Source organism: Streptomyces antarcticus (genome assembly GCF_026627255.1).
Taxonomy (GTDB): Bacteria; Actinomycetota; Actinomycetes; order Streptomycetales; family Streptomycetaceae; genus Streptomyces; species Streptomyces antarcticus.
In genome coordinates, this window is the sequence record NZ_JAPNLM010000024.1 from 1 (window position 1) to 112,533 (window position 112,533).

Below are 112,533 nucleotides of genomic sequence, written 5' to 3' on the forward strand. Positions count from 1 at the left end.
TAAGGCTCCCAGTAGACGACTGGGTTGATAGGCCAGATGTGGAAGCCCGGTAACGGGTGAAGCTGACTGGTACTAATAGGCCGAGGGCTTGTCCTCAGTTGCTCGCGTCCACTGTGTTAGTTCTGAAATAACGAACAGCTGTGTTGTCAGCCAGTGTTCAAATTTCATAGTGTTTCGGTGGTCATAGCGTTAGGGAAACGCCCGGTTACATTTCGAACCCGGAAGCTAAGCCTTTCAGCGCCGATGGTACTGCAGGGGGGACCCTGTGGGAGAGTAGGACGCCGCCGAACAATTATTGTGGGAAAGCCCCGCACCTTATGGTGCGGGGCTTTTCTGCGTTCCGGGGCCAGACTCCACCGGATGCCCGGCATGGGGTCGAGGCCGATCCGTGCTGACGGCTCGTAGGGTTGGGGTATGGGCTACGACCTCGTCATCTTCGACAACGACGGCGTGCTGGTGGACAGCGAGCCGCTCGCCAACAGCATCCTCGCCGGGTATCTGACCGAGCTGGGGCACCCGACCTCCTACGAGGAATCGCTCCATGACTACATGGGCGGCGCCGTGCACCGCGTGCACGACCTCGTGCTCGAGCGGACCGGTCAGCGGCTCCCGGACGACTTCGACGAGACCTTGCACGCGCGGACCTTCGCCGCGTTCGAGCGGGATCTCAGGCCCGTTCCCGGGGTCGAGGAGGTGCTCAACGGGCTCGTCGAACAAGGGGTCGGCTACTGCGTGGCCTCCTCCGGCAGCCACGACCGGATCCGCGTCGGGCACCGGGTGACCGGGCTCGACGAGTGGTTCGAGGACGAGTGGCTCTTCAGCTCGCAGGACGTCGGCCAGGGCAAGCCCGCCCCCGATCTTTTCCTGCACGCGGCCCGTGCCATGGGCGTCGAGCCGGCCCGGTGCGCCGTCGTGGAGGACAGCCCGCTCGGCGTGCGGGCCGCGCTCGCCGCGGGCATGGACGTGTACGGGTTCACCGGGATGATGCCCGCGGATCGGCTCGCCGGCGCGACCGGGTACTTCGGGGACATGAAGCAGCTCCCGGGGCTTCTGCAACTGCCCGTGTGATCGCTCTACCCACGGGTAGCCCCTGGGCCTACGCTGTGCCGCCATGACGGTTGACGTACGGCTGCGGCGCGGGCGCAGCGCCCTGGGGTTCAGCTTCTTCGCGCAGGGTGTCGCCTTCGCGCTGCTCGTGACCCGGATCCCCGGCATCCAGGACCGGTACGGGATATCCGACGGGCTGCTGCCCGCCTTCCTCGCCGCCGTTCCCATCCTCGCCGGGGCGGCGAGCGTCGCCACCGAGCACCTGGTGAAGCGCGTCGCGCCCAGCGCGGTGCTCCGGTGGGCGCAGCCCGTGGTCCTGCTGTCCCTCCTGGGAGTCGGGACGGGGACGCAGCTGTGGCACGTGGCGGTGGCCCTGGGGGTGTTCGGGCTGTCGGTGGGCGCGCTGGACGCCTCGATGAACATGCTCGGGGTCAGCCTCCAGCGGGCGTACGGGCGCAGCATCATGCTGGGGTTCCACGCCGCGTACAGCCTGGGCGGGATCGTCGGTGCCTCGGCCGCGTGGGCCGGGGCGCACTGGCATCTGGGCCTGTTCGTGAGCTACCTGCCGGCCGTCGTCGTGCTGCTGCCGCTGGTCCTGGTCGTGAGCCGCCGCTACGCCGACGCGCGGCCCGGGGTCCTCGGGGCGGCCGGTGAGGACGGTGGGAAGGACGGACGGCCGGCGAACGCCGGGAAGCTGCTGCTGCCGCTCTGTCTGGTGATGGCGTGCGCGTACATCGGTGACTCGACGGTGGCGAACTGGAGTGCCAAGTACCTCCAGGACGTGCTCGGCAGCTCGGAGCAGATGGCGACCGTCCCGTACAACGTCTACATGGTGACCACCCTGATCGGGCGGGCCGTGGGGGATCTGGGTGTGCGGCGGTTCGGTGCCGCGGCCGTGGTGCGTGCCGGGACGGTGGTGGCGGCCGGCGGGTTCGCGGTGGTGGCCGCCGCGCCCGGGCCGTGGGTGGGCATGCTCGGGTTCACGATGCTGGGGCTCGGGCTGTGCGTGATCGTGCCGCAGACGTTCGCGGCGGCGGGCCGGCTGTTCCCGGGAGGTTCGGACACGGCGGTCGCGCGGCTCAACATCTTCAATTACGTGGGCTTCCTCATCGGGTCACCGCTCGTCGGGGCGGTGGGGGACGCCTGGAGCTACCGGGGGGCGATGCTCGTGCCCATGGTGCTGGTCCTGGTGACGCTGTTCTACGCCCGCTCGTTCGGTTCCGGCGACGCCCGATACGGTGTCGGGCATGAGCGGCCGCGGGTTGTTGATGTGGGACGAGGCGGTAACGAAGTATGACTTCGGACCGAGCCATCCGATGGATCCGGTGCGCCTGGCGCTGACCATGGGCCTGGTACGGGCCTTCGGGCTGGACCGGGTGATGGACGTACGGTCGGCCCGGGCGGCCGGGGACTCGACGCTGCGGCTGGTCCACCGGGAGGAGTACGTCGCCGCGGTGCGGGGGGTGTCCGCCGACCCCGGCTCGGCCGACGGGTCCTTCGGGCTGGGGACCATGGACGATCCGGCGTTCCCCGGGATGCACGAGGCGTCCGCGCTGATCGCCGGGCAGTCGGTGGCGGGCGCGGAGGCGGTGTGGCGCGGGGAGGCGGAGCACGCGGTGAACTTCGCGGGCGGGCTGCACCACGCGATGCCGGGTTCTGCGGCCGGGTTCTGCGTGTACAACGACGCGGCGCTGGCCGTGGCCCGGCTGCTGGAGCTGGGGGCCGAGCGGGTCGCGTACGTGGACGTGGACGTCCACCACGGGGACGGGGTGCAGGCGGCGTTCTGGGACGACCCGCGGGTGCTGACCGTCTCCCTGCACGAGCACCCGCGGACGCTGTTCCCTCAGACCGGATGGCCGGAAGAGACCGGTGGCGCCGCCGCCGAGGGGTCGGCGGTGAACGTGGCGCTGCCGGCGGGTACCGGGGACGAGGGATGGCTGCGGGCGTTCCACGCGACGGTGCCGGAGCTGCTGGAGGACTTCCGGCCGCAGGTGCTGGTGACGCAGCACGGCGCCGATACGCACTTCGAGGACCCGCTCGCGCACCTGGCGGTGTCCCTGGACGCCCAGCGGGCGGTCCAGGAGGCCTGTCACCGGCTCGCGCACGAGCACGCGGGCGGTCGGTGGCTGGCGCTCGGCGGCGGCGGATACGCGGTGGTGGACGTCGTACCGCGGTCGTGGACCCATCTGGTGGCCATCGCCGGGCACCGGCCGGTCGACCCGGAGACGGCGGTGCCGGCGTCGTGGCGGGACGAGGTGTACGCGCGGACGCGACAGCTGGCGCCGGCCCGGATGACGGACGGGCGGGAGCCCGTGTGGCGGGACTGGGAGGGCGGCTACGACCCGGCGGACCGGATCGACCAGGCGGTGCTGGCGACCCGGCGGGCGGTGTTCCCGCTGCGGGGGATGCTGACCTGACGATGCATCGTTACGCCAACTGTGCGGCGGAAAGCCGGAATTGATGAACCACCAGATGTGTTGGGGGAGCATCGGGGGGTGTTGAGCACCGGCGCGCTGCGTGCGCATCTGCTGGCCGCCCGGTTGGCCGGGCCCGTCGCCACCTCGCGGGAGGAGAGCCTGCGCAGTTACCGGCTGTTCGCTGCGCGCGATCCGCGGGTGCTGCTGGGGCTGGACCCGGAGCAGGGGTGGGATGAGGGTGCCCTGCTGGGGCTGATGGCGCGCAAGTGCGGGGTCTCGGCGGATCCGGCCCACGTCAGCGGGCCGGACATGATCGATCCGGAACGGACGCTGGCGGCGCTGGAGGCCTTCGCGGGGCGGCTGCGGGAGGCGGTGCGGGCCGGGTCCCCGGTGCTGTTCGGGACGGGGCACCCGCACCGGCTCCTGGGCTTCTACGCCACGTTGGCCGCGGCGGTGTCGGCGGCGGGCTGTGATGTCCTCAGCCCGGCGCGGGGGGTGAGTGTCGACATGGCGACCCGGTTCGGCGTACGCACGCACTGCATCGATTACGTACGGGGGGTCGCATTGGTGCGGGACCCCGGCGTGCGGGAGCCCGGGAGTGCGACCGGCGTGCACTCCCATTCGCCCCTGCCGGTTCGGATCGCCCTGGGGGCCCTGGCGGAGGCCGGGGGGCCGCTGCCGGAGCTGGTGGTGGGGGATCACGGATGGGTCTGCGGTGCAGGTCAGCTCGGTGTGGAGGCGATCGGGCTGGCGGATACGGACGATCCCGCGCTGTTCGTGGGGGAGGCCGAGGGCCGGGTCGCGGTGGCGGTTCCGCTTGATGACGCGGTGCGCGCGGACTACTACGGACCCCTCACCCGGTACGTGCTCGACCGTGCGGGGCTGCCGGTGCGCCAGGAGTGGCTGTAGCTCCTCTTCCCCACTCGTATCACGCGCCCCTACTCTGGGGAGTGAGCGTGCGACGACGAGGAGTAACCGGAGGGGAAGCCGGTGCCCGTCATGCGCGGAAGGTCAAGGTGTGTCATGGCTGCTGGCGAGAGGCCTCTTAGCGAGGTTCAGTTCCTGACCGTGGCGGAGGTCGCCTCGGTGATGCGAGTGTCGAAGATGACCGTGTACCGCCTGGTGCACAACGGTCATCTGCCCGCGATCCGGGTGGGCCGGTCCTTCCGGGTCCCCGAAAACGCGGTTCACGAGTACCTCCGAGAGTCCTATGTGGGGGTGGAGTCGGCCTGAGACTGACGCCCCGGACCCCCACTCAAGCAGGCGGATTACAGGCTCAGAGCTCGGGCGGGTAGGCTAAGCCGACGTAGGTCGTGTGGGCCCAGACGCCCCGCACCGAGTGAAGAGAAGTGAGCGAGGGTAGTCGTGGGCTCTGTTATCAAGAAGCGGCGCAAGCGGATGGCTAAGAAGAAGCACCGCAAGCTGCTCAAGCGCACCCGCGTTCAGCGCCGTAACAAGAAGTAAGCGGTAGCTGTACGTGTTTTCCGCAGCCCCCCCACCATCCTGGTGGGGGGGCTGTGGTGCAGCCGGGGGCAGGTTGTTCCGACTAGGGAGGCGCTGAGCTCGTGGGGAAGGTCGTGCTGGTCACCGGGGCGTCTCGGCAGCTGGGGGGCCGCTTCGTGCGCCGCATCCAGCGTGACCCGGAGGTCGAGCGGGTGATCGCGGTGGACGCCGTGGCGCCGCCGCACCGGCTCGGGTCGGCCGAGTTCGTCCGTACGGACATCAGGCAGTCGGCGATCGCCCGCGTGCTCGCCGAGCACGCCGTGGACACGGTGGTCCACCTGGCGGTCACCGGGAGCGGCGCGGGAACGGGCGGCGCGCACAGCACCGTCAAGGAAACGAACGTCATCGGGACGATGCAGCTCCTCGGGGCCTGCCAGAAGTCGCCGACGGTACGGCGGCTCGTGGTGAAGTCCAGTACCAGCGTGTACGGGGGCACCTCGCGGGATCCGGCCGTCTTCACCGAGACCACGGAGCCGAAGTCACTGCCCGCGGGCGGCTTCGCCAAGGACGCGGCCGAGGTCGAGGGGTACGTACGGGGCTTCGCGCGCCGGCGGCCGGACGTCGCGGTGTGCGTGCTGCGCTTCGCGAACATCCTGGGGCCCTTCGCGGACTCGGCGCTCGCCGAGTACTTCTCCATTCCGGTGATGCCGACGGTGCTGGGCTACGACCCGCGGCTCCAGTTCGTCCACGAGGACGACGTGCTCGACGTGTTGCGGCTGGCGGCGCGGGAGCCGCGGCGGGGGACGCTGAACAGCGGCACCTTCAACATCGCGGGTGACGGCGTGCTGCTTCTGTCGCAGTGCTCGCGGCGGCTGGGGCGGCCGACGCTGCCGCTGCTGCTGCCCGCCGTGACGTGGGCGGGGTCGGTGCTGAGGGCGGTCGGGGTGACGGACTTCTCGCCGGAGCAGGTAAGGCTCCTCACGCACGGCCGGGTCGTGGAGACCACGCAGATGCGGGAGGTGCTCGGCTTCGAGCCGGTGTACACGACCGCCGAGACCTTCGCCGACTTCGCGCGGAGCCGGGGGAGCGGGCTGCTGCCGCCGGAGCGGGTGGCGCGTGCCGTGGACCGGGTGGCTGGGATGCTGAACGTGGACGGTTCGGACGTCGACGTCGACGTCGACGTGGCTGAAGGAGCGAAGCGATAGTGGCGGACGCCAAGGTCATTCCGTTCGGCGAGGACCGGCCGCGCCGGCGTCCCTCGGGGCGGCGGGTGCGGGCGGCTCCGCCGGCACCGCCCGAGCCGGTCGTGGAGGCTGTCCCCCCGCTCCTGGAGCCGGTGGCGCAGAAGCCCGCCGGCGCGGGCTGGGAGCGTAAGGTCGCCGGCGGTCTGTCGTTCCTGCGGCGGCGGATCACCGGGGAGTACGAGGTCGACGAGTTCGGCTACGACAAGGAACTGACGGACCAGGTCCTGATGTCCCTGATGCGGCCGCTGTTCGACAAGTACTTCCGGGTCGAGGTCAAGGGCATCGAGAACATCCCGAAGGAGGGTGGCGCGCTGATCGTCGCGAACCACTCGGGGACGCTGCCGCTGGACGGGCTGATGCTCCAGGTCGCGGTGCACGACCACCACCCGGCGCAGCGGCACCTGCGGCTGCTGGCGGCCGATCTGGTGTTCATGCTGCCGGTGGTGAACGAGCTGGCGCGCAAGGCCGGGCACACCCTCGCCTGCGCGGAGGACGCGCAGCGGCTGCTGGAGGCCGGGGAACTGGTCGGTGTGATGCCGGAGGGCTTCAAGGGGATAGGGAAGCCGTTCGGAGACCGGTACAAGCTGCAGCGGTTCGGGCGCGGTGGTTTCGTGTCGACGGCGCTGCGGGCCGGGACGCCGATCGTGCCGTGCTCGATCGTGGGCGCGGAGGAGATCTACCCGATGGTCGGCAACGCGAAGACGCTGGCGCGGCTGCTGGGGATCCCGTACTTCCCGATCACTCCCACGTTCCCGCTGCTGGGGCCGTTCGGGGCGGTGCCGTTGCCGACGAAGTGGACGATCCAGTTCGGGGAGCCGATCGCGACGGACGGGTACGCGGCGGAGGCCGCCGAGGATCCGATGCTGATGTTCAACCTGACGGACCAGGTGCGGGAGCAGATCCAGCACACGCTGTACCGCCTGCTGGTGCAGCGGCGGTCCGTGTTCTTCTGACGCCCCGGTCGGCGGCGGGCGGGGGGCCGGCCGGCCGGTTGTGTGTCCGGGCGCGCGTGAACGCCGGCGGGGCTGGATGTGCCCCGCCGGCGTTCGACCGCGCTACTCGGCGTCCTCCGCGTCGATGCCCAGGCCCGGGAGGATGCCCGGGAGCAGGGGCGGGAGGGTGATGTCCGGCTTGAGGTGCTCCGGGACTCCGGCCGACGGGGGCGGAGTGGGCAGGCCCGTGGGCGGGGTGAGCAGGTCGCCCGTACCTCCCAGAAGGCCTCCCGTCGGCTGCGGCTTGACGCTGCTCCCGGAGGGGGACGGCGCGGGGCTGCTGTCGGACGGGGTGCCCGGGGTGGGGGCGGGCTGCTGCTTGCCGCTGGGGGTGCCGGGCTTGGCCGGGGCACCGGACGAGCCGGAACCCCTGCTCTGCTCGGGGGGCTTGGGGAGCAGGCCCTGGAGCGGCGCGACGTCTTCGTCTATGGCCTGGAAGACGCCCTCCACTTCACCGCCCACGTCCGTGAGCTGCGCCGGGAGCTTCTCCCGGAGCCGGCCCCAGGCGTCCCGGTGGGAGCGGGAGAACGACGAGAGCGTCTGCATCGGGCCGAGCGAGCCGTCCCGTTGGTAGGCCGCCTGGAGAAGCCGGTGGCCCTGCTCCGCGTCGTGCTTCATGCCCGCCAGTGCTCGGCGGATCTCGCCCAGGGACTCGTGGTCCAGTACGCCGGTCCTGCCCCGTTCCATCAGCCTGCGGGCTTCCGAGAGGCGGTTCGAGGCCTGGTCGAGATAGAGCTCGCCCCGGTCCGAGTCCTCGTCGGCCATCCCCAGCTTCAGGTCTTCCACGCCCCGTTTGATCGGGTACAGGGAATCACCGGGCAGGGCGTCCGTGCTGGCAGCGGCCACTCCACTGAAGGCCCCTGCGGCCACACCCACGGTGAGGCCGCCTGCCGCGATGCCCTTGGACCAGCGGGAGCGGGGCCGCAATTTCCGGAGCGAGGTCGCCCGGTGGGCGCCGCGGCCGGTCCGCTGTTCGGGCACCAGAGGGTCCGGGGCGGCACCGCCCCCGGCCCTCTCCTCCAGCACCATGGCCTCCATGGCGGCGACGAGCTGGGCTCGTTGCACCACTTTGACCTGGGGGTCCAGCACTGGGCGCGGCATTCTTTCGCCGAGCACGCTCGCCAGGGCCAATAGCCGGTCGTGGTCGGCAGGTTCGGCAGGTGCCGGGGACTGCTCGGCCGCCGAGTCCGGTTCCGGAGCATCGGACGGGGTCCGATCCTCCAGGGCCTGGGCGAAGGCGTTCGCCCGCCGGTGCGGGGTCACGTTCGCGATCACTGGCGGCACCTCCTCTCGTCATGACGATCGACTCCCCAAGGTGTCCGGAAGGTTGCCTTCCTTGAGCACATCCACACTTTCGAGTGAGCGGCTTCGGGTAGGGCGTGTCCACAGGGAGCCTGCATTCCGCACAACGAGCGTCGCGGCACTTGGGTTACGGACGAAGGATGATCGGACCACAGCGTCATCGAGGGGTCACCGGATGTATTGGGGTCGTGTTGTTTTGGTGGGTCGTCTTCTGAGGGGGGTCAGCGGGCGTCGTCGGGGAGGAGCCGGGCGAGGGTGCGGACCGCCCGGTACTGGAGCGTCTTGATGGCGCCCTCGTTCTTCCCCATCACGCGGGCCGTTTCGGCGACCGAGAGCCCTTGCAGGAAGCGCAGGGTCACGCACTCCTGCTGTTGCGGGTTGAGCTTCTTCACGGCCTCCAGCAGGGCCGCGTTGGAGAGGGACTCCAGGACGGAGTCCTCGGGGCTGCGCTCGACCTCGTTCGCGTCGAGCATCTCGCCGGTGGTGATCTCCAGCCGGAAGCGGCTGGACTTGAAGTGGTCCGCCACCAGGTTGCGGGCGATCGTCACGAGCCAGGCGCCGAAGTCACGGCCCTGCCAGGTGAAGGTGGAGATGCGGCGCAGCGCGCGGAGGAAGGTCTCGCTGGTGAGATCCTCCGCGGTCGCCTTGCCGCCGACGCGGTAGTAGATGTAGCGGTAGACCGTGTCGCTGTACTGGTCGTAGAGGCGGCCGAAGGCGTCGGCTTCGCCGGCCTGGGCACGTTCGACCAGGTCCATCATGCGGGCCTGGTCGCTGTCCGCGGTGGGGCGGCGGTGGGTGGCCTGAGTGCTCGCGCCGGCGGCGCCGTTCGAGCCCCCGGCCGCGCGGCCGCGTCTGCCCACCGTCGCGCCGCCGTCGGTCAGGGCATAGCAAGGACCGGCCGGGCCGAAGCCGGCAGGGACCGCGGCGGCGAAGGCGGGGACGGCGTACGCGGTGGGGACGAAGCCGCGCAGGTGGTCGAGGACCGTTGCGCGCAGCGTAGCCAGGCCCGAGGCGTCAACCCCGACAGGTGGGTACACGGGACTCCCAGAGGCAGAGCTTCCATCACGTGCAGTGCGGGACCGTTCACCCGTCGTAGCGACAGATGACCGGTGGCATGCGTTTGAGGAGAATAACGCTTCGTACAGGCAGTGCTACACCCAGTTGCTCAAATCGCCGGTTCCGACACTTCTGTTGCGTGTCCAGGGCATATTCGGTCGCTGTTGGTGATCGATTCTTGATCGGTTGGGTGCGCGGAATGGCAGCTTCCCCAATGGCTCACGACCGAGTCGGGCAGGCCGGAGTGCCGCGCCGGGGGCGCGGGTAGAGGTGAGCGAATGCCCGTGGTCCGGCCGTCGGGGCGGCGGGGGCGGTGCGGGGCCGGTGCGGGGCCCGGAGCCGCTACTTGCGGCGGCGGTGCAGGGCGATCGCGGCGGCCGCGCCGCCCGCGATCGCGCCGACTCCGGCGGCTGCCGGGACGCCGACCTTCACGGCCTTGCGGCCGGTCCGATAGTCGCGCAGCCGCCAGTCGTGGGTGCGGGCATGCTTGCGCAGTTTTGTGTCGGGATTGATCGCGTACGGATGCCCGACCAGGGACAGCATCGGGATGTCGTTGTGCGAATCGCTGTACGCGGCGCAGCGCGCGAGGTCGAGGTCCTCGGCGGCGGCCAGGGCGCGGACCGCCTCGGCCTTGGCGGGGCCGTGCAGCGGCTCGCCCACGAGGCGGCCGGTGTAGATGCCGTCGACGGACTCCGCGACCGTGCCGAGCGCGCCGGTCAGGCCGAGCCGGCGGGCGATGATCGTGGCCGTCTCCACGGGGGCGGCGGTCACCAGCCACACCTTCTGGCCGGCGTCGAGGTGGGCCTGGGCCAGGGCGCGGGTGCCGGGCCAGATCCGCTCGGCCATGTACTCGTCGTAGATCTCCTCGCCGATGGCCATCAGCTCGGAGACCTTGTGGCCCTTGACGATGGACAGGGCGCTGTCGCGGGCGTCCTGCATGTGGTCGGGGTCCTCGACGCCGGCGAGGCGGAACCAGGCCTGCTGCCAGGCGAAGCGGGCGAGCTCGCGGCGCTGGAAGAACTCGCGCTTGTAGAGGCCGCGGCCGAAGTGGAAGATGGCGGCGCCCTGCATGACGGTGTTGTCGAGGTCGAAGAAGGCCGCGGCGAGATCGTCCCCGGCGACGGGGAACTCCGGCTCGGCCGGCTCCTGTGGTTCGCGCGCCTCGGCTTCCGCCAGTGCCTCGGCTTCCTCGTGCGCTTCCCTCTCGGGGCCGGTCAGAGGTGGGGCTTCGGCCAGAGCGGTCTTGCGGGCGGCCTCGGCCGAGGCCTCGCCTGCCAGCACGCTCCGCGCGGTCGCGGAGCGCCTACGGGGGGTGAGCCATCCCAGAGCGGCCATGACGCGAGCATAGCCATTGTGTTCGGGAGTTCCCGAACCGATGGGATGCGGAGGCGTGAACTCTGCGGGGCGTCCCCGTGACGCGGGGGCGGGGCGGGGACGCGGGAGAATGGGGGCATGAGCCCTCTGTTGCGCCGCAAGGAAAAGAAGAGCCCCGGTGAGCGGGTGGTGACGCTCATCGGGAGGCCCGGGTGCCATCTGTGCGACGACGCCCAGGAGGTGGTGGAGAAGGTGTGCGCCGAGACGGGCGCGCGGTGGGAGAAGAAGGACATCTCGCAGGACGAGGACCTCTACCGGCTGCACTGGGAGCAGATTCCGGTGGTTCTGGTGGATGGCGAACAGCACACCTTCTGGAGGGTGAACCCGGACCGGCTGCGGCGGGCGTTGGAAGGCTGAGCCGCTTCGCGGTTACCATCGTGGGCGATTTATGGGGGCTAGGGCGCGTATCTGTGAGGAGTGTGTACGGTTTTGCCCCCTTCTGGTTTTGAACGGGTTCGGCGTGTCGCCGGTTCCGGGGTTCCGTGCCGGGGGCGCGTGACCCCGGTCACTTTGCTCGGACAAAGCGGACACAATCTTTGTGCACGCGTTCACAAAGGCATAGCCTGCTGTCGACGGGGCGGTCCTGGGACAAGTGGCCGCCTGCAGCCCCGCTCATCCCGCAGGAGCATCGTGGCAACTGGCCGAACTCACCGACCGGCGACCCGCAGCCGAGGTATTCCCGAGGCCACTGTCGCCCGGCTTCCGCTGTACCTGCGCGCCCTCACCGCGCTCTCCGAGCGATCGGTGCCCACGGTGTCATCCGAGGAGCTCGCGGCCGCCGCCGGAGTCAACTCCGCGAAGCTGCGCAAGGACTTCTCGTACCTCGGCTCCTACGGTACGCGCGGCGTCGGGTACGACGTCGAGTACCTCGTCTACCAGATCTCCCGCGAGCTCGGGCTGACCCAGGACTGGCCGGTCGTCATCGTCGGCATCGGCAACCTGGGCGCGGCGCTCGCCAACTACGGCGGGTTCGCGTCCCGCGGGTTCCGGGTGGCCGCGCTGATCGACGCCGACCCGGCGATGGCCGGCAAGCCGGTCGCCGGGATGCCCGTGCAGCACACCGACGAGCTGGAGAAGATCATCGAGGACAACGGCGTCTCGATCGGGGTCATCGCGACCCCGGCCGGTGCGGCCCAGCAGGTCAGCGAGCGGCTGATCGCGGCCGGCGTCACCTCGATCCTCAACTTCGCGCCGACCGTGCTGTCCGTGCCCGAGGGCGTGGACGTGCGCAAGGTCGACCTCTCCATCGAACTCCAGATCCTCGCCTTCCACGAGCAGCGCAAGGCCGGGGAGGGCGCGGCCGCCGCCGCTGCCGCCGAGGCCTCCTCCGTGGGCGGCGCCGCCCCCGCCGCGGCCGTGGTGCCGCCGGCCGGCCGGGCCGCCGCCGTGGCGCGCAAGGGCAACCCCGAGGGCGACGTCCCGGCGGTGATGCCGGCATGAGTCTGCTCGTCGTAGGGCTGAGCCACCGCAGCGCACCCGTCAGCGTCCTGGAGCGGGCCTCGCTGTCCGCGGACGCCAAGGTCAAGCTGCTGCACGACACCCTCGCCGCCGAGCCGGCGACGGAGGCGGCGGTGCTCGCCACGTGCAACCGCATCGAGCTGTACGCGGACGTGGACAAGTTCCACGCCGGTGTCGCCGAGCTGTCCACGTTGCTCGCGCAGCACAGCGGCGTCGCGCTGGAGGAGCTCACCCCCTACCTCTACGTGCACTACGAGGACCGGGCGGTGCACCACCTCTTCTCGGTGGCGTGCGGGCTGGACTCGATGGTCGTGGGCGAGGGCCAGATCCTCGGCCAGATCAAGGACGCGCTGGCGCTGGGGCAGGAGCAGCACACCGCGGGCCGGCTGATCAACGACCTGTTCCAGCAGGCGCTGCGCGTCGGCAAGCGGGCGCACTCGGAGACCGGGATCGACCGGGCCGGGCAGTCGCTGGTGACGTTCGGGCTGGAGCAGCTCGCGGCGAACACGCCGGTGGCGCAGTGGGCGGCCGGCAAGCGGGCGCTGGTGATCGGTGCCGGGTCGATGTCCTCCCTCGCGGCGGCGACGCTGGCGCGGGTCGGCGTCCGCGAGATCGTGGTGGCCAACCGGACCGTCGACCGGGCGGAGCGGCTTGCCGAGATTCTGGTTGCCTCGGGCACCGGGGTGCGGGCTTCGGCCGTCCCGATGTGGTCCGTGCCGCAGGAGCTGACACGAGTCGACGTGGTGGTCTCCTGCACCGGCGCCACCGGGCTGGTGCTGACCGCCGACGACGTGACCGCCGCCGTGTCCCAGGGCGCCGGGGCCTTCGCCCCTACCGCCGTGCCGGACCCCGCGCCGCACGCGCCGCACGCGCCGGCGGGCCCCGGTCCCGCCGGGCTGGACCCCGAGGTCGTGGCGCGGCTGGCTGCCGCCGCCCGCGCCGGCGGCCGGCTGGCCGACGCCGGAGCCGTACGGACCCTGGCCGCCGCACCGGAGCCCGACGGGTGCCCCCTCGGCCTGGACGCGCCCGCCGCCGACGGCCGGGCCGCCCTGACCGGGGTCGACGCCAGCGCCCTCGAACTGCACGGCACCTGGGCCGACCAGGGCGAGGCCGCCGCTCAGCGGCAGCCCCGCAAGAGCGCCCGCGCGCTCGGCGACGGGACGGCCGTACGGCTGGCCCTGCTCGACCTGGCCATGCCGCGCGACATCGACGCGGCCGTGCACCGGGTTCCCGGCGTACGGCTCGTCGACATCGAGAGCCTCGCCGAGACCTCCGCCGACGCCCCGATGGCCGCGGACGTCGACGCCGTGCGCGCGATAGTGGCCGCGGAAGTGGCCGCCTTCGGGGCGGCGCAGCGGGCCGCGCACATCACGCCCACCGTCGTCGCCCTGCGCGCCATGGCGGCCGAGGTCGTGGCCATGGAAGTGGCCCGGCTCGACGGACGGGTCCCCGACCTCGACGACCGGCAGCGGGCCGAGGTCACCCAGACCGTGCGCCGCGTCGTCGACAAGCTCCTCCACGCGCCGACCGTGCGCGTCAAGCAGCTGGCGAGCGAGCCCGGCGGCGCCGGGTACGCCGAGGCGCTGCGCGAACTCTTCGACCTCGACCCGCAGACGGTGGCATCCGTCAGCCGGGCAGACGCGGCCGATCCGATGAACGACGACGACCCAGGACGGGCATCATGAACACACGTCCCGACCAGCCGCTGCGGCTCGGTACGCGGCGGAGCAAGCTGGCCATGTCGCAGTCGGGCCACGTCGCCGACGCGGTCCGCGCGGTCACCGGGCGGCCCGTCGAGCTCGTGGAGATCACGACCTACGGCGACGTGTCGCGCGAGCACCTCGCGCAGATCGGCGGCACCGGGGTGTTCGTCACCGCGCTGCGCGACGCGCTGATGCGCGGCGAGGTCGACTTCGCGGTGCACTCGCTGAAGGACCTGCCGACCGCGCAGCCCGACGACCTGGTGATCGCGGCGATGCCGCAGCGCCAGGACGCCCGGGACGCGCTCGTCGCCCGCGACGGCCTGACCTTCGAGCAGCTGCCCGACGGCGCCCGGATCGGTACCGGTTCGCCGCGCCGGACGGCCCAGCTGAACCACCTGGCGCTGTCGCTGGGCAAGCGCATCGAGACCGTGCCGATCCGCGGCAACGTGGACACCCGCATCGGGTTCGTGCGCGACGGCGAGCTCGACGCCGTGGTGCTGGCCGCCGCCGGACTGAACCGGATCGGCCGCGGCGACGAGGCGACCGAGCTGATGCCGGTCGACGGCATGCTGCCCGCCCCCGGCCAGGGAGCCCTGGCCGTGGAGTGCCTCGCGTCCGACGCGGAGCTGATCGCGGCGCTCGGCGAGCTCGACGACCCGTACACGCGGGCCGCCGTCACCGCCGAACGTTCCCTGCTCGCCCGGCTGGAGGCCGGCTGCAGCGCCCCCGTGGGGGCGTTCGCCGACCTGCTGGCCGACGGTCAGACTGTCAATGAAATGCGCCTGCGCGGCGTCGTCGGAACCCTCGACGGCTCGACGCTGGTGCAGCTGTCCACCACCGGACCCGTGCCCCAGTCGTACGACGAGGCCATGGCGCTCGGCCGCGAACTCGCGGACGAGATGCTGGCCAAGGGCGCGGCCGGTCTGATGGGGGAGCGAGCGTGAGCCCCACACGTCCCACCACCTCCGCTTTTCCGGGCATCGCCGCCCACGGGCACGTCACCTTCCTCGGTGCCGGCCCCGGCGACCCGGGTCTGCTGACGCTGCGCGCCGTCGAGGCGCTCGCCGCCGCGGACGTGCTGATCGCGGAGCCCGATGTGCTCGACGTCGTGCGCACGCATGCGCGCGTCAACGTCGACACGCCACAGCTGACGGTAGCTGACGAGAAGTCAGCAGCCGCCGGGGTCCCTGTGATCCGGGACGCGGCCAATCTTGTCATGGAGGCCGCACGCTCCGGCAGGCGGGTCGTGCGAGCCGTCACCGGTGACCCCGGGCTCGACGGGAACACGGCCGAGGAGATGCTCGTCTGCGCCTCCGAGGGCATCCCCTTCGAGGTCGTGCCCGGCATCCCGACGGCCGTGGGCGTGCCCGCGTACGCCGGTGTGCCGCTGCGGGAGCGGGGCGACGGCAACGGCGTGCGCTTCGTGGACGCCCGGACCGCCTCGGCGCGCTGCTGGACCGAGGCGGGAGCGAGCGACGGGATACTCGTCGTCTCCTCGACCCTGGAGACCGTGTCGGCGGCCGCCGCCGAGCTGGTGAGCGCCGGGCGCAAGCCCGACACCCCGCTGACGGTGACCGTCGCCGGTACGACCACGCGGCAGCGCACCTGGTGCGCGACGCTGGGCACGATCGCGCAGGTGTTCAAGCAGGGCAAGGTGCTGCCGTCGCCCGAGGGCGCCCGGCCGGTCATAGCCGTGGTCGGTGAGCACGGCGCCTCCGCGCGCCGCGACGAGCTGGCCTGGTTCGAGTCGAAGCCGCTGTTCGGCTGGCGGGTGCTCGTACCGCGTACGAAGGAGCAGGCCGCCTCGCTCTCCGACCAGCTGCGTTCGTACGGAGCGGTGCCGCACGAGGTGCCGACCATCGCCGTGGAGCCGCCGCGGACCCCGCAGCAGATGGAGCGGGCCGTGAAGGGCCTGGTCACCGGCCGCTACGAGTGGATCGCCTTCACCTCGGTCAACGCCGTGAAGGCGGTGCGGGAGAAGTTCGAGGAGTACGGGCTCGACGCGCGGGCCTTCGCGGGCATCAAGGTCGCCGCGGTGGGCGAGCAGACCGCCGCCTCGCTCGTGGAGTTCGGCGTGAAGCCGGACCTGGTGCCGAGCGGCGAGCAGTCCGCGGCCGGGCTGCTGGAGGACTGGCCGCCGTACGACCCGGTCTTCGACCCGATCGACCGGGTGTTCCTGCCGCGGGCCGACATCGCGACCGAGACGCTGGTCGCCGGGCTGATCGAGCTCGGGTGGGAGGTCGACGACGTCACGGCCTACCGGACCGTGCGCGCGTCGCCGCCGCCGGCGGACACGCGTGAGGCGATCAAGGGCGGCGGCTTCGACGCCGTGCTGTTCACGTCGTCCTCCACGGTCCGCAACCTGGTCGGGATCGCGGGCAAGCCGCACAACGTGACCGTCATCGCGTGTATCGGGCCGGCGACGGCCAAGACCGCGGAGGAGCACGGGCTGCGCGTGGACGTGCTGTCGCCGGAGCCGTCGGTGTCGAAGCTGGCGGAGGCCCTCGCCGAGTACGGCGCGGCGCGCCGCGAGGCGGCCAAGGAGGCCGGCGAGACGGTGTTCCGGCCGAGCGAGCGGCGGCCGGGGGCGCGCAGGCGCCGTACGACCTGACCGGTCGGGAGCAGTGACGGGGGGCCCGGACGCGCGACGCGTCCGGGCCCTTCGCGGTACGGGGGCGGGGAGGGGCCGGGCGGGGGACGGCGGTTCGGGGGACGGGCGGGGCCGGGGCGGGGGGTGTGCGGGCCCTACGCTGGTTCCGACTGTTCTCGATGCTCGAAGAGGCGACTGACAATGAGCGCGTACGGATCCTTCCCCGGCTCCCGGCCCCGCCGGCTGCGCACCACCCCGGCGATGCGGCGGATGGTCGCGGAGAACCGGCTGCACCCCTCGGACCTGATCCTGCCGGCGTTCGTACGGGAGGGCATCAGCGAGCCCCTGGCGATCTCCGCGATGCCGGGCGTGGTCCAGCACACGCGGGACACGCTGCGCAAGGCCGCCGCGGAGGCGGTCGCGGCGGGCGTCTCGGGGATCATGCTGTTCGGGGTCCCGGCGGACGAGAACAAGGACGCGCGGGGCACGGCGGGCACCGAGCCGGACGGGATCCTGCAGCTCGCGATCCGCGACGTGCGGGCCGAGGTCGGCGACGACCTGGTGATCATGTCGGACCTGTGCCTGGACGAGTACACCGACCACGGGCACTGCGGGGTCCTGGACGAGCACGGGCGCGTCGACAACGACGCGACGCTGGAGCGGTACGCGGAGATGGCGCAGGTCCAGGCCGACGCGGGCGTCCACATGGTGGGGCCGAGCGGGATGATGGACGGCCAGGTCGGGGTGATCCGCGACGCGCTGGACGAGACGGGCCACGAGGACGTGTCGATCCTGGCGTACACCGCGAAGTACACGTCGGCCTTCTACGGGCCGTTCCGCGAGGCGGTGGCCTCCTCGCTCCAGGGGGACCGCAAGACGTACCAGCAGGACCCGGCGAACGCGCGGGAGTCCCTGCGGGAGCTGGCGCTGGACCTGGAGGAGGGCGCCGACATGGTGATGGTCAAGCCCGCCGGACCCTACCTGGACATCCTGTACCGGGTGTCGCAGGCGGTGGACGTGCCGGTGTCGGCGTACCAGATCAGCGGCGAGTTCGCGATGGTCGAGGCGGCGGCGGAGAAGGGCTGGATCGAGCGCGACCGGGCCATCCTGGAGACCCTGCTCGGCATCAAGCGGGCGGGCGCGGACACGATCCTGACGTACTGGGCGACGGAGGTCGCGGGCTGGCTCCGCGAGGCGCGCTGAGCGGGGGCCGGTCCCGCTCGCGGGGTGGGGTGGGGGAGCGCACGCTGGGGGGAGGGTGAGTTCCTGGAGGTGGTGCGGCGTGTCCACACTCGTCGGTTGGCACGTGGAGCTCGAGTTCACCGAGGAGGGCCATCGCACGGGTGCGGCGGCCCTGGTCAGGCTCGGGGACGGCTCCGAGATGAGGGCGCGCGGCTACGCCATGCGCCATCCGTCCGACCCGGAGCAGCTGAGGGTCGGAGAGGAGATCGCCGGGGCCCGTGCGCTCATGGACCTCGCGTCGCAGATGTTGCAGAAGGCCCATGCCGAGATCGACCAGGCGACCGGGCGACGTTCCCATCCGCTGAATCGGTGATCCGCTGAACCGCGGGCCGGCTCCCACCCCCGTGGGGAGCCGGCGCCGCTCAGCGGGTGCGGCGGGTGAACAGGGCCGCGGAGAGCGCCACGGCCACGGCCGTGATGCCCGCGCACCAGGCCAGCGCGACCCAAGGCGCGTCCCCGGCGGGCCGGTCCAGGAGCAGGGCGCGCAGGGACTCGATGACCGGGGTCAGCGGCTGGTGGTCGGCGAAGCCGTGGAGCCAGCCGGGCATGGTGTCGATGGGGACGAACGCGCTGGACGGGTACGGCAGGAACATCATCAGGAACGTGAAGCCGCCGGCCGCCTCGGGGGAGTCGGCGAGCAGGCCGAGCGCGGCGGCCAGCCACGAGATCGCGGTGATGTACGCGAACAGCAGCCCGGCGGCCGCGAGGAAGCCGAGGGGGCCGGCCTGGGGCCGGAAGCCGATGGCGAGGGCGACGGCGAGGACCAGGGCGGTGGACAGCAGGTTCCGGGCGACGGACGCGGTGACGTGCCCGGCCAGGATGGGGACGCCGCCGACGTCGAGGGAGCGGAGGCGGTCGATGACGCCGTCCTTCATGTCCTGGCTGACGCTGACGGCGGTGCTCGCGGCGCCGAAGCCCGCGCACAGCAGCATCGCGCCGGGGACGACGTACGTGACGTACGCGGTGCCGGTGTCGATGGCGCCGCCGAAGAAGTAGACGAAGATCAGCATCAGCATGACCGGCAGCATCAGGGCGGTGATCAGCACGTCCGGTTGGCGGCGGCTGATGCGCAGGCTGCGTCCGGCCAGGGTGACGGCGGGGGTCAGGGCGGCGGAGGTCACGGAGCGGCTCCCGTCAGGGTGAGGAACACGTCGTCGAGGGTGGCGCTGCGGACCGTGAAGCGGTCGACGCCGGTGCGGTCGGGGTCGAGTTCGTCGAGCAGGGCCCGTACGTGGGCGGCGCTGCCGTCGGTGGGCAGGCCGAGGGTGAGCTCGTCGGGGGCCAGGTGGACGGCGTGGCCGGCCAGGGCCTCGTAGGCGGAGCGGCTCGTCAGGGTCAGGTCGAGGTGGTGGCCCGCGACGCGGGACTTGAGCGCGGCCGGGGTGCCCTCGGCGGCGATCCGCCCGGCGGCCAGGACGGCGACGCGGTCGGCGAGCTGGTCGGCCTCCTCCAGGTACTGCGTGGTGAGCAGCACGGTGGTGCCCTCGGCGCGCAGTTCCCGTACGAGGTCCCAGAGGTCCTGGCGGCTGCGCGGGTCGAGTCCGGCGGTCGGCTCGTCCAGGAAGATCACCTCCGGCCGGGAGACGAGCCCGGCGGCGAGGTCCAGGCGCCGGCGCATGCCGCCCGAGTACGTCTTGGCCGTACGGCCGGCGGCCCCGGTGAGCCCGAAGCGGTCGATGAGCTCGTCGGCCCTGATCCGGGCGGCGCGGGGGGAGAGCCCGCGGAGCCCAAGTACCGGCGCGACATCTTCAACGACGCGATGCTCACCCGTTGCGAAGAGGTCATGCGGGAGGTCTGCCAGAGCTTCGAGGCCGAGCTGCGCGAGTTCAACGGCGAAGGCGACCACGTCCACCTCCTCGTGCGCTACCCGCCGAAGGTGTCGGTCTCCAAGCTGGTCAACAGCCTCAAGGGCGTCAGCTCCCGCTACCTGCGCGCCGAGTACACCGGACGCATCAACCGGACCGGCATGGGCTCGGTGTTCTGGGCACCCTCGTACTTCGCCGGCTCCTGCGGCGGCGCACCGCTCAGCATCGTCAAGGAATACATCGAGACCCAGAAGCGGCCCATCTGACCGTTACCGCGCAGCCGCAGAGAGCTCCGCCGCTGCGCGGCTCCGGGCCAAGGATCGCATTCCCGCCCGGCCTGAAAGCCGGGATTCCCTGCGAAGATCAAGGGATGGTCGTCGCGTTCGGACGTGTGCGCTTCCTCGGTGGCATGACTGCGAACTCCCCACCCGTGTCCCTGCATTACCCCGAGCGGACCCGTACTCATCGAGGAGTACGGGCCGACGCTCGGGACCACGCTAGTCACTGCGCGCGACCATCGCTCCGTGAATCCCCACATTCAGGCGGCCCTCGTGCGCGAGCGGCTCTACCTCCGCTCACCCCAAAGCGTCGCAGCTGCGCGCCAGTTCACACGTGACACCTTGCACGCCTGGGGGATCGCCGCCCGGCACGACGACGTGTTGCTCTGTGTGAGCGAGCTGGCCACCAACGCGCTGCGGTACGGCGTCCCGCGCGGCCGCGGCTACCTGCTCCGGCTGCTCGCCTTCGGGGGCGCCGTACGGATCGAGGTGCACGACAGCGGGCCCGGGCTGTCGCGGATGGCGGCCCGCCCGGCCGGTGGGGAGGGCGGGCGGGGGCTGGTGATCGTCGAGGCGCTGGCCGAGGAGTGGGGCGTGCTGCCGCGTGCGCCGGGGAAAGTCGTCTGGTGCGAAATCCGCCTCGGGCGGGGAGGCGGGAGGAACTGATGGCCGGCCGGGTGGCTCGATCAAGGGTTCCGCCGGAATCCGTTCCGGGTCCAGGTGTGCCTGCTCTCCGTGCATCACCGGCCCTGACCGGCGCGAAGCCCCCGTGCGTCGGGAGTGGCTCACAACTGTCCCTGCGCACAGGGTGATTGGTGGGCGTTGACTTAGGGTGTCGGTCATACAAGCCGCTTAGGAGGCCTGCTGTGCCATCTCGACGGGCCCGATCCGCGGCCGCCAAGGAATCCGATTCACTGATTACCGTCGCGGATTCGGGTCGTGCCGATCCGGCCGAGGTGCGCGGATGACCGGGGACCTGGCGACCGCGGGGCCCGTGGAGGCGGTCGAGGGGGCCGGGGCTTCCGCGGGCATGTCCCGGCGCCGGGCCTGGGTGGCGGCCGTGGCGGTGGGCGCGGTGCTGCTCTCCGGGGCCGGTGTCGCCGCCTCGCTGGTGATCAAGTCGCCGGCGCAGACCGCGGCGGAGGCCGGGCCGCCACCCCTGGACGTCCTGGTCGCCCAGGTCGAGAAGCGCGTCCTGCGGGACACCGTCATCGTGCGCGGCACGGTCACCTCCGCCCAGTCCCTCCAGGTCACCCCCGCGGTCGCGGGCGGGGAGGGCGCGGCCACCCCGGTGGTCACCAAGGTCGCCGTCCGGCAGGGCGACCGGGTCGACGCGGGCAAGGTGCTCCTGGAGGTGTCCGGACGGCCGGTCTTCGCGCTGCCCGGCGGCCTGCCGGTGTACCGGGACCTGAAGCCGGGGGCCACCGGCGACGACGTGAAGCAGGTACAGAGGGCCCTGTCCGGGCTCGGGCACGGCACGGGCTCCGACCGGGCCGGCACGTTCGGCGCCGGTACGAAGGCGGCGCTGGGCTCCTTCTACCGTTCGATCGGCTACGACCCGCTGCCCGCGGTGGCCGACCGCGGAGAGGCGGTCAGGGCCGCCGAGGACGCGGTCACGTCCGGCGAACGCTCCCTGGAGGACGCCCGGTCCGCCGCCACCGCCGTCGGTACGGCGGCCCCCGCGGGCCCCGGTGCCGCGCCGCCCGGCCAAGGCGGCAAGGGGGCCGGGGGTGCCAAGGGCTCCGGACAGGACGCCGCCCGCGCGGTCAACCGGGCCTCGGAGGACCTGCGCCGGGCCCGCGAGCGCCTCGCCGAGGCCCGCGCGGCCGCCGGTCCGATGCTCCCGGCCGGCGAGGTCGTCTTCCTGGAGTCGTTCCCCGCGCGGGCCGACTCGGTCGCCGTCCGCCCCGGGTCCCCCGTGAGCGGCGCCGCGCTGTCACTGTCCGCGGGGGCGCTGGTCGTGCGCGGGCAGCTCCAGGACCACCAGAAGGGCCTGGTCCGGGCCGGCCAGAAAGTCGAGATCCTCTCCGAGGTCAGCGGGCTCACTGCGGCGGCCGAGGTGCTGTCGGTCGCGGACGCCCCGCAGACCGCTCAGCCCGCCGCGCCGAACGCCGGGTCGGGCGGCGGCGACCAGGGGCAGGGCCGGCAGGCCCCCGCCCCGGGCGGGCCCGCCGGGTACGAGATGCTCGTACGCCCGCTCGCGCCGCTGGACACCCAGCTCGTCGGCCAGGACGTACGGCTCACCGTGGAGGCCGCGGCGACCGACGGCGACGCGCTCGTCGTCCCCGTGTCCGCGGTGTCCGCCGGAGCCGACGGACGCACCACCGTCACCGTGGTGGACGGTACGGGCACCCAGCGCCGCGTCGAGGTCCGGCCCGGCACCACCGGCGACGGCTACGTCGAGATCCGGCCCACCGGCGACGGCACCCTCGCCGCCGGGGACTCGGTGGTCACCGGCGTCAACCCGGGCGCCGCGGGCAAGCAGAACGGCGGCAAGCAGAACAGCGGCAAGGGCGGCGGCGGGTCATGAGTACGGCCGCACCCCGACTGCAGCCCCAACTCCCGCCCCCCGTAATCGAGTTCCGGCAGGCGGGCCTGACCTACCCGGGCCCGCCGCCGGTACCCGCCCTCACCGCGTGCGACCTCACCATCCAGCACGGCGAGTTCGTCACCGTCGTCGGTCCCTCCGGCTCCGGCAAGTCGACCTTCCTCAACATCGTCGGTCTGCTCGACGCCCCCACCGAGGGCCGCTACCTCCTCGACGGCATCGACACCGGCTCCCTCGGCGACCACGACCGGACGGCCCTGCGCGGCCGCCGCATCGGATTCGTCTTCCAGTCCTTCCACCTCCTGCCCCACCGCTCGGCCCTGGAGAACGTCGCCGTCGCCATGCTCTACAACGGCGTGCCCCGCAAGGAGCGCCCCGCCCGCGCCCGCGAAGCGCTCGTACGCGTCGGACTCGGGCACCGCCTCGCCGCGGTCCCCTCCCGGCTGTCCGGAGGCGAACGCCAGCGGGTGGCCATCGCCCGGGCCCTGGTCGCCCGGCCGTCCCTGCTGCTCTGCGACGAACCCACCGGGAACCTCGACTCCGCCAACGCCGACACCGTCCTGGCCCTGCTGGACGAACTCCACGACGACGGGATGACCGTGCTCGTCATCACCCACGACCAGGAGGTCGCCGCGCACGGCGGCCGGACCGTCGCGATCCGCGACGGCGTACTGCGCGAGCAGGCGCGCGTATGAGGCCGCGCCGGTCCCGAACAGCGGCGGTCCGGGTCGAGCCCTCCCGCTTCGCCGTCCGCGACACCCTCTCCGAGTCCCTCGCCGGAATCCTCCAGCGCCCGGCCCGCTCGGCGCTGACCGCACTGGGGACGGTGCTCGGCGTCGGCACCTTCGTCGCGGTCCTCGGCCTGACGGCCACCACCTCGTCCCAGATCGACGGCCGCTTCAACCTGCTCACCGCCACCGAGGTGACCGTCGAGGACATCGCCCGCGAGCAGAACGCCTTCGCCGAACCCGGATTCCCGGCGGACGCCGACCTCCGCGTCGAACGCCTGGGCGGGGTCCGGCACGCGGGCGTCTTCCACACGGTCCGCCTCGACCCGGCCACCGGCGGCGTACGCGCCGCACCCGTCGGCGGCGGCGCGGGCGGGGGCGAGCGCACCGACGTCGTCGCCGCCTCACCGGGTGCGCTGCGCGCCGCCGTGCCCCGGCTGTGCCAGGGCCGCCTCTACGACGAGTACCACTCCGGCACCAGGCAGCGCGTGGCCGTCCTCGGCTCGGGCGCGGCCGCCCGCCTCGGCATCACCACCCTGGACACCGGCCCGGCCGTCTTCATCGGCGCCGAGCCGTTCACCGTGATCGGGATCATCGAGGACGTCGAGCGCAAGGCCGAGCTCCTGCTGTCGGTCGCGGTGCCCCGCACGACCGCGGAGGAGATCTGGGGCGCGCCCGGGGGCGGCGGCACGACCATGCTCGTCGCGACCGAGGTGGGCGCCGCCCAGCAGGTGGCCCGCCTCGCCCCGACCGCGCTGCGGCCCGACCACCCCGAGTACCTGAAGGCCGTACCGCCGCCCGATCCGCGCACCCTGCGCTCCGGCGTCACCTCCGACCTGGAGCAGCTCTTCCTGATCCTGGCCGGGATCTGCCTGGTCATCGGCGCCGTCGGCATCGCGAACACCACGCTGGTCGCGGTCCTGGAGCGGACGGGCGAGATCGGGCTGCGGCGGGCGCTGGGGGCGCGGGGGCGCCACATCACCACCCAGTTCCTCGCGGAGTCGGGCGCCTTGGGGGCGCTGGGCGGGCTCGTCGGCACGTCCCTGGGCACGCTCACCGTGGTGGGCGTCGCCGTGGTCCGCGACTGGACCCCGGTCGTCCACCCCGCGACCGTGGCGACCGCGCCCCTGCTGGGCCTGGTGACCGGGCTCCTGGCCGGCCTGTACCCCGCCTGGCGCGCCGCCCGCATCCAGCCGGCGGAGGCCTTGCGGCGCTGAGCCTGCCGCGGCGGCTGATACGGGCCCCGGCAGTCGGTGCCGGGGCCCGCGGGCGTCATCAGGCGGGCTGTTCGGGGGCGTTCGCCGTGATGACCGCGAAGGGCGCGCCCTGCGGGTCGGCCAGGACGGCCATCCGGCCCGCCACCATGTCGAAGGCGGGGGTGAGGACGTCGGCGCCGGCCCGGGTGGCGGCGGCCTGGATGTTGTCCACGTCGTCCACGTGGAAGTACGGGAGCCAGTTCGGGGGCGTACCGGGCGGCAGTTTGCCCAGGTCCATCATTCCGGCCACCGCGCGGCCGCCGACCTTGAACTCCGTGTAGTCCTCGGCGCCTTCCATCTCGGACGCGGCCGTGCTGATCGGCAGGACGGCGGAGTAGAACGCCGCGGCCGCGCCGGTGTCCCCGGTGGTGAGCTCGTTCCAGGTGAGGGCGCCGTGCTCGTTGACGATGCCCGCGCCGTCGAAGCTGCCCGGCTCCCACAGGCCGAAGACGGCGCCGGTGGGGTCGGCGGCGACGGCCATCCGCCCGAGGTCCATGACGTCCATCGGGCCGGCCAGGACCCGGGCCCCCGCGTCGGTGGCGGCCCGGACGGTGGAGTCGAGGGCGTCGGTGGAAAGGTACGTGGTCCACACGGGCGGCGGCATCGGGTCCGGGACGGAACCGTCGGGGTTCATCGCCTTCATGATGCCGGCGACGGGCTTGCCCTTGAGGCCGCAGACGCTGTAGCCGCCCTGCTCGGGCGGGCCCACCTCGCCCTGCCAGCCGAAGAGGTCGCAGTAGAAGTCGATGGCCGCCTGCTGGTCGGGGACCATCAGGTCGATCCAGCACGGAGTGCCGGGCTTGTAGGGGCCGTTCATGTCGGCCACGGGGCTCTCCTGTCGGGTGGGGGGTCGGACGGCCCGTCCCCTACCCGGGCCCCATGACCCGAACCGGCCCGTCCGGGTGAACGCGTACGGCCCCGGCAGCAGCTGCCGGGGCCGTACGTTCCGCGCTGGTCGTGCGGCGGGTGTCAGAGCTTCTCGGGGGTGCGGATGCCGAGGAGGGACATGCCCTTGGAGAGGGTGCGGGCCGTCAGGTCGCACAGGAACAGGCGGTTCTCGCCGACGACGAGCTCCGGTTCCGGCTTGATGACCGGGCACTCGGTGTAGAACGTCGTGAACAGCGAGGACAGCTGGTAGAGGTACGCGGCCACCTTGTGCGGCGCGTGGTCGGCGGCCGCCTCGGCGAGCAGCTCGCCGAACTGGTCCAGGTGCAGCCCCAGCGCCCGCTCGGCCGGGGCCAGCTCCAGCACGGGGTGGGCGGCCGGGGAGCGGTCGCCCGCCTTGCGCAGGATGGACCGGATCCGGGCGTACGCGTACTGGAGGTAGACCGAGGTGTCGCCGTTCAGCGAGACCATCTGGTCCAGGTCGAACTTGTAGTCGCGGGCGGCGGACGTCGACAGGTCGGCGTACTTCACCGCGCCGATGCCCACGTACCGGCCGTTCTCGACGATCTCTTCCTCGGTCAGGCCGACCTTCTCGGCCTTCTCGCGCACGACGGCCGTCGCCCGCTCGACGGCCTCGTCGAGCAGGTCCACCAGCCGTACCGTCTCGCCCTCACGGGTCTTGAACGGCTTGCCGTCCTTGCCGAGGACCGTGCCGAAGGCCAGCTGGACGGCCTGGACCTCGTCGTTCAGCCAGCCGGCGCGGCGGGCGGTCTCGAAGACCATCTTGAAGTGGAGCGACTGGCGGGCGTCGACCACGTAGATGAGCGTGGACGCCTTCAGCGAGCCGACGCGGTCGCGGATCGCGGAGAGGTCGGTCGCGGCGTAGCCGAAGCCGCCGTCGGACTTCTGGACGATCAGCGGGGTCGGGTTGCCGTCCGGGCCCTTGACGTCGTCGAAGAACACGCAGAGCGCGCCGTTGGAGCGGACGGCGACGCCCGACTCCTCCAGCAGCTCGCAGGTCTCCACGAGCATGTCGTTGTAGCCGGACTCGCCGACCACGTCGGGGTCCTGGATGTCCATGTCCAGCTTGTGGAAGACGGAGTAGAAGTAGATCTTCGACTCGTCGACGAACCGCTGCCACAGCGCGAGGGTCTCCGGCTCGCCGGCCTGGAGGCCGACCACGCGGGCCCGGGCCCGGGTCTTGAACTCCTCGTCGGAGTCGAAGAGCACGCGCGAGGCCTTGTAGAGGCGGTTCAGGTTGGACATGGCCTCCTCGCCGGAGACCTCCGCGTCCGCCTTGTGATCCAGCTCGTGCGGGTGCTCCAGCAGGTACTGGATGAGCATGCCGAACTGGGTGCCCCAGTCGCCGATGTGGTGGCGGCGGACCACCTTCTCGCCCGTGAACTCCAGGATCTCCACCATCGCGGCGCCGATCACGGCGGACCGCAGGTGGCCGACGTGCATCTCCTTCGCGACGTTCGGCTGGGCGTAGTCGATCACCGTCGTGCCCGGGTTCTCGGCGAGCGGGACGCCGAGGCGGTCGTCGAGGGCCCGCGCGGCCAGGGTCTCGATGATCGCCCGGTCGGTGATCGTGATGTTGAGGAAGCCGGGGCCGGAGACCTCGATCTTCTGGATCAGGTCACCGGTGGGGATGGCCTCGACCACGGTCGTCGCCAGCTCGCGCGGGTTGGCCTTGGCCTTCTTCGCGAGCGCCAGGATGCCGTTGGCCTGGTAGTCGGCCCGGTCGCTTCGTCGCAGCAGCGGATCGGCGGCACCGGCCTCCGGCAGGGCGGAGGCGAGGGCGTCCGCGACGCGCTGTTCGACGGAAGAAGCGAGGGAAGGGACCGAGGCCATGAGCTGCCGTTCCTGTGAGGTGGTGCCGGTGGGTGCACTTGGGTGTTCCGACAAGTGCCGAGTATCCCACGCGGCCGCCGGCGGTTCTTCTGGATATGGCGCCGGGGAGCAACCCCGGAGCGGCCCGATCCGTCTGGGAGAATGGCTGAAGCCAGCATTCGAGTAGAAGGACGTGTCGTGGCTCAGAGCAGCACCGAGACCGACTGGGTCTCCCGTTTCGCGGACGAGGTCATCGCCGAGGCGGAGCGCCGAGCACCCGGCGCGGAGACATCAGCCGCCACCGCTCCGGTTCTCGTCGTCGCGTCCGGAATCTCGCCCTCCGGTCCGATCCACCTGGGCAACCTCCGCGAGGTCATGACCCCGCACCTGGTCGCGGACGAGATCCGCCGCCGGGGCATCGAGGTCAGGCACCTGATCTCCTGGGACGACTACGACCGCTTCCGCAAGGTGCCCAAGGGCATCCCGGGCGTGGACGAGGAGACCTACGGCCAGTACATCGGCCGCCCGCTGACCTCCGTCCCCGCCCCGGCCGGATCCCCGTACGCCAGCTGGGCCGAGCACTTCAAGGCGGCCCTGATCGGCGCCCTGGACGAGCTGGGCGTCGTGTACGACCCGATCAGCCAGACCGAGCAGTACACCTCCGGCGCGTACCGCGAGCAGGTGCTGCACGCCATGAAGCACCGCGGCGACATCGACGCCGTCCTCGCCCAGTACCGCACCAAGCAGAAGCCGGGCGGCAAGAAGCCCCAGCAGAAGCAGGCCGACGAGGCCGAGCTGGAGGCCGCCGAGGGCTCCGGTGCGGCCGCCGAGGACGACGGCAGCACCGGCGAGGAGGGGTACTTCCCGTACAAGCCGTACTGCGGCGAGTGCGGCAAGGACTTCACCAAGGTCACCTCGTACGACGACGAGACGACCGAGATGACCTACGTCTGCGCCGAGGACGCGTTCACCGAGACGGTCAAGCTCAGCGAGTTCAACCGCGGCAAGCTCGTCTGGAAGGTCGACTGGCCGATGCGCTGGGCCTTCGAGGGCGTGGTCTTCGAGCCGTCCGGCGTCGACCACTCCTCGCCCGGCTCGTCCTTCCAGGTCGGCGGCCAGATCGTGCACATCTTCGGCGGCGAGCAGCCGATCGGACCGATGTACGCGTTCGTCGGCATCAGCGGCATGGCGAAGATGTCCTCCAGCAAGGGCGGGGTCCCGACCCCCGCCGACGCGCTGAAGATCATGGAGCCGCAGCTGCTGCGCTGGCTGTACGCCCGCCGCCGCCCGAACCAGTCCTTCAAGATCGCCTTCGACCAGGAGATCCAGCGGCTGTACGACGAGTGGGACAAGCTGGAGGCCAAGGTCGCCGACGGCACCGTCCTGCCCGCCGACGCCGCCGCGCACACCCGCGCCGTGCGCACCGCGGAAGCCGAGCTGCCGCGCACCCCGCGGCCGCTGCCGTACCGGACCCTGGCGTCCGTCGTCGACGTCACCGCCGGGCACGACGAGCAGACCCTGCGCATCCTCACCGACCTGGACCCGACGCAGCCGCTGACCTCCCTCGACGAGGTACGGCCGCGCCTGGACCGCGCCGAGAACTGGATCACCACCCAGGTCCCGGCCGACCAGCGGACCCTCGTGCGCGAGGAGCCCGACGCGGAGCTGCTGTCGTCGCTGGACGACGAGGGCCGCGAGTCGCTGCGGCTGCTGCTCGAGGGACTCGACTCGCACTGGTCGCTCGACGGGCTCAGCACGCTCGTCTACGGCGTGCCGAAGGTCATGGCCGGGCTGGAGCCCGACGCCAAGCCGACCCCGGAGCTGAAGGTCGCGCAGCGGACCTTCTTCGCCCTGCTCTACCGGCTCCTCGTGACCCGCGAGACCGGGCCGCGACTGCCCACGCTGCTGCTGGCGGTGGGCGCGGACCGGGTGCGCAAGCTGCTGGCGGTCTGACGCGGTCCGACGCGCTCCGACGCCGTCGGGCCGGTCCGGTCCTCCGGTCGGCCCGTGTCATGCGGAAGCCCGCACCCCGTGGGGTGCGGGCTTCCGCATGCTCGACCCGGCCGTCGCCTACGCGATGTGCTCGGCTTCCAGCTCCTTCTGGTACCGCTGCTTGAACGCGGGGATCATCCGGCGCAGCAGCGAGCCGCTGCGCGGGTGGGTCACGCCGTAACCGTCGGAGAGGTGTATGTCGAGCGCCTCGGGGGTCGGGAAGTCGCTCTGCTCGTCGACGAGCGCGACGAACACCTTGTACGCGATGTCGGCGAACTCGGCCTCGTCGGGCGACTGCGCCGGCTCCACCGGTTCGGGCGCGGCGGGTGCGGCGGGCGCGGCGGCGGCCTCGGGGGCCCCGGAAACCGCGGGGGCATCCTGGCGCGGGCCCGGGATCGGCAGGTCCGGCTGCGGGGACTGCTGCCGCGGCTCCTCCGGGCCCGTCGGGGGCATCACCGGAATGGGCTCGAGGCCCTCGACGTACTGGGGGTTGTAGCCGCCCTCGTACGCCGCCTGCGGGGCCAGCGGCGCGGCGAACCAGGCGCTGTTGTGGGCGGCCGGCATGGCCGTCGGGTCCACCGCGAAGGGCGGCGGGGCATGGGCGGCGGCAGCCGCGGCGGCCGCCTGCGCGGAGGTCTCCGGGAGCTGCGGCTGGAGCTGCTGGCCTGGCTGCCCTTGCTGGGCCTGGGCTTGGGCCTGGGCCTGTGCTTCGGTCTGTGCCTGGGACTGCGCTTCGGCCTGGGCCTGCGCGTGGGCCGCCGCCGTCTCCAGCGCGGGGGCGGACCCGGCCGGGGTCACCGCGGGGGTGGCGGACGCGGCGTACGTGGCTGATGCGGCCGACTGCTGCGCCGGGGCCAGCAGTGCCGGGTCGATGCCGGCCGCGGCGAGGCCCTCCGGGGCGGTGTGCGCCAGCGGTACGCCGATCCGGGCCAGCCGCAGCGGCATCAGCGCCGCCACCGGGGCCTTGCGCCGCCAGGCGCGCCCGTACCGTGCCTGGAGCCGCGCCTGGTAGATCAGGCGGTCCTGCTCCATGGCGACGGCCTGCTCGTAGGAACGCAGTTCCCACAGCTTCATCCGGCGCCACAGCTTGAACGTGGGGATCGGGGAGAGCACCCACCGCGTGATGCGGACGCCCTCCATGTGCCGGTCCGCGGTGATGTCCGCGATCCGGCCCACCGCGTGCCGGGCGGCCTCGACCGTCACCACGAACAGGATCGGGATCACCGCGTGCATGCCGACGCCGAGCGGGTCGGGCCAGGACGCGGCACCGTTGAAGGCGATCGTCGCCGCCGTCAGCAGCCACGCCGTCTGACGCAGGAGCGGGAACGGTATCCGCATCCACGTCAGCAGCAGGTCCAGCGCCAGCAGCACGCAGATCCCGGCATCGATGCCGATCGGGAACACCAGCGAGAAGCTGCCGAAGCCCTTCTGCAGGGCGAGCGTGCGCACGGCGGAGTACGAGCCCGCGAACCCGATCCCCGCGATGACGACGGCTCCGGCGACCACGATGCCGATGAGTATCCGGTGCGTACGAGTCAGCTCCATCGCGGCCACCGCGATCCCCTCCCCTTGTCGAGCACTTACCGACCACTTACCGCGTCTTTACCAAGCCGCGGCAGGCACAGCGTACGGGTGACTGGATGTCAGTGCTCCGGTAGGCCCCGCCGCGGCGGTCCGCAGGCCCGGCGGCGGCCGCGGAGGCCGCGCTGGGCCCGCGGGCCGCCGGTGCCGCTACTGCTGGGGCTGCGCCGACGGGGACTGCGCCGACGAGGACTGCGCCGACGGGGACTGCTCCGTCGGCTGCTCCGGCGCCTTCTGCTGGTTGGCCGTGTCGACCGAGGCCACGGTCTCCTTCGCCGCCGTGATGGCGTCCTGGAGCAGCTTCGCCTGGTCCGGGGCGCCGGCACCCTCGTACGCCGCACCGTTGTAGTCGATCGTGACGACCACGTTCTGCGTGCGCGCCACGATCGTGGTGTTGAAGAAGTCGACGTCCTTCTTCGACGTGAACACCACCGACGTGCCCTGCTCGCCGATGCCGCCGGCCGGCTCGGCCTTCACGTTCTGCGCGCCCTCGGTCGCCTTCGCGGTCTCGACCTGCTTGTTGTACTGGTCCTCGGCGCGCTTGTTCGCGGAGCCGAGCGAGGCGTGCGAGTCGTAGCGGAAGAGGGAGATCGAGAGCCAGCGGTACTGCGAGCCCTTCAGACCGTCCTCGTCCAGACCGTTCCAGGAGCAGCTGGCACGGCTGGCCAGGTCGTTCGACTTCGTCGCCGTACCGTTCTTGTCCTTGGCCTCCGGCACGAGCGTGCCGATCGTCGTCGCCTGGACCGCCTTGCAGGGCTCCGGCAGCGCCGCGTAGGCCGCCTTCTCCAGGGTCGGCGAAGGCTTGGCGCTCGGCTTGGCAGACGCGGAGGAACCGGACTTCTTGCCGTCGTTCGAGCCCGAGGCCTTGCCCGAATCGGACGAGCAGCCCGCGACGGTGAGGATCACCGGGACGGCTGCGCAGGCGAGAACGCGGGAGAGGCGCGAGGCTGATCGGTGCATGTTTCCTTCAGTGCGTTTGTCTGACTTCTTCGGACGGCGGACCGGGGCAACGGTAGCCCGACCCGGCGCTCGTCTGCTGTGCGCGCCGTCACTCCGCGCCGCGGGACGCCCCTCTCACTCGTTCAACCGCTCGACCAGATCCGCCGCCAACTGCCGCGCCCTGTCCTGGGTTTCGGTGCTGGGCGGGACCGTGCCGGGCAGTGCGGGCTGCACGCTGTACTCGACGGTGACGATGACATTCGAGGTACGGAACACAATCCGCACCGTGCGCGTCTGAGCCGCGGTGGCCCCCGCCGCGCTCAGCTTGTCGTCCAGGAACGCCTCGTTGCCGAGCCCCGTCAGTACGCGGGATCCCAGCTCGGTGGGGGACGCGCCGGGGGTGGGGCCGGCGGGGGACGAGGGGCTGCCGGGTGCGGGGCTGCCGGGAGGCGCCGGGTTCGCGGCCGGTGGCGTCGGGCTGGGGGTCGGCGCGGGATTGGCCGCCGGGGTTCCCGTGGGGGCCGTGGGCGTCGGGACCGGCCCGGGGAAGGGCAGCTTCGCGTCGGTCAGCTGACGTACGAAGACCTGCCGCGCCTTGTCGTCGTCGCTCGCGGTGGCCCGGTCGTACGACACCACGCGCTCGAAGCCGACCGACAGCAGCCGCGTCTCCTCGGCGCTCTGCGCGGTCCAGCGGCAGCCCACGCGCCGGTCGCCGTCGTACGAGGCGGCCGCCGCCCCCGCGTACAGCTGGTCCCGCTCGGCCGGGGGCAGGCTGTCGGCGGCCGGGAGCAAGGCCTTGAGCCGCTTGGCGTCGACGGCCTTGCAGGGGGCGGGCAGGCTCCGGTACTTACCCGGCTGTGCGGGCGCGGGGACGTTGCCGCCGGGCTTGTCGTCGTTCGCGGTCCCCGTGCCGCTCCCGCCCGTGCACCCGGCGAGACCGGTGACGCCGGCCGCGAGCGCGGTCAGCATGGCGATGCCTGGCAGGAGTTCCCGTACCGACTTGCGCTGCACGTCCCATGGCTCCCTTCGACCGACTGCCCCGATGGCCCCGACGGTCAGGAAAATACGTTGCCGCGCTTCGGGCGCGGGTGGACACAATGTCTATCGCACACGCTGGTGCCGGCGCCGGTCCCCTGTCGCATTCGGGATCAAGAGCGAGGCTTTTTGCGTATTCAGACTTTTCTGTGGTTTTCGGGGGATTGAGGCGTTATGTCGTATGTAGAGGTACCCGGGGCGAAGGTTCCGATCCGGATGTGGACCGACCCCGCGTCGGTCGAGGACAGTGCGATGCAGCAGCTCCGCAACGTCGCCACCCTCCCATGGATCAAGGGTCTCGCCGTCATGCCGGACGTCCACTACGGCAAGGGTGCGACGGTCGGTTCCGTCATCGCGATGAAGGACGCGGTCTGCCCGGCGGCGGTGGGCGTGGACATCGGCTGCGGAATGTCGGCGGTCAAGACGTCCCTGACGGCGAACGACCTCCCGGGGGACCTGTCGGTCCTGCGGTCGAAGATCGAGCGGGTGATCCCGGTGGGGGCCGGCATGCACCGCGAGGCGGTGGACCCGGAGCGCCTTCACGGGTTCACGGACGCGGGGTTCGGCGACCTGTGGGAGCGGTTCGACTACATCGCGGACGCCGTGAAGTACCGGCGGGACCGGGCGATGCGGCAAATGGGGAGCCTCGGGACCGGCAACCATTTTGTGGAAGTATGTGTAGATGTGTCCGGTTCTGTGTGGCTCATGCTGCACTCCGGATCGCGGAACATCGGCAACGAGCTGGCCGACTTCCACATCAACGTGGCGCGTGGGCTGTCCCACAACCAGGGACTCGTCGACCGGGACCTCGCGGTCTTCCTCGCGGCCACTCCGGAGATGGAGGCGTACCGCAACGACCTCTTCTGGGCGCAGGAGTACGCGAAGTTCAACCGGGCCGTGATGATGAGCCTCTTCAAGGAGGTCTTCCGGAAGGAGTTCCGGAAGGCGAAGGTGTCCTTCGGCCGGGAGATCAGCTGCCACCACAATTACGTGTCGGAAGAGCGCTACGACGGCATGGACCTGCTGGTCACCCGCAAGGGCGCGATCCGCGCCGGCAGCGGTGACTACGGGATCATCCCGGGCTCGATGGGCACGGGCTCGTACATCGTGAAGGGGCTCGGCAACGAGAAGTCCTTCAACTCGGCCTCGCACGGGGCGGGCCGGAAGATGAGCCGGACGGCGGCGAAGAAGCGGTTCTCGGCGAAGGACCTGGTGGAACAGACCAAGGGCGTCGAGTGCCGCAAGGACTCGGGCGTCGTGGACGAGATCCCGGGAGCGTACAAGTCGATCGAGCAGGTCATCGACCAGCAGACCGACCTGGTGCAGGTCGTGGCGAAGTTGAAGCAGGTCATCTGTATCAAGGGCTGAGCCCGTAGGCGAATGGTGAAACGGGGAGGCCCGGACCGGGACGGTCCGGGCCTCCCCGTTTCAGCGACAACTGGACTGTGTCGACGGAGAGTTGGTCGGTACGGAAAGTGGGTGTCCGGGGATTGACGGACGGAGTTGGTCTAGACCAAGGTGGGCCGCATGGGGAGATCTCGCGTGCTTCTTGCCGCGCTCGCGTCGTTGTCGCTCGCCCTCGGGGCCGCCGGATCCGCTCAGGCCGGGGCCGGGGAGGGGGACGGTCCGGCCGCCGCCGCCGCCGAGGCCGGGGGCGGGCGGCCCGGGGTGGGGCTGCCGCCCGTCGTGTCGCACGTACCGACGCAGGAGAAGGTCGTGTTCATCACGATCGACGACGGCTGGAACCACGACCCGGAGGCGGCCCGGATCCTGCTGGAACAGCGGGTGCCGGCGTCGTTGTTCCTGCTGCCGGGGGCTACCGCGTACGACACGGGGTACTTCACCACCCTCGCCGAGCAGGGGCGGGTGACCGTCGAGAACCACACCGTCAGCCACCCGGACCTGACCGCGCTCGACGCGGCCGGCAAAGACGCGGAGGTGTGCGGGGCGGGAGAGCAGCTGGAGGCGGCCTTCGGCAGGCAGCCGAAGCTGCTGCGGCCGCCGTACGGGGTCCTCAATGACGACGTGCGGCTCGCGGCCAAGGCGTGCGGGGTGCAGGCCGTGATCACCTGGACGCACGACTTCACGACCTGGAGCGGTACGCCGGCGACGCCGCGGCTCAAGAGCGGTGACATCGTGCTGCTGCACTTCACACCGACGCTGGCCGCGGATCTGCGGCGGGCACTGGACGCGGCGAGGGCCGCCGGGCTGAAGCCGGCGGCCCTCATGCCGCACCTGAAGGCGGCCGGTCTGCTCTGAGCGCCGAGGAGGCCGTCGGGCCGGTGCGGGCGGGCCCGTACGGTCCGTGCCCTACAGGCCCAGGTCGCGGTGGACCTTCGTGTTCGACGCCTGGGCGCGGGGGCGCACCACCAGGAGGTCGATGTTGACGTGGCTGGGTCGGGTCACCGCCCAGGTGATGGTGTCGGCCACGTCGTCGGCGGAGAGCGGTGCGGCGACGCCCGCGTAGACCTTCTCCGCCTTCTCGGTGTCGCCGCGGAAGCGCGTGGTGGCGAACTCCTCGGTCTTGACCATGCCCGGGGCGATCTCGATGACGCGTACGGGCTGGCCGACGATCTCCAGGCGGAGGGTCTCGGCGAGGACGCGGGCGCCGTTCTTGGCGGCGACGTAGCCGGCTCCGCCCTCGTACGTCGAGTGGCCGGCGGTGGAGGAGAGCACGACGACCGTGCCGTCGCCGGAGGCCGTGAGGGCGGGGAGCAGGGCCTGGGTGACGTGGAGGGTGCCGATGACGTTGACCTCGTACATCGTGCGCCAGTCGGCGGGGTCGCCGGTGGCGACGGGCTCGGCTCCGATGGCGCCGCCGGCGTTGTTGACGAGTACGTCGCAGCGCTCCAGGGACGCGGCGAAGGCGTCGACGGCGGCGCGGTCGGTGACGTCGAGGGCGTGGGCCGCGGCGGAGTGGCCTGCCGCGGTGATCTCGGCGGCGAGGGCCTCGATGCGGTCCTTGCGACGGGCGGTGAGGACGACGTGGTAGCCGGCTACGGCGAGTTGCCGGGCGGTGGCCGCGCCGATGCCGCTGCTCGCGCCGGTGACTACGGCGGTTCGGGTGGCCGTGCTCATGTGCGGGCTCCTCGCTGGTGCTCGGGCGGTCGTTCCGTCATTCGGTGATTCGGTGATTCGGTCATCCGTACGGGCGGTTCCCCGCCAGCATAGGCGCGGGCGGGGTCGCTCACCGGCCGCGCGGGGCGTACATGATCAAGGCCATGCCGGCCAGGCAGACGAGGGCTCCGGCGATGTCCCAGCGGTCGGGGCGGTAGCCGTCGGCGACAGCGCCCCAGACCAGGGAGCCGGCGACGAAGACGCCGCCGTAGGCGGCGAGGACGCGGGCGAAGTCGCCCTGGGGCTGGAGGGTGGCGACGAAGCCGTAGAGGCCGAGGGCGATGACTCCGGCGCCGATCCAGGCCCAGCCCTTGTGTTCGCGTACGCCCTGCCAGACGAGCCAGGCGCCGCCGATCTCCAGGAGGGCGGCGAGGGCGAAGAGGGAGGCGGAGCGGGCGATGAGCATGGCTCAAAGGTAGGCGGGGGGCCGGGGGCCGGGCGCCGCGGTGCCGGGGTGCCGGGGCGTGGGCAGATGGGGGTGGGCGCGCCCTCGTTCGTGTGATGGTCCGACCGGGCGGGGCGGGTGCTGGCTAGCCTCCGCGCGTGGAGGTGATGGCGGTGCGCCGTGGTGCCGTACGGAGTGTGGTGGTGGCCGGGTTGCTGACGCTCGGCGTGAGTGTGCCGGCGGGAGCCCATGCGTGGGCGGGGCCGGAGGCCGACGTGGCGTATCACGGGCGGGTCGCCCTGTCCCAGGGGAAGCTGCGGATCTGGCTGGTCCCGGAGAACGACGGTCCGGCGGCGCTGGCGAACACGACGGTCCGGGTGCGGCTGTCGGCGGACCTCGCGGACCGGCAGGAACTGGCGGGGGGCTGTGCGCGGGCGGGGCTGCGCGAGGTGGTGTGCGAGACGGGGCCGCTGCCGCTGCACGGACGCGGGCGGCACATCGGGCTGGAGCTGGGGCTGCGGGAGCCGGCGGCGGAGGTGGTGGTGCGGGTCGACACATGGTGGAACGGCGGGGCGACGGACCGGAACCACCTGAACAACGAGCACATGGTGCTGGCGCTCGACACGGGTGATGCCTACGCCTTCTGAGGGCCGGGGCCGGGGCCGGGGCCGGTACCGGGGCCGCGGGGCTCGGCGGCCCCGGGCAGGAGCCAGGAGGCCACGGCCGCCGCCAGCTCGGGGGTGGTGGCGCGGGGTGCGCTCCAGGCGACGTACCCGTCGGGGCGTACGAGGACGCAGTCGGTACGGGGCCGGTCCGCGGGCCAGTGCAGGTGGGTGAGCGGGGTGCCGGGCGGGGTGGCCGGGCCGGGCGGGGTGATCAGTACGAAGCCGCCGGTGCGCAGGGCGGCGTAGAGCCGGTGCCCGTCCGCGAGGGCGAGGTCGGGGGCGCGGCGGCCGGCGGGGCGGCGGGTGCCGGACGGGGGCGGGTAGGAGAGGCCGACGCCGGAGATCACGCCGAGTGCGCGGTCCAGAAGGGCGTCGGGGCGGGGGAGGTGGGGGAGGACTGCGGCGAGGACGCCGCCGGCGCGGCGGGCGGGGCCGGAGGCCGTGACGGTGCGGACGAGGGCGCCGCTGACGCGCAGGACGAGGCGGCCGACGGGGTGGCGTTCGCGGTGGTAGCTGTCGAGGAGCGCTTCGGGGTCGGGGGACCGGCCGAGGAGGGCGGCGGCGAGCTTCCAGGAGAGGTTGGCGGCGTCCTGGAGGCCCGTGTTCATGCCGAGGCCGCCGGCGGGGGAGTGGACGTGGGCGGCGTCACCGGCGAGGAAGACGCGGCCGCAGCGGTAGTGGGGGACCTGGCGTTCGTCGCTGTGGAAGCGGGAGATCCAGCGGGGGGCGTGCATGCCGTGGTCGGTGCCGAGGGCGGTGCGGGCGATGGAGCGGAGCTCGTCGAGGCCGACGGGGTCCGTGTCGGCGGCGCGGCCGTCGCGGTGCCAGCCGATGACGCGGTACCAGCCGTCGCCGAAGGGGACGACGAAGGCGAAGGCTTCGGCGTTGCCGTTGGCGGCGAGGAGGTCCGCGGGCGGGTCGGTCAGGCGGACGTCGGCGAGGACCATGGAGCGGACGACGGCTTCGGCGCCGGGGAAGGGCAGGCCGAGGGCTTGGCGGACGGTGGAACGGACTCCGTCGGCGCCGACCGCATGGCGGGCGTGGAGGGTGGAGGGGGTGGTGAGGGCGGAGGGGGTGGTGTGGGCGGGGGTGTTGGGGCTGGTGGTGCGGAGGTCGAGGGTGACGCTGTCCCGGTCCTGGTGGAGGCCGACGAGTTCGCAGTCATATCGGATGTCCACACCTGTGGACAACGCACGACGCTCCAGCAGTTTCTCTGTCTCATATTGAGGGGTGATGAGGACGAACGGATAGCGGCTGCGAAGCCGTTGGAGGGAGAGAATCATGCCTTCGAAGGGGCGTACGCGGTCGATCCGGCGGCCGGTGGAGACGAGCTCGTCGGCGAGGCCGCGGGCATCGAGCAGTTCGAGGGTGCGCGCGTGCACGGCGAACGCACGGGTGAGGTTGGCGGCGGTGCGGGGGCGGCGTTCGACGAGGGTGACGGCGAGCCCGGCGGCGGCGAGGTCTCCGGCGAGGAGCAGCCCCGTGGGGCCGGCGCCGACCACGACGACATCGAGCAGTTCCGCTGGATCGGTCATGCTCCGGCAGTCTGCCAGCCGGGGGCCTCCGGAGCGCGGAGCCAGGCCCGTGCCCGTGCCGGGTCGGGTGGCGCCGGGTGTGACGTTGACAGCACTAGGTGGCGGGTGAGAGAGGTAGTTGGCGAGACTCGTTTCGGTTTCCCGGGTCGGATGGGCCCCTGCGCCGGGGCACGCGCTGGGATCTTTCGGAGACGGCTCCAGCATCTCGTGTCGGATGGGCGGCGACGGCTCCCGGATGCTCGCAGCGCGGGATGAGATGGGCGCGCGGGTGGTGCCGGGCAGGCCGGGCCGGCTCAGGCTGTGCCGGGCAGGCCGGGCCGGGTCAGGCCGGGCTGGGTTAGGCCGTGCCGGTCACGCCAGGTCGGTCAGGCCGGGCCGAATTCGACGAGTGCTTCGTCGACGATGCGTTCCAGGCGGGCGTGGTGCGCGCCGCGCCAGTAGACGCGCTCGCAGTCCGCGCACTGGGCGAAGACGTCGTAGGAGCGCTGGGTGCCGTCTTCCAGGCGCTCGCCGACGCTGTCCTTGTCGGCATCGCGGAGCGTGCCGTTGCAGGCGGTGCAGCGGGTCCAGGGCGCGAGCGCGGGGGCGAAGCGGCCGAGGATGTCGCGCAGTTGCTCGTCGGGGTTGTCGCTGTAGACGTAGGCACCGGCGAAGATCTCGCGGCGGCGCAGCAGTCCGCGGTCGCGGGAGAGCAGGACGCGCTGTTCTGCGGCGGAGCGGGTGGCGAGGGCGGGGTCGCCGATGTCCTCGTTCTCGTACGCGGCGTCGACGCCGAGGAGGCGTAGGCGGCGGGCGAGGGTGCCGAGGTGGACGTCGAGGAGGAAGCGGAGGGGGGCGCCGGGGACGTTCTGGGGGCGGTCCACCGCGAACACCTCGACGGACTGGCCGTCTTGGGGGACGTAGGAGACGGGCACCTCGTGTCCGTCGACGAGGAGCCGGCCGACTTCGGTGAGCGGGACGCCGGCCGATTCGACGACGTGACCGAGGCTGGAGGCGCCGTCGGTCGTGGTCGGCACCCGTTCCGCACGCCGGCTGGGCGGGGCGAAGAGGCGCAGTTCAGGGGCGAGGGTGAGCTGAATGCCGGGTCCGTTCACCCGGTCAGCATGCCACTGCCGGAGGGTGGTCGCGGCCGAATTACGCGCGGTTGCGCGGGCCGGGCCTCTGCCCGCCGGCCCGTTCTCCGGCGGCTGGCGCCGCCTTGGCGGGCTGCCCTAGCTCAGGGGGTAGCGCCAGTTCTGGCTGGGGTGGGGGACGCCGGGCGGGTACTCGAAGTCGACTTCGCCGAGGCAGGTGAAGCCCGCCCGGCGGCACACCGCGTTGGACGCCGGGTGGTCCGTGCCGGGGAAGGCGTGGACGGCGGACCGGGTGCCGTGGGTGCGGGCGTAGGCCAGGAGTTCCGCCAAGGCGGCCACGGCCAGCCCGCGCCCCTGGTACTCCGGCAGCACGCCCCAGCCGGCCTCGTACACCGGCTCGCCCCGCCACTCCCGCTCCCAGAAGCCGACCGAGCCGACCGGTTCCGCGGTGTCCGCGAGGGCGACCCGGAACATCCGCCCGGCCGCGGGCTCCCGGGCGCTGAGTGCCTCGTACCGCTGCTGGCGGCCGGCGAGCTTCTCCTCGCTCTCCGGCCCGCCGAGGAACCGCGTCATCTCGGCCGAGTTCTTGCGCAGCAGCAGCGGGAAGTCCTCCGGGGCCCAGGCGGTCAGCCGGACCTGGACGGGGTTCCCTCTTCGCGTCATGCGGCGAGGCTACGTCCGGGGACCGCGCCCCCGCGCCCGGTTATCCGCCCGGCCCCGTGCCCGGTCCGGCGTCCGGTCCCGCGCCCGGTCCCGTGCCCGGCCCCGTGCCCGGTCCCGTGCGCGGTCCCGCCACCGGCCCGCCCCCGCACCCCGCCCCCCCGTCGCCTGGGGCAGGGGGTGGCGCCGGACGTGAGGGAGGGAGGGGCTCGGCGGGCGGAGCCCGCGCCGCCTGGCGCACCCGAGGGGCGCGGAGCGGGGGCTCGGCCGGCCGAGCGGGGTGCGCGCAGCGGAAAACGGCGGTCGGGCGGTCAGGGCCAGACGAGGCAGTACGGCTGGTGGCCCGCCTCGTGGAGGCGGTGGGAGAAGTCCTGCCACTCGTGGAGGAGCTGGTAGACGTTGAACGCGTCCCGCGGGCCGCCGCGGTCCGGGACCGTGGACCAGATGAAGGCGGCGGCGCCCACCGACTCCTCGCCGATGCCGCGCAGCGGGTCGACCACGGTCATGGGGAGCTTGACCACCGCGTAGTCGGGGTGCAGGACCACGAGTTCCAGTGGGGGCACCTTGTGGAGGGGTATGCCCTCGATGCCGGTGAGGACCATCGCGGCCACCGTCTCCGGCTTGATCTTGCTGAAGAGGCCGCCCATGCCCAGCTCGTCGCCGCCGAGCTCCTCGGGCCGCATCGTCACGGGGACGCGGGCCGCCGTGGCGCCGTCGGGGGCGCCGAAGTATTTGTACGTCACTCCCATGCCGCGCCCCCTGGGGCGGTCGTCGGGGGCGTCCAGTGGGTTCGGGACGGCATCGGCGGCCTCGGTGGAGCGGCGGCGGTGCTTGCCGCGGCGGCGGGATTCGCGGGCCTCGCGGGCGCGCTGCGGGTCCAGGCCGTCGGTACCCTCGCCCGGTCCACCACCGCGTTGCATATCTCCACCCGACTGGTATTACCTGCCCCGGCCCCGCAGCCCCCGCCACGCAGCCTGATCATCATGGCAGTGACCTCCCCCGCGGCGGCGCGGTGAAACGCCCGTCCGCAAGTCTGTCGCGGCCTCTGAGACCATGGCTGGTGTGAGCTACCCGTACCCGTATGAAGCCCCAGTTTCGCAGACGCTCTTCGAGCGCGCGTCCCTCGTGACCCCCGGCGGCGTGAACTCTCCCGTGCGCGCCTTCCGCGCCGTGGGCGGTACGCCCCGGTTCATGGTGTCCGGCACCGGTCCGTACCTCACGGACGCGGACGGACGGGAGTACGTCGACCTCGTCTGCTCGTGGGGACCGATGATTCTCGGCCACTCCCACCCCGAGGTGATCGCGGCCGTCCAGGCTGCCGTCGCCCGCGGTACCTCCTTCGGTACGCCCGGTGAGGGCGAGGTCGCGCTCGCCGAGGAGATCGTCGCGCGCGTCGAGCCCGTCGAGCAGGTGCGCCTGGTGTCCTCCGGCACGGAGGCGACCATGTCGGCGATCCGGCTGGCGCGCGGCTTCACCGGGCGCGCCAAGATCGTGAAGTTCGCCGGCTGCTACCACGGTCACGTGGACGCGCTGCTGGCCGCCGCCGGTTCCGGTCTCGCGACCTTCGCGCTGCCGGACACCCCCGGTGTGACGGGCGCGCAGGCCGGCGACACGATCGTGCTCCCCTACAACGACCTGGAAGCGGTACGGGCGGCCTTCGCCGCGCACCCGGGCGAGATCGCCTGTGTGATCACCGAGGCCGCGCCCGGCAACATGGGCGTGGTGCCGCCGGGGGAGGGCTTCAACCAGGGGCTCGCCGACCTGTGCCGCGCGGACGGCGCGCTGTACATCTCCGACGAGGTCATGACCGGTTTCCGTACCTCCCGCGCGGGCTGGTACGGCGTGGACGGGGTGCGGCCCGACCTGATGACCTTCGGCAAGGTCATGGGCGGCGGCTTCCCGGCCGCGGCCTTCGGCGGCCGCGCGGACGTGATGGGCCACCTCGCGCCCGTCGGCCCGGTCTACCAGGCGGGCACCCTGTCGGGTAACCCGGTGGCCACCGCCGCCGGTCTCGCGCAGCTGCGGCTGCTCGACGAGGCGGCGTACGCGAAGGTCGGCGCGGTCTCGCGGGAGATCCAGGGCCTGGTGACGGCCGCGCTCGCCAAGGAGGGCGTGGCGCACCGGCTGCAGACCGCATCCAGCATGTTCTCCGTCTTCTTCACCGAGGACGAGGTCCGCAACTACGAGGACGCCAAGAAGCAGGAGTCCTTCCGCTTCAACGGGTTCTTCCACTCGATGCTGGCGCAGGGCGTCTACCTGCCGCCGTCGGCCTTCGAGTCCTGGTTCGTTTCCACCGCACACGACGAGCAGGCGGTCGAGCGGATCGCGGCCGCGCTGCCGGCCGCCGCCCGGGCCGCCGCGGAGGCCACCGCATGAGCGCGCCCGACTACGCCGCCGGAAGCACCCCCGACCTGACCGTCGTGCACCTGGTGCGCCACGGTGAGGTGCACAACCCGGACGGGATCCTGTACGGGCGCCGCGCGGGCTACCACCTGTCCGAGCTGGGGCGGCAGATGGCCGACCGGGTCGCCGAGCACCTGGGGGGCCGTGACATCACCCACGTGGTGGCCTCCCCGCTGGAGCGGGCGCAGGAGACGGCGGAGCCGATCGCCAAGAGCCACGGTCTGGACCTGGCCACGGACGCGCGGCTGCTGGAGGCGGGCAACGTCTTCGAGGGCAAGACCTTCGGCGTCGGCGACGGCGCGCTGCGCAAGCCGGGCAACTGGAAGCACCTGACGAACCCGTTCAAGCCGTCCTGGGGCGAGCCGTACGTCGAGCAGGTGGTCCGGATGATGAGCGCGCTGGAGACGGCGCGCGACGCGGCCCGCGGCCACGAGGCGGTGGCGGTCAGCCACCAGCTGCCGATCTGGATCGTGCGCAGCTTCGCGGAGAAGCGCCGGCTGTGGCACGACCCGCGGCGCCGCCAGTGCACGCTGGCCTCGCTGACGTCCTTCACGTACCAGGGCGACAAGCTGGTGTCGGTGGGCTACAGCGAGCCGGCCCGGGATCTGGTCCCGGCGCACCTGCTGGCGGGTGCGAAGCCGGTGAAGGGCAAGTCGAAGGCGTTCGGCGCCTGATCGCCTGATCGTCTGAGCGCTTTGTCGCTTGATCAACGGTCTGTTACGAACCGTTACAGCTTTACCTAATTAAATACAAGTCGCATGGGAATCACCGTTCTAGTGCCGCACAACTCATCGAATTGTCCGTTTATATGGGCATTGACGTGTGGGTGGCGGGGGACGACGAGGACGGTGACATGCGCGACTTCAGTCGAAGGGGAGTGCTCGGACTCGGACTTGGCGCCACGGCGGCGGCCGGCATCGCCGGCTGCGGCTTCGGGGGCGCGGGTTCGGGCGGCCCGGGGCGGGGGGACTCCACTCCCGGCCCGGGCGGACCTCCGGTCAGGGCCATGGGCGACGGCTCCACGGCCGATACCGGTCCGCAGCCGAACCAGCCGGACAAGCCCGTGCCGCTCCAGCCGGGCGAGACCCCGCCGCAGTTCGTCGTCTTCAGCTGGGACGGGGCGGGGGAGGTCGGCAACGGTCTCTTCCCGCGCTTCCTCAAGCTCGCCAAGGACCACGGCGCGGCCATGACCTTCTTCCTCTCCGGCCTCTACCTCCTGCCCGAGTCGAAGAAGGCCCTCTACCAGCCGCCGAACAACCCCGTCGGGGCCTCGGACATCGGCTACCTCAAGGACGAGAACGTCCGCAACACCCTGAAGTGCCTGCGCGAGGCATGGCTGGACGGCCACGAGGTGGGGACCCACTTCAACGGCCACTTCTGCGGCGGGGCGGGCTCCGTCGGCCGCTGGAGCCCCGAGGACTGGCACAGCGAGATCGACCAGGCCGTGTCGTTCGTCACCAACTGGCGCACGAACACCGGCTTCACCGACCTGGAGCCGCTGCCCTTCGACTACCGCAAGGAGCTCGTCGGCGCCCGTACCCCCTGCCTCCTCGGCCGGGACGGCCTGCTGCCCGCCGCCGGGAGCCTGGGCTGGCGCTACGACTCCAGCTCACCCGGCGGCCTCCAGACCTGGCCGGTGAAGAAGTCGGGGCTCTGGGACCTGCCGCTGCAGTCCCTGCCCTTCCCCGGCCACTCCTTCGAGGTGCTGTCGATGGACTACAACATCCTCGCCAACCAGTCGAAGAACACCACCAGGGGCGTCCCGGCCAACTACCCCGGCTGGCGCTCCCAGGCCACCGCCACCTACCTCGGGGGCTTCCGGCGGGCGTACGAGACGAACCGTGCTCCGCTCTTCATCGGCAACCACTTCGAGGAGTGGAACGGCGGCATCTACATGGACGCCGTCGAGGAAGCCCTCAAGGGCATGGCGGACAAAAGGGACGTACGGCTCGTATCCTTCCGGCAGTTCGCCGACTGGCTGGACGTCCAGGACCCCAAGGTGCTCGGCCGGCTGCGCGGTCTGGCCCCCGGTCAGTCGCCGGCCGGCGGCTGGGGGGCCTACCTCGCCACCGCCTGACCAGGGCATTGGCAGGGCGCCGGGGGGCGCGGAAGATCGACGGATTGCTCATGCGAAACTTTTCACATGAGCCTTAGCCGCGCACGTGTCCGTCGACGCAGCAGCCGCTCGACCAGCGGTCGCGCCCTCCTGCTGACCGCGGCGACCGCCGCGGGCGTCCTGGTCCTGGCGTCCTGCACCTCGGCGGACGGCAAGCCCTCCGGCGGGTCCGGCGGCAACTACGTCGTGGGCCCGACCGGCATCTCCACCGTCGCCGCCGGTGAGCGCGCCGCGGCTCCGAAGCTCGACGGCGGGACCGTCGACGGCCAGACCCTCGACACCACCACCCTCAAGGGCAAGGTCGTCGTCCTCAACGTGTGGGGCTCCTGGTGCCCGCCGTGCCGCGGCGAGGCCAAGTACTTCGCGAAGGCATCGAAGGAGTACGCCGACGCCGGCGCGGACGTCGCCTTCGTCGGGATCAACACCCGCGACACCAGCACGCAGAACGCGACCGCCTTCGAGGAGACTTACGGGATCACCTACCCGAGCCTCTTCGACCCGGATGGGAAGCTGATGCTCCGCTTCCCCAAGGGCACGCTCAACCCGCAGGCCATCCCCTCCACGATCGTCCTCGACAAGGAGGGCAAGATCGCTGCCCGCGCGCTGGTCGCGATCAACGACGAGCAGCTCCGCTCGATGATCGACCCGCTCGTCGCGGAGAAGTGACCCGGTGCTCGCCGTGGTCCCCGATCTCCTCCTCGCCGCCGAGCCGACGGGCATGAACACCACCGTCCTGAACGGGACGCTGCTGCTCGCCCTTCCCATCTCGGTCCTGGCCGGACTCGTCTCCTTCTTCTCGCCCTGCGTGCTCCCCCTGGTCCCCGGCTACCTGTCCTACGTGACCGGGGCCGGCGGCGCCGACCTCGCCGAAGCGCGGCGCGGCAGGATGCTGGCGGGCGCGAGCCTGTTCATCCTCGGCTTCACCGCCGTCTTCGTCTCCACGGGCGCGCTCTTCGGGTTCTTCGGCTCCACCCTCCAGGAGCACCGGACGCTCATCTCCCGGATCCTGGGCGTCGTCGTCATCCTGATGGGCCTCTTCTTCATGGGGGCGATCCCCGGCCTGACGATGCGGGAGTTCCGCTTCCACCGGAAGCCGACGGCGGGCCTGCTCGGCGCGCCGCTCCTCGGCGTCCTCTTCGGCGTCGGCTGGGCTCCCTGCATCGGCCCGACCCTGGCGGCCGTCACCACGCTGTCCATGGACCAGGCGAGCGCCGGCCGCGGCGCGCTGCTGACCGTCGCCTACTGCCTGGGCCTCGGCGTGCCCTTCCTCCTCGCCGCGGTCGCCTTCCGCAAGGCGCTCGGCACTTTCAGCTGGGTGAAGCAGCACTATGCGTGGGTGATGCGGATCGGTGGCGGCATGCTGATCCTGACCGGCCTGCTGCTCGTCACAGGAGCGTGGGACAGCATCGTCAGCGACATGCAGCAATGGACCGACAGCTTCACGGTGGGGATCTGAGGACTTAACGCACATGAGTACGACAGACAAGGCGCCCGCCGAGGCGCCGCAGCAATCCGAGGACGCCGCCGAGCCCGCGCTCGGCGCCGCCGGCGCCCAGCTGTCCACCGCACCCGTGGAGGACGCGCCCACCGGAGCGGCCGCCGGCTTCGGGGTCATCGGCTGGGCCCGCTGGTTCTGGCGCCAGCTCACCTCCATGCGGGTCGCGCTGATCCTGCTCTTCCTGCTGTCGCTGGGCGCCATCCCCGGCTCCCTGATCCCGCAGACCTCCGTCGACGCGATGAAGGTCGCCGAGTGGCAGCGGACCCACGAGTTCTGGGTGCCGCTCGCCGAGAAGCTCCAGCTCTTCGACGTCTACACGTCGTTCTGGTTCTCCGCGATCTACATCCTGCTGTTCGTGTCGCTGATCGGCTGCATCGTGCCGCGCACCTGGCAGTTCGTCGGCCAGCTCCGCGGCCGCCCGCCGGCCGCCCCCAAGCGGCTCGACCGGCTCCCCGCCCACACCACCTGGCGCACCGATACCTCCCCCGACGAGGTCCTCGCCCACGCCACGACCCTGCTGGGCCGGCGCCGGTTCCGCACCGAGGGCGGGACGGGCCACGTCGCGGCGGAGAAGGGCTACCTCCGCGAGACCGGGAACCTGGTCTTCCACCTCGCCCTGATCGTGATGCTGGTCGCCTTCGCCTGGGGCAAGCTCTACACGTCCGAGGGCGGCAAGCTCGTCCTGCGCGGCAGCGGCTTCTCGAACACGCTCACCCAGTACGACGACTTCAAGTCCGGCAGCCTCTTCACCCCCGACGACCTGCCGCCCTTCAGCTTCACGCTGGACAGGTTCGACGCCACGTACGAGAAGACCGGCCCGCAGAAGGGCACCCCGCGCGACTTCAAGGCGTACGTCACCCTCAGCAAGGGCGCCCACGGGGCCCCGCAGAAGGCCGAGATCGAGGTCAACAAGCCCCTCGAAGTCGACGGGGCAAAGGTCTACCTGCTCGGCCACGGCTACGCGCCGGTCATCTCGGTGACCGACCCCACCGGCAAGGTGATCTTCCGCAACGCCGTGCCGATGCTGCCCCAGGACTCGAACCTGACCTCGGCCGGCGCCATCAAGGTCACCGACGGCTACAGGAACAAGAACGGCGAGAAGGAGCAGCTCGGCTTCTCCGCCCAGTTCGTACCGACCTTCGCGGGCAAGGGCGGCGGCACGATGCTCTCGCAGTTCCCCGCCGCGGACCTCCCCGTCATCGCCCTCAACGCCTACCACGGCAGCCTCGGCGTGGACTCCGGTCTGCCGCAGAACGTGTACCAGCTGGACACGCGCAAGATGCAGCAGTTCACGAAGGAGAACGGCGACCCGTTCGCCCAGATGCTGGAGCCCAAGGAGACGATGACCCTGCCCGACGGCGCGGGCACCGTGACCTTCGAGGGCATTGAGCGCTGGGCCACCTTCTCCGTCACCCGCCAGCCCGGCAGCGGCCTCGCCCTCGCGGGCGCGATCGCCGCCATCGCGGGCCTGGCAGGATCGCTGTTCATCCAGCGCCGCCGGATCTGGGTCCGGGCGGTGGCCGGCAAGGACGGCGTGACCGTCGTCGAGATGGCGGGCCTGGGCCGCAGCGAGTCCGCCAGGCTCCCGCAGGAGCTGGCGGACCTGGCCGCCGTGTTGCACGAGCGGGCGCCGTCGGCGCCCCACCCTGTCGAAGCACAAGCAGAAGCAGAAGAAGAACAAGGAGAGCGCGGATGACGCTGCTCGCAGCCGCAGCCAACGAGAGTCTGGCTGAGATCAGCAACAAACTGATCTACGCGTCGATGGCGGTCTACACCCTCGCCTTCTTCGCTCACATCACCGAGTGGGTCTTCGGCAGCCGCAGCAAGGTGGGCCGCACGGCCGCCGCGCTGACCGGGAGCGGGGCCGGGGCGCGGGGCGCGGCCCCGGCCGTCCAGGTCCGGGGCGCGGGCGCCACCGCCGTCCTCGACAAGCCGCAGGTCCCCGACAAGCCGCAGGTCGTCACGCGCTCCGCCGCGGGCACCCGCGACGTCCCGGACGGCCCCGGCGCGGCCGGCGGCACCGAGAAGGGCGACCTGTACGGGCGGATCGCGATCTCGCTGACCGTGCTCGCCTTCCTCATCGAGGCGGCCGGCGTGGTCGCCCGCGCGCTGTCGGTGCAGCGGGCCCCCTGGGGCAACATGTACGAGTTCTCGATCACCTTCTCCACGGTGGCCGTCGGCGCGTACCTGGCTCTGCTGGCCCTGAAGAAGAACGTCCGCTGGCTCGGCCTGATCCTGGTCACGACCGTCCTGCTGGACCTCGGCATCGCCGTGACCTGGCTGTACACCGAGAGCGACCAGCTGGTTCCGGCGCTGCACTCGTACTGGCTGTGGATCCACGTCTCCACCGCGATCTTCTGCGGCGCGGTCTTCTACATCGGCGCGGCCGGCGCGGTCCTCTACCTCTTCCGCGACTCCTACGAGGCCAAGCTGGCCTCCGGCGGGAAGCCGGGCCGGTTCGCCACCTCGGTCATGGAGCGGCTGCCCTCGGCGGGCTCGCTCGACAAGTTCTCGTACCGGATCAACGCCGCCGTCTTCCCGCTGTGGACGTTCACGATCATCGCGGGAGCGATCTGGGCGGGCGACGCCTGGGGCCGCTACTGGGGCTGGGACCCCAAGGAGGTCTGGTCCTTCGTGACCTGGGTGGCCTACGCCTGCTACCTGCACGCCCGCGCCACCGCCGGCTGGAAGGGCCGCAAGGCCGCGTACCTCGCGCTCTTCGCCTTCGCCTGCTGGATCTGGAACTACTACGGCGTCAACATCCTGCTCAGCGGCAAGCACTCGTACGCGGGCGTCTGACCCGGCCGTACCCGACCGCACGGCGAAGCCGGTGTCCCGCCCCCGTGGCGGGACACCGGCTTCGCCGCGTACGGGCCTCAGGGCCGGGCGGCCGCCGGAACCGGCTCGGGGGCCGCGTCGGGGTCGCGTACGGGCGCGGCCGGCCGGCGCAGCCCCGGCGCGGTGACCGCGGCCGCCACCAGCACCGCCGCGAACGGCACGAGCAGCGCGGCCCGGTACCCGTCGAGCGGATCGGCGTACGCGGCGGACACCGCGGTCACCGCGGACAGGCCGAGCGCCGCGCCGAACTGGAACGAGGTGTACAGCAGCCCGCCGGCGAGACCTTGCTCCTCCTCCGCGACGCCCTCGGTCGCCACGATGGTCAGCGGCCCGTAGACCAAGGCGAAGGCGAGCCCCAGCAGGATCAGGCTCGGCAGCATCACCAGGTAGCTCCAGTCGGCGCCGAGCGGCAGGAAGAGCCCGTACGAGAGCGCCGCGAGGAGCAGCCCGGCGAAGATCAGCCGGCTGTTGCCGAAGCGGGCCACCAGCCTCGGCACCACCGTGGGCGAGAGCACCGCGTCGATGCCGATGACCACCATCGCGAGGCTGGTCTGGAGCGTGGACCAGCCGCGCAGCTCCTGCAGGTACAGCACGGCCAGGAACTGGAAGCCGAAGAAGGCGCCCGAGAACAGCATTCCGGCGGCGTTCGCCCGCAGCAGCGGCCGCGACCGCAGCACCCCGGGGCGGACCAGCGGTTCGGGGGCCCGCCGCTCGACCGCGGCGAACAGCGCCAGCAGCGCCAGCCCCGCCCCCACCGTCGCGGCGGTCCACCCGGCCCCGGCGTGCGCGGCCCGCTCCACGCCGAGCACCAGCAGCACCACCGCCGAGGTCACCAGCACCCCGCCGGCCAGGTCGAGCCGCTGCCCGGTCACCCGCCGCGGCCGCGGCGACTTCGGTACGAGGGCCAGGGCGCCCACCAGGATCACCGCGGCCAGCACCACCGGCGCGAAGAACACCCAGCGCCAGCCGGCGGAGGTGAGCAGCCCGCCCGCGACCAGGCCGATGGAGAACCCGCCGGCGGCCGTGCCGGAGTAGACGAGCAGGGCCTTGTCGCGCTGCGGCCCCTCGTCGAATCCGGTGGTGATGACCGACAGCCCGGCCGGGGTCATGAAGGCCGCGGCGACCCCCGTCATGAACCGGGCGGTGATCAGTTGCCAGCCCTCGGTGGCGAGGCCGCCGAGGCCGGAGAAGAGCAGGAAGACGGTGAGCCAGCCGACGAACATCTGCCGCCGCCCGAACAGGTCGGCGGCCCGGCCGCCCAGCAGCATGAAGCCGCCGTAGCCGAGGACGTAGGCGCTCATCACCCACTGGAGTTCGCCGGTTTCGAGGCCGAGGTCGGCGCGGATGGACGGCAGGGCGACGTTCAGCATCGCGACGTCGATGCCTTCGAGGAAGATCGCGCCGCACAGGACGAGCAGCACGCCCAGGCGGCGGCCGCGGATGGGACTGGACATGGGTGTCCTCGCAGAAGGGAGTTGAGGGGGTGACCGTTGCCGGTGGGACCACCCTCGCCCGCCGTTCCGCGGGGAACAACGCCGAAGAACGCAACGTTCGTTCAGTCATGCTTACCGACCGCGACGAGCTGGACTGCTTCCTGATCCTCGCCGGGGAACTGCACTTCGGCCGGACCGCCGAACGGATGCTGCTCTCGCGGGCCCGCGTCAGCCAGCTCGTCCAGCGGCTGGAGCGGCGCGTCGGCGCGCCGCTGTTCCTGCGCACCAGCCGCAGTGTCGCCCTCACCGCCCTCGGCCGCCAGCTCCGCGCCGACCTCGAACCCCACCACCGGGGCATCGCGCGGGCGCTGGAGCGGGCCGCGGCGACGGCCCGCGCCGCCGACGGGGTCCTGCACGTCGGCTTCACCACCCCGCCCGCCGGGGAGCTCGTCCTCAAGGCCGCCGAAGCGATGCGGGCCACCCATCCCGGGCTCGCCGTCGAGGTGTGCGAGGTGCCGCTGTCCGACCCGTACGGGCAGCTGCGCAGCGGGGACTTCGACGTGCAGTTCGCGGAGTTCCCGGTACGGGAGGCCGACCTCGGCGAGGGGCCCGCGCTGCTCACCGAGGCGCGGGTGCTGGCGGTGGCCGCCGGGGACCCGCTGGCCGCGCGGGAGTCCGTCTCGCTGGAGGAGCTGGCCGGGGTCCCGCTGCTGACCGTCGCCGGGGACCTGCCCCCGTACCGGCGCGAGCACCAGGCGCCGGCCCGCACCCCGGCGGGCCGGCCGATCCGGCGGGGGCCGGAGGTGACGAACATGCAGGAGGCGCTGATGCAGGTCGCCGCGGGCCGGGGCGCGCTGCTGACGTCGGCCCACACGGCGACGTACTACGCCCGCCCGGGGGTGGCGTACGTGCCGTTCGCGGACGCGGAGCCGGTCGGCTACGGCCTGGTCTGGCGCGCGGCCGACAACTCCGGCGCGGTACGGGCCTTCGCGCGCGCGGCGCTCGAAGCGGCGGGCGGGGGCGGGAGCGGGGGCGGGGCGGCGTAGGAGGCGCGGTCCGGGTGCGGGCCGGGCCCGCGTCCGGCGTCCGGCCCGCGTCCGGCCCGCGCCCGGCGCCCCGTCCGGGGCCGGTGGGGCCGCCGTCCGTCCGGGGAATCCGACGATCCGTCAGGTCATCTGTCCCGGACCCTTGACTCCGTACCCGGCGGTAGCCATTCTCGACGCACCGATTGTGGGGAACATGTCAACGCCCTGTCATGGGTTGGCCGTGTCCCCGGACGGTTCCGGTACCCCCAGACCGCGCGATCCGCCGACCGAAGACACGGTGATGACGATGACCCACCCCGCCCGCCGCAGACCAGGCCCGTTCGGCCTGCTGACGCTGTGCCTCGCCGTGGCGGCGCTCCTGCTCGGCCTCGCACCCGCCTCCTCCGCCGACCCCGGCTGGTGGAACCCGACCGCGCGGCCCGCCCCCGACTCCGCCATCAACGTCACCGGCGAGCCCTTCAAGGGCACCGACGCCCAGGGCAAGGTCCGCGGGTTCGTCGACGCCCACGACCACCTGATGTCGAACGAGGGCTTCGGCGGGCGCCTGATCTGCGGCAAGCCGTTCTCCGAACAGGGCATCACCGACGCCCTCAAGGACTGTCCGGAGCACTACCCCGACGGCACCCTCGCGATCTTCGACTACATCACCAACGGCGGCGACGGGAAGCACGACCCCGACGGCTGGCCGACCTTCAAGGACTGGCCCGCCCACGACTCGCTGACCCACCAGCAGAACTACTACGCCTGGGTCGAGCGGGCCTGGCGCGGCGGCCAGCGCGTCCTGGTCAACGACCTCGTCACCAACGGCGTCATCTGCTCGGTCTACTTCTTCAAGGACCGCGGCTGCGACGAGATGACCGCCATCCGCCTCGAAGCGCAGAAGACCTACGACATGCAGGCCTACATCGACAAGATGTACGGCGGCCCGGGCAAGGGCTGGTTCCGCATCGTCACCGACTCCACACAGGCCCGCCAGGTCATCGAGCAGGGCAAGCTGGCCGTCGTCCTCGGCGTCGAGACCTCCGAGCCGTTCGGCTGCAAGCAGATCCTCGACATCGCCCAGTGCAGCCGCGCCGACGTCGACCGCGGCCTGGACGAGCTGCACGCGCTCGGCGTGCGCAGCATGTTCCTGTGCCACAAGTTCGACAACGCGCTGTGCGGGGTCCGCTTCGACTCGGGCGCCCTGGGCACGGCCATCAACGTGGGACAGTTCCTGTCGACCGGCACCTTCTGGCAGACCGAGCGGTGCACCGGCCCGCAGCACGACAACCCGATCGGCCTGGCGGCGGCCGCGTCCGCCGAGAAGCAGCTCCCCGCGGGCGTGTCCGTACCGGCGTACGCCGCCGACGCGCAGTGCAACACCCGCGGCCTCACCGACCTCGGCGAGTACGCCGTACGCGGGATGATGAAACGCAAGATGATGCTGGAGATCGACCACATGAGCGTCAAGGCCGCGGGCCGGGCCTTCGACATCCTGGAGTCCGAGTCCTACCCGGGCGTCATCTCCTCGCACAGCTGGATGGACATCGACTGGACCGAGCGCCTCTACAAGCTCGGCGGGTTCGCCGCCCAGTACATGAGCGGCTCCGAGGCGTTCAGCGCCGAGGCCAAGCGCACGGACGCCCTGCGCGACAAGTACGGCGTCGGCTACGGATACGGCACCGACATGAACGGCGTCGGCGGCTGGCCCGGCCCCCGCGGCGCCGACACCCCCAACCCGGTGCGGTACCCCTTCCGCAGCACCGACGGCGGATCGGTCATCGACAAGCAGACCACCGGGCAGCGCACCTGGGACCTCAACACCGACGGCGCCTCCCACTACGGCCTGGTCCCCGACTGGATCGAGGACGTCCGCATCACCGGCGGCCAGGGCGTCGTGGACGACCTCTTCAAGGGCGCCGAGTCCTACCTCGGCACCTGGGGCGGATCCGAGAAGCACAAGGCCGGCGTGAACCTCGCGGCGCGCGCGCCCGCGGCGGCCAGCTCCGCCGAGTGGAACCCGTTCACGAGCTACGCCCCCGGCCGCGCCGTCGACGGCGACCGCGGCACCCGCTGGGCGAGCGACTGGAGCGACGACCAGTGGCTCCAGGTCGACCTCGGGTCCCCGGCCCTCGTCGGCCGCGTCACCCTCGACTGGGAACGCGCCCACGCCAGGGCGTACCGCATCGAGGTCTCCGCCGACGGCACGAACTGGCGGTCCGTCTGGTCCACCACCGCCGGTGACGGCGGCCTGGACACCGCGCAGTTCACCGGCGTGCCGGCGCGCTACGTACGCGTCCACGGGGTGGGGCGCGGCACCCAGTGGGGCTACTCGCTCCACGAGGTCGGCGTCTACAGCCGCTGACGGGCAGCTGACGGGCACGGTTCGACCCACCGGGTCCGGCCGGGGCGGCGCCACCGCCCCGGCCGGACCCGGCCCGCTCCCACCGAAGGGACCGCATGGCACGCACGCCGTTGCCCGAGCGGCGCCGCCAGCTGACGGAGGCGGCGATCCGGGTGATGACCCGCGAAGGGGTCGCCCGGGCGACGACCCGGTCCATCTCCGCCGAGGCGGGCGTCTCGCTGAGCGTCTTCCACTACTGCTTCGACTCCAAGCAGGCCCTCTTCGAGTCCGTCATCACCGCCATCACCGACCACTACGTCACGGTGGTGAAGGAGGCGATCCGGCCCCGCCCCACCCTGCGCGAGACCATCCGGGCGGGCTTCGAGGCCTACTGGGACCACGTGCGCGCCCACCCGGGCGAGCACATGCTGACCTACGAGCTCACCCAGTACGCCCTGCGCCAGCCCGGCTTCGGCCACCTGGCCCGGCGCCAGTACGAGCTGTACGGGGAGACCTACGCCGAACTCATCGAGCGGCTGCGCGGCACCGCGGCGTTCGACCTCAGCGTCCCGGTGCCGGTGCTGGCCCGCTACCTCGCGGCCATGACCGACGGGTTCACCCTGAGCCTGCTCGTCCTGGGCGACGACGGGGGGACGGCGGGCGTCCCGGTCGTCGACACCATCACCGAGATGATCACCGCGCACGTGGTGGGTCTCGTCGAGGACGCCCCGGCCGCCGCCGCCCCGGCCGCCGCCGCCCCGGCGGGAGCGGGGCCGGGCGGCCCGTGAGCGGCCCGTGAGCGGCGGCGGCCAGCGTCACCGGACCCGCCCCGCCGCTCCTGCTCGGAGCGGGCGCCCTGCTCGTCCTGACCGAGTACGCGGCCTCCCGCATCCGCCCGCCGGCGCCGCGCCACCCCGCGTACGGGTGCTGAGCGCCGCGAGCCACCCGGCCCGAAGAGGCGCCCTCTAGGGGGTGTCGTCCCGCTTCTCGTCCCGGTCCTTCTTCTCGTCCTGCTCGTCCTGCTCGTCCCGCAGGGACTTCAGGAACTCCGGATTGTCGTCTGGTGCCACCCACTGGGCCCGGCGCGCCCGGCCGTCGCCGAAACCACCGCCGCCGCCGACCGCGGACCGCTTCTTGCCCGCGACCAGCCACACCACCGGCCCGACGATGGAGAACAGCAGGATGATGATCACCCAGACCACCTTGGGAAGGTGCTTGACCTCCTCCTCCGGCGTGTTCAGGCAGTCGATGAAGGTGTAGATGGTCAGCGCGATGATCAGCAGGAACGGCAGATAGCGCAGCACGGTGTGGGACCGACTCCCAGGCAGTGGCGGCGGGCCCGCGTCGGGCCCCGGTGACTCCTCCAGGGTAGTTGGTGACGGATACTTGCCCCTATGGCTTACGACGATCTCCGCTCGCTGCTCCGGGCTCTGGAGCGGGAGGGCGACCTCAAGCGCATCAAGGCCGAAGTCGATCCGTACCTGGAAATCGGCGAGATCGTCGACCGGGTGAACAAGGCGGGCGGGCCCGCCCTGCTCTTCGAGAACGTCAAGGGCTCGGCGATGCCGCTGGCCATGAACGTCTTCGGGACGGACCGCCGGCTGCTCAAGGCCCTCGGCCTGAAGTCGTACGCCGAGATCAGCGAGAAGATCGGCGGCCTGCTGAAGCCGGAGCTGCCGCAGGGCTTCATCGGGGTCCGCGAGGCCTTCGGCAAGCTGGGCTCGATGATCCACGTGCCGCCGAAGAAGGTGAAGGGCGACTCCGCGCCCGTCCAGGAGGTCGTCCTCACCGGGGACGACGTGGACCTGGAGCAGCTGCCGGCCCTCTTCACCTGGCCCAAGGACGGCGGCTCCTTCTTCAACCTCGGCCTGACGCACACCAAGCACCCCGAGACGGGCGTGCGCAACCTCGGGCTCTACCGCCTCCAGCGCCACGACAAGCGCACCATCGGCATGCACTGGCAGATCCACAAGGACAGCCGCAACCACTACGCGGTCGCCGCCGCGCGCGGCGAGCGGCTGCCGGTCGCCATCGCCTTCGGCTGCCCGCCCGCCGTGACGTACGCGTCCACGGCGCCGCTGCCGGGGGACATCGACGAGTACCTCTTCGCCGGGTTCGTCGCGGGCAAGCGGATCGAGATGGTGGACTGCAAGACGGTCCCGCTCCAGGTCCCGGCCCACGCCGAGGTCGTCATCGAGGGCTGGCTGGAGCCGGGGGAGACCCTCCCGGAGGGCCCCTTCGGCGACCACACCGGCTTCTACACGCCGCAGGAGCCCTTCCCGGCGCTGAAGATCGACTGCGTGACGATGCGCAAGCGTCCGCTGATCCAGTCGATCGTCGTGGGCCGGCCGCCGACCGAGGACGGCCCGCTGGGCCGCGCGACCGAGCGGTTCTTCCTGCCCCTGCTGAAGATCATCGTGCCGGACATCGTGGACTACCACCTGCCGGAGTCGGGCGGTTTCCACAACTGCGCGATCGTCTCGATCGACAAGAAGTACCCGAAGCACGCGCAGAAGGTCATGCACGCCGTCTGGGGCGCGCACATGATGTCGCTGACGAAGCTGATCATCGTGGTGGACAAGGACTGCGACGTCCACGACCTGCACGAGGTGTCCTGGCGGGCGCTCGGGAACACCGACTACTCCCGCGACCTCACCGTGGTCGAGGGCCCGGTCGACCACCTCGACCACGCCTCGTACCAGCAGTTCTGGGGCGGCAAGGCGGGCATCGACGCCACGAAGAAGCTGCCCGAGGAGGGCTACACCCGCGACGGCGGCTGGCCCGACATGGTCGAGTCCGACCCGGCCACCGCGGCCCTGGTCGACAGCCGCTGGAAGGAATACGGACTGTGAGCCCGATCGCCGTGGGCGGACCCGCCCTTTTCATCGGCAGTGACACGCCCTGCGTGGCCTTGGTGCGCCCCGAGATCGACCCGGCGCAGCAGGGCGTACGGGAGGCCGCCGAGCGGGCGGGCGTGACGCCCGAGGAGTTCGCCGGCCCCTCGGACCTGTGGCAGCTGATCGCCGACCGGACCGACGGCGAGGGCCGGGAGGTCGCCCTGCCGGAGCTGGCCGACGCCGACGCGGCCGCCTTCGCGGAGCGCCTGCTGGCGGCGACCGCCGATCCGGACGCCGAGTTCACGGTGGAACTCGCGGTGGACGGGCACGGCCTGCTCCGCCTCGACGGCCGCCCGGCGGGCGAGGGCTTCGCCTTCCTGGCCCGTGTCACCCCGCCCGGGTCCGACGGGGCGGCGCCGCTGGACGTGGAGATCGGCCCGACGGCCCTCGCCGACCTGCGCGCCGAACTCGAACAGTTCCGCCGGAGCCTGTGATGACCACCGCCGACGGGATCGTCGGGCAGGGGAACCCCGCTCCGGAGGCCACCGGGAAGGTGAAGGCCTTCCTGCGGCTCGTGATGATCGAGCACTCGGTCTTCGCGCTGCCCTTCGCCTACATCGCCGCGCTGACCGCCATGTTCCAGGTCGACGGGACCGTGCACTGGGGCACGCTGCTGCTCGTCACGGTGTGCATGGTGGGCCTGCGGACCTTCGCGATGGCCGCCAACCGGATCATCGACCGCGAGATCGACGCCCGCAATCCGCGCACCGCCGGCCGCGAGCTGGTCACCGGCGCGGTGTCGGTGCGCTCCGCCTGGACCGGGGCGGGGATCGCGCTCGCCGTGTTCCTCGGCTCGGCCGCGCTGCTGAACCCGCTCTGCCTGGCGCTGGCGCCCGTCGCGGTGATCCCGATGGTGGTCTACCCGTACGGCAAGCGGTTCACGAACTTCCCGCACGCCATCCTGGGCCTGGCCCAGGCGATGGGCCCGGTCGGGGCCTGGCTGGCCGTCACCGGCGAGTGGTCCGGCGACGCGGTGATCCTCGGCCTCGCGGTGGGCGTGTGGATCGGCGGCTTCGACCTGATCTTCGCCTGCCAGGACGTGGCCGCGGACCGCGCGGAGGGCGTCAAGTCCGTCCCCGCCCGCTTCGGCGTCCCGGCCGCCCTGTGGGGCGCCCGCGGCGCGCACGTCGTGACCACGGGCCTGCTCGTCTGGTACGCCCTGGCGACCGGCGCGGGCGCGTTCTTCTGGGCCGGTCTGGCGGTCGTCGTCGCGGCGTTCCTCTACGAGCACACCATCGTGAAGCCGCACGACCTGTCCCGCCTGAACCGGGCCTTCTTCACGGTCAACGGCTTCATCGGGATCGCGCTCTTCGTGTGCGCCGTACTGGACCTGGCGGTCAGGGGCCTGACCGTATAGGCCGGCCGGGCGGGCGGAAGTACGGAGCCGTCGTCAGGCCGGCCGGCCGGGCCGGCGGAAGTAGAGGGCCGTCAGGACGCCCGCGACCAGGCCGATGAGGTGGGCGTACCAGCCGACCCCGGAGTCCGTCGGCACCACGCCGAGGAGGAACGAGCCGCCCCAGTAGGCGGCCGCCGCCAGGCCCACGGCGATGCCCAGCGCGCTGCGTTCGACGAAGCCGCGCACGACCACGTACCCGAACAGGCCGAAGACCAGGCCGGAGGCGCCGGCGCCGAGGGTGTGGGGCGGGGCGACCAGCCAGGAGCCCGCGCCGACGGCGAGGCAGATCAGCCCGCTCACGGCGAGGAAGCGCCGGATCCCGCTGAGCGCGGTGACGAAGCCGAGGACCAGCAGCGGGAAGCTGTTGGACGCCACGTGGCCGAAACCGAAGTGCAGGAACGGGTGGGCGACGATGCCGATCAGGTGGTCGGGGTCGCGGGGCCTGACGCCGTAGGGGTCCAGCGCGTGGCCGGTGACCACGTCGACCCCCTCGATCAGCCAGAGCAGGGCGATCAGGCCGAGCATCAGCTTCGCGGCGGCCTTGGCCCTCTCGCCGCGCGTCCAGGTCTCTTCCAGCGTGGTGCTCACGTGCGCTCCCTCGTACCGTCCCACCCCCTGGAACGTCTGGGACACCTTAACGAGTGCCCGCTCGCAATGGCCGGATAGTCTCGGAGGTATGACTGAGCGCAAGCGCACCCCGTGGGTGGTCGGGGTCTCCGGGGCGTCCGGGACGCCGTACGCGGCGTCCGTGCTCCGCGGGCTGCTCGCGGCCGGGGAGGACGTCGACCTGGTGGTGAGCCGGGCCTCGCGGCTGACGCTGCTGGACGAGACCGGGATCGCGTTCCGGGACGCGCACTGGCGGGACGATCTGGCGCAGTGGCTGGCCCGGGGGGCCGACGGCAAGCCGGGCACCTTCCAGGACGTACCGCTCGACGACGTGCGGTACTGGGGCGCGGGGGACCTGGCGGCGGGTCCGAGCTCGGGCTCGTACCCGGTCAAGGGGATGCTGATCGTGCCCGCGTCCACGGCGTGCGTGGCGGGGGTGGCGCTCGGGCTGTCGAAGGACCTGCTCCAGCGGGTGGCGAGCGTGACGCTCAAGGAGCGGCGCCGGCTGGTGGTCGCGGTGCGGGAGACCCCGCTGAACGGGCAGACGCTCAAGCACCTGGTGGCGCTGGACGAGGCGGGCGCGGTCGTGCTGCCCGCCTCTCCGGCGTTCTACGCGGGTGCGACGCACATCCAGGACCTGGTGGACTTCGTCGCGGGGCGGGTGCTCGACGCGGCAGGGGTGCCGCACGGGCTGTACCGCCGGTGGGAGGGGGAGCTCGGTGGGGGCTCCCGCTCCCGGGAGGCGAGCGGTGGGGGCTAGGCCTTGTTGGCGCCCCGCGGCTTGCGGGTCTTGTCCACGCGGTGGGCGGCGGCGGGCTGGTGGGCACGGGATCGGTTGGCCAGCTCCTGGAGCTGTCGCATGTGCGCGTAGGCCATCTCGATCGTGTACACGGTGAACCACTCCTGAAGATCGTCATTGATCTGTTGAAAGATTCGCAGGGCGTTGACCCTGCATGCCTTAGATTCTATACCTAAACTTGCAGGATCGCCGAATAATGGAAGGTCCCACGTACATGGACACGGTGGATAGGCAGCTCATCCAGGCACTTCGCGAGAACGGTCGTGCCTCGTACGCGGAGCTGGGCCGTCTCGTGGGCCTCTCCGGCCCCAGCGTCACCGACCGCATCAACCGGCTGGAGACGGCCGGCGTCATCACCGGCTACCGCGCGACCGTGGCCGCCGCCGAGCTGGGCCTCGGCGTCACGGCGCTGATCGGCATCTCGCTCTCCGACGCCGCCGACCACGAGGACGTGGCGCGCCGGCTCAAGGACCTCGCGGAGATCGAGGACTGCTGGTTCATCGCGGGCGACGACTCCTTCATGCTGAAGGTGCGCGCCAACGACGTGGACGGCCTGGAGAAGATCATCCGTAGGCTCTCGGGGACCAAGGGCGTCTCGCGCACCCGGACCACCATCGTGCTCTCCACGAAGTGGGAGAACCGGGTCGGGGAACTTCCCGAGGAAGCCTGAGAGTACGGTTGGTCGCGGTTGCAGGCAGCAGGAGGCAGCAGCGGGACAGGGCTGCGGGACACAGAGGAAGGCGGGCGACCGGCATGGACGCTGGGCTCAAGCGCGAGCTGGAGGAGAAGGTCCGCTCCGGCGAGCGGCTGACGCGTGAGGACGGTATCGCCCTCTACGAGTCGGACGACCTGGCCTGGCTCGGCGGCCTCGCCCACGAGGTGCGGACGCGGAAGAACGGCGATGTCGTCCACTTCAACGTCAACCGCCACCTCAACATGACGAACGTGTGCACGGCGTCGTGCGCGTACTGCTCGTTCCAGCGCAAGCCGGGCGAGAAGGACGCGTACACGATGCGCATCGAGGAGGCCGTGCGCCTGGCCAAGGCCATGGAGAACGACAACCTCACCGAGCTGCACATCGTCAACGGCCTGCACCCGAACCTGCCGTGGCGCTACTACCCGCGCTCGCTGTCGGAGCTGAAGAAGGCGCTGCCGAACGTCTCGCTGAAGGCCTTCACCGCCACCGAGATCCACCACTTCGAGACGATCTCCGGCATGTCGGCCTCCGACATCCTGGACGAGCTGATCGAAGCGGGCCTGGAGTCGCTCACCGGCGGCGGCGCGGAGATCTTCGACTGGGAGGTCCGCCAGCACATCGTCGACCACCGCACCCACTGGGAAGACTGGTCGCGCATCCACCGCCTCGCGCACTCCAAGGGGCTCAAGACGCCCTCGACGATGCTGTACGGGCACATCGAGGAGCCGCGCCACCGGGTGGACCACGTGCTGCGGCTGCGCGAGCTCCAGGACGAGACCGGCGGCTTCCAGGTCTTCATCCCGCTGCGCTACCAGCACGACTTCGTGGACATGCAGGACGGCAAGGTCCGCAACAAGCTCCAGGCGCGGACGACGATGGCCACCGGCGCGGAGGCGCTGAAGACCTTCGCGGTCTCGCGGCTGCTCTTCGACAACGTGCCGCACGTGAAGGTCTTCTGGGTGATGCACGGCGTGCAGACCGCCCAGCTGGCCCTCCAGCACGGCGCGGACGACATGGACGGCTCGGTCGTCGAGTACAAGATCACGCACGACGCGGACAACTACGGCACCCCGAACAAGCTGGGCCGCGAGGACCTGCTGGAGCTGATCCGGGAGGCCGGCTTCCGCCCGGTCGAGCGCAATACGCGCTACGAGATCATCCGCGAGTACCCCGGTCCGGTCGAGGGTCTGCGCGAGACCCCGCAGGCCATGCGCGTCTGACCCGTTCGCACTCCGCTGTACAGGCAAGCCCCGGCCGGGACGGCCGGGGCTTGCCTCGTCGGTGCGTGGGGAGCGGTGCGTGGACGAGGCAGAATGTAATAAATACAATGCAGGTATGACCCTTACTTTCACCCTGGATCCGGTCATCGGAACGGTTCTGCGTGACGGCATCCTGGAGCTGTGGGCCGACGTCACCAACGCGGGCGGCGCCGTCGGATTCGTTCCCCCGGTCGCGGTGGACGACATCCGGCCCGCGCTGATCACGCAGCTCGCCTCGGTGGCCGACGGGGGCAGCCGGCTGCTGGTCGGACACGACGCCGACGGCCGGCTCGCGGCCACCGCGTTCCTCACCCGCAACACGCACCGGCTCCAGCTGCACTGGGTGTGGGCGTACACGGTGATGGTCGACCCGCGCCTCCAGGGCCGCGGGTACGGCCGCGACCTGATGGCCGCCGTCGAGGCGGCGGCCCGTTCCATCGGGGGCATCGACGCGATCCGCCTCGGCTGCCGGGGCGGCTACGGCCTGGAGCGCTTCTACGCGTCCTGCGGCTACAAGGAGGTCGGCCGCGTCCCCGAGGCCATCCGGGTGGCGCCGGGCGACGACCGCGACGACATCACGATGCTGCTGCCGCTGCACTGAAGGGCGCTGGGGCCGGACCCCCGGCGGCTCTGTGCGCAGGCCGGGCGTGCTTCACTGGACGGGCACATCCGACGCAGGACGACGAGAGAGAAGGGGTCACCGTGTCCCTCAAGCCGAGCGCAACGATCCGCTACACCGCGATGCGCCTGGGCATCTTCGTCGGATGCCTCGTCGCCGTCGCGGGCCTCGTCCGCCTCGGCTGGGTGCCCTCCTCGATCGGCGACGCCAACGTCGCCTGGATCGTGCTGCTCGCCCTCGTCATCTCCGCCCCGCTCTCCTTCGTCCTCCTGCGCAAGCAGCGCGACGAGATGTCCGAGCAGATCTCCGGACGCGTCGCGGGTGCGAAGGACAAGCTCGCCTCGAACCGCAGCCAGGAGGACCTGGCGGACGACGCGACGCGCGTGAACTCCTAGCTCCCGCCGTTGGCTTCCTCACACACCGAACCGCCCCAGCACCGGGTATACCGCCCGTAACGCTGGGGCTTTCGCGTTCCCCCGGCCGGTGGGCGGGGTTCCCGTGCCCCGCCGGCCCAAAGAACGCCTTTGAGATTCTCAAAGCGGAAGTGTTAACGTGTTCACCATGTCGACCCCAGCTGCGCACCCGATGACCATGAGCGTTCCGCTCGTGGCGCGCCTGCACGTCGACCTCTGCCGCCGCGTGTCCGCGGCCTGTTGCCGTTGTCGCTGACGACCGCTCCCCGCTGAGCCGAATCGATACAGCAGCGGCCCCGGCCGGCCCTTTTCCGGCTGCCGCCCCCGCAGAACCCATCCCCGCCAGTTCGTTGTGCGTCACCCCCGGAGAGTGTCCGTGTCCGCGACCCCCCAGGCCCAGGCTCCCGCCAAGGCCTCGTTCAAGTTTCCCTTCTGGGCCCAGATCATCGCCGGTCTCGCCCTCGGCGTGCTGTTCGGCTGGCTGGCCCGCAGCCAGGACATCAGCTGGCTCGGCACCACGCTGGAGAAGACCGGCGACCTGTTCGTCCAGCTGCTGAAGCTGGCGGTCGCCCCGCTCGTCTTCTTCGCGATCCTGGTGTCGATCACCAACCTCCGGAAGGTGAACAACGCCGCCCGACTCGCCTCCCGCACGCTCCTCTGGTTCATGATCACCTCGCTGATCTCGGTTGCGATCGGCATCGGCATCGGCCTGCTGACCGACCCGGGCTCCGGCACCGGCCTCACCGCCGCCGACGGCAAGGAGCCGAAGCGGACGGGCTCCTGGATCGACTTCCTGACCGGGATCGTGCCGACGGACATCATCACGCCGTTCACCGAGCTCAAGGTCCTCCAGATCGTCTTCCTGGCCGTCGTCGCCGGCATCGCCGCCCTCCAGCTGGGCAGCAAGGCCAAGCCGGTCCTCGACCTCGCCGAATCCGTCCTGGAGCTGCTCCAGAAGGCGCTGTGGTGGGTCATCCGCCTCGCCCCGATCGGCACCATCGGCCTCATCGGCACCGCGATAGCCACGTACGGCTGGGACCTGATCGGCAAGTACGCGACCTTCACCGCCGACGTCTACATCGGCTGCGCCCTCGTGATGTTCGGCGTCTACCCGCTGCTGCTCGCCACCGTCGCCAAGGTCAGCCCGCTCCAGTTCTACAAGGGTGCCTGGCCGGCCATCCAGCTGGCGTTCGTCTCCCGCTCCTCGGTCGGCACCATGCCGGTCACCCAGAAGGTCACCGAGCGCCTCGGCGTCCCGAAGGAGTACGCCTCCTTCGCCGTCCCGTTCGGCGCCACCACGAAGATGGACGGCTGCGCCGCGATCTACCCGGCGCTCGCCGCGATCTTCATCGCGCAGATCTTCGACGTGCAGCTGGGCATCAAGGAGTACCTGCTCATCGCCTTCGTCTCGGTGATCGGCTCGGCTGCGACGGCCGGTCTGACGGGTGCCACGGTCATGCTGACCCTGACCCTCTCCACCCTCGGCCTGCCGCTGGCCGGCGTCGGCCTGCTGCTGGCGATCGACCCGATCCTCGACATGATCCGCACCGCCACCAACGTGGCCGGCCAGGCCCTGGTCCCGGTCATCGTCTCGGCCCGCGAAGGGATCCTGGACAAGGAGGCGTACGCCTCGGCCTCGGCCTCCTCCCTGGACGAGCCGGACCCGGTCCTGGTGCAGGACCCGGCCGCCACCGCGCAGGACGCCCCGGCGGAGAAGGTTCCGGCCACCGTCTGACCCGTCCCGCCCCGCACCCGCCGCAGCCCCCGCCCCCGTCCGGGCGGGGGCTGTCGGCGTACCGGCGCCGCCCCGGTGGGGGTCAGCGGCCGGAGGCGTGCGCCACGAACTCCGCCCAGGCGTGCGGGGTGACGGTGAGGTGGGGGAGCCGGGCGTCCTTGGAGTCCCGGACATGGATGGCCCCGGCGGAGGTCGCGTCCGCCACCTCGACGCAGTCGTCGCCCTCGCTGCTGTCGCTGTAGCTGCTCTTGAACCAGCCGAGCCGGAGGCGGTCGCCGGTCATGAGATCTGCCTCACGAAGCCTTCCCAGGCGCCGGTACCAAGGGCGAGGCCGGGGAGGCGGGTGTCCTTGGAGTCCCGGACGTGGACGCTGGCCGGGGTGACGGCCACCTCGACACAGGAGTCACCTTCGCTGCCATCGCTGTAGCTGCTCTTGAACCAGTGCAGATCGGGGCGGTCGGTCATGTCTCTCCCAGCAGTTCCTCGATGAAGCCCTGCGACTCCAGGGGCGTAAGCGCCTGGGCCCGGATCATGCCATAGCGCAGCTCAAGGATCCGGAGGTGGCGTGGGTCGGAGACCGGACGCCCGCCGAACGCGCCTTCCGAACGTCCGACCGCCGTGCCGTCCCCGAACTTGAGCACCTCGATCCCACCGTCCATGCCCGCATGGACCTCGCGGTCGGTCGGCATCACCTGGAGCGCCACCTGTCGCAACCGGGCAACTTCCAGGAGGCGTTCGAGCTGCTGCCGCCACACCATTGTGCCTCCGATGCGGCGCCGCAGGGATGCCTCTTCCTGGACGATGCTGAGCGAAGGCGCGGGTTGCCGGTCGAAGAGTGAGCGCCGCGTCATGCGGGCCGCCACGTATCGCTCGACCTCGTCCTGACCGTAGGCGGGCTGACGCATCTCGAAGAGCGCGCGGGAGTAGTCCTCCGTTTGCAGAAGGCCGTGTATTCCGTGGATGCGGTAGGCCCCGATCTCGACCGCCCGGCCCTCCAGCTTCGTCAGGGCGCGGATCTTCTTCGGGTAGCGGATCTGCTCGGCGTCCGCCTTCATCGCGGCGATGCGGCCGCCCGCCCGCAGTACCTCGTCCGCCCTGTCCAGGTACTCGGGGCGGGGGATCCGCTTGCCCGCCTCGACCTTGCGGACGAGGTCCTCCCCGTACCCGATCGCCGTGCCGAACTCGGCCATCCGCAGTCCCGCCGTCTCGCGCCACGCGCGGAGCTGGCGGCCCAGTGCGGCCAGGACCGCCGCGCCCTGTTCGTCCTCGGGGTCGACGTCCCAGCCCGCATCGTCCGTACCGTCACTGTCCACACTCATGCATGCCACCTCCGCCGGTGAAATCCCTCGACGCCCTATGCCCGATGGGGCAGCGCGACAGCCCGGACAGCGCGGGACAAGTGCCGGACAAAGGCCGGACGCAGGGGAGTTGTCGTCCCTCACGGTAGGGGGGTGCGGCCACGCTGCGTGATGTGAACACTCAGATCTGGGACTCCGCCGACGCGTTCGGCGCCCGACTCGCCGCCACCCCCCGCGGGGCCCGGCAGGCCCGCCGTCTCGCCGTCGAGAAGCTCGCTGCCTGGGGGTTGCCGCCGGACGCCCCGGCGCTCATCGTGGCCGAGCTGGCCGCCAACGCCGTGACCCACGGGCGGGTGCCCGGGCGTGACTTCCGGATCGGGCTCACCCTGGGCGACGGCGTGCTGCGGATCGAGGTGGTCGACACCCGCGGTGACCGGGTCCCGGGTCTCCGCGACGCGGACGAGGCTGCGGAGGGCGGGCGGGGACTGCTGCTGGTGGACGCGCTCGCGGACCGGTGGGGGGTGGACCGGGGGCTGCCGCCGTGCAAAGTGGTGTGGGCCGAGGTGGACCTGGCCGGAGGGCCGGAACACCGGGTCGTGGCCGAGCGCGACCCGGGGGCGCCCGACGTAACCCCTTGCAATCACGGGAGCTGAAACCAACCCACCCCACCCCACCAGCCCCCGTAACTCACACGGGTGAACTGTGCCAACTGGGCTGGATATATAGATGGTTGCCGGGCATATGCTCGGCCCACCACGTCAGACATGAGACGGCCCCCGGCGGGACTGGCATCCCGGACGAGGGCCTGACCAAGCAGGAAGCTACAACCTTCCCCATGGCTCTACAGCAGCTTAGCGCGCCCTCGCGCGCCTCGTCCCGGGAACGTGCCGGGGTCCCCGCACCGGGCGGCATCGTCCACGTCAAGGCACGGCACACCGAGCAGTACACGGTGGTCGGCAACCACCTCGCCCAGCACCGAGTCCTGTCGCTGACGGCGAGGGGCCTCGCGCTGTACATCCAGTCGCTGCCGACCGGCGCCAAGGTCGGCATCAAGAGGCTCACGGACCGGTTCCCGGAGGGCGAGGTGCGGATCGCCTCCGCACTGCGGGAGTTGGAGACGCACGGGTACCTGGAGCGCAGCCGTGTACGGCTGGCGAGCGGGCAGGTGGTCACCCGTACGGTGTCCTACAACCGCCCGCGCGCCGCCCGCCCGGGCCTCGCGGAACGCCCGCCCCCGTCGCCGCGCCGCGAGCCGGCCGTTCCGCCGGAGCGGGGGGAGGGCGCCGTACGGCGATCCGGCCCCGTGGCCGAGCCGGTGCCGGAGCTGGTGCCGGGGTCCGTGCCCGGGCCGGTGTCCGAGCCTCCGTCCGTGCCCGGGCCCGAGGGTGCGGTCCTGCCGGGGTCCGGGGCGGGTGCGAAGCCCGGTGGTGAGCCCGGGGCGGAGCCCGCGCCCCCGCCGGACTTCGGGCCGTGGCCCGAGTGCGAGCCGTGCTTCGACCTTGAGCCGGAGTCGGAGCCTGAGCCGGAGTCTGAGCCGGAGTCGGAGCCGGAGTCCGAGGCCGAGCCCCCGCCCGCCGAGCCCTGGTCCTGGCCCGAGCCCTGGGCGGCCGTACCCGAAGCGGCCTCCGCGTCGGCCCCGGCCTCCGTGGCGGGGGAGCCGCCCGGCGCGGCGGTCCGCCAGGCCGCCGTCGAGCTGCTGGCCCGGCTGCGCGAGGACGACCCCCGGCTGCTGCTGCCCGAGCGGCAGGTCCGGCGGCTCGCGCCGGGGGTGTCGGTCTGGCTGGAGCGCGGGGCCGAGCCGGAGGCCGTACGGCAGGTGCTCGCCGGTGGGCTGCCCGCCGAGCTGCGCAACCCGGCGGGGCTGATCGCGCACCGGCTCGCGACGCAGGTCCCGCCACGGCTGGGGCCGCGACCGGCCGGCCCGTCGGCCGCGCGGCCCGACCCGATGCAGAACTGCGACGGCTGCGAGCGGGCCTTCCGGGCGCCCCGGCCCGGTCGCTGCCGGGACTGTCCCGAGGAGGCGGCGGACTCCGTCGCGTGAGACCGGCCGCGAGATCGGGATCGCCGTCGGCGGCCGAGGTCCGCGCGGATTCCCCGTGCGGGCTCCGTGCGGCCCCCGTGCCGTCCGCGTGCGCTCCGGGTGGTCCAGTGGTGAAGAAAGGCTCCGAGGGCTGTTCACGAGGGGTTACCGGTGCGTAAATTGCCGGCGGTAACTCCCTCCCCCAGCCGCCGCTGGGTGGTACCCCCGGCCGAGGAGACCGCGCAGTGGAAGCCGTACCCAAGCTGGTGGAGCCCGTCAAGACCGTGATCGGCGGAAGGGTGCGCGAGGTACGGGTCCCCGCGCTGGCCGCCGTACCGGACCGCGGTTCCCTGGGGGACATCCCCTTCGACAACGCCCTCGAGGCACCCGGCGAGGCGGTGCTCGCGCGCAAGGACCGGGACGGCCGCTGGTGGGACATCTCGGCCGCCGAGTTCGCTGCCGAGGTGCTCGCCGTCGCCAAGGGCCTCATCGCCGAGGGGCTGCGCGAGGGCGACCGGCTCGCCATCATGGCCCGCACGACCTACGAGTGGACCCTCCTCGACTTCGCCGGATGGGCCGCCGGACTGGTCACCGTCCCCATCTACCCCACCTCCTCCGCCCTCCAGGCCCGCTGGATCATCCAGGACTCCGGCGCCGTCGCCTGCGCCGTCGAGGACACCGCGCAGGCCCGCATCATCAGCTCCGAGCGCGGCAACCTGCCCTGGCTGCAACACCTGTGGGAGTTCGACACCGGGGCCGTCGCCCGCCTGGTCAAGGCCGGGGAGCACCTGCCCGACGCCCTCGTGCACGCGCGGCGGGCCGCCCGTACGCCCGACTCCGTCGCCACCCTCATCTACACCTCGGGCACCACCGGCCGGCCGAAGGGCTGCGTGATCACCCACGCCAACTTCTTCGCCGAGGTCGACAACTCGGCCGAGCTGCTGCACCCCGTCTTCAAGTCGGTCAGCGACGACCCCGCCTCCACCCTCCTCTTCCTGCCGCTCAGCCACGTCTTCGGACGGATGGTCGCCGTCGGCTGCATGCGGGCCCGCGTCAAGCTCGGGCACGCGCCCAGCATCCGTACCGAGGACCTCCTCGCCGACCTCGGCGGCTTCCGCCCGACCTTCCTCCTCGCCATCCCCTACGTCCTGGAGAAGGTCTACAACACCGCCCGCGCCACCGCCGAGAAGATGGGGCGGGCCGCCTCCTTCGACCGGGCCTCCAAGATCGCGCAGAGCTTCGGCGAGCTGGTCGAGGGCAAGGCCCCCGGCCTCGGGCTGCGCGCCGCCCGCGCCCTGTACGAGCCGCTCGTCTACCGCCGGGTCCGGGCCGCGCTCGGCGGCCGCGTGAAGTACGTCCTCAGCGGCGGATCCCCCCTGGGCCGCCGGCTCGCCGCCTTCTACACCGGCGCCGGGGTCGAGGTCTTCGAGGGCTACGGGCTCACCGAGACGACCGGCGCCAGCACGGTCACCCCGCCGCTGCGGCCACGCCTCGGCACGGTGGGCTGGCCCCTGCCGGGCACGGCCGTACGGATCGCCGACGACGGGGAGGTGCTGCTCGGCGGGCGGCACGTGTTCGCCGGGTACTGGAACTCCGGGCAGGCGGTGCCGCCCAACACCTGGCTGCCCACCGGCGACATCGGGGAGCTGGACGACGACGGCTACCTCACCATCACCGGCCGCAAGAAGGACCTGATCATCACCTCCGGCGGCAAGAACGTGGCCCCGGCGCCGCTGGAGGACTGGCTGCGGGCCCACCCGCTGGTCGGTCAGTGCCTGGTGGTCGGCGACAACCGGCCGTACGTCACCGCGCTGATCACGCTGGAGCCCGACGGGCTGCTGCACTGGCGCCAGATGCACAAGAAGCAGGACGTGCCGTTGCGGATCCTGGTCCAGGACGAGGAACTGCGGGCCGACCTCCAGCGGGCCGTGGACGAGGCGAACAGCCTGGTGTCGCGGGCCGAGTCGATCCGCCGCTTCACCGTCCTGCCGGGGGACTTCACGGAGGAGGGCGGCCACCTGACCCCGTCCATGAAGCTCAAGCGGGGCGCGATCACGCGCGACTACGGCCTACAGATCGACGAGCTGTACCGGGGGCCGCGCGAGGGCTGAGCCGGTCGGGCCGCGGGCTCGGGGGGCCGGTCGGGCCGTGGGCTCGGGGGGCCGGTCGGGCCGTGGGCCCGGGTGGCCGGGGGCGCCCCGCCTGCCCGGCGCCCCGGTTGGGCGGCGGGCGGGTTGTCGGGGCCGGGTTCCGGCCGGGGGGCTGCGGGGGGCGGGTGTACTGCGGGGGCGGGTCCGGCGGGGCGCGGTTACGGTGGGCTGAACCGTCCGGGGGGCCGCCCGAGGAGGGTGCAGTGCCCCGTTCCCGAGCCGCCGCCGCGGCCTGCGCGCTGGTCCTGGCCTCGCTGGGCACCGCTCCGGCCGCCCCGGCGCAGACCCCCACCGGCACCGCCGCCCGGGGCGAACCGCAGGCCCGCTCCCAGGGGCCGCGCGTCCGCTGGGGGGCGTGCCCCGAGCGTCGCGTGCCCGCCGCGATGCGGTGCGGGACCGTCGACGTGCCGCTGGACCACGCCGCCCCCGCCAAGGGGACCATCAAGGTGGCCCTGGCCCGTCTGCCCGCCACCGGCCGCGGCCGGCACCTCGGCTCGCTGCTGCTGAACTTCGGCGGACCGGGCGCCCCGGGCATCGCCGGGCTCGCCGCCGACCCCGGGGCCTTCGCGAAGCTCGGCGAACGGTACGACCTCGTCGCGTTCGACCCGCGCGGGGTCGGCCACAGCGCGCCGGTCTCCTGCGCCGGCTCCCAGGAGACCGGCGAGGACGCGGCCGCCGACGCCGCCGCGCAGCTGGCCGCCCTGCGCGCGGTGGCCAAGCGCTGCGAGCTGGCCTCCGGGCCGGTCCTCCCGTACGTCGGGACCGTGCACGTCGCCCGCGACCTCGACGTGGTGCGCCGGGCGCTGGGCGACGCGAAGCTGAACTACCTCGGCTTCTCCTACGGCACCCGGCTCGGCGCCGTCCACGCCGCGCAGTTCCCGAAGAGCACCGGCCGCATGGTCCTCGACGGGGTGGACACCCTGTCCGAGCCGCTGGCCGAACAGGCCCTGGCCACGGCACGCGGCCAGCAGCGCGCCCTGGACCGCTTCCTGTCCTGGTGCGCCCACCAGCCCGGCTGCGTGTACGGGACCAATACCCGCAGCGCCAAGGAGCAGGTCGACGACCTCGTGGCGCGGCTCGACCGGCGGCCGCTGATCGGCGGCGACGGCTCGTACGTGACGGGCCAGGACGTGGCCGGCTCGATCGGCGCCGCCCTCTACTCGCCGCACGCCTGGCCCGCGCTGGCCGACGCGCTGAAGCTGGCCGAGGAACACGCCGACCCGGTCGGACTGCTCCAGCTCGGCGGCCCCACGGGCCCCTCCGACGAGGACGACGGCGGGGACGACGCCGGGGACGACGGCTGGGAGGAGTCTCAGGGACCCGGCGCGGTGCCCGCCGACAACGCCGACGCCGCGCTCGCCGCCGTGAACTGCGCCGACGACCCCGACCGGTCGAACGACACGGCCAGTCCGGCGCTCATCGAGAAGGAACTGCAAGCCCTGCGGCCCGAGTTCGAGAAGGTTTCGAAGATCTTCGGGCCGGGCCGGCTGATGACCGTACTGGCCTGTTACGGCCGTCCCGCGGGCACCGACTTCATCCGCCGGATCGACCGCCCCGGCGCCCCGCGGATGCTGCTCGTCGGGACCCGGGGCGATCCGGCCACCCCGTACGAGTGGACGGAGGAGACGGCGCGGCGGCTCGGCTCGGCGGTGGTCCTGGACCACAAGGGCGACGGGCACACCGGCTACCTCACCTCGCCCTGCGTGCGGGAGTACGCGGACCGCTTCCTGCTCGACGGGCGGTTGCCGTCCGGGACGCGGTCCTGCCCCGCCGGGGAGTGATCCGGCGGGGCCTGCGGCGGGTGGCCGCCGTGCGGCGGGTGGCCACCGTGCGGTGCGTGGCCGCCGTGCGGTGCGTCGCCGCCGTGCGGGCCGCGCTCAGCAGTTGGCGCGCGTCGGGCGTCCGGCGAAGCGGTCCGCCAGCCAGTTCGCGACCGCCGGGGACTGGGTGATCACGCCGCTGACGTGCTCGCCGAGCCAGATGGTGTCGAACTCGACGTTCGCGCCCCGCGCACACCACTCGGAGCGCAGCCGGCTGCCCACCGCGTACGGGATCAGCTCGTCGGCGAGCGCGTGGTACTGGTACACGGGCGCCGCCGGGGCGGTGCGCCCCAGCCTGCTCTGGTTCAGCCGGGCCTGCCAGTCGGGCTGGGCGAGGGGGTCGCGCGTGGTCAGGTCGGAGATCCGCTTGAACGAGCCGGCGATGGCGTCGATCGCCACGCAGTTCTCCTTCATCGCGCCGACCAGCACCTTGCCCGCCGGGTTGAGGTAGGAGTCCAGCTTCAGCTCCGGGAAGGCCGCGTCCTGGCCGGCCGCCGCCATGAAGATGAGGCCGGACCCGTAGGAGCCGTTGTTGAAGTCGGCCACCTTCAGCAGGTCGGCGGGCACACCGCCGGTCGCGGTGCCCTTCACCTGGAGCTCCGGCGCGTACGAGCCCTGCAGCTCGGCGGCCCAGCTGCTGGCCTGGCCGCCCTGGGAGTAGCCCATGATGGCGACCGGGCCGGTCGCCGACAGCCCGGCCTGCGGCAGCCGCTGGGCGGCGCGGGCGGCGTCGAGGACGGCGTGCCCGGCGGAGGGGCCGACCGTGTAGGTGTGGACCCCCGGGGTGCCGAGACCCTCGTAGTCGGTGACGACCACGGCCCAGCCGCGCAGGGTGAGCTGCTGGATGAGGTTGGCCTCCATGGCGGTCCCGTGCGGGATGTTGTTGCTCGGCGCGCAGGAGTCGCCCATGCCGACCGTGCCGACGGCGTACGTGATCAGCGGGCGCGGGCCGGTGCGGCCGTCCTGCGGGACGATGACGGTGCCGGAGACGGTGTTCGGGGCGCCGTCGGCCGTGGTGGAGCGGTAGTGGATCTTCCAGGCCTTCGTACCGGTGGGCTGGCCGGGCAGCGGGTGGAAGGCGGAGGGGGCGCTGCTGACGATGTCGCCGGGCGCCCCGTCCTGTAGGGCGCCGGCGGTAGCGGCGGCGGTACCGGAGGCGGCGGAAGCGGAGGCGGCGGCGGGGATCCAGGCGGTCATGGCCATCGCGGCCACTGCGACGAGGGCGGTGCTGCGCAAACGCGGGGGGTTTCGGAAACGCATGGGCGGCTCTCCCAACGGTCCGTGCGGGGGTAGGTGAGGCGAAGGTAGTGACCGACCGGTCGGCATGTCGCTGACCGCGCAGCTCACCTTTCCTGACCCGGACTCCCAACCCGTGCCGGACGGGGCCGGGGTGCGCCTTCGGCCCCGGGTCCCGCGGCCGGTCCGGCGCCCCGCGGGAGGGCGCTGCCTCAGCCGCCCGAGGCGATGCGGTACGCGCCCGGGGTCGTGCCCGTCCAGCGGCGGAACGCTCGGTGGAAGGCCGTGTCCTCCGAGAAGCCGAGCCGGGCGGCGAGTTCCGCGATCGGCTCGCCGCTCTCCGCCAGGCCGGCGATGGCCGCGTCCCGCCGGACGTGGTCCTTCAGCTCCTGGAACGAGGTCCCCTCCCGCTGGAGCCGGCGCCGCAGCGTCGCCGGGGACACCGCGAGCCGCGCCGCCACCTCCCCGAGCCCCGGCAGCCGCGGCGACGTGCGCAGCTGCCGGGTCAGGGCGCGGCGCACCTGCTCCGCGACCGTGGTGCCGTACTCCGGCCGCGACAGCAGGTCGAAGGGGGCCCGGCGCAGCATCGCGTCGAGCGCGGGCTCGTCCCGTACGAGCGGCGCGGTGAGCCAGTGCGCGTCGAAGGAGGCACCCGTACGGTCCGCGCCGAAGCGGACCGGGCAGTCGAAGAGGACCTCGTACTCCTCGGCGTGCGACGGCGGGGGATAGGCGAAGGCGGCCTCCGCGAGCGGGATGCGGCGCCCGATGAGCCAGCTGCTCAGCCGGTGCCAGATGGCGAGCACGCATTCGGTCAGGAAGCGCTCCTCGTCCCGGTCGAAGTCGTTGCGGACGGTGAACCGGGCCTGCCCGCCCACCACTTCGAGCGCCAGCTCGGGTCCGCCGGGGAACAGCCCGTAGAAGTCGGCCGCGCGCCGCGTCGCCGCGCCGAGGTCGCGGCAGCCGAGCGAGGCGCAGCACATCATCGCGAACGTCCCGGGGCGGCTGGGCACCGGGCTCAGGCCGAGGAACTCGTCCTGCGTGACCCGGTACAGCGCCCGGAACAGCCGGGCGAACTGCGCGGGAGTGATCCGCGCCCGGTCGTCGCCCAGCAGCAGCGGCGGGATCTGCGCCGCCTGGAGCAGCGGCACGGTGTCGAGGCCGCCGGAGCGGGCCCCCGCGAGCAGGGCCCGTACGTGGTGCACGGTGATCGTCCGCCTCCCCATGCCTGCGACGGTAGCCGCCGGGGACCCGGGGCGATACGGACGCGACACCACCCGTCGCCTCCGATGAGCGCTGCGGTCAGCACGGCTGACGCCTCCGGTCATGCCGCCGCGTCGCCCGCCCTGCCTAGCGTCGGGGGTCACCAATCCCCGGGAGGGCATGCGATGGACGGTCGGCCGAGCACGCTGGCGGAGTTCACCCAGTGGACCGGGGAGCGGTACGGGCCCGAGACCGCCCTGCGGTTCCGGCCGCGGGCGGACGCGGACTCGGGCGGGAACGCGGACCCGGGCGGGGACGCGGCCGCGGGCGGTCCGGACGGCGGGTGGCGGACCCGTACGTACGCCGAACTGGCCGCGGAGGTACGGGCCGTCGGGTGCGCGCTGCTCGGGCTGGGGGTCGCGGCGGGGGAGCGGGTCGCCGTACTGGCGGAGACCCGGCCGCAGTGGACGTACACGCACTTCGGGGTGATGGCGGCCGGCGCCGTCCTCGTGCCGGTCTATCCGACGGCGGGGGAGGAGGAGCTGGCCTGGGTGCTGTCGGACTCCGAGGCGGTCGCGGTGGTCTGCGACGACGAGGCGCAGCGCGAGCGGGTCGAGGCACTGCGGGGGAAGCTGCCGGCGCTGCGGGCGGTGGTGCTCATGGACGCGCTGCCGTCGCTGCGCCGGGCCCCGGAGGCCGACCTCCTGGCGCGGGCGGCCGCCGTCACCCCGGAGGCGGACGCGTCGATCGTCTACACCTCCGGCACGACCGGGCTGCCGAAGGGCTGCCGCCTCACCCACGGGAACCTCGGCGCCGTCCAGGACGCGACGCTCCCGCTGGTCCAGGGCGGGCCGGGGAACTCCACGTACCTGTACCTGCCGCTGGCGCACCTGCTGGCCCAGCTGATCCAGTTCACGACGCTGCTGGAGGGCGGGGAGCTCTGCTACTTCGGCGGCCGGATCGAGGACGTCCTGGCGGAGTTGGCGGCCGTACGGCCCACCCATCTCCCGTCCGTGCCCCGGCTGTTCGAGAAGCTGCACACGGTGGTGCTGTCGCTGGCGGAGGCCCGCGAGGGCGGCCGGGAGAGCTTCGAGGAGGCGGTGCGGATCGGGGTGCTCGCGGCGGAGGGCCGGCTGCCCGAGTCGCTCCGGTCGGCGCACGAGGAGGCCGAGAAGTCCCTGTACTCCCTGGTCCGGGGCGCGTTCGGGGGCCGTCTGACCTGGGCGCTGACCGGCGGCGCCCCGATCGCTCCGGCGACCCTGGACTTCCTGCGGGCCTGCGGGATCGCCGTGTTCGAGGGGTACGGGATGACGGAGTCGGGCGGGGTCGTCTCCCTCAACCACCCGGGCGCGGTGCGGTACGGCACGGTGGGCCGGCCGGTCGCGGGCTGCGAGGTGCGGATCGGGGCGGACGGGGAGGTCCTGGCGCGGGGGCCGATGGTCTTCCCCGGCTACCACGCGAACCCGGCGGCCACGGCGCAGGCCCTCGACCCGGAGGGCTGGCTGCACACGGGGGACCTCGGCGAACTGGACGGGGACGGCTTCCTGCGCATCACCGGCCGCAAGAAGGAGCTGGTCATCACCTCGGCGGGGAAGAACATCACGCCCACGGAAGTGGAGTTCGCCGTCCAGCGCTCCCGCTACGTCTCCCGGGCGGTGATGATCGGCGACCGCCGCCCGCACCCGGTCGCCCTGATCACCCTCGACGCGGAGGAGATCACGGCCTGGGCCGCCCGCGAGGGCTTGGCCCCGGATGCCGACCCGTCCACCCACCCGGCGGTCCGCGCCCTGGTGGAGGCGGCGGTCGAGCAGGCCAACGCGACGGTGTCCCGGCCTGCCCGGATCCGGGCCTTCCACATCCTCCCGGAGGATTTCTCGATCGCGGCCGGCACCCTGACCCCGACCCTCAAGCTCCGCCGCGCGGCGGTCGCCCAGCGGTACGCCCGGGAGATCGAGGAACTGTACGCGCGGTGAAGCGGTGAGGGGCGGGGGGTGGTCAGGGGCGGGGCCGGTTCCTGGAGGAGTCCTCCGGGCGGGCCGGCTCCGCCGCGTGGGCGCTCAGGCGGGTCGCGGTGCTGCTCGACGTGTACAGGACCGTGCCGACGACGGCGACCGGGAGGGAGAGGAGGGTGAGCGCGAGGAGTCCGGCCAGGTCGCGCTCGGCTTCGCAGGACCCGCCCTCGGCCTCGGCGTACGTCTCGGGCTCGCGCGCGTCCCCGGCGTCGTAGAACACCCGGGACTCGCAGTCCTGGTCGGAGGGGCCGGCGAACGGGAGCAGCAGCTGGGCCGCGACCCAGAGCCACACGCCCGACGCCGCTGCGAGCAGCCCGAAGCCCCAGGCGAGCCGGCGGGCGGCCTGCTCGCGGAAGTCCCGCTCGTACACCAGTGCACTCATGGGCCCGAAGCTAGCAGCGGCCGCCGACGGGGGTGGCCGGGAGCGGTGGGGGACGGGGCGCGAAAGCGGATCAAGAAGGGCAACCCGGGCGGCTGGTGGGGTCCTTGAACCACTCGTCCGTGAGGTTCCGGCGAAGCCGAGACGAATGGTGGGTCACATCTGCCGGGGGGACGGCGAGTCGCTGTCGAATACCTGATAGACAGTGGATATTCACGGCCCGACCGGCCGTACGTTTTTAAGCGCTCCTGGGGGGATCGCCGCACTGTGAAGCCGCTTCACCGTCACCTCGTCAACACCTCGCGCAAGGTCCTGTGTACGGCCGCCCTCGCGGCCAGCCTCACCACCGCAGCGGTCGTGAGCACCCCGTCGACCGCCGACGCGGGCGAGTCCGAGCCCACGCCGGACAGCCCTCAGGCCGCCGCCCGCGGCGACGCGCGGCTGGACCTCCCCGGAGAGGTCGCCGACCCGCAGGTGCCCGCGGGCGGCGCGGCGCCGGAGGGAGCCAACGGGATACCCGCGACCGCCCTCGACGCCTATCAGCGCGCCGGGCTGTCGGTGGCCGCCGCGCTGCCCAACTGCAAGCTGCCCTGGGAACTGCTTGCCGGCATTGGCCGGGTCGAGTCCGTGCACGCCTCCGGCTACGGCCTCAGGGCGGACGGCTCCACCGAGAAGCCGATCCGCGGCCCGCGCCTCGACGGCAACGGCTACGCCGAGATCCGCGACACCGACCGGGGCGAGTGGGACGCGGACTCCGTGTACGACCGTGCCATCGGCCCGATGCAGTTCATCCCCTCCACCTGGCAGACCTGGGGAGCCGACGGCAACGGCGACGGCAAGCGCGACCCGAACAACCTCTACGACGCGGCGCTCGGCGCGGGCCTCTACCTGTGCGCCGGCGACCGGGACCTGACGAACGCCGCGAAGCTCGACGACGCGATCCTCAGCTACAACAGGTCGCGCGAGTACGTGAACACGGTGCTCGGCTACATGCGCCAGTACCAGGCCGGCGGCGGCGCCGGAGTCGAGAACCCGCCCGCCGGGAACTACCCGACCGCACCCCCCGGCACCCTGCCCACCCCGCCGCGCCGGACCGCCCCGCCGGTGGTCATCACCCCGCAGGCGCCGGTCAAGCCGGCCTCGCCGGTGAAGCCGACGACCCCGCCGGTGACCCCGCCCGAGAAGCCCGTACCGCCCGCCGCGCCGCACCTGGCCGACCTGACGCTGCTCGGCGGTGCGGGGCTCAAGGCCGAGACGGGCGCGGCCTTCGCCGAGGTCCCGAAGGTGAAGGTGGTCCTCAGCGACGGCAAGCCCGCAGTCGGCCAGGACGTCGTCTTCACGGTCGAGTCGGACACCACCGGCGGCACCGCCTTCCCGAAGGCCCCCGGTGCATCCCTGGTGGCCAAGACGGACGCGTCGGGCATCGCCACCGCGCCCGGCCTCAAGGCGGGCGCCAAGCCCGGCACCTTCACGCTGCGGGCCTCCGCCTACGACAAGACCGGCAGGCTCTCGGTGGGGTTCACCGGCACGGTCACGGCGAAGCCGGTCGTGGACCTGCTGGCCCGCCCGGAAGGGTCGAAGCCGCTGTCGGCGGCCGCCGGTAAGAGCTTCAAGGGCGTCGAGCTCCGCGCCACCGCGCAGGGCAAGCCGCTCGCCGTGAGCGGAGTCGTCGCCGAACTGGTGGAGAAGAAGGACGGCGTGTGGGTCCCGGTGGACCCGGCGACCGCGAAGGGCCCGTACTTCGAGGGCGCCAAGGAGGGCGAGAAGGCCACCAGGCTGGAGCTCCCCGCGACCGGAGCCGACGGCAAGATCGTTCTGCCGGAGCTGTTCACGGCCGCTGACCTCGCACCGGGCACCTACCGCCTCCGCCTGACCACCCCGGACAAGGTCACCCTGGTCCTGGACTTCGAGGTGACCGCCGCCGAGGCGACCACCCCGTCGAAGGACCCGGCCAAGGACCCCGCGAAGGACCCGGCGAAGACCCCCTGACCCGTCGGGGCGAGGGCCGCCCCCGCGGGTGCCGCCTCTGGGCCGTGGCCGGCCCGGCACGGCACGCACGTACGTACGGCTGTGGGCTCCGGCACCGTGAGAACGGTGCCGGAGCCCACAGCCGTACCCGCCACCCCACCCGGGAGGGAAAGGGCAGGAGCCCCGCCCCTCTGCTCGCGCAGAGGGGCGGGGCTCCTTGGGTACTGCTTCCAACCGCGATGTGGTTGGCCCAGGCGACTAGGCCGGGGTGACGTTCTCCGCCTGCGGGCCCTTCGGACCCTGCGTGACGTCGAAGTTCACCGCCTGGTTCTCTTCCAGGGAGCGGAAGCCAGCGGCATTGATCGCGGAGTAGTGGACGAAGACATCCGGGCCGCCGCCGTCCTGGGCGATGAAGCCGAAGCCCTTTTCAGCGTTGAACCACTTGACGGTTCCGGTAGCCATGAGCCCTCCTATGGGCCAAAGGGTCGCCCTGCTCCAGAACCTGCTAAGAAGTCTGAAAACTACAAAAGCCTGCGGGTCACATTCTCCGCAGGCCTCGTACTGCAAGGGAAACCAAACTGCAACTTGCGACGAGCCTAGCACGCACCCTCGGGCCAGGACCAGAGGGAAAGATCACGTCACCCGGACGTTTGAGACCCGCCGGAACGCTGACGTGATGAGGGGGGCTAGTCTCGCGATGTGGACGTCTATCGCAGCCGGCCCCGCGTCGGCCACATTCAGTTCCTGAACTGCCTGCCCCTCTACTGGGGGCTGGCCAGAACCGGCACGCTGCTGGACCTGGAGCTGACCAAGGACACCCCGGAGAAGCTGAGCGAACGCCTCGTCGCGGGCGAGCTCGACATCGCCCCCATCACCCTCGTGGAGTTCCTCCGCAACGCCGACCAGCTCGTCGCCTTCCCCGACCTCGCGGTCGGCTGCGACGGCCCCGTGATGTCCTGCGTGATCGTCTCGCAGGTGCCGCTGGAGCAGCTCGACCGCGCCCGCGTCGCGCTCGGTTCGACCTCCCGGACCTCCGTGCGCCTCGCCCAGCTGCTGCTCACCGAGCAGTACGGGGTCCGGCCCGACTACTACACCTGCCCCCCCGACCTGGGGCTGATGATGCAGGAGGCCGACGCCGCGGTGCTGATCGGCGATGCCGCCCTGCGCGCCTCCCTGCACGACGCCCCCCGGCTCGGCCTGGCCGTGCACGACCTGGGGCAGATGTGGAAGGAGTGGACCGGGCTGCCGTTCGTCTTCGCCGTCTGGGCCGCCCGCAAGGACTACCTCGCCCGCGAGCCCCTCGTCGTGGAGCAGGTCCACGAGGCCTTCCTCGCCTCCCGTGACGTGTCCCTCGAGGAGGTCGCCAAGGTCGCCGAACAGGCGGCCCGCTGGGAGGCCTTCGACGCCGACCTCCTGGAGCGGTACTTCACCACCCTCGACTTCCGTTTCGGCCCCGACCAGTTGGCCGGAGTACGGGAATTCGCGCGGCGCACCGGACCGACGACGGGCTACCCGGCGGATGTCGCCGTGGAGTTGCTGAACACCGTCCGGCGATAGTCCCCTCATGGTCCCGTCATAGGCGCGGAGCGGGCGAATGCCTTCTTTCCCGGGAATTCCCTCTCTTTTCGCATTCCGGTCACCCCGGGGGAATGCGGAAAGGGAATGCGGACCGGAGAAGAGCGGCGCCGCGGGAAAGCCCGGACCCGGGCCGCCGGGCCCCGCAACCCCCTAAGGTGCTTCAGGGGCCGGACCGTGCGAGGCCCGGTCCGGGAACTCGGGGGAGGGGGACGCGATGCAGCCGCTCGAAGCCGGCGAACCGCGGACCATCGGCGCGTACCGGCTGCTCGGCCGGCTCGGCGCGGGTGGCATGGGCCGGGTCTACCTGGGGCGCAGCGCGGGCGGCCGGACCGTCGCCGTGAAGATCGTGCACCCGCACTTCGCCGCCGACGAGGAGTTCCGGGCCCGGTTCCGCCGCGAGGTCGAGGCGGCCCGGCGGGTGGGCGGCGAGTGGACCGCGCCCGTCCTGGACGCGGACCCCGACGCGGCCGTGCCGTGGGTGGCCACCGGATACGTGGCCGGACCCTCCCTGGACCGGGCGCTCGCCTCGTACGGTCCGCTGCCCGAGACCTCGGTACGGGCCATCGGCGCCGGGCTCGCCCGCGCCCTGGTCGCCGTACACGGGCTGGGCCTCGTCCACCGGGACGTGAAGCCCTCCAACGTGATGCTGACCCTCGACGGGCCCCGGCTCATCGACTTCGGGATCGCCCGCGCCACCGACGGGACGGCCTCCCTCACCTCCACCGGGGTCTCCATCGGCTCGCCCGGCTACATGTCGCCCGAGCAGATCCTCGGCAAGGGGATCACCGGCGCGGCCGACGTCTTCTCCCTCGGCGCGGTGCTGGCCTTCGCGGCGACCGGGCGGCCGCCGTTCACCGGGGACAACTCCGCCACCCTCCTCTACAAAGTCGTCCACGAACCGCCCGAGCTGGGCGACGTCCCCGCCGGGCAGCTCCGCGAGCTGATCGGTGCCTGCCTGGCCAAGACGGGCGCCGACCGGCCCGCCCCCGAGGATGTCGCGGCGGCCCTCGGCGACGCCCCGGGCACCCCGGGCTGGCTCCCGGGGCCCCTCGTCGAAGCGGCCAGCCGGGCCGCGGTGGCCCTGCTCGACCTGGACGCGGCGGCTCCCGAGCACCCCTCGGGACCGGTGCCCTTCACCACCCCCTCCTACGGCGGCGCGGCCGCCCCCGGCGCCGGCTTCGGGGCGCCGGACCCCTCGTACGGGGACCCCTACGGCCCGGCCGGGACCGGCTCCGGGCCGCGTCCCGCGACAGCGGGCCCGTACGGGAGGCCGGACCCGGGACGCACCGGCCCCGACGGCCCCGACGGCCCCGACGGCCCCGACGGCCCCACCGGGCCCGCCGCGGCCGCGGAGGCGGGCGTGCCCGGCCCCCGGAGCGCCCCCGAGGGGCGGCAGCTCAGCGTGACCGCCGCCGGACGGCGGTTCAGCTGCACCGTGGTGCTCGCCGCGGCCGCCGTCCTGGCGGCGGTCTCCGGCGGCCTGTACGGGCTCGGCCTGCTGCCCGGCGGGGGCGACGGGGGCCGCGACGTGGCCGGCGACACCCGCCCCTCCGCCTCCCTGACACCCGCCCCGGCCGGCAGCGCGCCGCCGGGCACCCCGCGCCCGAGCGACAGCCCGGGCGCGAGCACCGGCCCGACCACCAGTTCCCAGCCGCCCGCGGGGAGCCGCGACGAGGTCCCGAAGGAGCTCGTCGGCACCTGGAAGGGCCCGGTCACCACCAACAGGGGGGTCCCCGCCGAGTTCGAGATCACCATCAGGGCGGGCCGGGTCGGTGCGGTCGTCGGCCGGGACAAGTCCGTCGTCCCGGTCCTCGGCACCGACTGCGGCGGGGACTGGAAGCTGGCCTCCGCCACCGACCGCTCCCTCGTCCTGGACACCTCCGGCGGCCCCAACCCGGCCCCCGGCATCTGCTCCGGCGGCTCCGCCGACGAACGCTTCACCCTCAACCCGGGCGGAACGCTGCACTACAGGTCGGGGGACAGGGCGGCCGGAAACCCCGAGGGAGACCTCACCCGAAGCCCCTGACGGGCCCGCGTCGGCGCTGGCGTACGCTGGATCGGTCCGGACCTTGACACACCGCCGAAAGGTGACGCACCGGTGACCGACCAGGCCGCTCTCCAGTCTGTCCTCGACCGCGCCGCCGCAGGGGGCCGGATCACCAAGGAAGAGGCGCTCGACCTCTACCGGCACGCGCCGCTGCACGCGCTCGGCCAGGCCGCCGACGCGGTGCGCCGCCGCCGCTACGCCGGCACCGAGCACATCGCGACGTACATCATCGAGCGGAACATCAACTACACGAACGTGTGCGTCACCGCGTGCAAGTTCTGTGCCTTCTACGCGGCCCCCAAGGACGAGAAGAAGGGCTGGTCGCGCGACCTCGAGGACATCCTGCGCCGCTGCGCGGAGACCGTCGAACTCGGCGGCACCCAGATCATGTTCCAGGGCGGGCACCACCCGGACTACGGCGTCGAATACTACGAAGAGCACTTCGCCGCCATCAAGAAGGCCTTCCCGCAGCTGGTCATCCACTCCCTCGGCGCGTCCGAGGTCGAGCACATGGCCCGCATCTCCGGCGTCACCGCCGAGGAGGCCATCGCCCGCATCCACGCGGCCGGCCTCGACTCCTTCGCGGGTGCCGGCGCCGAGCTGCTGCCGGAGCGGCCGCGCACGGCCATCGCCCCCCTCAAGGAGTCCGGCGAGCGCTGGCTGGAGATCATGGAGATCGCCCACCGGCTGGGCGTGGAGTCCACCTCCACCATGCTGATGGGCACCGGCGAGACCAACGCCGAGCGCATCGAGCACATCGCGATGATCCGGGACACCCAGGACCGTACGGGCGGCTTCCGCGCCTTCATCCCGTACACCTACCAGCCCGAGAACAACAAGCTCAAGGGCCGCACCCAGGCGACGATCTTCGAGTACCTCCGCATGATCGCGATCGCGCGCCTCTTCCTCGACAACATCGCCCACATCCAGGGCTCCTGGCTGACCGTGGGCAAGGAGGCGGGCCAGCTCTCGCTGCACTACGGCGCCGACGACCTCGGGTCGATCATGCTGGAGGAGAACGTCGTCTCCTCGGCCGGTGCCAAGCACCGCTCGAACCGCCAGGAGATCATCGACCTGATCCGCAAGGCGGGCCGCACCCCGGCGCAGCGCGCGACCACGTACGAGCACCTGCTGGTGCACGGCGACCCGGCGAACGACCCGGCCGACGACCGCGTGGTCTCGCACATCTCCTCCACCGCGATCGAGGGCGGCACGGCGCACCCCGAGTTGAAGCTCATCTCGACCAACTGACCCCGCCGTGCTGACGCTTCACACCGCCGAACACCTCGTCACCGGGCCGGGCTCCGCCCCGGTGCCCGGTGGCGCGGTCCTCGTCGAAGGGGACCGGATCGCCCGCGTGGGGCCGTACGCGGACCTCGCCGCGGCGTACCCGCACGCCCGCTGCCGGCGCTGGCCCGGGGTGCTCACCCCGGGGCTGCTGGTGCGGGGCGCGGACGAGCTGCTGGAGCGCACCTACTACCCGGACGACCCGTACGAGGTCGCCGAACTCGGCACGGAACCGGTCAACGGTGACGCCGCGCTGGCCGGGCTGAAGATGACCGAGGCGCGGTGGGGCCACAGCGCCCGGCGCGGTACGCAGAAGCTTCTCGCGCGCGGGGTGACGGCGCTCACCGGCCGGTTCACGATCGGGGCGGTGCGCACGGCCGTGGTCCGCTCGGGGCTGACGATCCTGCCCCCGGCGGCGGCCGCGCCGGGCACACCTCCCCCGTCCCTGGACCCGTTCGCCGGGCGGGGCTCCGTCGAGGAGGCGTTCCACGGGGTGCTGGAGCCGGGCGTCCCGGCCCGGTTCGCGGTCTTCGCGGCCGCGGACCCGGCGGAGCTGCTGGAGCGGGGCGCGACCAGCTGCGTGGCCACGGTCATCGGGGGACGGCTGCTGCACCGCCGCCGCTGAGCGGGCCGCCTGGCGCGAGGGGCGGGGCGAGGGCTGCGGTGAGGTTCTGGGCGACGACCGGGAGGTCCGCGTCCGGGAGGTCCGCGTCCGGGAGGTCCGCGTCCGGCAGGTCCGCGTCCGGGAGATCCGTGCGCAGGTCCTCGCGGGCCAGGGCCGCCAGCAGGCAGGCCTGGAGCCGGCTGATCCCGCCCAGCTTGGCCCGTATGTTCACCACGTGGAACTTGACCGTGCTGACGGACAGCCGCAGCTCGACCGCGAGTTCGGCGTTGGAGGCGCCGGTGGCCAGGCACAGGAACACGGCCGACTCCTGCTCGGTCAGCTGGGCCCGGGGCCGGGCCTGCTCCCCCTGCGGGGGGAACCACGCGGGGACGCTGAAGCTGACGACGCGCACGGTTTCCACTCCTCGGCCCCCGGCCGGCCCATCCGATGGCCGGCCCTCCCGGTTATGGGACGCTCGGGCCCGACAGATAAGTTCCGTCCGCACTGTACGGCCAGGCATTGGCCGTACAGCCCAGGAGCCCCTTGATCTGCTGCATCATCGCCGGAGCGGGCTGGCCGGGGCCCGGGCAGGTCTCGTGGTCGCGGCCGATCTCGTGCCCGACCTCGTGGTTCACGATGAGCGCGCGGTACTCCTCGACCGGGCCGTTGAACTGCGGTGATCCCTCCTGCCAGCGCTTGAGGTTCACCACGACGGTGTGCCCGGCCCGGCAGTTGGTCTCGCCGATCAGCTCGGGGGTGACCACCTCGCACAGCCGGTCGGTGGTGGCGGGCGTGGCGATCTTGACGGTGAAGTCGACCGGCTGGCCCGCCCCGACCAGCTGGAAGGCGTACGCCGGGTCTCTGGTCCAGCCGCGGGGGTCGCCGAGGATCGTCTCGACGGAGCGGGCGGCCGTGTCCGGGTCGATGCCGCTGTTCTCCTCGACCTCGATCCGCCAGCGCAGCGGGGTCCCCTTGCCCTGCGGCTGCCCGGCGGCGGCGGAGGGCTTGAAGATGCCCGGACCGGAGGCCGGGACGACCGGGGTCGCCGGGGCGCCGCTCGAGGGCGCGACGGACGGCTTGGGCACCACCGGGGCCTTCGCCGACGGGGCGGCGGAGGAGCGTTCGGGCACGGGGGCCGCCTTGCCGCCCTGCGGAGCGGCCGCACCGGACCCGTCCGCGGGGCTCTCGCCGGCCTCCGGCGTACGGGCGGCGGCCGCCGGCTTGTCGGAGACCTCGGCGGAGTCCTCCCCGGGCACCAGCGCGTAGCCGGTCGCGCAGACCGCGAGGAGCGCCGCGGAGCCGAGGATCGTACGCCGTAGCCGCGTCCGCCGCCGCGCCCGGCGCCGGGCGCGCGGGCTGAGGGAGGAGCGACCGGTGGAATGGCCTGCCGGCATCGTGAAGCCCTTTGCTCGGCGGCCGCTGCCGGACCGGCCGCCACGGGGGCCACGCTCCGGAGGTGACCCTCACCCGGGCCGCACCCGGCCAGTCAACGCGGCCGCGGGGCATCGGCGTAACTGGCCTTCGGGCCAGTTGTGCGGTTGGGACCCGGACCGGGTGGGTATACCGGGTGGCCGCCGCCGAGACCGAACACCGGGGTGCCGCTCCGGCCCCCCGGGCGCCCCGCCACCCCGGGCGCCCCGCCACCCCGGGCGCCCCGGCCACCCCCGGGGCGACCCGCCACCCCCAGGCGCCCCGGCCGCCCCGCGCGCCCCGGCCGCCCCGTGCCAGGGCCAGGGCCGAGCCGCCGCGCCCGGGGGAGCCGCGGCCTGAGAGGATGGGCCCGTACCCGCCGATCCGCATCGCACACCGAGGGGCGAACACCAGTGACTAGGGCTTCCCTGGACAAGCAGCCGCACGAAGTCGCCTCCATGTTCGACGGGGTCGCGGCGAACTACGACCTCACCAACGACGTCCTCTCGCTCGGCCAGGCCCGGCTGTGGCGCAAGGAGGTCGCCAAGGCGGTCGCCGCGCGCCCCGGGCAGAAGGTTCTCGACCTCGCCGCGGGCACCGCGACCTCCTCGCTGCCCTTCGCCGCGACCGGCGCGTACGTCGTCCCCTGCGACTTCTCCCTCGGCATGCTCCGCGAGGGCAAGAAGCGCAACCCCTGGCTGCCGCTGACCGCGGGCGACGCGACGAAGCTGCCGTTCAAGGACGACACCTTCGACACCGTCACGATCTCCTTCGGCCTGCGCAACGTCCAGGACACCGACGCCGCCCTGCGCGAGCTGTACCGGGTGACCAAGCCCGGCGGCAAGGTCGTCATCTGCGAGTTCTCCCAGCCCACCTGGGCGCCCTTCCGCACGGTGTACACCGAGTACCTGATGCGGGCCCTCCCGCCCGTGGCCCGCGCCGTGTCCTCCAACCCCGACGCGTACGTGTACCTCGCCGAGTCCATCCGGGAATGGCCCGACCAGCCCGCGCTGGCCGCCCTGCTGCAGAAGGCCGGCTGGTCGAAGGCGGCCTGGCGCAACCTGAGCGGCGGGATCGTCGCGCTGCACCGCGGCACCAAGGACTGACACTGCCGTGGACTACCAAACGCTGCTGGAACAGGTCGCGGAGGACACCGCCCCGCTGATCGGCAGCGGGACGCCCGCCGAGTACATCCCGGCGCTCGCGTCCGTGGACCCCGCGCAGTTCGGGATGGCGATCGTCGACCTCGACGGCAACGTCTTCGGGGTGGGGGACTGGCAGGTCCCCTTCTCCACCCAGTCCATCACCAAGGTGTTCGCGCTCGCCCTCGCCCTGGCCGAGGGCGGCGTCAGCCTGTGGGAGCGGGTGGGCCGGGAGCCGTCCGGCAACCCGTTCAACTCCCTCGTGCAGCTGGAGTACGAGAACGGCATCCCGCGCAACCCCTTCATCAACGCGGGCGCCCTCGTCGTCACCGACCGGCTCCAGACCCTGACCGGCGACGCGAGCAGCGAACTGCTCGACTTCCTCAGGGAGGAGAGCGGCAACCCCGACGTCGGCTTCGACGCCGAGGTCGCGGCCTCCGAGCAGGCGCACGGCGACCGCAACGCCGCCGTCGCGCACTTCATGGCCTCGTACGGGAACATCGACAACCCGGTGCCCGCCCTGCTGGAGCACTACTTCTGGCAGTGCTCCATCGAGATGAGCTGCGCCGACCTGGCCCGCGCAGGCCGCTTCCTGGCCCGGCACGGCCTGCGCGCGGACGGCTCCCGGCTGCTGACGCGCAGCGAGGCCAAGCAGATCAACGCCGTGATGCTGACCTGCGGGACCTATGACGCGGCGGGCGAGTTCGCCTACCGCGTCGGGCTGCCCGGCAAGAGCGGGGTCGGCGGCGGCATCGTCGCGGTCGTCCCCGGACAGTGCACCGTCGCCGTGTGGAGCCCCGGGCTGGACGCCCAGGGCAACTCGGTCGCGGGCGTGGCGGCCCTGGACCGCTTCACGACCCTGACGGGCCTGTCGGTCTTCTGACCGCCGCCGCGGGCAGCTCGGCCCCGGCCCCGGCCGGGCCCGTCGGCAGTGCCCGGGGCCCGCCGCCACGGCGGTCGCGGTCAGCTGCCGGACAGCGTCAGTTCGTAGCGTCGGCCGTGGCGCACGCCGCCCGGGAGCAGGAAGCGGTCCGCCAGGGTCATGCCGAGCCGCTCCGCCACCGCGATCGACCGCTGGTTCTCGTCGTTGATCATCGCGACGACGTGCGGGACGCCCACCGCGCGGACCCGCTCCACGGTGGCCAGCGCGGCGGCGTACGCGTACCCCTTGCCCCACGCGGCGCGGCCCAGCCGCCAGCCGATCTCGATCTCCCCGACCGGTCCCCACTCCTTCTCCCGGGGCCACGGCTGCGCGCCCGTGAAGCCGATCACCGCGCCGTCCGTGTCGAGCAGGGTCCACAGGCAGTGGCCGAGCTGCGCGTCGTGCATGCGCTGGCGCGCGGTGAACTCCTCGTACAGGGACAGTTCGGCGGGCCCGCCGAGGAACTCCATCACCTCCGGGTCGTCGAAGACCCGGTGCCAGGCACGGGCGTCCTCGTCGGTGGGCACGCGCAGCTGCACGGCGGGAAGCGGCCGGGTCGGCGAGGTGGTCATCGGAGGCACCCTTCGGATCGCGATCTCTCTCGCTGCATAGACTGCACATGTCCGGTGCCGTTGGGCACCCTTTATCGAGCCTCCGGGAGATCCCGCAGTGACCGAGCCCCTCTCCGAACACTCCGCGGACGTGATCGTCGTCGGGGCCGGGCCCGCCGGCTCGACCACCGCGTACTACCTCGCCAAGGCCGGATTGGACGTCCTGCTCCTGGAGAAGACCGCGTTCCCCCGCGAAAAGGTGTGTGGTGACGGGCTGACCCCGCGCGCCACCAAGCAGCTGGTCTCCATGGGCATCGACATCTCCGAGGAGGCCGGCTGGCTGCGCAACAAGGGCCTGCGGATCATCGGCGGTGGCCAGCGCCTCCAGCTGGACTGGCCGGAACTCGCCTCCTACCCGGACTACGGACTCGTCCGCAAGCGCGACGACTTCGACGAGACCCTGGCCCGCCAGGCCCAGAAGGCCGGCGCCCGGCTCTACGAGCGCTGCAACGTCGGAGAGCCCGTGCGCGACCCGCGCACCGGCCACATCACCGGCGTGCAGGCGAAGCTCGGCGAGGAGAAGACCCCGGTCACCTTCAGCGCCCCGCTGGTCGTCGCGGCCGACGGCAACTCCTCCCGGCTGTCCCTCGCGATGGGCCTGCACCGGCGCGAGGACCGCCCGATGGGCGTCGCCGTGCGGACGTACTTCACCTCGCCCCGGCACGACGACGACTACCTGGAGTCCTGGCTGGAGCTGTGGGACCGGCGCGGCGCGCAGGACCGGCTGCTGCCCGGCTACGGCTGGATCTTCGGCATGGGCGACGGCACCTCCAACGTCGGCCTCGGCATCCTGAACTCCTCCTCCGCCTTCAAGGAGCTGGACTGGCGCGAGGTCCTCAAGGCCTGGTGCGCGTCCATGCCCGAGGACTGGGGCTACACCCCCGAGAACATGACGCAGCCGATCCGCGGCGCGGCCCTGCCGATGGCGTTCAACCGGCAGCCGCACTACACCAAGGGCCTGCTGCTCGTCGGCGACGCGGGCGGGCTCGTCAACCCCTTCAACGGCGAGGGCATCGCCTACGCGATGGAGTCGGGCCAGATCGCGGCCGACGTCGTCGTGCAGGCCCACTCCCGCGCCACCCCGGCGCTGCGCGAGCTGACCTTGCACAGCTACCCGAAGGTCCTCAAGGAGACGTACGGCGGCTACTACACGCTGGGCCGCGCCTTCGTGAAGCTGATCGGCAACCCGAAGGTCATGAAGGTCGCCACCCAGCGCGGCCTGACGCACCCGGTGCTGATGCGGTTCACGCTGAAGATGCTGGCCAACCTGACCGACCCGACGGGCGGCGACGCGATGGACCGCATCATCAACGGACTCTCGAAGGTGGCACCCAAAGCCTGATGACGCGAGGCCGGGCCGCGCGGCACAAGGCCGAGCGGCCCGGCGTACGACGGTTGAACTGTCAGACTTTGACGATCTTCACCTTCGGCGAGCCGGGGAGCTGCTCGGCAGCCTTGCACAGCGCCGGAATGTGCGACGTGTCGGACGTGACGAGCAGTACCGGGGGCGGGCAGAGCGCGGCCGTGGCGACCACGAGGGCGTCCACGAGGCATTCGTGTCCGTCAAGGCCCGAGACGTCCAGCAGTTTCGCGGCGGCGTCCGTCACCGCGTCGGTGACCGGCTTCACGTCGAACCGCGACAGCAGGAACTGGAGTCGCTTGGCGGCCTCTCCGGTCCGGCGCACTTCCAACGGCGTCAGAGCGGACAGTGCCACTCGTCTGCCGCTCTGCTGAGCGACCTCGATGCGCGCCCGCATTCCCTCGTCACCGTCGACGTGCAGCGAAAGCCCCTGGGCGTCGAGGACGAGAGTGCCCTCGCTCTTGGCCTTGATCTTGAGGCGCTTGCTCACCACTCCTGTTCCGCCTGCCGCCGTGCTTCCGCGGAGACGGGGCCGAACGCCTCGCGGTCGGCGGTCACGACCTCTCGGAGCTTCTGCGCGGCGAGCCACTCCTCCAGGGCTTCTGCCACCACGGAGGAGAAGCCGTTCTTGCCGGTGCGCTCCTCGACTTCCTTGATCAACGATTGCGCCAGCGACACGGATCTCTTACCGGCCCGCTCGGCGGCCTGGTGGGCTGCGTGGCTGCTCATACCTAAAACGTAACACCGGCGGTAGGAAGTTTCTCGTCCGACGGACCTACGGGGCGGGCCGAGGCGGGTTCTCCCCGGTGCGGCCCGTTTCGCCGTACCGGGGGCCGGACGGGCCGCGGTGCGGGCCTTCGTACGGGCCTTCGTACGGGCCTTCGTACGGGCCCCCGGCGGCGTCCCCGGCGCGGTGCACCGCGCGCACGCAGCGGGTCAGCAGCACCAGACCGCACAGCAGGAACACCGCCGAGGCGCTCCAGCCGAGGCCGAGGGACAGCGCGCTCCCGGGCTTCTGCCAGGGGCGGGCGGTGGCCAGCAGCCAGCCGCCGACGGCGAGGAAGCCGAGCCCGAGCGCGGCCGGGACGGCGGTGGGGTCGCCGCCGCGGGGGTACTCGTGCGGTCGTGCGCTCACGGGACCACCACCTCCAGGGTCGGGGCGGTCCGACGGGTCGGGCGCGCCCCCGCCATCTTCGCAGGGCCCCGGGCGGTGCCCGGTCAGCGGTCGGGGCGGCACTTGCGCAGGGCCTCGATGTGCAGCTGCTTGAGGGTGGCCCACTGCTCGGCGGTGGCGCCGCTGCCGTCGACGTCGCCGGTGACCGGATTCGGGTCCGGATACCAGGTGATTCCCTCCGCGCGCAGGCACGCGGATTCCTTCCGCGCCGCGGCGAGTTCCCCGGGGCCGGCCTGCACCGGCGGGGGCGGCGGCGGAATCAGCGACGCGCAGGCTTTGTGCGCCGCTTCGTTCCACGGCTTCGACTTGTCCTCGCGGGGCGCGCCGTAATCGGTGTACACGACAGCCACGCCCTCCTTCTTCAGGCAGTCGTAGTACGCGATTTCCGCCGCAGTGGGCGGCGGACTGTCGCTCGCCAGGGGTTCTTTGTCGCCGCCGCAGCCCGCCAGTGCAATGCAGACGAGGAGGAGGGGAGCGAAATGGCGTGCGCGCACGGAGACTTCCCTTGGGGCAGTAGAAATGGAATGTACGCCTCCATGCGGGACGGGGCACGGGTATGCGCCGGGCGAGAATAGTCAGTTCGGCCGGAATGGCGCAACACCCCTACAAGACAAGGGACTTGCCCGCCCACACGGCGCGATTCCGGCTTGACGCCGTAATCCGTGGGCCCGTTGAATCCGGCCGGGCGGAGAATCCCTTTGGTGCTCCTCTCGGCATCCGAACAGAGAGGTACGCGTGATGAACCGGGCAAGGGGCAAGCTGGCACCGGGCTGCGTCGCCGCCGTTTCGGCGGCCGCCATTCTCCTCGCCGGGTCCGGGCCGTCGGCGGCGATGGGGAGGGACGGGAACCTGGAGGACCAGGAATTCGGTCTCGTTTACCTCGCGGGGCGTGCGGGTTGTGTCTTCGATCTTTATGCGACTGACACGAACTTCTCCGGAGACGCCTTCAACAGCGGGTGCAACGGGATGTACAAGAGCGTGAATGACAACCGAGGACCGGCACCGGTACCTCTTCGGGCTGGCCGATCCGGACCACGCCGCCGCGCACGGGTACGACAAGTCCGCCGGCCGGGGCGCGCCGCCCAAGCCGCCCGCCCCGCAGCTGAGCGACAGCGCGTACGCCGTCATGAACGGCACGCAGCGCGGCGCCCGGGACGGGCGGGCGCCCGACGCGACCTCGGAGGCCCACGAGCGGTCCGAGCGGGACTCCCGCGTCGTCGCCGTGCTCGCGGCGTGGTCGGCTTGCATGGAGAAGTCCGGGTACGGGGGGATCCGTACGCCGTACGACGTCGTGGAGGAGGCCGGACTGGCGGACGACAAGGGCGGTCCGCGGGCCGTCACGGCCGCCAGGGCCGACGTGGCGTGCAAGAGCGAGGTGAACCTGGTCGGCGTCCGGGCCGCGGTCGAGAAGGCGTACCAGGAGCGGCTCGTCGAGGAGCACGCCGAGACGCTGGCCCTCTACGGGCGCCAGCGCGAGGCCCGCTTCAGACTGGCGGCCTCCGTCGCCTGAGGTGCGCCGAAGGGCCGGTGCTCCACCCCCGAGCGGGGGAGCACCGGCCCTTCCTGACGCTCCGGAGACCGGAGAGCGGCTCAGAGGACGCGCACGGCGCCCGTCGGCTTGTCGTAGCTCAGGGAGCGCTCGACGATGCCGGTGCTGGGGTTCTGCGCGCCGACGAACTTGCCGCCGCCCACGTAGACGGCGACGTGGTACGCGTTGCCCTTGGAGCCCCAGTACAGGATGTCGCCCGGCTGAAGGGCGCTCAGGGACACCGAGGTGCCGAACGAGGACTGCTGCTGGGACATGCGCGGCAGGGTGATGCCGGCCTGGCGGTAGGCGGCCCCCACGAGACCGGAGCAGTCGTACGAGGACGGGCCGGTGCCGCCCAGCACGTACGCCTTGCCGACCTGTGCGCGGGCGAAGTTCACGATGGCCGCGGCCGAGCCGGTGGCCGGGGCGGTGACGGTGCCCGTGCCCTGGGAGGGGGCGGTGCTCTTGCCGGAGCCCGAGGTGGACTTCGAGCCCGAGTCGGAGCCGGAGGCGGGCGCCGAGGCGGTGGCCAGCGTGGAGCGGGCGGAGCTGCGGTTGGCGCGCTCGGCCGCTTCCTTGCGGTCGGCCTCCTCCTTCGCCTTCTTCTCGGAGTCGGCCTTCTGCTGGGCGTCCTCCTTGGCCTTCTTCGCCTCGGCGGCGGCGCCGGTGCGGGCGCTCTCCTCCTGGGCGGTCAGTTCGCCCTCGACGGCGGCCAGACGGGTGTTCTCGGCGGCGGTGGTGACGGCGGAGGAGACCTCGGCGCCGAGGTCCAGGTCGAGGACCGGCATCTCGAGCGTCGTCTCGGCCACGGGCTCTGCGGTCGGGGACGCGCTCGCGGTTCCGGCCATGGCCAGGGTGCTGAGGACGCCACCGGCTACTCCGGCGCGGACCGCGAGCTTCGAGGCGCTGCGGCGGGGCTTCCGGTGGCTGGGTATGTGAGCGGTGTGGGACATGAGGACAAGCGCTATCAGGGCGTCAGGGTTCGCTTCAAGAAACGTGGTCTGCGCCACAGTTGCGCGCGAATGGGGCTAACCGGGCGCGTCGGCGCTCCTATTGACGCGGTAACGGGCTAATCGGACACACCGTCACAACCCTGTGATCATGTCGTTTCTGCATTAAGTCCGAATTGATCCTCGGCCTACCATTCCGCCGGACAGTTGGCCAAGCCCCGTTTCGGAAGCGCTGATTCACCGTGACGCAGGTCATAGTTACCCCGTGCCGTGAGGACACCGTGGCCCGGTTGTGACCCGGCCGTGAAGGTGTCGCGCGGCTCGTGAACGGATGCACGTGGGCGACTGTCCGTTCTGCCCCGGCTTCTCCCCCGCGTCCACCTCCGTACGCGAGTGGTCCCCCGGTCGGGGTAGGCGAGATCCCGGTAGCACCTGATCCGCACCGGTGCCAATTTGCCTGTAGGGGCCACACTTGGTAGTGGAGGCATGCTTTCTACCTGCGGTAACGACGATGGATGTCACCATTCGTAACCGTCCGGATGCTTCGCGTGTGAAGATCACCGCTCATCCGACTTCATGATCGTTCGTCAGGTGGTGGAGATCACAAACTCGTTGTTGCAACCCGTGTCGCAGATCACAGAGAGGCAGGCATAAGATGCGCAGCAGTCCGGCTTGTGAACTGCCTCACATGTACACGATCTTCGCGAGGCGGGTCACGCCCCCAGTCCACCACTGGGCGGTACTCCCGGCCGGTACGGCGGTCCAACGGTCAAGGACGACTGGAAGGAGCGAGGAGCGTGAATGCGTACGCGCCCATCCTCGTGCTCGGCGCCCTCGGCGCAGGGTTTGCGATCTTCTCCGTGGTCATGGCCACGCTGATCGGTCCAAAACGGTACAACCGGGCAAAGCTCGAAGCGTATGAGTGCGGCATCGAGCCCACTCCGATGCCGGCCGGCGGCGGCCGCTTCCCCATCAAGTACTACCTGACGGCGATGCTCTTCATCGTCTTCGACATCGAGGTTGTCTTCCTCTACCCCTGGGCCGTCACCTTCGACTCCCTGGGGATCTTCGGGCTCGTGGAGATGCTGCTCTTCGTGCTCACCGTCTTCGTCGCCTACGCCTACGTCTGGCGCCGCGGCGGCCTGGAATGGGACTGAGGGGCTGAAGTTTCCATGGGACTGGAAGAGAAGCTGCCGAGCGGCTTTCTGCTGACCACCGTCGAACAGGCCGCGGGATGGGTGCGCAAGTCATCCGTCTTCCCCGCGACCTTCGGCCTCGCCTGCTGCGCCATCGAGATGATGACCACCGGAGCGGGCCGGTACGACCTGGCCCGCTTCGGCATGGAGGTCTTCCGCGGCTCCCCGCGCCAGGCCGACCTGATGATCGTGGCCGGCCGGGTCAGCCAGAAGATGGCGCCCGTGCTGCGGCAGGTGTACGACCAGATGCCCGCTCCCAAATGGGTCATCTCCATGGGGGTCTGCGCATCCTCGGGCGGAATGTTCAACAACTACGCGATCGTCCAGGGCGTCGACCACATCGTCCCGGTGGACATCTACCTCCCCGGCTGCCCGCCGCGCCCCGAGATGCTGATGGACGCGATCCTCAAGCTCCACCAGAAGATCCAGGGCTCCAAGCTCGGCGTGAACCGGGAAGAGGCCGCCCGCGAGGCGGAGGAGGCGGCCCTCAAGGCACTCCCCACCATCGAGATGAAGGGGCTGCTCCGGTGAGCGAGACCCAAGAGCCGGAGAACGGCAGCAACGTCCCCGCTCCGAGGGCGCAGGGGCCCGAGGTCATCGGCGTCCGCACGGGCATGTTCGGGGCGGCGGCCGGCGGTGACACCAGCGGCTACGGCGGCCTGGTCCGCACCGTGGCCCTGCCCGGCGCGAGCAGCCGCCCGTACGGCTCGTACTTCGACGAGGTCGCCGACGAGCTCGAAGGGGCCTTGGAGGAGCAGGACGTGCTCCCCGGGAACGCCATCGAGAAGACGGTGGTCGACCGGGGCGAGCTGACCTTCCACATCGCCCGCGAGCACCTCGTCCGCGTCGCCCGCACCCTGCGCGACGACCCGGCCCTGCGCTTCGAGCTCTGCACCGGCGTCTCCGGGGTGCACTTCCCCGGCGACAAGGGGCGCGAGCTGCACGCCGTCTACCACCTGCGCTCGCTCACCCACGGACGGATCCTGCGGCTGGAGGTGTCGGTCCCGGACAGCGACCCGCACGTCCCCTCGCTGGTCGCGGTCTACCCGACCAACGACTGGCACGAGCGCGAGACCTACGACTTCTTCGGCCTGGTCTTCGACGGGCACCCCGCCCTCACGCGGATCATGATGCCGGACGACTGGCAGGGCTTCCCGCAGCGCAAGGACTACCCGCTCGGCGGCATCGCCGTCGAGTACAAGGGCGCCCAGATCCCGGCTCCCGACCAGCGGAGGTCGTACAGCTGATGTCCACTTCACACGCCTCCTCCCGGGAGACCACCGAAGGCCCCGTCTACACCGTCACCGGCGGCGACTGGGACGAGATCGTCCAGTCGGCGGCCCGCGCGGACGACGAGCGGATCGTCGTCAACATGGGCCCCCAGCACCCGTCCACCCACGGAGTGCTCCGCCTGATCCTGGAGATCGACGGCGAGACGGTCACCGAGGCCCGCTGCGGAATCGGCTACCTGCACACCGGCATCGAGAAGAACCTCGAATACCGGAACTGGACGCAGGGCACCACCTTCGTGACGCGCATGGACTACCTGACGCCGTTCTTCAACGAGACGGCCTACTGCCTCGGCGTCGAGAAGCTCCTCGGCATCACCGACCAAATCCCGGACCGCGCCACCGTCATCCGCGTCCTGCTGATGGAACTCAACCGGCTCTCCTCCCACCTGGTGTGCATCGCCACCGGCGGCATGGAGCTGGGCGCGACCACGATCATGATCTACGGCTTCCGCGACCGCGAGCTGATCCTGGACGTCTTCGAGCTGATCACCGGCCTGCGCATGAACCACGCGTTCGTCCGGCCCGGCGGCCTCGCCCAGGACCTGCCCCCGGGCGCGGTCGACCAGCTGCGCGATGTCGTCAAGACCATGAAGAAGAACCTGCCGGAGTACGACAAGCTCGCCACCGGCAACCCCATCTTCAAGGCCCGCATGCAGGACGTCGGCTACCTCGACCTCACCGGCGCCATGGCGCTCGGTGCCACCGGCCCGGTGCTCCGCTCCGCCGGCCTGCCGCACGACCTGCGCAAGTCGGACCCGTACTGCGGATACGAGACCTACGAGTTCGACGTCCCGACCACCGAGACCTGCGACTCGTACGGGCGGTTCCTGATCCGCCTGGAGGAGATGCGCCAGTCACTGCGGATCGTCGAGCAGTGTCTGGACCGGCTGCAGCCGGGTCCGGTCATGGTCGCCGACAAGAAGATCGCCTGGCCGGCGCAGCTCGCCATGGGACCCGACGGGCTCGGCAACTCGCTCGACCACATCAAGAACATCATGGGCACCTCCATGGAGGCCCTCATCCACCACTTCAAGCTGGTGACCGAGGGCTTCCGGGTCCCCGCCGGGCAGGCCTACGCGGCCGTCGAATCGCCCAAGGGCGAGCTCGGCGTCCACGTCGTCTCCGACGGCGGCACCCGCCCCTACCGGGTCCACTTCCGCGACCCGTCCTTCACCAACCTTCAGGCCATGGCCGCGATGTGCGAAGGCGGCCAGGTCGCCGACGTCATCGTCGCCGTCGCCTCCATCGACCCCGTGATGGGAGGCGTCGACCGATGACCGACATCCAACTGGGCATGCCGCAGCTGCCCGCCCCCGACTACCCGGCGGAGGTGCGCGAGCGGCTCGCGGCGGACGCCGTCGAGGTCATCGCGCGCTATCCCGACAGCCGCAGCGCGCTGCTGCCCCTGCTGCACCTCATCCAGTCGCAGGAGGGCTACGTCTCGCGCACCGGCATCCGCTTCTGCGCCGACGTGCTGGGCCTGACCACCGCCGAGGTCACCGCCGTGGCCACCTTCTACACGATGTACCGGCGCAAGCCCTCCGGCGACTACCAGGTCGGCGTCTGTACGAACACCCTGTGCGCGGTGATGGGCGGCGACGCCATCTTCGACGAGCTGAAGGAACACCTCGGGGTCGGCAACAACGAGACCACCCCCGACGGCAAGGTCACCCTCGAACACATCGAGTGCAACGCGGCCTGCGACTTCGCCCCCGTGGTGATGGTGAACTGGGAGTTCTTCGACAACCAGACCCCCGAGTCCGCCAAGGCCATGGTCGACGACCTGCTGGCCGGCCGCCCGGTCGAGCCGACCCGGGGCGCGCCGCTGTGCACGTACAAGGAGACGGCCCGCATCCTGGCCGGCTTCCCGGACGAGCGCGAGGGCGCGGTGGAGGCCACCGGCGGCGCCGGCCACGCCTCCCTCATCGGACTGCGCATCGCCCGCGGCGAGACCCCGCACACCTCGATCGTGCACCCGCGTGGCGAGACCACCACCCAGGGAGGGGAGTGATGACCGTGTCCACTCCGAAGGAAAGCCGCGGGGACACCTCCCCGCCGGAGGCCGGGGGAAGCGGCAGCCCGGAGAAGCTCCTGTCGCCCGTCCTGTCGGCGTTCTGGGACGACCCGCAGTCGTGGACGCTGGCGACCTACCGGCGCCACGAGGGGTACGAGGGCCTGCGCAAGGCGCTCGCGATGACCCCCGACGACCTGATCGCCTACGTGAAGGACTCCGGCCTGCGCGGCCGCGGCGGCGCCGGCTTCCCCACCGGGATGAAGTGGCAGTTCATCCCGCAGGGCGATGGCAAGCCGCACTACCTCGTCGTGAACGCGGACGAGTCGGAGCCGGGCACCTGCAAGGACATCCCGCTCCTCTTCGCCAACCCGCACTCCCTCATCGAGGGAATGATCATCGCCTGCTACGCGATCCGCTCGGCGCACGCCTTCATCTACCTGCGCGGCGAGGTCGTACCCGTCCTGCGGCGCCTGCACGAGGCGGTGCGCGAGGCGTACGAGGCCGGATACCTCGGGAAGGACATCCTCGGCAGCGGGCTCGACCTCGACATCACGGTGCACGCCGGGGCGGGCGCGTACATCTGCGGCGAGGAGACGGCGCTGCTCGACTCCCTCGAAGGCCGGCGCGGACAGCCCCGGCTGCGGCCGCCCTTCCCGGCCGTCGAGGGGCTCTACGCGTGCCCCACCGTCGTCAACAACGTCGAGTCCATCGCCTCGGTGCCCGCGATCCTGAACAACGGCAAGGACTGGTTCAAGGCGATGGGGACGGAGAAGTCCCCCGGCTTCACGCTCTACTCGCTCTCCGGACACGTCCGCGGCCCCGGCCAGTACGAGGCCCCGCTCGGCATCACCCTGCGCCAGCTGCTCGACATGAGCGGCGGGATGCGCCCCGGGCACCGGCTGAAGTTCTGGACCCCGGGCGGCTCCTCCACCCCGATGTTCACGGACGAGCACCTCGACGTGCCCCTCGACTACGAGGGAGTCGGCGCCGCCGGGTCGATGCTCGGCACCAAGGCGCTCCAGTGCTTCGACGAGACGACCTGCGTGGTGCGGGCCGTCACCCGGTGGACCGAGTTCTACGCCCACGAGTCCTGCGGCAAGTGCACCCCCTGCCGCGAGGGCACGTACTGGCTGGTCCAGCTGCTGCGCGACATCGAGACCGGCAAGGGCGTCATGTCCGACCTCGACAAGCTGAACGACATCGCCGACAACATCAACGGCAAGTCCTTCTGCGCCCTCGGCGACGGTGCGGCCAGCCCGATCTTCTCCTCGCTCAAATACTTCCGCGAGGAGTACGAGCAGCACATCACGGGCAAGGGCTGCCCCTTCGACCCCAAGAAGTCGACCCTCTGGGCTGACACGGAGGTGAACGCATGACCATCACCACCAACGCGCCGGCCGGTGGCGGCGAGGCCGCCGGGCCACCCGCGAACGCCGAGGACACGGTTTCCCTCACCATCGACGGCATCGAGCTGTCGGTGCCCAAGGGCACCCTGGTGATCCGGGCCGCCGAGCAGCTCGGCATCGAGATCCCCCGGTTCTGCGACCACCCCCTCCTCTCGCCGGCCGGCGCCTGCCGCCAGTGCATCGTCGAGGTCGAGGGCCAGCGCAAGCCGATGGCCTCCTGCACCATCACCTGCACCGACGGCATGGTCGTCAAGACGCAGCTGACATCGGAGGTCGCCGACAAGGCCCAGCGCGGGGTGATGGAGCTGCTGCTCATCAACCACCCGCTGGACTGCCCGGTCTGCGACAAGGGCGGCGAGTGCCCGCTGCAGAACCAGGCGATGTCCCACGGCAACGCCGAGTCCCGCTTCGAGGGCCGCAAGCGCACCTACGAGAAGCCCGTCCCGATCTCCACGCAGGTGCTGCTGGACCGCGAGCGGTGCGTGCTGTGCGCGCGCTGCACCCGCTTCTCCAACGAGATCGCCGGCGACCCGATGATCGAGCTCCTGGAACGCGGCGCGCTCCAGCAGGTCGGCACCGGTGAGGGCGACCCGTTCGAGTCGTACTTCTCCGGCAACACCATCCAGATCTGCCCCGTCGGCGCGCTGACCTCGGCCGCCTACCGGTTCCGCTCCCGCCCCTTCGACCTCGTCTCCTCCCCGAGCGTGTGCGAGCACTGCGCGGGCGGCTGCGCGACCCGGACCGACCACCGGCGCGGCAAGGTGCTGCGCCGCCTGGCCGCCGAGGACCCCGAGGTCAACGAGGAGTGGATCTGCGACAAGGGCCGCTTCGGGTTCCGCTACGCGCAGCGCCCGGACCGGCTCACCACCCCGCTGGTCCGCGGCAGCGACGGCATCCTGGCCCCGGCCAGCTGGCCCGAGGCGCTGGAGGCCGCGGCGAACGGGCTGGCCGGGGCGCGCGGCCGGGCCGGCGTGCTGACCGGCGGCCGGCTCACCGTCGAGGACGCCTACGCGTACGCCAAGTTCGCGCGGGTGGTGCTCGACACCAACGACATCGACTTCCGGGCCCGCGTGCACAGCGCGGAGGAGGCCGAGTTCCTGGCCGCCTCCGTCGCCGGCACCGGCAAGGACCTCGACGGCACCGGCGTCACGTACGCCTCGCTGGAGGCGGCGCCCGCGGTGCTGCTGGCCGGCATCGAGGCCGAGGAGGAGGCCCCCGGCGTCTTCCTGCGGCTGCGCAAGGCCCACCGCAAGCACAAGCAGCGGACCTTCGCCCTCGCCCCCTTCGCCACCCGGGGCCTGGCCAAGGCGGGCGGCACCCTGCTGGCCGCCGCCCCCGGCACCGAGCCCGCGTGGCTCGACGCGCTGGCCACCCGCGGCGGCCTGGAGGCCGGCGGGTCCACCGCCGCCGCCGACGCGCTGCGCGCGCCCGGCGCGGTCATCGTCGTCGGGGAGCGCCTCGCCGGCGTTCCGGGCGCGCTGACCGCCGCCGTACGGGCCGCCAACGCCACCGGCGCCAAGCTCGTGTGGATCCCGCGCCGGGCCGGGGAGCGGGCCGCCGTCGAGGCGGGCGCGCTGCCGTCCCTGCTGCCCGGCGGCCGCCCGGCCACCGACCCGCGGGCCCGCGACGAGGTCGCCACCGCCTGGGGCCTGGACGAGCTCCCGCACCGCTACGGCCGCGACACCGGCCAGATCGTCGAGGCCGCGGCCACGCGCGAACTGTCCGCCCTGCTGGTCGCGGGCGTGGAGGTCGCCGACCTGCCCGACCCGGCCCGCGCGCGCACCGCGCTCCAGGAGGCCTTCGTGGTCTCCCTGGAACTGCGGCCCAGCGAGGTCACCGACCACGCGGACGTGGTGTTCCCGGTCGCCGCGGTCGTCGAGAAGCCGGGCGCGTTCGTCAACTGGGAGGGCAGGGTCCGGCCGTTCGAGGCCTCCCTCAAGCCCGAGCAGATGACCCGGCGCCTCGCCCCCGCCGACTCCCGCGTGCTGCACATGCTGGCCGACGAGGCCGGCCGGCCGATCGCCCTGCCCGACGTACACGCCGTACGCCGGGAGCTGGAGCGGCTCGGCCCGTGGGAGGGGGCGCTCGCTTCCGAGCAGTCCACCGACCCGGAGCCGCTGCCCCGCCCCGGAGCGGGCGAGGCGGTTCTCGCGGGCCACCGGCTCCTCCTCGACCAGGGCCGCCTCCAGGACGGCGACGACGCCCTGGCCGGCACCCGGCACGAGGCGAGCGCCCGGCTGTCGGCGGCCACGGCGGCCGAGACCGGCGTCAAGAGCGGCGACGTCCTCGCGGTCACCGGCCCCACCGGAACCGTGGAGCTGCCGCTGCGGATCACCGAGATGCCCGACCGGGTGGTCTGGCTCCCGCTGAACTCCACCGGATCCGGCGTACTCGCCGACACCGGCGCCCGCCCGGGCACCCTCGTGCGCATCGGCCCGGCGACCCCGGCCGGCGCGGGCGCCAGCACTGCGGAGGTGGACGCGTGAACGCGGTACAGATCGCCGCGGAGGACCTCTCCCTCTTCGGCCGCGACGTGTGGTGGCTCGTCGTCGTCAAGGCGGTGTTCTGCTTCGCCTTCCTGATGGTGACCGTGCTGTTCTCCATCGTGTGGGAGCGCAAGGTCGTCGCCTGGATGCAGCTGCGCATCGGCCCCAACCGGCACGGCCCCTGGGGCATGCTCCAGTCGCTCGCCGACGGCGTGAAGCTGATGCTGAAGGAAGACCTGATCGTCAAGCGGGCCGACAAGGTCGTCTACGTCCTGGCGCCGATCATCGCGGCGATCCCGGCCTTCATGGCCATCGCGGTGATCCCCTTCGGGCCCGCGGGCAACGAGGTCTCCATCTTCGGCCAGCGCACCACGATGCAGCTGACCGACCTGCCCATCGCGATGCTCTACATCCTCGCGGTGGCCTCGGTCGGCATCTACGGCATCGTCCTCGCCGGCTGGTCCTCCGGCTCGACCTACCCGCTCCTCGGCGGCCTGCGCTCCTGCGCGCAGATGATCTCGTACGAGATCGCGATGGGCGCGGCCTTCGCCTCGGTCTTCCTCTACTCCGGGTCGATGTCGACCTCGGCGATCGTGGAAGCCCAGGCGGACCGCTGGTACATCATCCTGCTGCCGGTCTCCTTCATCATCTACGTGATCACGATGGTCGGCGAGACGAACCGCGCCCCCTTCGACATGCCGGAGTCCGAGGGCGACCTCGTCGGCGGCTTCAACACCGAGTACTCCTCCATCAAGTTCGCGTTGTTCATGCTGGCCGAGTACGTCAACATGGTCACCGTCTCGGCGGTCTCGGTCACCCTCTTCCTGGGCGGCTGGCGGGCCCCGGCGCCGATCTCCACCTACTGGGAGGGCGCGAACCACGGCTGGTGGCCGATGCTCTGGTTCGTCCTCAAGGTGCAGCTCCTCCTCTTCTTCTTCATCTGGCTCCGCGGCACGCTGCCCCGCGTGCGCTACGACCAGCTGATGAAGCTCGGCTGGAAGGTCCTGATCCCGGTCTCGCTGGTCTGGCTGATGCTGGTGGCCACCGTCCGCGCCCTGCGCAACGAGGCCTATGACTTCAGCGAGATCGTCCTCTACGTCGGCGGCGCCGTCGTGGCGATCCTGCTCCTCTCCTTCGTCGTGGACCTGTTCCGCGACAAGCGCGAGAAGGCGGCGGCCCAAGAGGCCGTCCACGACGCCGAGCCCTTCGACCCGCTGGCGGGCGGGTTCCCCGTACCGCCCAAGCCCGGCCAGCACCTGGCACCCGTACCGCGCCGGAGGTCCCGCGGCGAGCGGGAGCTGATCGTCAGCGGCGGGACGAATTCCGACAGTGACCGAGAGGAGGCTTGAGAGATGTCCGACGACAAGTGGCAGAACCCGGTGGCGGGCTTCGGCGTGACCTTCAAGGCCATGTTCAAGAAGCGCCTCACCGAGCAGTACCCGGAGCAGCGGAAGACCACCGCTCCGCGCTTCCACGGACGGCATCAGCTCAACCGGCACCCGGACGGTCTGGAGAAGTGCATCGGGTGCGAACTGTGCGCCTGGGCCTGTCCCGCCGACGCGATCTACGTGGAGGGCGCGGACAACACCGAGGAGGAGCGCTACTCCCCGGGTGAGCGGTACGGCGCCGTCTACCAGATCAACTACGCCCGCTGCATCCTGTGCGGGCTGTGCGTCGAGGCGTGCCCGACGCGGGCGCTGACCATGACGAACGAGTTCGAACTGGCCGACTCCAGCCGCGAAGCGCTCATCTACACCAAGGAGCAGCTGCTCTCCGGCCTCACCGAGGGCATGGTCGAGGCACCGCACTCGATCTTCCCCGGCGCGGACGACACGGACTACTACCGCGGACTGGTGACGGGCGCCGCCCCGGGCACGGTCCGCCAGGTCGCGGTGTCCAAGGGCGAGACGACGGCGGACGAATCCGAGGAGGTGGGGGCATGAGCACGATCGCCGCTGCGGCCACCTCGCTCACCTCCACCGGTGAGGCCGTGCAGTTCTGGATCCTCGGCACCGTCGCCGTCATCGGCGCGCTGGCCACGATCCTGATGAAGAAGGCCGTCCACAGTGCGCTGAGCCTGGCCGGGACGATGATCATCCTGGCGGTCTTCTACCTCGCCAACGGGGCGTACTTCCTGGGCGTCGTCCAGATCGTCGTCTACACCGGCGCGATCATGATGCTCTTCCTCTTCGTGGTCATGCTCGTCGGCGTCACCGCCGCGGACTCCCTCACGGAGACCATCAAGGGGCAGCGCTGGCTGGCCGCCCTGTGCGGACTCGGCTTCGGCATCCTGCTGATCGCCGGCATCGGCAACGCCGGGATCACCCACTTCAACGGGCTCGGCCGGGTCAACTCCGGCGGCCACGTGGAGGGCCTGGCCCAGCTGATCTTCACCAAGTACGTCTTCGCCTTCGAGCTCACCGGCGCGCTGCTGATCACCGCCGCCGTCGGCGCGATGGTGCTCACCCACCGCGAGCGCACCGAGCGGGCCGCCACGCAGCGCGAGCTCGCCGACCGGCGCGTGCGCGACGGCGTCCAGCTCCCGCCGCTGCCCGCCCCCGGCGTCTACGCCCGGCACAACGCGGTGGACGTCCCCGGCCTGCTGCCGGACGGCACCCCGTCCGAGCTGACGGTCAACCAGACCCTGCGGGCCCGCGGTCAGATCCGGGACGTCTCCGGCCAGGCGCTGGACGACCTCAAGGCACTGGAGCAGGCCTCCTCGGAGCGCCTCGGCCGTGAGGAGGCCTCGAAGTGAACCCGGTCAACTACCTGTACCTGGCGGCCCTGCTGTTCACCATCGGCGCGGCCGGCGTGCTCATCCGGAAGAACGCGATCGTGCTGTTCATGTGCGTCGAGCTGATGCTCAACGCCTGCAACCTCGCCTTCGTCGCCTTCTCCCGCATGCACGGCAACCTCGACGGCCAGATCATCGCCTTCTTCACGATGGTCGTCGCCGCCGCGGAGGTCGTGGTGGGCCTCGCGATCATCGTGTCCCTGTTCCGTACCCGCCACTCGGCCTCGGTCGACGACGCCAGCCTGATGAAGCTGTAAGGGGCGTTCACCGTGGAGAATCTGATTGCGCTGCTGGTGGCGGCGCCCCTGCTCGGAGCGGTGGTGCTGCTCTGCGGCGGCCGGCGCCTCGACAAGACCGGCCACTGGATCGGCACGCTGTTCGCGGCCGTGTCCTTCGGCGTCGGGGTCGCCCTCTTCGCCGACATGCTGGGGCGCGGCGCCGAGGACCGCACCCTGCACCAGTTCCTGTTCAGCTGGATTCCGGTGGAGGGCTTCCAGGCCGACATCGCGTTCCAGCTGGACCAGCTGTCGATGACGTTCGTCCTGCTCATCTCCGGGGTGGGCACGCTCATCCACGTGTACTCGATCGGGTACATGGAGCACGACGAGCGCCGCCGCCGCTTCTTCGGCTACCTGAACCTGTTCGTCGCGGCGATGCTGCTGCTCGTCGTCGCCGACAACTACCTGCTGCTGTACTTCGGCTGGGAGGGCGTCGGCCTCGCCTCGTACCTCCTGATCGGCTTCTGGCAGCACAAGCCCAGCGCGGCCACCGCCGCGAAGAAGGCCTTCCTGGTCAACCGCGTCGGCGACATCGGCCTGTCGATCGCGATCATGCTGATGTTCACCACGTTCGGCACCTTCGCCTTCGGCCCGGTGCTCGGCTCGGTCGGCGCAGAGACATCAGTCGCTGCCGCTCCGGTGTCGGAGGGCACGCTGACGGCGATCGGCCTGATGCTGCTGCTGGCCGCCTGCGGCAAGTCGGCGCAGGTGCCGCTCCAGTCCTGGCTCGGCGACGCGATGGAGGGCCCGACCCCGGTCTCGGCCCTGATCCACGCCGCCACCATGGTCACCGCGGGCGTCTACCTGATCGTCCGCTCGGGCGCCATCTTCAACGGGGCGCCCGACGCCCAGCTGGTGGTCACCGTCGTCGGCGCGGTCACGCTCCTCTTCGGTGCGATCGTCGGTTGCGCGAAGGACGACATCAAGAAGGCCCTCGCGGGCTCGACGATGTCGCAGATCGGCTACATGATCCTCGCCGCGGGCCTCGGCCCCATCGGTTACGTCTTCGCGATCATGCACCTGGTCACGCACGGCTTCTTCAAGGCCGGCCTGTTCCTCGGCGCGGGTTCCGTGATGCACGGGATGAACGACGAGGTCGACATGCGCAAGTACGGCGGCCTGCGGAAGTACATGCCGGTCACCTTCGTGACCTTCGGCCTCGGCTACCTGGCGATCATCGGCTTCCCCGGCCTGTCCGGCTTCTTCTCCAAGGACATGATCATCGAGGCGGCCTTCGCCAAGGGCGGCACCCAGGGCTGGATCCTCGGCGGGGTCACCCTGCTGGGGGCCGGCATCACCGCGTTCTACATGACCCGCGTCATGATCCTCACCTTCTTCGGTGAGAAGCGCTGGCAGCCGACCGCCACCGGCGCGGTGCAGCAGGACGGGACGACGGCACGTGCCGTGTCCGGTCACGAGCCCGCGGCTTCGCAGCACGGCTCCGGGGAGATGCCGCACCCTCATGAGTCCCCGAAGTCGATGACCGTCCCCATGGTCGTACTCGCCTTCGGCTCCGTCTTCGCGGGAGGGTTCTTCAGCATCGGGGACCGTTTCGTGAACTGGCTGGAGCCCGTCACGGGCTACGCGCACGGCTCCCCGCCGGTCAGCGCCCTGACGGTGACCGCGGCCACCATGGTCGTCCTGGCCGCCGGTGTCGCCATCGCCTGGTCGATGTACGGCCGCAGGCCCGTCCCGGTGGTCGCCCCGCGCGGTTCGGTCCTCACCCGGGCCGCCCGCCGGGACCTCTACCAGGACGACTTCAACCACGCCGTGCTGGTGCGCGGCGGGGAGCACCTGACCCGTTCCCTCGTGTACGTGGACCACAGCCTGGTCGACGGAGTGGTCAACGGGACGGCCGCCGGCGTCGGCGGGCTGTCGGGCCGGCTGCGCAAGCTCCAGAACGGCTACGCCCGCAGCTACGCGGTCTCGATGTTCGGGGGCACGGCGATCCTGATCGCCGCGACCCTGCTGATGAGGGCGGTGTGAGATGAATTTCCCGCTTCTGACGGTGACGGCGGCGCTGCCCGCGGTCGGCGCGATCCTCACGGCGGCCGTTCCGGCCGCCCGCAGGACGCTCGCCAAGTGGCTCGCGCTGCTGTTCTCGCTGGCGACCCTGGCCCTGGCCGTGCTCGTGGCGATCCGCTTCGAGCCCGGCGGAGACCGCTACCAGCTGACCGAGTCCCGCGCCTGGATCGCCGACTTCGGCGTCCGCTACGAGCTAGGGGTCGACGGCATCGGGGTGGTGCTCATCGCGCTCACCGCGCTGCTGATCCCCTTCGTGATCGCGGCCGGCTGGAACGACGCCGACCCCCTCGAGACGCACTCGTCCCGCTGGCGGCCGACGCAGGGCTTCTTCGCCCTGATCCTGCTGGTCGAGGCGATGGTGATCATCTCCTTCGAGGCCACCGACGTCTTCCTCTTCTACATCTTCTTCGAAGCCATGCTCATCCCGATGTACTTCCTCATCGGCGGCTTCGGCGACCGGGCGCACTCGGGATCCGACGAGAACGCGGCCGCGCAGCGCTCGTACGCGGCGGTCAAGTTCCTCCTCTACAACCTGGCCGGCGGCCTGATCATGCTGGCCGCCGTCATCGGGCTCTACGTGGTCGCCGGGAACTTCTCGCTCCAGGAGATCACCGCCGCCCGCGCCGCGGGCACGCTCGACATGGCGACCAACACCGAGCGGTGGCTGTTCCTCGGCTTCTTCTTCGCCTTCGCGGTGAAGGCCCCGCTGTGGCCGCTGCACACCTGGCTGCCGAACGCGATGGGCGAGGCCACCGCCCCGGTCGCCGTACTGATCACCGCGGTCGTCGACAAGGTCGGCACCTTCGCGATGCTCCGCTTCTGCCTCGGGCTCTTCCCCGAGGCCAGCAAGTGGGCCACGCCGGTGATCCTGGTCCTGGCCCTGATCAGCATCGTCTACGGCGCGCTGGTCGCGGTCGGCCAGCGGGACATCAAGCGGCTGGTCGCGTACGCCTCGATCTCGCACTTCGGCTTCATCGTCCTGGGCATCTTCGCGATGACCTCCCAGGGCCAGTCCGGGGCGACGCTCTACATGGTCAACCACGGGATCTCGACGGCGGCACTGATGCTGGTGGCCGGGTTCCTGATCTCGCGGCGCGGTTCGCGGCTCATCGCCGACTACGGAGGCGTCCAGAAGGTGGCCCCCGTCCTCGCCGGCACCTTCCTGATCGGCGGCCTCGCCACCCTCTCGCTGCCGGGCCTGGCGCCCTTCGTCAGCGAGTTCCTGGTCCTGGTCGGGACGTTCTCCCGGTACCCGGTCGTCGGCATCATCGCCACCACCGGCATCGTGCTGGCCGCGCTCTACACGCTGGTGCTCTACCAGCGCACGATGACCGGTCCCGTGAAGGAGGAGGTCCGCACCATGCCGGACCTGCACCTGCGCGAGGTGCTGGTGGTCGCGCCGCTGATCGTGCTGCTGATCGGGCTGGGCGTCTACCCGAAGCCGCTGACCGACATCGTCAACCCGGCGGTGCAGCACACCATGTCCGACGTGAAGCAGACGGACCCGGCGCCCGAAGTGGCCGTCGAGGCCGTGCCTGCGAAGAATGGGGAGGCGGCCAAGTGAGTACCGTGACTGCTGCCCAGGGTCTGTGGACGCTGGCGGCCGAGGGGCCGGTCGACCGGATCCCGACGCCGGTCATCGAGTACGCGCAGCTCGCGCCCACGCTGATCGTGCTGGGCGCGGCGATCCTCGGAGTCCTCGTCGAGGCCTTCGTGCCACGCAAGTCCCGTTACTACGTGCAGGTGTTCCTCGCCGTCGCCGCGCTGGCGTCCGCCTTCGCGGCGGTCGTCGGCCTCGCCGCTGGCGGGTACGGGAGCACCAAGGCGCAGGTCGCCGCCATGGGCGCCATCGCCGTGGACGGCCCGGCGCTGTTCCTCCAGGGGACCATCCTGCTGGCCTCGATCGTGGCCGTGTTCACCTTCGCCGAGCGGCGGCTCGACCCGGAGGCCCACGGCAGCCGGGTGGATTCCTTCGCCGCCCAGGCGGCGTCCGTACCGGGCAGCGAGAGCGAGAAGGCCGCCGTGAAGGCGGGCTTCACCACCACCGAGGTCTACCCGCTGGCGCTGTTCGCGGTCGCCGGAATGCTGATCTTCCCGGCGGCCAACGACCTGCTGACGCTGTTCATCGCGCTGGAGGTCTTCTCCCTCCCGCTCTACCTGCTCTGCGCCGTCGCCCGCCGCCACCGGCTGATGTCGCAGGAGGCCGCGGTGAAGTACTTCCTGCTGGGAGCCTTCTCCTCCGCCTTCCTCCTGTTCGGCATCGCGCTGCTCTACGGGTACGCGGGCTCGGTCTCGTACGCCGTGATCGCCGACGTGGTCGACGGTACGGTCACCAAGATCGACCCGGCGCTGGCCTCCACCATGGGCAACGACGCGCTGCTGCTGATCGGCGGCGCGCTGATCCTGATGGGCCTGCTCTTCAAGGTCGGCGCGGTCCCCTTCCACATGTGGACCCCGGACGTCTACCAGGGCGCCCCGACCCCGGTCACCGGCTTCATGGCCGCGGCGACGAAGGTGGCCGCCTTCGGCGCCCTCCTGCGCCTCCTCTACGTGGTCCTGCCGGGCCTGCGCTGGGACTGGCGGCCGGTGATGTGGGGCGTCGCGATCGTGACGATGCTGGCGGGCGCGGTGATCGCCGTGACCCAGACGGACGTCAAGCGGCTGCTGGCGTACTCCTCGATCGCGCACGCGGGCTTCATCCTGGCCGGTGTCATCGCGACCTCGGCGGAGGGCGTCAAGTCCGTCCTGTTCTACCTGGGTGCGTACTCCTTCGTGACGATCGGCGCCTTCGCGGTGGTCACGCTGGTGCGCGACGCGGGCGGCGAGGCCACGCACCTGTCCAAGTGGGCCGGTCTGGGGCGGCGTTCGCCGCTGACGGCGGCGGTCTTCGCCGTGTTCCTGCTGGCCTTCGCCGGCATCCCGCTGACGTCCGGCTTCTCCGGGAAGTTCGCCGTGTTCAAGGCGGCCGCGGAGAGCGGCGCGGGGGCGCTGGTCGTGGTGGGCGTCATCTCGTCCGCCATCGCCGCGTTCTTCTACGTCCGGGTGATCGTGCTGATGTTCTTCAGCGAGCCGAAGGCCGACGGCCCGACGGTGGCCGTGCCCTCGCCGCTGACGATGACCACCATCGCGGTGGGCGTCGCGGTCACGCTGGTGCTGGGCGTGGCCCCGCAGTACTTCCTGGAACTGGCCGGGCAGGCGAGCACGTTCGTCCGCTGACCCGTCCCGGTACGGCGCAGGGCCCGGCCCCCTTCGGGGGGCCGGGCCCTGCGGCCTACCCGGGGTCCTACTCGGGGCGCTTGCGCTTCGGCGTGATGGCGCCGAGGTCCAGATCGACGGGAAAGGGCACGGAGACCTTCAGCCGGTCGTGGAAGATCCCGGTGGCGACGTACTTCCGGGTGGCGGGATCGAGCTCGTAGACGTAGACCACGGCCCGGCCGTCCGTGTTCTCGGCCCGCCAGAAGTGGGGGATTCCGGCCCGTGCGTACTTCACGGGTTTGGTCTCGCGGTCGCGGCCGACGGACTCGGGGGACACGACTTCGATCGCGAGCAGGACCGCATCGGCGGGCAGGCGCGTCTGGGCCAGGTCGCCGACGGCATCGTCACGGCAGACGATGACGTCGGGTTCGGGCCGGTTGCTCCGGTCGATGTCGATGGTGAACTCCCGGAGTACCTCCAGGCCTTCCGGGACCAGCGACTGGAGTCCCCAGTTGAAGAAGTCCACAGCGCGCGAATGGAACAGGGTCTGCGGACTCACGAAGATCAGGCTCCCGTCGATCAGCTCCGTGTGCGGAGGCAGATGCGGAAGCGTGTCCAGGTCGTCGGCAGTCCAGCCGCCCGGCGGGGGGATCGGCCAGCTGTGTTCCGGGTTCATCAGTGCTCCCATGAGCCGGAGTCTCGCGAGTGCCGCCAGCGTATCGCCGGGGATCCGCGCATCACCGTCCTTGCGGGTGAGTCATATGCGGGAGGCACTTGACGTCCTCGGTCGGTGCGGGCTAGTGCCCGTGCGCGTGTGCGGAGCCGCCCGCCGCCGGGGTCTTCTTCGGGCAGGTCAGCGCGGGGTTCCAATTGTGGAAGCGGCCGGCCGGGTTCTTCTTGTACGCCCACATGTGCAGGTCGTAGTGCTTGGGCATGCCCGCCCAGTGGCCGGGCATGGGCCCGTCGAACGGAAGCCCGAACATGCTCGGCCGGTCGCCGGCGGTCTTCAGGTCCTGGTCCCCGTCGGTCGCCATCCACTCCACGGTCTGGAGCGTGCGGCGGCCGTGGCGGTCCTTCTCGGAGCTGTAGAGGAGCGCGGTGGGCTTCGCGGGGTCCATGGAGCCCCAGTTGGCCTGCTTGACGTAGTGGTAGCCCATGGCGCCGACGCCGAACGGGTTGGTCATACAGGTCTGGCCCTTCGGGACGTACCCGTCCCTGAGCGCGGTGCGCTCGTCCACGTACCTGGCCGTCGCCCGGATCGCCGTCGCCATGTCCTTCATCGCCCTGGGGTTCCGCGGGTCGGGCGCCGGCCCCTCGACGCCGTGGGCCGGGGCCACGGCGGTCAGGCCGAGCGACACGGTGGCGGCGCAGGCGAGAACGGCCTTCAGGCTGCGTACGGGCATGGCGGCTCCTCCGGTGGGGGTACGGGGTACGGGTTACCGATCCGTCCGCCCACCATCCCGGCCCCCCGCGCGCGGCGCACGCGGGCCGCACCCAAAGGGGTGCGGCCCGCGTGACGGGGCGTCGGGTGAGGGGGCGTCGGGTGCCGTGCGGCCCGCGCCGCCCGCCTCCCGCTAGCGGGAGGCGGTGATGCGGCCCGTGACCTCGCCGAGGCCCACGCGGGTGCCGTCGGGGCCCGGGGCCCAGGCGGTGAGGGTGACGGTGTCGCCGTCCTCCAGGAACGTCCGCTTGCCGTCGGCGAGTTCGATGGCGTCGCGGCCGTTCCAGGTGAGCTCCAGCAGGGAGCCGCGCTGGTCCACGTCCGGGCCGCTGACGGTGCCGGAGCCGTAGACGTCGCCGGTGCGCAGGGAGGCGCCGTTGACGGTCATGTGGGCGAGCTGCTGGGCGGCCGTCCAGTACATCGAGGCGAACGGCGGCCGCGAGACCTCCTGCCCGTTGATGGAGACGGTGAGGTGCAGGTCGAAGCCGCCGGGCCGGTCGCTGCCCGCGTCGTCGAGGTAGGGCAGGAGCGGGAAGTCCCGGGCCGGAGGGGCGACGCGGGCGGCGTCCAGGGCCTCCAGCGGGGTGACCCAGGCGGAGACGGAGGTGGCGAAGGACTTGCCGAGGAACGGGCCGAGCGGCACGTACTCCCAGGCCTGCACGTCGCGCGCCGACCAGTCGTTGAGGAGGAAGAGACCGAAGACGTGGTCCTCGAACTCGCCCAGCGCCACCGGGCGGCCCAGCTCCGAGGGGGCGCCGACGACGAAGCCCACCTCGGCCTCGATGTCGAGCTTGACCGACGGGCCGAACACGGGCGCCGGGTCGGACGGGGCCTTGCGCTGCCCCGAGGGCCGTACGACGTCCGTGCCGGAGACGACGATCGTGCCCGAGCGGCCGTGGTAACCGATCGGCAGGTGCTTCCAGTTCGGGGTCAGCGCGTCCCCGTCCGGGCGGAAGATCTTCCCGACGTTGGTGGCGTGGTGCTCGCTGGCGTAGAAGTCGACGTAGTCGGCGACCTCGTACGGCAGGTGCAGCTCGACCGCGTCCAGGGACAGCAGGTGCGGCTCCACGGCCGGGCGGTGGCCGGGGTCGGTGACCCACGCGGTCAGCGCGCGGCGCACGTCGCGCCAGGCGGTGCGCCCGGCGGCCAGCAGCGGGTTGAGGGAGGGCTGCCCGAGCAGTCCGGCGTACGGGGAGCCGAGCGCGGCGGCGGCCGCCCCCGCGTCGAGCACGTGCCCGCCGATGCGCACACCGATCCGGCGGCGGCTCTCCCCGGCGGTCGAGAAGACGCCGTAGGGGAGGTTGTGCGGCCCGAACGGGTCGCCCTCGGGGACATCGAGGGGGCTCTGCTGGGGCATGGGGTGCTGCCTCGCTTTCGACGCGGTCCGGGGGTGTCCCGGGGGCTGGCTGACACGTTACGTGGCTGATGATGCCTGCGGGAGGCCGGATT

107 protein-coding genes, 2 rRNA genes and 2 pseudogenes are annotated in these 112,533 nt (G+C 72.0%); 73 read left to right on the forward strand and 38 right to left on the reverse strand.

What is annotated here, in order from left to right:
• From OTB16_RS29205 to OTB16_RS29250, 10 genes are all read left to right on the forward strand, one after another.
• Positions 1 to 96 (forward strand): 23S ribosomal RNA (locus tag OTB16_RS29205); the annotation flags it as partial.
• 77 nt (positions 97 to 173) lie between these two features.
• Positions 174 to 290 (forward strand): 5S ribosomal RNA (gene rrf / locus OTB16_RS29210).
• 124 nt (positions 291 to 414) lie between these two features.
• Complete coding sequence (locus tag OTB16_RS29215) at positions 415 to 1,068, forward strand: HAD family hydrolase (protein WP_267723904.1); 654 nt, start codon at positions 415 to 417, stop codon at positions 1,066 to 1,068.
• A 43-nt stretch (positions 1,069 to 1,111) separates the two neighbouring features.
• A complete protein-coding gene (locus tag OTB16_RS29220; RefSeq protein ID WP_267723906.1) occupies positions 1,112 to 2,344 on the forward strand; it encodes an MFS transporter in 1,233 nt (410 codons plus the stop codon).
• Positions 2,295 to 3,464 carry an acetoin utilization protein AcuC gene (locus OTB16_RS29225; RefSeq protein ID WP_267723908.1) on the forward strand — a complete coding sequence of 390 codons (1,170 nt, stop codon included), beginning with the start codon at positions 2,295 to 2,297 and terminating at the stop codon, positions 3,462 to 3,464. The genes OTB16_RS29220 and OTB16_RS29225 overlap by 50 nt, the downstream gene beginning before the upstream one ends.
• 78 nt (positions 3,465 to 3,542) lie before the next feature.
• A complete protein-coding gene (locus OTB16_RS29230) occupies positions 3,543 to 4,373 on the forward strand; it encodes a phosphatase (protein ID WP_267723910.1) in 831 nt (276 codons plus the stop codon).
• Between the two features lie 114 nt (positions 4,374 to 4,487).
• On the forward strand, positions 4,488 to 4,697 hold the full coding sequence (locus OTB16_RS29235; RefSeq protein WP_008738568.1) for a helix-turn-helix domain-containing protein: 210 nt from the start codon (positions 4,488 to 4,490) through the stop codon (positions 4,695 to 4,697).
• A gap of 132 nt (positions 4,698 to 4,829) precedes the next feature.
• Complete coding sequence (locus OTB16_RS29240; protein ID WP_003948845.1) at positions 4,830 to 4,928, forward strand: 30S ribosomal protein bS22; 99 nt, start codon at positions 4,830 to 4,832, stop codon at positions 4,926 to 4,928.
• 101 nt (positions 4,929 to 5,029) lie between these two features.
• Positions 5,030 to 6,112: an NAD-dependent epimerase/dehydratase family protein gene (locus tag OTB16_RS29245; RefSeq protein WP_267723925.1), complete on the forward strand. Its 1,083-nt coding sequence runs from the start codon at positions 5,030 to 5,032 to the stop codon at positions 6,110 to 6,112.
• Positions 6,112 to 7,104: a lysophospholipid acyltransferase family protein gene (locus OTB16_RS29250; RefSeq protein ID WP_267723927.1), complete on the forward strand. Its 993-nt coding sequence runs from the start codon at positions 6,112 to 6,114 to the stop codon at positions 7,102 to 7,104. Before OTB16_RS29245 ends, OTB16_RS29250 begins: the two co-directional genes overlap by 1 nt.
• A gap of 102 nt (positions 7,105 to 7,206) precedes the next feature.
• On the opposite strand, the gene OTB16_RS29255 is transcribed toward OTB16_RS29250, so the two are convergent.
• The 3 genes from OTB16_RS29255 to OTB16_RS29265 form a co-directional block, all read right to left on the reverse strand.
• Positions 7,207 to 8,418 carry a DUF5667 domain-containing protein gene (locus tag OTB16_RS29255; RefSeq protein ID WP_267723929.1) on the reverse strand — a complete coding sequence of 404 codons (1,212 nt, stop codon included), beginning with the start codon at positions 8,416 to 8,418 and terminating at the stop codon, positions 7,207 to 7,209.
• A 248-nt stretch (positions 8,419 to 8,666) separates the two neighbouring features.
• Positions 8,667 to 9,482: an ECF subfamily RNA polymerase sigma factor, BldN family gene (locus OTB16_RS29260; protein ID WP_267723931.1), complete on the reverse strand. Its 816-nt coding sequence runs from the start codon at positions 9,480 to 9,482 to the stop codon at positions 8,667 to 8,669.
• Between the two features lie 361 nt (positions 9,483 to 9,843).
• A complete protein-coding gene (locus OTB16_RS29265) occupies positions 9,844 to 10,836 on the reverse strand; it encodes an HAD family hydrolase (protein WP_267723933.1) in 993 nt (330 codons plus the stop codon).
• Positions 10,837 to 10,953: 117 nt separating this feature from the next.
• Between OTB16_RS29265 and OTB16_RS29270 the strand changes: the two genes are divergently transcribed.
• The 7 genes from OTB16_RS29270 (at position 10,954) to OTB16_RS29300 (ending at position 18,181) form a co-directional block, all read left to right on the forward strand.
• Complete coding sequence (locus OTB16_RS29270) at positions 10,954 to 11,232, forward strand: glutaredoxin family protein (protein ID WP_267723935.1); 279 nt, start codon at positions 10,954 to 10,956, stop codon at positions 11,230 to 11,232.
• Positions 11,233 to 11,505: 273 nt separating this feature from the next.
• Complete coding sequence (locus OTB16_RS29275; protein WP_267723936.1) at positions 11,506 to 12,315, forward strand: redox-sensing transcriptional repressor Rex; 810 nt, start codon at positions 11,506 to 11,508, stop codon at positions 12,313 to 12,315.
• On the forward strand, positions 12,312 to 14,018 hold the full coding sequence (locus OTB16_RS29280; RefSeq protein WP_267723937.1) for a glutamyl-tRNA reductase: 1,707 nt from the start codon (positions 12,312 to 12,314) through the stop codon (positions 14,016 to 14,018). The genes OTB16_RS29275 and OTB16_RS29280 overlap by 4 nt, the downstream gene beginning before the upstream one ends.
• The gene (gene hemC / locus OTB16_RS29285) at positions 14,015 to 14,980 is read left to right on the forward strand and encodes a hydroxymethylbilane synthase (protein ID WP_267723940.1); all 966 of its coding nucleotides are present in this window, start codon (positions 14,015 to 14,017) and stop codon (positions 14,978 to 14,980) included. The genes OTB16_RS29280 and hemC overlap by 4 nt, the downstream gene beginning before the upstream one ends.
• A complete protein-coding gene (locus OTB16_RS29290) occupies positions 14,977 to 16,647 on the forward strand; it encodes a bifunctional uroporphyrinogen-III C-methyltransferase/uroporphyrinogen-III synthase (protein WP_267723942.1) in 1,671 nt (556 codons plus the stop codon). Before hemC ends, OTB16_RS29290 begins: the two co-directional genes overlap by 4 nt.
• A gap of 180 nt (positions 16,648 to 16,827) precedes the next feature.
• Complete coding sequence (hemB, locus tag OTB16_RS29295; protein WP_267723944.1) at positions 16,828 to 17,829, forward strand: porphobilinogen synthase; 1,002 nt, start codon at positions 16,828 to 16,830, stop codon at positions 17,827 to 17,829.
• A 79-nt stretch (positions 17,830 to 17,908) separates the two neighbouring features.
• The gene (locus OTB16_RS29300; RefSeq protein WP_267723946.1) at positions 17,909 to 18,181 is read left to right on the forward strand and encodes a DUF1876 domain-containing protein; all 273 of its coding nucleotides are present in this window, start codon (positions 17,909 to 17,911) and stop codon (positions 18,179 to 18,181) included.
• Positions 18,182 to 18,230: 49 nt separating this feature from the next.
• Here the strand turns inward: OTB16_RS29300 and OTB16_RS29305 are convergent, their stop codons facing one another.
• A complete protein-coding gene (locus OTB16_RS29305; RefSeq protein ID WP_267724133.1) occupies positions 18,231 to 18,974 on the reverse strand; it encodes an ABC transporter permease in 744 nt (247 codons plus the stop codon).
• Between the two features lie 11 nt (positions 18,975 to 18,985).
• A pseudogene (locus tag OTB16_RS29310) lies at positions 18,986 to 19,639 on the reverse strand (ATP-binding cassette domain-containing protein); the annotation flags it as partial.
• On the opposite strand from OTB16_RS29310, the pseudogene tnpA reads away from it, so the two are divergent.
• The 5 genes and pseudogenes from tnpA to OTB16_RS29335 all read left to right on the forward strand — a co-directional run.
• A pseudogene (tnpA, locus tag OTB16_RS29315) lies at positions 19,598 to 19,939 on the forward strand (IS200/IS605 family transposase); the annotation flags it as partial. The pseudogenes OTB16_RS29310 and tnpA overlap by 42 nt on opposite strands.
• 258 nt (positions 19,940 to 20,197) lie before the next feature.
• A complete protein-coding gene (locus OTB16_RS29320) occupies positions 20,198 to 20,617 on the forward strand; it encodes an ATP-binding protein (protein ID WP_267723948.1) in 420 nt (139 codons plus the stop codon).
• Positions 20,618 to 20,915: 298 nt separating this feature from the next.
• Positions 20,916 to 22,481: an RND family efflux transporter gene (locus OTB16_RS29325; RefSeq protein WP_267723950.1), complete on the forward strand. Its 1,566-nt coding sequence runs from the start codon at positions 20,916 to 20,918 to the stop codon at positions 22,479 to 22,481.
• Entirely contained in the window at positions 22,478 to 23,194 is a 717-nt protein-coding gene (locus OTB16_RS29330; RefSeq protein WP_267723952.1) for an ABC transporter ATP-binding protein, read from the forward strand. The genes OTB16_RS29325 and OTB16_RS29330 overlap by 4 nt, the downstream gene beginning before the upstream one ends.
• On the forward strand, positions 23,191 to 24,444 hold the full coding sequence (locus tag OTB16_RS29335) for an ABC transporter permease (protein WP_267723954.1): 1,254 nt from the start codon (positions 23,191 to 23,193) through the stop codon (positions 24,442 to 24,444). Before OTB16_RS29330 ends, OTB16_RS29335 begins: the two co-directional genes overlap by 4 nt.
• 58 nt (positions 24,445 to 24,502) lie before the next feature.
• On the opposite strand, the gene OTB16_RS29340 is transcribed toward OTB16_RS29335, so the two are convergent.
• Both OTB16_RS29340 and argS read right to left on the reverse strand, forming a co-directional pair.
• Positions 24,503 to 25,300 (reverse strand): VOC family protein, encoded by a 798-nt coding sequence (locus OTB16_RS29340; protein WP_267724136.1) that lies wholly within the window; start codon positions 25,298 to 25,300, stop codon positions 24,503 to 24,505.
• A gap of 152 nt (positions 25,301 to 25,452) precedes the next feature.
• Positions 25,453 to 27,222, reverse strand: coding sequence for an arginine--tRNA ligase (gene argS / locus OTB16_RS29345; protein WP_267723956.1), 1,770 nt, complete (start codon positions 27,220 to 27,222; stop codon positions 25,453 to 25,455).
• 141 nt (positions 27,223 to 27,363) lie between these two features.
• Between argS and lysS the strand changes: the two genes are divergently transcribed.
• Positions 27,364 to 29,154: a lysine--tRNA ligase gene (gene lysS, locus OTB16_RS29350; protein ID WP_267723958.1), complete on the forward strand. Its 1,791-nt coding sequence runs from the start codon at positions 27,364 to 27,366 to the stop codon at positions 29,152 to 29,154.
• A gap of 117 nt (positions 29,155 to 29,271) precedes the next feature.
• Here lysS and OTB16_RS29355 read toward each other — a convergent pair whose 3' ends face one another.
• The 3 genes from OTB16_RS29355 to OTB16_RS29365 form a co-directional block, all read right to left on the reverse strand.
• A complete protein-coding gene (locus OTB16_RS29355; protein WP_267723960.1) occupies positions 29,272 to 30,747 on the reverse strand; it encodes a DUF2637 domain-containing protein in 1,476 nt (491 codons plus the stop codon).
• A 177-nt stretch (positions 30,748 to 30,924) separates the two neighbouring features.
• On the reverse strand, positions 30,925 to 31,734 hold the full coding sequence (locus OTB16_RS29360) for a DUF3558 domain-containing protein (RefSeq protein ID WP_267723962.1): 810 nt from the start codon (positions 31,732 to 31,734) through the stop codon (positions 30,925 to 30,927).
• Between the two features lie 114 nt (positions 31,735 to 31,848).
• Positions 31,849 to 32,724 carry a DUF3558 domain-containing protein gene (locus tag OTB16_RS29365; protein ID WP_267723964.1) on the reverse strand — a complete coding sequence of 292 codons (876 nt, stop codon included), beginning with the start codon at positions 32,722 to 32,724 and terminating at the stop codon, positions 31,849 to 31,851.
• Between the two features lie 198 nt (positions 32,725 to 32,922).
• Between OTB16_RS29365 and OTB16_RS29370 the strand changes: the two genes are divergently transcribed.
• On the forward strand, positions 32,923 to 34,116 hold the full coding sequence (locus OTB16_RS29370; RefSeq protein WP_267723966.1) for an RtcB family protein: 1,194 nt from the start codon (positions 32,923 to 32,925) through the stop codon (positions 34,114 to 34,116).
• A 159-nt stretch (positions 34,117 to 34,275) separates the two neighbouring features.
• Positions 34,276 to 35,007: a polysaccharide deacetylase family protein gene (locus OTB16_RS29375; RefSeq protein ID WP_267723968.1), complete on the forward strand. Its 732-nt coding sequence runs from the start codon at positions 34,276 to 34,278 to the stop codon at positions 35,005 to 35,007.
• 51 nt (positions 35,008 to 35,058) lie between these two features.
• On the opposite strand, the gene OTB16_RS29380 is transcribed toward OTB16_RS29375, so the two are convergent.
• Together OTB16_RS29380 and OTB16_RS29385 are read right to left on the reverse strand one after the other, a co-directional pair.
• Entirely contained in the window at positions 35,059 to 35,826 is a 768-nt protein-coding gene (locus OTB16_RS29380) for an SDR family NAD(P)-dependent oxidoreductase (RefSeq protein ID WP_267723970.1), read from the reverse strand.
• Between the two features lie 109 nt (positions 35,827 to 35,935).
• Entirely contained in the window at positions 35,936 to 36,271 is a 336-nt protein-coding gene (locus tag OTB16_RS29385) for a YnfA family protein (RefSeq protein ID WP_267723971.1), read from the reverse strand.
• A gap of 146 nt (positions 36,272 to 36,417) precedes the next feature.
• Between OTB16_RS29385 and OTB16_RS29390 the strand changes: the two genes are divergently transcribed.
• Positions 36,418 to 36,897 (forward strand): hypothetical protein, encoded by a 480-nt coding sequence (locus tag OTB16_RS29390; protein ID WP_267724138.1) that lies wholly within the window; start codon positions 36,418 to 36,420, stop codon positions 36,895 to 36,897.
• On the opposite strand, the gene OTB16_RS29395 is transcribed toward OTB16_RS29390, so the two are convergent.
• The 4 genes from OTB16_RS29395 to OTB16_RS29410 form a co-directional block, all read right to left on the reverse strand.
• Complete coding sequence (locus OTB16_RS29395) at positions 36,885 to 38,450, reverse strand: FAD-dependent monooxygenase (RefSeq protein WP_267723973.1); 1,566 nt, start codon at positions 38,448 to 38,450, stop codon at positions 36,885 to 36,887. The two genes, OTB16_RS29390 and OTB16_RS29395, sit on opposite strands and share 13 nt — an antisense overlap.
• 365 nt (positions 38,451 to 38,815) lie before the next feature.
• Positions 38,816 to 39,544, reverse strand: coding sequence for a Mut7-C RNAse domain-containing protein (locus OTB16_RS29400; RefSeq protein WP_267723975.1), 729 nt, complete (start codon positions 39,542 to 39,544; stop codon positions 38,816 to 38,818).
• 117 nt (positions 39,545 to 39,661) lie between these two features.
• On the reverse strand, positions 39,662 to 40,186 hold the full coding sequence (locus OTB16_RS29405; RefSeq protein WP_267723977.1) for a GNAT family N-acetyltransferase: 525 nt from the start codon (positions 40,184 to 40,186) through the stop codon (positions 39,662 to 39,664).
• Between the two features lie 308 nt (positions 40,187 to 40,494).
• Complete coding sequence (locus OTB16_RS29410; RefSeq protein ID WP_267724140.1) at positions 40,495 to 40,932, reverse strand: hypothetical protein; 438 nt, start codon at positions 40,930 to 40,932, stop codon at positions 40,495 to 40,497.
• Between the two features lie 304 nt (positions 40,933 to 41,236).
• On the opposite strand from OTB16_RS29410, the gene hemL reads away from it, so the two are divergent.
• The 7 genes from hemL to ccsB all read left to right on the forward strand — a co-directional run bounded on the left by hemL (position 41,237) and on the right by ccsB (position 48,999).
• Positions 41,237 to 42,559: a glutamate-1-semialdehyde 2,1-aminomutase gene (hemL, locus tag OTB16_RS29415; protein ID WP_267723979.1), complete on the forward strand. Its 1,323-nt coding sequence runs from the start codon at positions 41,237 to 41,239 to the stop codon at positions 42,557 to 42,559.
• Positions 42,556 to 43,260 carry a histidine phosphatase family protein gene (locus OTB16_RS29420; RefSeq protein WP_267723981.1) on the forward strand — a complete coding sequence of 235 codons (705 nt, stop codon included), beginning with the start codon at positions 42,556 to 42,558 and terminating at the stop codon, positions 43,258 to 43,260. Before hemL ends, OTB16_RS29420 begins: the two co-directional genes overlap by 4 nt.
• A 179-nt stretch (positions 43,261 to 43,439) precedes the next feature.
• The gene (locus OTB16_RS29425) at positions 43,440 to 44,663 is read left to right on the forward strand and encodes a polysaccharide deacetylase family protein (protein WP_267724142.1); all 1,224 of its coding nucleotides are present in this window, start codon (positions 43,440 to 43,442) and stop codon (positions 44,661 to 44,663) included.
• Positions 44,664 to 44,729: 66 nt separating this feature from the next.
• The gene (locus tag OTB16_RS29430; RefSeq protein WP_267723983.1) at positions 44,730 to 45,368 is read left to right on the forward strand and encodes a TlpA family protein disulfide reductase; all 639 of its coding nucleotides are present in this window, start codon (positions 44,730 to 44,732) and stop codon (positions 45,366 to 45,368) included.
• 52 nt (positions 45,369 to 45,420) lie between these two features.
• Entirely contained in the window at positions 45,421 to 46,158 is a 738-nt protein-coding gene (locus OTB16_RS29435; RefSeq protein WP_267724143.1) for a cytochrome c biogenesis CcdA family protein, read from the forward strand.
• 13 nt (positions 46,159 to 46,171) lie between these two features.
• A complete protein-coding gene (gene resB / locus OTB16_RS29440) occupies positions 46,172 to 47,896 on the forward strand; it encodes a cytochrome c biogenesis protein ResB (RefSeq protein WP_267723985.1) in 1,725 nt (574 codons plus the stop codon).
• A complete protein-coding gene (ccsB, locus tag OTB16_RS29445; protein ID WP_267723987.1) occupies positions 47,893 to 48,999 on the forward strand; it encodes a c-type cytochrome biogenesis protein CcsB in 1,107 nt (368 codons plus the stop codon). Before resB ends, ccsB begins: the two co-directional genes overlap by 4 nt.
• A gap of 77 nt (positions 49,000 to 49,076) precedes the next feature.
• On the opposite strand, the gene OTB16_RS29450 is transcribed toward ccsB, so the two are convergent.
• Positions 49,077 to 50,492: an MFS transporter gene (locus OTB16_RS29450; protein WP_267723989.1), complete on the reverse strand. Its 1,416-nt coding sequence runs from the start codon at positions 50,490 to 50,492 to the stop codon at positions 49,077 to 49,079.
• Positions 50,493 to 50,599: 107 nt separating this feature from the next.
• On the opposite strand from OTB16_RS29450, the gene OTB16_RS29455 reads away from it, so the two are divergent.
• The 3 genes from OTB16_RS29455 to OTB16_RS29465 all read left to right on the forward strand — a co-directional run bounded on the left by OTB16_RS29455 (position 50,600) and on the right by OTB16_RS29465 (position 54,628).
• Entirely contained in the window at positions 50,600 to 51,517 is a 918-nt protein-coding gene (locus tag OTB16_RS29455) for a LysR family transcriptional regulator (protein WP_267723991.1), read from the forward strand.
• A gap of 280 nt (positions 51,518 to 51,797) precedes the next feature.
• Positions 51,798 to 53,861, forward strand: coding sequence for a galactose-binding domain-containing protein (locus tag OTB16_RS29460; RefSeq protein WP_267723993.1), 2,064 nt, complete (start codon positions 51,798 to 51,800; stop codon positions 53,859 to 53,861).
• 95 nt (positions 53,862 to 53,956) lie between these two features.
• Positions 53,957 to 54,628: a TetR/AcrR family transcriptional regulator gene (locus tag OTB16_RS29465; protein WP_267723995.1), complete on the forward strand. Its 672-nt coding sequence runs from the start codon at positions 53,957 to 53,959 to the stop codon at positions 54,626 to 54,628.
• 177 nt (positions 54,629 to 54,805) lie between these two features.
• On the opposite strand, the gene OTB16_RS29470 is transcribed toward OTB16_RS29465, so the two are convergent.
• The gene (locus tag OTB16_RS29470; protein ID WP_267723996.1) at positions 54,806 to 55,144 is read right to left on the reverse strand and encodes a PLD nuclease N-terminal domain-containing protein; all 339 of its coding nucleotides are present in this window, start codon (positions 55,142 to 55,144) and stop codon (positions 54,806 to 54,808) included.
• Positions 55,145 to 55,234: 90 nt separating this feature from the next.
• Here OTB16_RS29470 and OTB16_RS29475 point away from each other — a divergent pair, with 90 nt between their 5' ends.
• The 3 genes from OTB16_RS29475 to mqnP are packed head-to-tail and all read left to right on the forward strand — an operon-like array spanning position 55,235 to position 58,094.
• A complete protein-coding gene (locus tag OTB16_RS29475) occupies positions 55,235 to 56,692 on the forward strand; it encodes a menaquinone biosynthesis decarboxylase (protein ID WP_267723998.1) in 1,458 nt (485 codons plus the stop codon).
• Positions 56,689 to 57,171, forward strand: a complete 483-nt coding sequence (locus OTB16_RS29480; RefSeq protein WP_267724000.1) for a hypothetical protein — start codon at positions 56,689 to 56,691, stop codon at positions 57,169 to 57,171. The genes OTB16_RS29475 and OTB16_RS29480 overlap by 4 nt, the downstream gene beginning before the upstream one ends.
• On the forward strand, positions 57,171 to 58,094 hold the full coding sequence (gene mqnP, locus OTB16_RS29485; RefSeq protein WP_267724002.1) for a menaquinone biosynthesis prenyltransferase MqnP: 924 nt from the start codon (positions 57,171 to 57,173) through the stop codon (positions 58,092 to 58,094). The genes OTB16_RS29480 and mqnP overlap by 1 nt, the downstream gene beginning before the upstream one ends.
• Before the next feature lie 33 nt (positions 58,095 to 58,127).
• Here the strand turns inward: mqnP and OTB16_RS29490 are convergent, their stop codons facing one another.
• The gene (locus tag OTB16_RS29490) at positions 58,128 to 58,658 is read right to left on the reverse strand and encodes a rhomboid family intramembrane serine protease (protein WP_267724145.1); all 531 of its coding nucleotides are present in this window, start codon (positions 58,656 to 58,658) and stop codon (positions 58,128 to 58,130) included.
• Between the two features lie 151 nt (positions 58,659 to 58,809).
• Here OTB16_RS29490 and OTB16_RS29495 point away from each other — a divergent pair, with 151 nt between their 5' ends.
• Entirely contained in the window at positions 58,810 to 59,499 is a 690-nt protein-coding gene (locus tag OTB16_RS29495; RefSeq protein ID WP_267724004.1) for a UbiX family flavin prenyltransferase, read from the forward strand.
• On the opposite strand, the gene OTB16_RS29500 is transcribed toward OTB16_RS29495, so the two are convergent.
• On the reverse strand, positions 59,496 to 59,630 hold the full coding sequence (locus OTB16_RS29500; RefSeq protein WP_267724006.1) for a hypothetical protein: 135 nt from the start codon (positions 59,628 to 59,630) through the stop codon (positions 59,496 to 59,498). The genes OTB16_RS29495 and OTB16_RS29500 overlap by 4 nt on opposite strands.
• 122 nt (positions 59,631 to 59,752) lie before the next feature.
• On the opposite strand from OTB16_RS29500, the gene OTB16_RS29505 reads away from it, so the two are divergent.
• The 5 genes from OTB16_RS29505 to OTB16_RS29525 all read left to right on the forward strand — a co-directional run bounded on the left by OTB16_RS29505 (position 59,753) and on the right by OTB16_RS29525 (position 64,261).
• On the forward strand, positions 59,753 to 60,208 hold the full coding sequence (locus OTB16_RS29505) for an Lrp/AsnC family transcriptional regulator (protein ID WP_267724008.1): 456 nt from the start codon (positions 59,753 to 59,755) through the stop codon (positions 60,206 to 60,208).
• A gap of 83 nt (positions 60,209 to 60,291) precedes the next feature.
• Entirely contained in the window at positions 60,292 to 61,455 is a 1,164-nt protein-coding gene (gene mqnE, locus OTB16_RS29510; RefSeq protein ID WP_267724010.1) for an aminofutalosine synthase MqnE, read from the forward strand.
• Between the two features lie 115 nt (positions 61,456 to 61,570).
• Complete coding sequence (locus OTB16_RS29515; protein WP_267724012.1) at positions 61,571 to 62,095, forward strand: GNAT family N-acetyltransferase; 525 nt, start codon at positions 61,571 to 61,573, stop codon at positions 62,093 to 62,095.
• Positions 62,096 to 62,235: 140 nt separating this feature from the next.
• A complete protein-coding gene (locus OTB16_RS29520; RefSeq protein WP_267724147.1) occupies positions 62,236 to 62,508 on the forward strand; it encodes a DUF4229 domain-containing protein in 273 nt (90 codons plus the stop codon).
• Between the two features lie 388 nt (positions 62,509 to 62,896).
• A complete protein-coding gene (locus OTB16_RS29525; protein ID WP_420717824.1) occupies positions 62,897 to 64,261 on the forward strand; it encodes a dicarboxylate/amino acid:cation symporter in 1,365 nt (454 codons plus the stop codon).
• 82 nt (positions 64,262 to 64,343) lie between these two features.
• On the opposite strand, the gene OTB16_RS29530 is transcribed toward OTB16_RS29525, so the two are convergent.
• The 3 genes from OTB16_RS29530 to OTB16_RS29540 are packed head-to-tail and all read right to left on the reverse strand — an operon-like array spanning position 64,344 to position 65,580.
• Positions 64,344 to 64,544: a DUF397 domain-containing protein gene (locus OTB16_RS29530; protein ID WP_267724015.1), complete on the reverse strand. Its 201-nt coding sequence runs from the start codon at positions 64,542 to 64,544 to the stop codon at positions 64,344 to 64,346.
• Entirely contained in the window at positions 64,541 to 64,726 is a 186-nt protein-coding gene (locus tag OTB16_RS29535; protein WP_267724017.1) for a DUF397 domain-containing protein, read from the reverse strand. Before OTB16_RS29535 ends, OTB16_RS29530 begins: the two co-directional genes overlap by 4 nt.
• Entirely contained in the window at positions 64,723 to 65,580 is an 858-nt protein-coding gene (locus OTB16_RS29540; RefSeq protein WP_267724018.1) for a helix-turn-helix domain-containing protein, read from the reverse strand. Before OTB16_RS29540 ends, OTB16_RS29535 begins: the two co-directional genes overlap by 4 nt.
• 143 nt (positions 65,581 to 65,723) lie before the next feature.
• Between OTB16_RS29540 and OTB16_RS29545 the strand changes: the two genes are divergently transcribed.
• From OTB16_RS29545 to OTB16_RS29560, 4 genes are all read left to right on the forward strand, one after another.
• Positions 65,724 to 66,212 (forward strand): ATP-binding protein, encoded by a 489-nt coding sequence (locus OTB16_RS29545; protein ID WP_267724148.1) that lies wholly within the window; start codon positions 65,724 to 65,726, stop codon positions 66,210 to 66,212.
• Positions 66,213 to 66,394: 182 nt separating this feature from the next.
• Positions 66,395 to 67,600 (forward strand): helix-turn-helix domain-containing protein, encoded by a 1,206-nt coding sequence (locus tag OTB16_RS29550; RefSeq protein WP_267724020.1) that lies wholly within the window; start codon positions 66,395 to 66,397, stop codon positions 67,598 to 67,600.
• 224 nt (positions 67,601 to 67,824) lie between these two features.
• Positions 67,825 to 69,690: an AMP-dependent synthetase/ligase gene (locus tag OTB16_RS29555; RefSeq protein ID WP_267724022.1), complete on the forward strand. Its 1,866-nt coding sequence runs from the start codon at positions 67,825 to 67,827 to the stop codon at positions 69,688 to 69,690.
• 242 nt (positions 69,691 to 69,932) lie between these two features.
• Entirely contained in the window at positions 69,933 to 71,510 is a 1,578-nt protein-coding gene (locus OTB16_RS29560; RefSeq protein ID WP_267724023.1) for an alpha/beta hydrolase, read from the forward strand.
• Positions 71,511 to 71,606: 96 nt separating this feature from the next.
• On the opposite strand, the gene OTB16_RS29565 is transcribed toward OTB16_RS29560, so the two are convergent.
• Together OTB16_RS29565 and OTB16_RS29570 are read right to left on the reverse strand one after the other, a co-directional pair.
• Positions 71,607 to 72,752, reverse strand: a complete 1,146-nt coding sequence (locus tag OTB16_RS29565; protein ID WP_267724150.1) for a lipase family protein — start codon at positions 72,750 to 72,752, stop codon at positions 71,607 to 71,609.
• 245 nt (positions 72,753 to 72,997) lie between these two features.
• Positions 72,998 to 74,008, reverse strand: coding sequence for an AraC family transcriptional regulator (locus OTB16_RS29570; protein WP_267724025.1), 1,011 nt, complete (start codon positions 74,006 to 74,008; stop codon positions 72,998 to 73,000).
• 162 nt (positions 74,009 to 74,170) lie between these two features.
• Here OTB16_RS29570 and OTB16_RS29575 point away from each other — a divergent pair, with 162 nt between their 5' ends.
• On the forward strand, positions 74,171 to 75,958 hold the full coding sequence (locus tag OTB16_RS29575; RefSeq protein WP_267724027.1) for an AMP-dependent synthetase/ligase: 1,788 nt from the start codon (positions 74,171 to 74,173) through the stop codon (positions 75,956 to 75,958).
• Positions 75,959 to 75,980: 22 nt separating this feature from the next.
• On the opposite strand, the gene OTB16_RS29580 is transcribed toward OTB16_RS29575, so the two are convergent.
• Positions 75,981 to 76,379 (reverse strand): hypothetical protein, encoded by a 399-nt coding sequence (locus OTB16_RS29580; RefSeq protein WP_267724028.1) that lies wholly within the window; start codon positions 76,377 to 76,379, stop codon positions 75,981 to 75,983.
• 264 nt (positions 76,380 to 76,643) lie between these two features.
• Between OTB16_RS29580 and OTB16_RS29585 the strand changes: the two genes are divergently transcribed.
• Positions 76,644 to 78,365 (forward strand): lytic transglycosylase domain-containing protein, encoded by a 1,722-nt coding sequence (locus OTB16_RS29585; RefSeq protein ID WP_267724030.1) that lies wholly within the window; start codon positions 76,644 to 76,646, stop codon positions 78,363 to 78,365.
• Positions 78,366 to 78,602: 237 nt separating this feature from the next.
• On the opposite strand, the gene OTB16_RS29590 is transcribed toward OTB16_RS29585, so the two are convergent.
• Positions 78,603 to 78,806: a cold-shock protein gene (locus tag OTB16_RS29590; protein ID WP_267724031.1), complete on the reverse strand. Its 204-nt coding sequence runs from the start codon at positions 78,804 to 78,806 to the stop codon at positions 78,603 to 78,605.
• Between the two features lie 237 nt (positions 78,807 to 79,043).
• On the opposite strand from OTB16_RS29590, the gene OTB16_RS29595 reads away from it, so the two are divergent.
• The 4 genes from OTB16_RS29595 (at position 79,044) to OTB16_RS29610 (ending at position 83,881) form a co-directional block, all read left to right on the forward strand.
• Positions 79,044 to 79,901: a menaquinone biosynthetic enzyme MqnA/MqnD family protein gene (locus OTB16_RS29595; protein WP_267724033.1), complete on the forward strand. Its 858-nt coding sequence runs from the start codon at positions 79,044 to 79,046 to the stop codon at positions 79,899 to 79,901.
• 235 nt (positions 79,902 to 80,136) lie between these two features.
• Complete coding sequence (locus OTB16_RS29600; RefSeq protein ID WP_267724035.1) at positions 80,137 to 81,948, forward strand: serine/threonine-protein kinase; 1,812 nt, start codon at positions 80,137 to 80,139, stop codon at positions 81,946 to 81,948.
• Positions 81,949 to 82,020: 72 nt separating this feature from the next.
• A complete protein-coding gene (gene mqnC, locus OTB16_RS29605) occupies positions 82,021 to 83,220 on the forward strand; it encodes a cyclic dehypoxanthinyl futalosine synthase (RefSeq protein WP_267724037.1) in 1,200 nt (399 codons plus the stop codon).
• A gap of 7 nt (positions 83,221 to 83,227) precedes the next feature.
• On the forward strand, positions 83,228 to 83,881 hold the full coding sequence (locus OTB16_RS29610) for an imidazolonepropionase-like domain-containing protein (protein ID WP_267724039.1): 654 nt from the start codon (positions 83,228 to 83,230) through the stop codon (positions 83,879 to 83,881).
• On the opposite strand, the gene OTB16_RS29615 is transcribed toward OTB16_RS29610, so the two are convergent.
• Positions 83,847 to 84,272 (reverse strand): helix-turn-helix domain-containing protein, encoded by a 426-nt coding sequence (locus OTB16_RS29615; protein WP_267724040.1) that lies wholly within the window; start codon positions 84,270 to 84,272, stop codon positions 83,847 to 83,849. The two genes, OTB16_RS29610 and OTB16_RS29615, sit on opposite strands and share 35 nt — an antisense overlap.
• A gap of 52 nt (positions 84,273 to 84,324) precedes the next feature.
• Positions 84,325 to 85,254, reverse strand: coding sequence for a DUF3152 domain-containing protein (locus OTB16_RS29620; RefSeq protein ID WP_267724042.1), 930 nt, complete (start codon positions 85,252 to 85,254; stop codon positions 84,325 to 84,327).
• 429 nt (positions 85,255 to 85,683) lie between these two features.
• On the opposite strand from OTB16_RS29620, the gene OTB16_RS29625 reads away from it, so the two are divergent.
• Positions 85,684 to 86,376 carry a demethylmenaquinone methyltransferase gene (locus OTB16_RS29625; RefSeq protein WP_267724044.1) on the forward strand — a complete coding sequence of 231 codons (693 nt, stop codon included), beginning with the start codon at positions 85,684 to 85,686 and terminating at the stop codon, positions 86,374 to 86,376.
• Between the two features lie 7 nt (positions 86,377 to 86,383).
• Positions 86,384 to 87,295 (forward strand): glutaminase, encoded by a 912-nt coding sequence (locus tag OTB16_RS29630; protein ID WP_267724046.1) that lies wholly within the window; start codon positions 86,384 to 86,386, stop codon positions 87,293 to 87,295.
• A gap of 80 nt (positions 87,296 to 87,375) precedes the next feature.
• Here the strand turns inward: OTB16_RS29630 and OTB16_RS29635 are convergent, their stop codons facing one another.
• Positions 87,376 to 87,906 carry a GNAT family N-acetyltransferase gene (locus tag OTB16_RS29635; RefSeq protein WP_267724048.1) on the reverse strand — a complete coding sequence of 177 codons (531 nt, stop codon included), beginning with the start codon at positions 87,904 to 87,906 and terminating at the stop codon, positions 87,376 to 87,378.
• 97 nt (positions 87,907 to 88,003) lie between these two features.
• On the opposite strand from OTB16_RS29635, the gene OTB16_RS29640 reads away from it, so the two are divergent.
• The gene (locus tag OTB16_RS29640; protein ID WP_267724050.1) at positions 88,004 to 89,287 is read left to right on the forward strand and encodes a geranylgeranyl reductase family protein; all 1,284 of its coding nucleotides are present in this window, start codon (positions 88,004 to 88,006) and stop codon (positions 89,285 to 89,287) included.
• A gap of 61 nt (positions 89,288 to 89,348) precedes the next feature.
• Here the strand turns inward: OTB16_RS29640 and OTB16_RS29645 are convergent, their stop codons facing one another.
• The 4 genes from OTB16_RS29645 to OTB16_RS29660 all read right to left on the reverse strand — a co-directional run bounded on the left by OTB16_RS29645 (position 89,349) and on the right by OTB16_RS29660 (position 90,973).
• Positions 89,349 to 89,795 (reverse strand): PIN domain-containing protein, encoded by a 447-nt coding sequence (locus OTB16_RS29645; protein WP_267724052.1) that lies wholly within the window; start codon positions 89,793 to 89,795, stop codon positions 89,349 to 89,351.
• Entirely contained in the window at positions 89,792 to 90,034 is a 243-nt protein-coding gene (locus tag OTB16_RS29650; RefSeq protein ID WP_267724054.1) for a hypothetical protein, read from the reverse strand. Before OTB16_RS29650 ends, OTB16_RS29645 begins: the two co-directional genes overlap by 4 nt.
• 46 nt (positions 90,035 to 90,080) lie before the next feature.
• A complete protein-coding gene (locus OTB16_RS29655; protein ID WP_267724056.1) occupies positions 90,081 to 90,440 on the reverse strand; it encodes a hypothetical protein in 360 nt (119 codons plus the stop codon).
• Positions 90,441 to 90,523: 83 nt separating this feature from the next.
• Complete coding sequence (locus OTB16_RS29660) at positions 90,524 to 90,973, reverse strand: hypothetical protein (protein ID WP_267724058.1); 450 nt, start codon at positions 90,971 to 90,973, stop codon at positions 90,524 to 90,526.
• Positions 90,974 to 91,461: 488 nt separating this feature from the next.
• On the opposite strand from OTB16_RS29660, the gene OTB16_RS29665 reads away from it, so the two are divergent.
• Positions 91,462 to 91,989, forward strand: coding sequence for a hypothetical protein (locus tag OTB16_RS29665; protein WP_267724060.1), 528 nt, complete (start codon positions 91,462 to 91,464; stop codon positions 91,987 to 91,989).
• Between the two features lie 80 nt (positions 91,990 to 92,069).
• Here the strand turns inward: OTB16_RS29665 and OTB16_RS29670 are convergent, their stop codons facing one another.
• On the reverse strand, positions 92,070 to 92,960 hold the full coding sequence (locus tag OTB16_RS29670) for a C40 family peptidase (RefSeq protein ID WP_267724062.1): 891 nt from the start codon (positions 92,958 to 92,960) through the stop codon (positions 92,070 to 92,072).
• Positions 92,961 to 93,754: 794 nt separating this feature from the next.
• Between OTB16_RS29670 and OTB16_RS29675 the strand changes: the two genes are divergently transcribed.
• From OTB16_RS29675 to nuoN, 14 genes are read left to right on the forward strand one after another with little or no spacing between them, the layout of a single operon-like run.
• Entirely contained in the window at positions 93,755 to 94,114 is a 360-nt protein-coding gene (locus OTB16_RS29675; RefSeq protein WP_030010013.1) for an NADH-quinone oxidoreductase subunit A, read from the forward strand.
• A gap of 15 nt (positions 94,115 to 94,129) precedes the next feature.
• Positions 94,130 to 94,684 (forward strand): NuoB/complex I 20 kDa subunit family protein, encoded by a 555-nt coding sequence (locus tag OTB16_RS29680; protein ID WP_007265818.1) that lies wholly within the window; start codon positions 94,130 to 94,132, stop codon positions 94,682 to 94,684.
• Complete coding sequence (locus tag OTB16_RS29685; RefSeq protein WP_267724072.1) at positions 94,681 to 95,400, forward strand: NADH-quinone oxidoreductase subunit C; 720 nt, start codon at positions 94,681 to 94,683, stop codon at positions 95,398 to 95,400. The genes OTB16_RS29680 and OTB16_RS29685 overlap by 4 nt, the downstream gene beginning before the upstream one ends.
• Positions 95,400 to 96,722, forward strand: a complete 1,323-nt coding sequence (locus OTB16_RS29690) for an NADH-quinone oxidoreductase subunit D (protein WP_267724074.1) — start codon at positions 95,400 to 95,402, stop codon at positions 96,720 to 96,722. Before OTB16_RS29685 ends, OTB16_RS29690 begins: the two co-directional genes overlap by 1 nt.
• Entirely contained in the window at positions 96,719 to 97,456 is a 738-nt protein-coding gene (nuoE, locus tag OTB16_RS29695; RefSeq protein WP_267724076.1) for an NADH-quinone oxidoreductase subunit NuoE, read from the forward strand. The genes OTB16_RS29690 and nuoE overlap by 4 nt, the downstream gene beginning before the upstream one ends.
• Entirely contained in the window at positions 97,456 to 98,835 is a 1,380-nt protein-coding gene (gene nuoF, locus OTB16_RS29700; RefSeq protein ID WP_267724078.1) for an NADH-quinone oxidoreductase subunit NuoF, read from the forward strand. The genes nuoE and nuoF overlap by 1 nt, the downstream gene beginning before the upstream one ends.
• Positions 98,832 to 101,351, forward strand: a complete 2,520-nt coding sequence (locus OTB16_RS29705) for an NADH-quinone oxidoreductase subunit G (RefSeq protein ID WP_267724080.1) — start codon at positions 98,832 to 98,834, stop codon at positions 101,349 to 101,351. Before nuoF ends, OTB16_RS29705 begins: the two co-directional genes overlap by 4 nt.
• Positions 101,348 to 102,700 (forward strand): NADH-quinone oxidoreductase subunit NuoH, encoded by a 1,353-nt coding sequence (nuoH, locus tag OTB16_RS29710; protein WP_267724082.1) that lies wholly within the window; start codon positions 101,348 to 101,350, stop codon positions 102,698 to 102,700. The genes OTB16_RS29705 and nuoH overlap by 4 nt, the downstream gene beginning before the upstream one ends.
• A gap of 3 nt (positions 102,701 to 102,703) precedes the next feature.
• Complete coding sequence (gene nuoI, locus OTB16_RS29715) at positions 102,704 to 103,294, forward strand: NADH-quinone oxidoreductase subunit NuoI (protein ID WP_267724084.1); 591 nt, start codon at positions 102,704 to 102,706, stop codon at positions 103,292 to 103,294.
• A complete protein-coding gene (locus tag OTB16_RS29720; protein ID WP_267724086.1) occupies positions 103,291 to 104,106 on the forward strand; it encodes an NADH-quinone oxidoreductase subunit J in 816 nt (271 codons plus the stop codon). The genes nuoI and OTB16_RS29720 overlap by 4 nt, the downstream gene beginning before the upstream one ends.
• Entirely contained in the window at positions 104,103 to 104,402 is a 300-nt protein-coding gene (nuoK, locus tag OTB16_RS29725; RefSeq protein WP_030864698.1) for an NADH-quinone oxidoreductase subunit NuoK, read from the forward strand. The genes OTB16_RS29720 and nuoK overlap by 4 nt, the downstream gene beginning before the upstream one ends.
• 12 nt (positions 104,403 to 104,414) lie before the next feature.
• Positions 104,415 to 106,409: an NADH-quinone oxidoreductase subunit L gene (gene nuoL / locus OTB16_RS29730; protein WP_267724092.1), complete on the forward strand. Its 1,995-nt coding sequence runs from the start codon at positions 104,415 to 104,417 to the stop codon at positions 106,407 to 106,409.
• A gap of 1 nt (position 106,410) precedes the next feature.
• Entirely contained in the window at positions 106,411 to 108,012 is a 1,602-nt protein-coding gene (locus OTB16_RS29735) for an NADH-quinone oxidoreductase subunit M (protein WP_267724094.1), read from the forward strand.
• 5 nt (positions 108,013 to 108,017) lie between these two features.
• Positions 108,018 to 109,664, forward strand: coding sequence for an NADH-quinone oxidoreductase subunit NuoN (gene nuoN / locus OTB16_RS29740; protein WP_420717825.1), 1,647 nt, complete (start codon positions 108,018 to 108,020; stop codon positions 109,662 to 109,664).
• 67 nt (positions 109,665 to 109,731) lie between these two features.
• Here nuoN and OTB16_RS29745 read toward each other — a convergent pair whose 3' ends face one another.
• From OTB16_RS29745 to fahA, 3 genes are all read right to left on the reverse strand, one after another.
• Positions 109,732 to 110,331, reverse strand: coding sequence for a Uma2 family endonuclease (locus OTB16_RS29745; RefSeq protein ID WP_267724096.1), 600 nt, complete (start codon positions 110,329 to 110,331; stop codon positions 109,732 to 109,734).
• Positions 110,332 to 110,440: 109 nt separating this feature from the next.
• The gene (locus OTB16_RS29750) at positions 110,441 to 111,046 is read right to left on the reverse strand and encodes a hypothetical protein (protein ID WP_267724098.1); all 606 of its coding nucleotides are present in this window, start codon (positions 111,044 to 111,046) and stop codon (positions 110,441 to 110,443) included.
• Between the two features lie 171 nt (positions 111,047 to 111,217).
• A complete protein-coding gene (gene fahA / locus OTB16_RS29755) occupies positions 111,218 to 112,441 on the reverse strand; it encodes a fumarylacetoacetase (protein ID WP_267724100.1) in 1,224 nt (407 codons plus the stop codon).
• Between the last annotated feature and the right edge of the window lie 92 nt (positions 112,442 to 112,533).

Bases quoted from the DNA above. Each gene is read 5' to 3' on its own strand.
- OTB16_RS29530 (WP_267724015.1), bottom strand. From the start codon at position 64,544: ATGACCGGCGACCGCCTCCGGCTCGGCTGGTTCAAGAGCAGCTACAGC.
- OTB16_RS29720 (WP_267724086.1), top strand. From the start codon at position 103,291: ATGAGCACGATCGCCGCTGCGGCCACCTCGCTCACCTCCACCGGTGAG.
- OTB16_RS29280 (WP_267723937.1), top strand. From the start codon at position 12,312: ATGAGTCTGCTCGTCGTAGGGCTGAGCCACCGCAGCGCACCCGTCAGC.
- fahA (WP_267724100.1), bottom strand. From the start codon at position 112,441: ATGCCCCAGCAGAGCCCCCTCGATGTCCCCGAGGGCGACCCGTTCGGG.
- OTB16_RS29600 (WP_267724035.1), top strand. From the start codon at position 80,137: ATGCAGCCGCTCGAAGCCGGCGAACCGCGGACCATCGGCGCGTACCGG.
- OTB16_RS29220 (WP_267723906.1), top strand. From the start codon at position 1,112: ATGACGGTTGACGTACGGCTGCGGCGCGGGCGCAGCGCCCTGGGGTTC.
- argS (WP_267723956.1), bottom strand. From the start codon at position 27,222: ATGGCCTCGGTCCCTTCCCTCGCTTCTTCCGTCGAACAGCGCGTCGCG.
- OTB16_RS29385 (WP_267723971.1), bottom strand. From the start codon at position 36,271: ATGCTCATCGCCCGCTCCGCCTCCCTCTTCGCCCTCGCCGCCCTCCTG.
- OTB16_RS29380 (WP_267723970.1), bottom strand. From the start codon at position 35,826: ATGAGCACGGCCACCCGAACCGCCGTAGTCACCGGCGCGAGCAGCGGC.
- OTB16_RS29330 (WP_267723952.1), top strand. From the start codon at position 22,478: ATGAGTACGGCCGCACCCCGACTGCAGCCCCAACTCCCGCCCCCCGTA.
- OTB16_RS29745 (WP_267724096.1), bottom strand. From the start codon at position 110,331: ATGGGAGCACTGATGAACCCGGAACACAGCTGGCCGATCCCCCCGCCG.
- nuoI (WP_267724084.1), top strand. From the start codon at position 102,704: ATGTCCGACGACAAGTGGCAGAACCCGGTGGCGGGCTTCGGCGTGACC.
- OTB16_RS29590 (WP_267724031.1), bottom strand. From the start codon at position 78,806: ATGGCTACCGGAACCGTCAAGTGGTTCAACGCTGAAAAGGGCTTCGGC.
- OTB16_RS29395 (WP_267723973.1), bottom strand. From the start codon at position 38,450: ATGACCGATCCAGCGGAACTGCTCGATGTCGTCGTGGTCGGCGCCGGC.
- OTB16_RS29665 (WP_267724060.1), top strand. From the start codon at position 91,462: ATGACAACCGAGGACCGGCACCGGTACCTCTTCGGGCTGGCCGATCCG.
- OTB16_RS29475 (WP_267723998.1), top strand. From the start codon at position 55,235: ATGGCTTACGACGATCTCCGCTCGCTGCTCCGGGCTCTGGAGCGGGAG.
- OTB16_RS29265 (WP_267723933.1), bottom strand. From the start codon at position 10,836: ATGGCCGCTCTGGGATGGCTCACCCCCCGTAGGCGCTCCGCGACCGCG.
- OTB16_RS29335 (WP_267723954.1), top strand. From the start codon at position 23,191: ATGAGGCCGCGCCGGTCCCGAACAGCGGCGGTCCGGGTCGAGCCCTCC.
- OTB16_RS29565 (WP_267724150.1), bottom strand. From the start codon at position 72,752: ATGGCCATGACCGCCTGGATCCCCGCCGCCGCCTCCGCTTCCGCCGCC.
- nuoE (WP_267724076.1), top strand. From the start codon at position 96,719: ATGACCGACATCCAACTGGGCATGCCGCAGCTGCCCGCCCCCGACTAC.
- OTB16_RS29650 (WP_267724054.1), bottom strand. From the start codon at position 90,034: ATGAGCAGCCACGCAGCCCACCAGGCCGCCGAGCGGGCCGGTAAGAGA.
- hemB (WP_267723944.1), top strand. From the start codon at position 16,828: ATGAGCGCGTACGGATCCTTCCCCGGCTCCCGGCCCCGCCGGCTGCGC.
- OTB16_RS29270 (WP_267723935.1), top strand. From the start codon at position 10,954: ATGAGCCCTCTGTTGCGCCGCAAGGAAAAGAAGAGCCCCGGTGAGCGG.
- OTB16_RS29450 (WP_267723989.1), bottom strand. From the start codon at position 50,492: ATGTCCAGTCCCATCCGCGGCCGCCGCCTGGGCGTGCTGCTCGTCCTG.
- hemL (WP_267723979.1), top strand. From the start codon at position 41,237: ATGGCTGGTGTGAGCTACCCGTACCCGTATGAAGCCCCAGTTTCGCAG.
- OTB16_RS29455 (WP_267723991.1), top strand. From the start codon at position 50,600: ATGCTTACCGACCGCGACGAGCTGGACTGCTTCCTGATCCTCGCCGGG.
- OTB16_RS29620 (WP_267724042.1), bottom strand. From the start codon at position 85,254: ATGCCGGCAGGCCATTCCACCGGTCGCTCCTCCCTCAGCCCGCGCGCC.
- OTB16_RS29405 (WP_267723977.1), bottom strand. From the start codon at position 40,186: ATGACGCGAAGAGGGAACCCCGTCCAGGTCCGGCTGACCGCCTGGGCC.
- mqnP (WP_267724002.1), top strand. From the start codon at position 57,171: ATGACCACCGCCGACGGGATCGTCGGGCAGGGGAACCCCGCTCCGGAG.
- OTB16_RS29325 (WP_267723950.1), top strand. From the start codon at position 20,916: ATGACCGGGGACCTGGCGACCGCGGGGCCCGTGGAGGCGGTCGAGGGG.
- ccsB (WP_267723987.1), top strand. From the start codon at position 47,893: ATGACGCTGCTCGCAGCCGCAGCCAACGAGAGTCTGGCTGAGATCAGC.
- OTB16_RS29495 (WP_267724004.1), top strand. From the start codon at position 58,810: ATGACTGAGCGCAAGCGCACCCCGTGGGTGGTCGGGGTCTCCGGGGCG.
- OTB16_RS29580 (WP_267724028.1), bottom strand. From the start codon at position 76,379: ATGAGTGCACTGGTGTACGAGCGGGACTTCCGCGAGCAGGCCGCCCGC.
- hemC (WP_267723940.1), top strand. From the start codon at position 14,015: ATGAACACACGTCCCGACCAGCCGCTGCGGCTCGGTACGCGGCGGAGC.
- OTB16_RS29550 (WP_267724020.1), top strand. From the start codon at position 66,395: ATGGCTCTACAGCAGCTTAGCGCGCCCTCGCGCGCCTCGTCCCGGGAA.
- OTB16_RS29505 (WP_267724008.1), top strand. From the start codon at position 59,753: ATGGACACGGTGGATAGGCAGCTCATCCAGGCACTTCGCGAGAACGGT.
- OTB16_RS29460 (WP_267723993.1), top strand. From the start codon at position 51,798: ATGACGATGACCCACCCCGCCCGCCGCAGACCAGGCCCGTTCGGCCTG.
- OTB16_RS29390 (WP_267724138.1), top strand. From the start codon at position 36,418: ATGGCGGTGCGCCGTGGTGCCGTACGGAGTGTGGTGGTGGCCGGGTTG.
- lysS (WP_267723958.1), top strand. From the start codon at position 27,364: ATGGCTGAAGCCAGCATTCGAGTAGAAGGACGTGTCGTGGCTCAGAGC.
- OTB16_RS29420 (WP_267723981.1), top strand. From the start codon at position 42,556: ATGAGCGCGCCCGACTACGCCGCCGGAAGCACCCCCGACCTGACCGTC.
- OTB16_RS29690 (WP_267724074.1), top strand. From the start codon at position 95,400: ATGTCCACTTCACACGCCTCCTCCCGGGAGACCACCGAAGGCCCCGTC.
- OTB16_RS29705 (WP_267724080.1), top strand. From the start codon at position 98,832: ATGACCATCACCACCAACGCGCCGGCCGGTGGCGGCGAGGCCGCCGGG.
- OTB16_RS29570 (WP_267724025.1), bottom strand. From the start codon at position 74,008: ATGGGGAGGCGGACGATCACCGTGCACCACGTACGGGCCCTGCTCGCG.
- OTB16_RS29435 (WP_267724143.1), top strand. From the start codon at position 45,421: ATGAACACCACCGTCCTGAACGGGACGCTGCTGCTCGCCCTTCCCATC.
- nuoF (WP_267724078.1), top strand. From the start codon at position 97,456: ATGACCGTGTCCACTCCGAAGGAAAGCCGCGGGGACACCTCCCCGCCG.
- OTB16_RS29225 (WP_267723908.1), top strand. From the start codon at position 2,295: ATGAGCGGCCGCGGGTTGTTGATGTGGGACGAGGCGGTAACGAAGTAT.
- OTB16_RS29520 (WP_267724147.1), top strand. From the start codon at position 62,236: ATGCGCCTGGGCATCTTCGTCGGATGCCTCGTCGCCGTCGCGGGCCTC.
- OTB16_RS29540 (WP_267724018.1), bottom strand. From the start codon at position 65,580: ATGAGTGTGGACAGTGACGGTACGGACGATGCGGGCTGGGACGTCGAC.
- OTB16_RS29635 (WP_267724048.1), bottom strand. From the start codon at position 87,906: ATGACCACCTCGCCGACCCGGCCGCTTCCCGCCGTGCAGCTGCGCGTG.
- OTB16_RS29430 (WP_267723983.1), top strand. From the start codon at position 44,730: ATGAGCCTTAGCCGCGCACGTGTCCGTCGACGCAGCAGCCGCTCGACC.
- OTB16_RS29750 (WP_267724098.1), bottom strand. From the start codon at position 111,046: ATGCCCGTACGCAGCCTGAAGGCCGTTCTCGCCTGCGCCGCCACCGTG.
- OTB16_RS29735 (WP_267724094.1), top strand. From the start codon at position 106,411: ATGAATTTCCCGCTTCTGACGGTGACGGCGGCGCTGCCCGCGGTCGGC.
- mqnE (WP_267724010.1), top strand. From the start codon at position 60,292: ATGGACGCTGGGCTCAAGCGCGAGCTGGAGGAGAAGGTCCGCTCCGGC.
- OTB16_RS29235 (WP_008738568.1), top strand. From the start codon at position 4,488: ATGGCTGCTGGCGAGAGGCCTCTTAGCGAGGTTCAGTTCCTGACCGTG.
- OTB16_RS29215 (WP_267723904.1), top strand. From the start codon at position 415: ATGGGCTACGACCTCGTCATCTTCGACAACGACGGCGTGCTGGTGGAC.
- OTB16_RS29515 (WP_267724012.1), top strand. From the start codon at position 61,571: ATGACCCTTACTTTCACCCTGGATCCGGTCATCGGAACGGTTCTGCGT.
- OTB16_RS29370 (WP_267723966.1), top strand. From the start codon at position 32,923: ATGTCGTATGTAGAGGTACCCGGGGCGAAGGTTCCGATCCGGATGTGG.
- OTB16_RS29425 (WP_267724142.1), top strand. From the start codon at position 43,440: ATGCGCGACTTCAGTCGAAGGGGAGTGCTCGGACTCGGACTTGGCGCC.
- OTB16_RS29465 (WP_267723995.1), top strand. From the start codon at position 53,957: ATGGCACGCACGCCGTTGCCCGAGCGGCGCCGCCAGCTGACGGAGGCG.
- OTB16_RS29575 (WP_267724027.1), top strand. From the start codon at position 74,171: ATGGACGGTCGGCCGAGCACGCTGGCGGAGTTCACCCAGTGGACCGGG.
- OTB16_RS29360 (WP_267723962.1), bottom strand. From the start codon at position 31,734: ATGCACCGATCAGCCTCGCGCCTCTCCCGCGTTCTCGCCTGCGCAGCC.
- OTB16_RS29340 (WP_267724136.1), bottom strand. From the start codon at position 25,300: ATGAACGGCCCCTACAAGCCCGGCACTCCGTGCTGGATCGACCTGATG.
- OTB16_RS29490 (WP_267724145.1), bottom strand. From the start codon at position 58,658: ATGCTCGGCCTGATCGCCCTGCTCTGGCTGATCGAGGGGGTCGACGTG.
- OTB16_RS29375 (WP_267723968.1), top strand. From the start codon at position 34,276: ATGGGGAGATCTCGCGTGCTTCTTGCCGCGCTCGCGTCGTTGTCGCTC.
- OTB16_RS29535 (WP_267724017.1), bottom strand. From the start codon at position 64,726: ATGACCGACCGCCCCGATCTGCACTGGTTCAAGAGCAGCTACAGCGAT.
- OTB16_RS29410 (WP_267724140.1), bottom strand. From the start codon at position 40,932: ATGGGAGTGACGTACAAATACTTCGGCGCCCCCGACGGCGCCACGGCG.
- OTB16_RS29670 (WP_267724062.1), bottom strand. From the start codon at position 92,960: ATGTCCCACACCGCTCACATACCCAGCCACCGGAAGCCCCGCCGCAGC.
- resB (WP_267723985.1), top strand. From the start codon at position 46,172: ATGAGTACGACAGACAAGGCGCCCGCCGAGGCGCCGCAGCAATCCGAG.
- OTB16_RS29680 (WP_007265818.1), top strand. From the start codon at position 94,130: ATGGGACTGGAAGAGAAGCTGCCGAGCGGCTTTCTGCTGACCACCGTC.